The organism is Acinetobacter sp. YH01007 (genome assembly GCF_013420425.1).
GTDB lineage: Bacteria > Pseudomonadota > Gammaproteobacteria > Pseudomonadales > Moraxellaceae > Acinetobacter > Acinetobacter towneri.
In genome coordinates this window covers 1-115,343 of the sequence record NZ_VOYC01000005.1, presented here as the reverse complement: position 1 = coordinate 115,343, position 115,343 = coordinate 1, and the positions used below count along the sequence as shown (strand labels likewise).

Below are 115,343 nucleotides of genomic sequence, written 5' to 3'. Positions count from 1 at the left end.
ACCCACGGCTATATCTTTATTCGTGGCGAATACATCGAAGCTGCACAGTACTTAAATGAAGCGATTGAGCAAATTCGTGCCAAAGGTTATTTGGGCGAAAACATTTTAGGTACCAACTGGGGCTTTGAGCTATACGTGCATACAGGCGCAGGTCGTTATATCTGTGGTGAAGAAACCGCATTGATTAACTCGCTTGAAGGTCGCCGTGCTAACCCACGTACTAAACCACCATTCCCGCAAGTTGCAGGGGCATGGGGTCGTCCAACGATTGTCAACAACGTAGAAACCTATAACAACTTACCTGCAATCATGTTGCGTGGTGCAGAGTGGTATATCGGTTTATCTGCAGGTAAATCGAAAGACCCTGGCACAAAAATTTACGGTGCTTCTGGTAAGGTGAAATTCCCAGGTCTATGGGAGCTTCCATTTGGTACGACTGCACGTGAAGTAATTGAAGACTATGCGGGTGGCATGCGTGATGGCTTGAAGCTAAAAGCATGGTTACCGGGTGGTGCATCTACCGACTTCTTGGCAGCAGAACACATTGACTTGCCTATGGATGCAGAAAGCATCATGAAGGCAGGTTCACGTTTAGGCACGTGTTTGCTTATGGTGGTCGATGAAACCCAATGTATGGTTTCTGCAACCCGTAACTTAGAAGAATTCTTTGCGCGCGAATCATGTGGTTTCTGTACCCCATGTCGTGATGGTTTACCGTGGGCTGTAAAAGCACTCAAAGCAATTGAAAATGGCGAAGGGAAAGAAGAAGACATTCAACATCTTCAAGAACTCACCAAAAAATTGTGGATTGGTAAGACCTTCTGTGCTCACGCACCAGGTGCGATGGAGCCATTAATGGGCGCACTCAAATATTTCCGTGGCGAGTTTGAAGCAAAAGTGGCAAATAGCCGTCCTGCTGCTCAAGCTAGCAACGTAGAACAAGCTTAAGGAATTCGACTATGGCTACAATTCATGTCGATGGAAAATCGTACGAAGTCAATGGCTCGGAAAACTTGCTGCAAGCATGTTTGAGCCTTGGGATCGACATTCCGTACTTTTGTTGGCATCCATCCTTAGGTTCTGTCGGTTCTTGCCGTCAATGTGCCGTGACCCAATATGCGAACCCTGAAGATACTCGTGGTCGCTTGGTGATGTCATGTATGACACCTGCTGCTGACAATACCTATATCTCGATTGAAGACAAGGAAGCAACTGAGTTCCGTGCTTCAATTGTAGAGTTCTTGATGACCAACCACCCACACGACTGTCCAGTCTGTGAAGAAGGTGGTCACTGTCATTTACAAGATATGACTGTAATGACACAGCACGATCGTCGTCGTTACCGCTTTACTAAACGTACTCACTATAACCAAGAGCTTGGTTCGTTCATCGCGCATGAAATGAACCGTTGTATCGCGTGTTATCGTTGCGTGCGTTACTACAAAGACTATGCAGGCGGTACAGACTTTGGTGTCTATGCCAACGCATCACGTGTTTACTTTGGTCGTCCTGAATCGGGTACTTTGGAATCTGAATTCTCAGGTAACTTGACTGAAGTCTGTCCAACAGGTGTATTCACCGACAAAACTCACTCTGCGCGTTATAACCGTAAGTGGGACATGCAGTATGCGCCTAGCGTATGCCAAGGCTGTTCTTCAGGTTGTAACATCTCTCCGGGTGAGCGTTATGGCGAATTGCGTCGTGTAGAAAACCGCTTTAACGGTGAAGTCAACCAATACTTCCTATGCGATAAAGGTCGATTCGGTACAGGTTATGTGAACCGTGAAGATCGTCCACGTCAGCCTCAGTTCCGTAACGGTGCGAGCGTAGAAACCGTTTCTGTAGATGCTGCACTTGATACGATTATTGCCAAAGTTCAAGGCAAAAAAGTTTTGGGTATTGGTTCACCGCGTGCATCGCTTGAATCAAACTTTGCTTTGCGTGAGTTGGTTGGCCAAGACAACTACTCAACAGGTTTATCGCAAAAAGAGCAAAACTTGGTTGAACTTGCAGCTTCAATCATGCAAACCGAAGGGATTTACAACCCGGGTATGCGTGAAATTGAAGACTACGATGCTGTGTTAATTTTGGGTGAAGATTTAACCCAAACTGCACCACGTATGGCGTTGTCTGTTCGTCAAGCGGCGAAAAACAAAGCCAAAGAAATGGCGGCAGAGCGTCGTACGCCAGATTGGTTGGCTGAACCTGTGCAACGTATTGCGCAAGATGCAAAATCACCAATTTACATTTTGGCTGCAACGCAAACTCGTTTAGCTGATGTCGCAACAGGTGAAGTGGTTGCTTCTCCAAATGATATCGCACGTTTAGGTTTTGCCATTGCTGCTGCGGTTGCAGGTGACGTGATCACAGGTTTAGATGACGATGCGAAAGCATTTGCACAAACCATTGCTGACACGTTAAAAGCTGCGAAAAAACCATTGGTGATTTCAGGTACAAGCTTACTAGACGCTGCCATTATGGAAGCGGCTGCACAAGTGGCACAAAACTTGGGTGAAAACGCAGGTTTAAGCTTAACTGTGCCAGAAGTGAACTCAATGGGCTTGGCTATATTTGGTGGGCAAAGCTTAGAGCAAGCATTTGCACAAGATTATGATGCTGTGATTGTGGTTGAAAATGACTTATATCGTCGTTTACCTGCAGTACAAGTCGATGCAGCTTTAGCGAAAGCACAAGATGTCATCGTGCTAGATCATGCTGAAACCGCAACTGTGCAAAAAGCCAATATCGTACTTTCTGCAGCAAGCTTCGCGGAAGGTGATGGTACGGTGGTGAGTCAGGAAGGTCGTGCACAACGCTTCTTCCAAGTTTATGACCCAAGCTACTACAAACCTGAATTGGCGATTAAAGAATCTTGGCGCTGGTTACACGCACTTGAAACAGGCTTAAAAGGCAAAGCAATTGCTTGGACTGTTTTAGATGACGTGATTGAATCTGTAGTGAAGAATGTTCCAGCACTTGAAGCAATTCAAGATGTTGCACCAGATGCAGGTTTCCGTGTACATGGCTTAAAAGTTGCGCGTGAACCACGTCGTTACTCAGGTCGTACCGCTATGCGTGCACCGTTATCCATTCACGAACCAAAACAACCTGTCGATGTAGATTCAGCATTAACATTCTCTATGGAAGGTTATGTGGGTAATCAAACGCCAGCGGCACTTGTACCATTTGCTTGGTCTGCAGGTTGGAACTCGCCACAAGCTTGGAACAAATTCCAAGACAACGTGGGTGGTCACTTAAAAGGTGGTGACGCAGGTATTCGTTTATTCGACCGTTTGGCGAAACGTCCTGCACGTAGCTATGTTGCACCTGCACCAGTACTTGCAAATCCAGACAGCTTCCGTTTAATTCCAATGCATCACATTTTTGCATCGGGGGAATTTACGGTGAAAACTCCTGCAATGGAATCACGTATTCCTGAAGCAGTATTTGCTGTAGGTACGCAGGATGCGCAGCGTTTGAATCTACAAGATGGTCAAACAATTACTGTACAAGCAGGCGAAACATCTATCGTGTTGCCAGTACAAGTGATTGAATATTTACCTACAGGTTATATTGGCTACCCAATTGGTCTTGCACCAACGGTATCTCTTGCAGAGCCTGTTTCAGTCGCGGTAGGAGTGTAATTCATGCAACAAGAATTAATCCGTCAGACGCCGCTGTGGGCTGAGAACTGGCCAATTGCCTATTCAGTCATTCAAGCGATTGTCATCTTACTGGTTGTGGTATTGATTGCTGCACTCATGTCTTTTATTGAGCGTCGTTTACTGGGCTTATGGCAAGACCGTTATGGTCCGAACCGTGTAGGTCCAGGCGGTATGTTCCAGATTGTTGCCGACATGCTGAAAATCATGTTCAAAGAAGACTGGACACCAAAATTTGCCGACAAACTTACGTTCCGTATGGCACCAGCAGTTGCAATGGCAACTGCGGTACTGTCGTTCATGGTTATTCCTGTATCACCTTATTTAGGTGTGGCAGACATGAGCATTGGCCTGTTGTTCTTTATGGCAATGGCAGGTATCGCAGTGTATGCGGTGTTATTTGGTGGTTGGTCATCAAACAACAAATACGCATTGCTTGGTGGTTTACGTTCAGCCGCTCAAACCATTTCTTATGAAGTGTTCTTGGGTATTTCACTCATGGGTGTGGTTGCTATTGCAGGCTCATTCAACATGCGTGAAATTGTTGAAGCGCAACGTGATGTTTGGTTTGTGATTCCACAATTCTTAGGTTTCTTGATTTTCGTGGTTGCAGGCGTTGCGGTAACTCACCGTCACCCATTTGACCAACCAGAAGCAGAACAAGAATTGGCTGAAGGTTATCACGTCGAATATGGCGGTATGAAGTGGGGGATGTTCTTCGTTGCAGAATATGTCAACGTGGTACTGATCTCTGCGCTTATCGTGACTCTATTCTTCGGTGGATGGCTAGCGCCGTTTAACCTTGAAATTCCATTCATTCCAGCAGCTTTCTGGTTCATTATCAAAACAGCATTCTTTGTGATGATGTTTGTCTTGGCTCGTGGTTCTTTAATGCGTCCACGTTATGACCAAGTGATGAACTTTGGTTGGAAAATTTGCTTGCCATTGGCGCTTGTTAACCTTTTGGTAACTGGTGCTGTGATTCTTATGAATCATTCGGCCTAAGACAGCAGGGAGAACAATATGTTTAAGTTTCTAGCTGGGTTTGGGTCAATTGTACGTTCACTGTGGATGGTTTTCTCACACGTGACACGTAAACGTGACACCATTTTGTATCCGGAAGTGCCAGCCGAAGAAATTGTACCTCCACGCTTCCGTGGTCGTATTGTGTTAACACGCGATCCAGATGGCGAAGAGCGTTGTGTAGCATGTAACCTCTGTGCAGTTGCCTGTCCAGTTGGTTGTATTTCACTGCAAAAAGCAGAACAGGAAGATGGTCGTTGGTACCCAGAGTTTTTCCGTATCAACTTCTCACGCTGTATTTTCTGCGGTATGTGTGAAGAAGCATGTCCAACGACTGCAATTCAGTTAACACCTGACTTTGAGTTAGGTGAATATGTGCGTCAAGACTTGGTGTATGAGAAAGAACACTTACTCATTTCAGGTCCTGGTAAATATCCTGACTACAACTTCTACCGTGTAACGGGTATGGCTGTTACAGGTAAAGACAAAGGTCAAGCGCAACGTGAAAGCGCACCTATTGATGTACGGAGTCTATTACCATGATGTGGCCGTTTTACTTGATGGCACTCGTGGCCATTGTTTCTACGGTTCGTGTAGTGACTAACGCGAACCCAGTACATGCTTTATTAAGCTTGATCGTGTCATTACTTGCGGTTGCAGGCATGTTCATGATCGTGGGTGCACCATTTGCTGGTGCCTTAGAAATCATTGTTTATGCGGGTGCGATCATGGTCTTGTTCGTATTCGTGGTGATGATGCTCAACCTTGGTCAGCAAACTGTTGAGCAAGAGCGTAAATGGTTGACTTCATCAACTTGGGCATACCCAGCTTTGATGAGCTTCCTAATTGGTTTGGTTTTAGTGTGGTCATTAAGCTCAGACTACACTGCACCAAGCGCGCTTATGGGCACCGAAATGGTGGGTCCAAAAGCAGTGGGTCAAGCACTCTTTACTCAGTACTTATTGTTGGTTGAAGTTGCCGCAATGTTATTACTTGCAGCTTTGGTTGCAGGCTTCCACATCGGTAAACGTGAACCAAGTGCAGAAGAGGAAAAAGAATAATGGGCAACATCCCTTTAGAGCATGGTTTGATCGTTGCATCTATTCTTTTTGCACTGGGTTTTTACGGTGTGATGGTGCGACGCAACCTACTATTTATTTTAATGGGCCTTGAAATCATGATGAACGCTGCGGCATTGGCGTTTGTCTTGGCTGGTAGTGCATGGGTACAACCAGATGGTCAGATCATGTTTATCTTGATCTTGACACTTGCTGCGGCAGAGGCGTGTATCGGTCTTGCGATCGTCCTTCAGTTCTATCATCGCTTCCATCATTTGGATGTGGATGCTGCTAGTGAGATGCGCGGATGAGTTATTTATATCTAACAGTATTGTTTCCGCTCATTGGTTTTATCCTTTTAGCGGCAGGGCGTAACAACTTACCTGAAAAAGTTGCTGCGATTATTGGCGTAGGTTCAGTGGGTCTGTCTGCATTATTTGCGCTAATTGCAGGCATGGACTTTGTGAACAACGGTTCGGTTGCAACGACTCAACATTTATGGACTTGGTTCAATGTGGGTGGTTTTGCACCTGCGTTTAGCTTGCACTTAGACGGTTTATCTTTGCTCATGCTGGGCATGATTACAGGCGTGGGTTTCTTAATTCACATCTTTGCATCATGGTATATGCGTGGTGAAGAAGACTTTGCACGTTTCTTCTCTTACTTCAACTTGTTCGTTGCGAGCATGTTGTTGTTGGTACTTGGCGATAACTTGGCGTTATTGTTCCTAGGTTGGGAAGGTGTAGGTTTGTGCTCTTACTTGCTGATTGGTTATTACTACCAAAACCCTGCAAACGGTTTTGCAGCAATCAAAGCATTTACCGTAACACGTGTGGGTGACGTTTTCCTACTGATCGCGTTGTTCTTGTTGTATCAACAATTTGGTACGTTGAACACACAATACATCGTAGAAAATGCAGCCAATGTAATGACTCAAAGCTCGTCGATCACCATTTGGACAGCGTTAATGTTGTTCTTGGGTGCTGCGGGTAAATCTGCACAAATTCCGTTGCAAACTTGGTTAGCCGATGCGATGGCAGGTCCTACACCTGTATCTGCATTAATCCACGCTGCAACCATGGTAACTGCGGGTGTTTACTTATGCTGCCGTATGTTCAGCGTATTTGAACTTGCACCTGAAGTGATGTTATTCATTTCAATTACAGGTGCTGTGACCTTGCTAGTTGCTGGTTTTGCAGCATTGGTTCAAACCGACATCAAACGTATTTTGGCTTACTCAACTATGAGTCAGCTGGGTTATATGTTTATGGCAGTTGGTGCAGAAGCATACCAAGCGGGTCTATTCCACATGTTAACTCACGCATTCTTCAAGGCATTATTATTCTTGTCTTCTGGTGCGGTGATTTTGGCTTACCATCACGAACAAAACATTTTCAAAATGGGTGGCTTGTTCTACAAGAACAAATTCCTATTTGCATGTTTCGCAATTGGTGGCGGTGCATTGGCAGCGATTCCATTCTTGACCATTGGTTTCTTCTCAAAAGACGCTATTTTGGCAGCAGTTTGGACGCAAAGTCATATCGCAGGTATTCCGCTATATAACACCTTATATTGGGTGGGTGTAGCAGGTGCATTCTTAACGTCAATTTATACATTCCGCTTAATTTGGGTTGTATTCTTTGGTAAAGAAAACACACCGTATCACGAGATCAAAGGCGCAACTTACTGGTTCCCATTGGCAGTGCTTGCAGTACTTTCAACTGGTTTAGCGATTGTATTAAAAGCACCAGTGATGAGCATTCTTGATGCTGCAAAAATCCCAGCATTTGTGATTCCTGAAGCATTAGAAGCAGGCGCACATGGTGCAGAGTATGTTGCAATTGGTGTGGCTTTGGCTGGTTTAGCAGTAGGTGTGGTGTTATTTGCCTTTGCTTACAATGCTGTAAAAGGTTTTGCGCAAACTTCATTGGGCGCAGGCCTTGCCAACATTTGCCGTAATGCACTTGGTTTCGATGCGTTGTATGACATCGTATTTGTAAAACCATTCTTGCTGATTGCCAAACTATTAGGTCGTGATCCAGTTGATGGTATGTGGTTGGTACTGCCTGCACTGGTGAAAGGTGGTCATAGCTTCACAAGTTCACGTCAAACAGGTTCATTGCGTGAGTACGCATCAAGTATGGCACTTGGTGTGGTGGTCTTACTAATGATCTTGATCGTGATTCAGGTCGTGGGGAAATAAGATGGATACTCCAAACAATTTAATTCTACCCGCGCTGATCCTTGTTCCGTTCATTGCAGGTTTTATTTGCTGGTTGGTCGATAAACTCGACGATAAATTACCGCGTTACATTGCTTTAGTGGGTATGCTCGTTACTTTGGGCTTAACTGTCGCATTGTGGCAAGGAGCTAGCTATAACTATGAATTAGGCGCTCAAGTTCCAACTTGGTCGGCTGAATTTATGTTGCCTTGGATTCAAACCCTAGGCATCAACATTCACTTAGCGGTGGATGGCTTATCTTTACTCATGGTGGGCTTAACAGCATTACTGGGTATTTTAGCGGTAGGCTGTTCATTTGGTGAAATTCAAAAGAACGTTGGTTTCTTCCATCTTAACCTTTTATGGTCTTTGGGAGGGGTAATTGGTGTATTCCTTGCGATTGACTTGTTCCTGTTCTTCTTCTTCTGGGAGATGATGCTTGTACCAATCTACTTCCTGATTGCGTTATGGGGTCATAAAGGTTCAAACGGTCGTTCACGTGTTTACGCTGCAACCAAATTCTTTATCTACACGCAAGTTGCTGGTTTAATCATGTTGATTGGTATCTTAGGTCTAGTGATCTACGGATACATGATGTCAGGTACAATTTCATTCAACTACAACTATTTATTGGCTGTAGCGAATACACTTGACGCACAATTACCAGCAGTCGCTTATGCCTTCATGATCTGTTTATTCATCGGTTTTGCGGTAAAACTTCCAGTTTTCCCATTACACGGTTGGTTACCAGATGCACACGCACAAGCGCCTACAGCGGGTTCTGTCGACCTTGCAGGTATTTTGATTAAAACTGCGGCATACGGTTTATTACGTTTCGTGATTCCATTCTTCCCAGCGGCTTCTGCTCAGTTTGCAGACATCGCCATTATTTTGGGTTTAATTGGTGTGTTCTACGGCGCGTGGTGTGCTTTCCAGCAAACCGATATGAAGCGTTTACTTGCCTATACCTCAATTTCGCACATGGGCTTCGTATTACTTGCAATTTATGCAGGTAATATCCTGACTTACCAAGGCTTAATGATCATGATGTTGGCACATGGCTTGTCATCTGCTGCATTGTTCATTATGTGTGGTCAAATTTACGAGCGCGTACATACACGTGACATGCGTTTAATGGGCGGTATTCGTGGTCAATTCCAATACCTTTCATTCTTCCTCATGTTCTTTGTGGCTGCGTTAGTCGGTATTCCTGGTTTAGGTAACTTTATTGGTGAATTCCTGATTTTAATGGGTTCATTTGAACAGTTCCCAGCCTTCACAATTATTGCGGCAATCAGCTTAGTTTTTGCAGGTGTTTACGGTTTAATCCTGATTCACAAAGCTTTGTTTGGTGTACCAAATGAAGAGCAAAAACAGCACTATGCAAATCCGTTAAAAGATTTAAATGCACGTGAAGTTGTGATTCTTTCAATTTGTGCGCTGGGTCTAGTATGGCTTGGTCTGTATCCACAAACCTTCCTTGATATTTCAAATTCAAGTATGGCGTGGTTAGCAAATAGCTACATCCCAGTTCAAGAAGTAGTTGAAGTTACGCAAGAAGTAACAGCTCAACTCGAAAATGTGGAGATCCAATAAGCCATGAACTTCACAATGTCATTTTCTGAGCTTATGCCTTTAGCTCCTGTGATGATCGTGGCTTTAACTGCGATTGTCGTGATGATCCTTACTGCAATTAAGCGTAACCATAACTTAATTGCTACAGCATCAGTGGTGGGCTTGAACCTCGCTGCGGCTTACCTTTTACTCATGATGTTTGGTGGGAACTTTGCTCCTGCCAGCGTGATGGGCATGTTTATGATTGATCCGTTCACCTTGTTATATCAACTGGTGATTCTGATCGCAGCATTGGCATGTTCTACTTTGTCTCATGCTTATATTGAGACCTATAAAGACAACCGCGAAGAACTTTACATCTTGATGTTATGTTCTGTAGCGGGTGCTATGTTGATGGTGTCAAGTTCGCACTATGCATCGTTCTTCATTAGCCTTGAGTTAATGTCAATTCCTGTTTATGGCTTATTGGCATATACCCACCAGCGTTCTAAATCTTTAGAAGCGGGCGTGAAGTACTTAGTATTGTCTGCAACTGCATCAGCAATGTTGCTTATGGGTATGGCGTACATTTATGCGTACACAGGTTCATTGTCGTTCTATGACTCTGTTCAAGCATTAATGCAAAATATCCAACAGCCATTGGTGATTTTAGGTCTAGGCTTAATTGTCTTTGCTGTGGCATTTAAACTGTCTTTGGCACCATTCCACAAATGGACACCAGACGTTTATGACGGTGCGCCTGCACCAATCGCAACCTTCCTTGCGACTGCAGCGAAAGTAGCAACCATTGGTTTGTTCGTGCGTTACATTTTGGGTTCAGGTGCAATCCTGATTGACTCGATTGTGACCATCATGACCATTATTGCCGTGCTTTCAATTTTGGTGGGTAACTTCCTTGCTGTACGTCAAGTGAACTTGAAACGTATTTTGGGTTACTCATCAATTGCACACTTTGGTTATTTGTTGATTGGTTTAATCAGCATGACTTATGCAAGCTTGGGTAATGTCAGCGTTTATGTGATTACCTATGTCTTGACGACCATTGGTGCGTTCGGTGCGGTGGCATTAATGTCTAGCCCATACAACAACGTAGCAGAAGCTGAAAGTTTGGCTGACTACCGTGGTTTGTTCTGGCGTCGCCCAGTATTGACTGCTGTATTGACCGTGATGATGCTTTCTCTCGCAGGTATTCCATTAACTGCAGGCTTCATTGGTAAGTTCTTGGTGGTGATGGCTGCGGTAACAACTCAGCACTGGTTCTTAGCTGCGATGATCATCGTGGGTTCAGGTATTGGTTTGTACTACTACTTGCGCGTTATGGTGGTGATGTATATGACACCGCCAGACGAACCAAAAATGGACGCTGTTGATCATTGGGGTCAAAAAGTGGGCGGTATTATGGTATTGGCTGCAGCTTTAGCGGTATTGGTGATTGGTGTTTATCCAGACCCAATTATCAAAATTGCACTTGAAGCTGAAATTTTGTCACCAATCCATTTCATGCTGTCACAGCAATAATTTGAAAGAAGTTTAACTTTCAGTCAAAAAGCCTTCATAAATTGAGGGCTTTTTGGTTTATATACACAATAAAAACAGCATATAATAAAATGATATTTGCTTTTCTTTCCTTTTAGGTGTTCTCCCGTGGCTATTCATGAAATCCGACATCCGCTTATTCGTCATAAATTAGGGCTATTACGTCGTGCTGATATCAGCACCAAAAACTTCCGTGAATTGGCACAAGAAGTCACCATGTTGCTGACTTATGAAGCGACCAAAGATTTGCCTATGGTCGAGCACGAAATTGCGGGTTGGAATGGTGCAGTCACTGTAGACCGTATTGCGGGTAAAAAAATTACGGTTGTGCCTATTTTACGTGCAGGTATTGGCATGTTAGATGGTTTCTTAAACTTGATTCCAAGTGCCAAAGTGTCTGTACTTGGCTTGGAACGTGATGAAGAAACTTTAGAAGCGCGTACGTACTACAAAAAATTAGTACCAGATGTACAAAACCGTATTGCGATGATTATTGACCCTATGCTTGCCACAGGTTCATCTTTAGTGGCAGCGATTGATTTGCTCAAAGCCAGTGGTTGTAAAGACATTCGTGTGATGGTTTTGGTTGCAGCGCCAGAAGGCATTCAACGTGTAGAAGCCGCGCATCCAGATGTGGTGATCTTTACTGCATCGGTAGATGAAGGTTTAAACCAAGATGGTTATATTGTGCCTGGCTTGGGTGATGCAGGCGATAAAATTTTTGGTTCAGTGCAAAAAGATTAAGCCGAATGTCGGTGAAAAAGAGGCATTAACTGCCTCTTTTTTATATACTCATATAAAGTGCAGCTCGTAAAAGGTTAAGCCATGAAATCTGAACAATATCAAGGGAAAATCAAACAATATAATGCCGAAAAAGGCTATGGATTTATTGCCGCACCTGAAGGTGAAGTGTTTTTCCATATCTCGGATTTTCCTGCGGCTGAAGGCGAGCCAAAGCGCAATGATCGCGTTAAATTTAATGTGGTTCAAAATGGTGATCGTTATAAAGCCATTAATATTGAACCTGTAGAAGATAAATCCAAAAAAGCAAAAAAAGCCAAAGCGGTTGCTGCGAATACGTCGATTACGTCTGCATTGTTATCAAACTTAAAGCGTTAGTTTTAAATGTTTTCATGCACAGAAAAGAGGCATTTTCGCCTCTTTTTTTGTACAATAATCAAAAATTAACGTGAAAAGAGTAATTTATGTTTTTAGAAGGGAAAATAAAAACTTATAACGAAGAACGAGGCTTTGGTTTTATTCAAATAGAAGGAGAGCCTAAAGATTTATTTTTTCATATTAAAGATTTTCCCAATAAAAATATTCCACTAAAAGTGGGAGAAAATCTAAAATTTCGTAAAGTAGAAGAAAATGGCAAGTTCAAAGCAGATAATATTGTCCGTCTAGATATTAAGGTTGCAGTCGAAAGGCATACGCCTCAATCAAGGGCAATTTATACGACAAAGCAGATTCAAAAAAGACAGCAGAAGTCTGAAAATAACTCATCCAATTTTGTGACTTATATGGGTATATTGATTATATTCGTCTTGGCTTATGCAGTATTTAATAAGTACCAAGCTTGGCAAAATAGCCAGCCTGAAGCTTTATCAGTACAAAAAGCAGTAGAAGTTCCAGTTGTCGAACAGAACTTTACTTGTGATGGGCGTGAGCACTGTAGTCAAATGACGTCTTACGAAGAAGCGTTATTCTTTATACGAAATTGTCCAAATACTAAAATGGACGGTGATGGTGACGGCATACCATGTGAGAGTCAGTTTTAATTGTTAAAAAAGAGTACCTTGATTGGTACTCCTATGAATTATTTCGCGTCGCAAAATTTCATAAATGCCCTTAAACCAGGCCCTTGGTATTTCTGACGATGCACCAACATGAATAACGGGCGCGTCAGTTGCCAGAAAGGTGTATCCAAAATTACCAATTGACCTTTTTCTAGTAAAGGTTCAATCGCCAATCGTGAAATACACGACATACCAATTCCACCTGCGACAATTTTTAAAATCGCTTCGTTATGACCCAAAGTTAAACGAATATTGGCATCAGGCAGGTCTTTTAAAATTGCATTGTCAAACACTTCACGGGTACCTGAACCTTCTTCACGTAAAATCCACTCGGCGTCTTCAAAATCTGCGATACTTAAAGCACGGTTTAACTGCGCTAAAGGATGACTTGGTGCACAGCACACTGCAAGCTCATCATCACGCCAATGAATACATTGGAGTTGTGGCAAGTGACAAGAACCTTCAATCAGTGCTAAATCTAGCTGAAATTGGTTTACAGCTTCAATCATTTGGCGGGTATTGCCCACTTGTAACTGTAAATGCGCCTGCGGCTGAATTTGCAAAAAGTCTGCCATTAAATCAGGCATCAAATAGTCACTAATGGTAAGAGTTGCACCTAAACGCAAATCAATACTTTGTAGCTCGCCTTTAGCGGCTTGCTCAAATGCTTCACAACGACCCAAAATTTCTAAGGCTTGTGGCAATAAAAAACGACCCAAATCATTTAGTTGTAGACGCTTACCCAAACGGTCAAACAGTGGAGCGCCTAAGCCATCCTCCAAATCTGCTAAGGCCATACTTGCAGCACTTTGGGTGAGCTTAACGGCATCACTGGCTTTGGTTACTGTCCCTTCTTGGGCAACTGCTACAAAAACCGCCAACTGGCGTAAAGTCATGCGCATGAATCAAGCCTTAACATTTAAAAATATTCATAAATTACCCCAACATGCTAACATGAGCACAGTCTTTCATGCCACGCTCAAATCATGTCAATTGAAAAATTTACTTTAGAAAAAGTGCTTTCGGTTCATCGTTGGACCAACACCTTGTTTAGCTTCATTATGACCCGACCCGCGCATTTTAAATTTACTGCAGGGCAGTTTGCACGTATCGGGTTAAAAGTGGGCGATGAATTGGTAGTACGTGCTTATTCGGTGGTGTCATCACCCTTTGATGAAACTTTAGAGTTTTTCTCAATTGTCGTGCCAGATGGTGCGTTTACTTCTAACTTGCAGCACCTTCAAGTGGGGGATGAGCTGTACTTGGAAAAAATCCCTTATGGTTTTTTGACCTTGGCGCGTTATCAATTGCCTGCCCCACACGATTTATGGTTACTGGCCACAGGTACAGGTCTTGCACCGTTTTTATCCATGCTGCAAGATTTTGAAACATGGACAAAATATCAACATATTTATTTGGTTTATAGCGTGCGTACCGAAGCTGAATTGGCTTATGTCGATAAAATTCACGAGATTGCCGAAACTTTTGGCGAAGGGCATACAGGCTTTAAATTTATCCCAATTATCACTCGCGATCCTCAAGCTGATTTGCATGATCGTTTGCCTATATTAATTGCAAATGGTGAACTTGAACAGGCTGCGGGTAGTGTACTCAACCCTGAAACCAGCCATGTGATGTTATGCGGTAACCCTGCCATGGTCGATGACACCAAAGAAGCCTTAAAAGCGCGTGGTTTAAGCATGAACCGCCGTGGGGAAGGCAATATTGCAGTTGAAAATTATTGGTGAGGATGTGATGCAACTATTCAAATATCAACTGTTCAAATATATAGCCAGCGCAGGGCTGATGTTTATAGTCGCACAAACCGTACAGGCTGAAACGGTGGAAACTCAGGTTGCTGTGCAAGATCACGTACTCATTTATGATGGGCCACTTAGCCCTGAAGCCAACGCACGTGCAGCGGAATTACTTAAACAGTCAGACAAAATTGATACCTTAAAAATCAACAGTCGTGGTGGCGAGATCAGCTTAGGTATTGATTTGGGTAATTTGGTCTTTGGCCATCAACTGAATGTTGAAGTTGGACAGTATTGCTTTTCTTCTTGTGCCAATTATGTATTTCCTGCGGGCAAAGTAAAATATTTAAACTTGCGTAGTCAGTTGGGTTGGCATGGTGGCAGTTTGCAAAAAATGCAATTTGAAAGTGCCGAAATGGAACAAATGTATAATGAATATATTGGCCCAATCCGTGCAAAGGAAACCGCTTTTTTTCAGAAAATTAAAGTTCAGCAAAGCTCAACCATTGCAGGGCAGACTCCTGAATATGAGAAGTATCAAGACTGTGTCGGTTGGCGTTATACATCTAAGAAAATGCGCAGTTTTGGCATAGATCAGGTGCGTTTTAAGCAGGTTTTGTGGCTGCCTAAATCGAGTTTTGAAAATAAATGTATTTTCACAATTCGCTAAAAATTGGTTGTTGAGGTGATCTTCACCATTCATATAAAAACCTCATCTACAACGCTGCAGATGAGGTTTTTGCTTGGTGCGATTCAATTTTGAAAGCAACTTTTGAACGCAATGCTTGAAAGTGACTCTTCAAAGAAATTAGTGCACAAACATATCCATATATTCGCGGATTTCCTGAATCGCGCTATCGACATCGCTACTTAGCCAAGTCGGTTCAAAAAAACCTGCATAATGCTCTAAGCGCTCTTGAGGAACCACCAAACGCACAGGACATTCTTCTTCAAGTAAGCGCCACGGTAAAATTGGCACTTCATTATCCAGAAATGCAGCAATGTTGCGAATATCAATGATCATGGCATTCACACAATCTGGAAATGGCATGACCGAAAATTCTTCGGTACGACGACGGAAATATTCCAAATCGCCCCATTTGAGCAGATAGCTGGGCTTGCTAAATTCAATAATACCAATGAGATGCCCATCACGGGTATAGTGCAAGGCACATTGATGAGTGACGTCAGTGTCAAGATCAAGCGATACACTTTGTTGACGATACGCCATAAAGTTCAAAGTACACAAAAAAACGGTACGTGATTATAGCGCATTTCCCCGTGAGAGGCAGCTTTGTCGATATTGGGCAACATAGGTGGTACTTGAGGTATATTACATCTTTTCACCATCTTGCTATGTATTGTCACACAATAAGCGTGAGGAGCTTGTTAGTATGAAAATTCATCAGATAAATACATAAGTGAGGGGAACATGCCGCATGATTTCAATAAATCACCTCATGTAAACTCAGCTGAAGACATTAAGCGAAAAAAACGTATTCCAGTCTATATGCTTCTACTGGTGGGAATCTTTTTATTGGCATTGCTGATTTACATGATGGCGGATCGCAATCCGAGTCCGAGCGAAGCACCTCCTGGACATCCAAATCCAACCGTACAACAAGCAACGCCAAATAGCACGACAACGGGCACAGCTGGAGATGAAGCACGTGCAGAGGACAGCAATACTGCAACAGCAACAGATCGGTAGTTTAGCCTAAGCGTCAAAAAATCGTATTTACAAATTCAGCCTTGCCTAGATGCAGGGCTTTTTTGTGGATTTTCGCAAGGTTTATTATCCCTCCTTTGTAGAATTGTTGCGATTCTGCATCCCAAGGTTGAATAAAAAATATGCAAATTCTATGGTGGGTAGAGCTTTACTCAATAATTTGAATCGATAAAAAGCAGTTTTGCGCTGTAGTGCAAACCTAAAAATGAAGCTAATCACCATGAGGATTAAACAAGATGAATGATTATTTTAATGGGAACCTACATGGCAGAGGTTTTGATGCCATGTATTATTGGGAGCAATTTCAACCCATTTTAGCTGCAGTCGCAATTTTACTTGTCGGGTGGGTGATTGCATTATTGGTTGCGGGTGGAATTAAAAAGGTTCTACAAAAATTAGGTACCGATCAAAAATTATCAAATGCAACGGGGCATCGTTCAAATATTGAAGTGATTGTGTCGCGGGTCGTGTTTTGGGTGATTTTAATTATTGCGGTCATTGGTGCGCTGAATGTGTTGAATCTGACCAGTGTCAGTGGGCCATTCAGTAATATGATTCAGCAGTTCTTACTGTTTATTCCTTCTTTACTGGCTGCTGTAGCCGTTGCTTTTATTGGGTGGATTTTGGCAAATCTGGTCAAAGTGGGGATGCAAAAACTGTTGGCACGTACCCAGTTGGATGAAAAACTCAGTGCCGATGTCGGTGTGAGTGGTTTAAGTCAAAATATCAGTGAAATTGTTTATTGGCTGATTTTATTGCTGTTCTTGCCAATTGTGCTGTCAATTTTAGGCTTAAACGGTCTGTTGTTCCCTGTGCAAAACATGGTGAATGAAGTTGTGCTGTATTTACCGAACATCTTCATTGCAGGCGTGATTGTTTTTGTAGGATACATTCTGGCAAAAATTGTTCGTGGCATTGTCGAAGGTTTATTGGGTAGCTTGAATATTCAACAGCATGCTGAAAAAGTTGGCATCTTCAAAAATTCAAATTTACCTAAATTACTCGGTTCGTTTGTTTTCGCCTTGGTGATCATCACAGCCTTGATTATTGGTTTTGAGGCACTTGGCATTGAAGCCATTTCACAGCCTGCGACTGCCATGCTGTATGAAATTATGAATGCGATCCCGCATATTATTGCGGCAGGTCTGATTCTTATTTTGGCTTATGTGGTGTCGCGTTTTGTAGCCAATATTGTGGTGGAAGTGGTTGCAGGCACAGGAGTCGATGGTATTCCTGCCAAACTCGACTTACAGCGCTTTTTAGGTACAACTAAAATTTCATGTGTGGTTGGTTATCTGATCGTATTCTTTACCATGCTATTTGCGGTATCTGAAGCGGCGAACCGTTTGGGCTTTGATCAAGTCAGCGGCTTGATTGCCATGTTTATCCAGTTTGGTGCAGATATTCTGTTGGGTGCTGTCATTTTGGTGGTGGGTTTCTGGCTAGCGAATTTGGTCGCCAAAGTGGTACAGCGCGGTGAATATAACAGCTCGCGTTGGTTGGCAAACTTAGTCCGTATTTTAATTATGGGCTTGGTGGTAGCCATGGGCTTACGCGCGATGGGTATTGCAGACTCTATTGTGAACTTGGCCTTTGGTTTAACTCTTGGTTCTGTTGCAGTGGCTTTCGCACTTGCCTTTGGTTTAGGTGGTCGTCAACCTGCAGAACGTGTGTTAACTGATTTGATTGATAAAGCCAAACGTGAGGCGAATCAACCGAATCCGTTGCACAAAACAGAAACGGCAACGTCAGCATCAAATGTGATGACACCTATTGTATCTGAGCAGCCACAAGCGTCTGTAAGTGATGTGACTACAACACCTGAAGCGGCAACTGATCATGCTGTGCCAGATACGTTAAAGGTTGATCCTGAACATCCACCAGTCAATAACCCATTTGGTTCGACAGGTGAGGCTGAACCAGATGTTGATGAACATCCAAAAAATGACCCGAAATAACCTGTTCAAATTTTGATTTGAATCGCTAAGATGATCGACCAATCACCGTATTGGTCGATTTCTTTTCGGCGTTCAAAAAAAAGAGGAAACGATAATGTCCAAATCAGCACCCAATAAGTTTTTTGCCCCAATCGTGATTGCTGGTATCACTATCGGTTTTTTTGTAGCAGCTTATAAATTTGTTTTTGCCAAACCAGAAGTAGCCACAAAACCAACTGAAAATGTTGAGAAAAATCACCCAAAGGAGGATAGACCAAGCTCTTAAATTATGTTAAAAATTAATCAACTTTGGCAGGAATGAGCCAAAGACTGATTTGGATAAATCAGATTAATCGCTTGGAAAGCTTGATGAGGGTTTAAGGGAAAAATAAAAAACTTGGGTTTTAACCAAGCTGAAATATTTGAGTCTTAAAATTCGCGCAAGGATGACAATAATGAGAGAAATCAATATGCTAAACAAATTACGTATCAGTTTAAAAGTTCAAGTGGCAAATTCGTTACCTATGCATCAACAAAATGCTGTGCTTAAAATGCAGCAAACTGAGTCACGTTTGGCAAATACGCCACAATTGGTATTATTTCGTACCGATTATTTAGAATAAAATAACAGGATTCACGTATTGCTGAGTCTTTATAGTGCGTGACGGTGTTAAAGAAAAAGCCAGTTTAGAAAAACTGGCTTTTGTCATTTTGCAATTTGATTAGCAAGATCAATATTGCTCTGTTTAGACTGGAGGCATTCCTAGTTCATACCTTATTCGCATGTCATTTGGAAGCTAGCTTAAACGTACTCCGATGCCGCATGTGCAGATGACCACGCCCATTGGAAATTATAGCCGCCCAAATGTCCTGTTACATCTAAGACTTCTCCGACAAAATACAAGCCTTTTTGTTTTTTACTTTCCATGGTTTTAGAGGAAACTTCTTGGGTATCGACTCCGCCTAAAGTGACTTCGGCAGTACGATAACCTTCTGTGCCCGATGGTTTGACTTCAAAGGCATTTAAACGTGCTGCAATCTGTTCTAGTTTTTCATCACTGATATTGCCAATTGCCGTTTCAGAGAGCGTAGGCCAGATCAGTTGCTGCAATTCAGCCACTACACTTTTTGGCAAATGTTCGCTGAGCAAGGTGCGTAGTAAAACTTTAGGACTTCTTTGCTTTTTGTTTTTAAAAAAGTCATAGAGTTCTAAGTATGGCAAAAAGTTAATTTTAAAACTTTGTCCGACATCCCAATAATTAGAAAGCTGTAAGGCGCTTGGCCCACTCAAACCACGATGGGTAAATAGCAATGCTTCGGTAAAACTATTTAATGAATTTGATAAAGTCGCATCCACCGCATTACCGCTTAAACGTGTAGTGACTTCTTTAAAGCTGTCTGAGAAGGTAAAAGGCACTAAACCTGCACGGGTCGGGTAAACACGATGACCAAACTGTTTAGCAATTTCATAGCCAATTCCAGAGCCACCTAAAGTTGGAATAGATAAACCACCTGTGGCTACAACCACAGCGCTTGCTTGGAAATACCCTAAAGTCGTTGCAATTTGGAAACCTTGATCATCTACCGCATTCACAGCTTTGACTTCACAATTGGTTTGAATATCGACCAATTTGGTTTTTTCACATTCGGCTAAGAGCATGGCTAAAATTTCTTTAGCGCCGTTTAAAGTGAATAATTGTCCGTGTTTGCGTTCTTCATATTCAATGCCATATTCGCAGACTAAATCAATAAAATCCCAGTTGGTATAACGGGTGAGAGCAGAAATGACAAAATGTGGATTATGTGAAATATAATGGTTTGGTTCGACTTCTAAGTTGGTGAAATTACATTTACCACCACCAGACATTAGAATTTTTTTGCCCACTTTATTGGCCTTTTCCAGTACCACAACCGAACGCCCACGTTTGCCTGCTTCAGCAGCCAACATCAAGCCTGATGCACCTGCACCTAAAACAACAACATCAACCTGATGAACCATGAGTATTACTCGGTAGACGAAAAGCGAGTAATTATAAAAGATTTGTGGGGGTTTTAATATACTTTAAGCTTTCCTTGCAACCCACCTGTATGAATGGCCAGGATTCGAGTGTGGGCAGGGAAATGATTGTGCTGGATTAAATCAAGAAGTCCCATCATCATTTTACCTGTATAAATGTGTTCGAGTGGAATTTGATATTTTTGCTCAAAATTTTGAATAAATTTCAATAATTCAGGTGTAGTTTTGGCATAGCCGCCACCACAATAGGCATCGGTTAAAGACCAATTGCTTTTATCGGTCCATTGTTGAATGTCCTGTTTGAGAAAATCACCTTTCAAGGCTGAAAACCCTAAAACTTGCTGTTGTTCCGAGCTACTTTCAATGATGCCCACAATTGTTCCACCAGTACCCACAGCACAACAAATTACGTCATAATTTTCTAAATCATCAGGGGAGAGGATTTCCTGTGTCCCTTGAATGGCAAGGGAATTGCTTCCACCCTCTGGAATAATAAAGGCTTGAGGATATTGCTGTTGAAGTTGTTGTAAATATTCCACTTCATGGCGCAGACGATATTCGGCTCGGCTGACAAAATGCAGTTGCATGCCAAAATCTTGCGCTGTTTGTAGGGTAGGATTTAAGTCTTGAGTCGCAAGTTCTTGACCACGAATGATGCCAATACTTTGAAAGCCAAAGCGTTGAGCTGCATAAGCCGTTGCTGCAATATGATTGGAAAATGCACCGCCAAAAGTGAGGACTTGAGAAAAACCTTGCTGTTGTGCTGCCAAGAGGTTGTATTTAAGTTTAAAAAACTTGTTGCCCGAAATCTGGGGATGAATCTGATCAAGGCGTTTGATGGTTAGTTGAACAGGCTGGGGAAGTTCTAATGTTTGATAAGGGGTAGGAAAAGCAATGTGATCAAACATTTTTTGCGAACGAGAAATGAATTTGACCACATTGTAAATGTATTTGATTGAGAATGTCAGTGTTGGTTTATGAGTCGGTATCCACCGACGTGATCACCGACATACCAGGGCTTAGATTTTCGATCCCTTTTTAATTCGGATCAATGGTGATACGTACCGCTATACGTTGAACGACTTTGGTAAAATTTCCTGTGGGATTGTCAGGTTTAAGTACACTGAACTCTGAACCCGCAGCGGGGGAAATCTGTTCCACATGGCCTGGTTCATTGAGCAATGTCCAAACAATAGGTATCGCTATTCCACGATAGACGATGGCTAACATCAAGATATTGATATCTCGTTTTCCCCATTTCCAGTTGGTTCTATCCAAAGTTAATTGGACTTTATCGAATAAAAATATATTGAAAATTAACTGAGAAATTTGACGATAATCGAAATACTGATCTGCAAAGAAGCGTTGTATACATCGATAAAAATGATTGTGGTAAGCACGTGATGGGTAAGGCTTTAAATGCAGAAGAAAGATTACATGTCTGTTTTACAATTAATGCCAGCATAATCAGTGTAAAACATTTTACATGTGACTTGTTCAACTTTAGATATTTGTTTAAGATGAGATGTAACTCATTGAAATGTATCATCATATTCGTCGTCAGAAAACAAGTATTATGCCATTATTTCAATGAGTTATCTTTTTTTGTCGTGTACAAAGATCGTTTTATCAAAGTAAGTTGAATAACCATAGGGCAGCAATTTACCCTATGGCTTTTTAAAATTTAATGAAAAACTGCTTCCAAAGCATTTAAGCCAACTTTAGGATCGAGTAAACCATTGTAAATCTCTGGAATTTCACGTTCGACACCTAAGAGCTGATAAATGGCAATCATGGCACAACGTACGGAATATTCCACAGTGAAAACCACATCATCTTCAAGCTCTACGAATTGACCTAAGAAAGCAAAGTTGACTGCATTTTCTGGAATGACCAATGGGCGATCACCTGCTTTACGACATGCAAATAGGGCAGAGGCATAAGGCATCATTACTGTGGTAATGTCAGTATGTGCCAACACATGTTCCAAAATGTCATCGAAACCAAGTTGATGAATCAACTCAATTAAAATTTCTTGACCCGTCGCTTCACTCATCGGTTTTTTAATGTAATCGCCGATATGGTCAATTTCAAAACCATAACCCCATAAGGTGAATTTACCTTCTGGTAAGTCAGCAAAATGCGGTTGAGCTGGAACGACCACAGATAGATGCCAACCAGATTCAAACCAAGTCATGAGTGCACCTGTACCCGGTTCATTTCCTGTGTAATCAATAATCCGTTTTAGCAGCACATCATCATGCATGGTGAGTGTAAAGGATTTCCATTTATGCTCATCAATGTTGCCATAGAAGGTCATTGGACGACCAAAATCAGGAGCTTTTTGAGCCAATGTTTCCCACAAACGCCAGCCATGATCTTGTCGATCACGAATCAGCTCAGGAACATCGAATTTATCGCCATAACGTGAATCAGCCGTAATCGAACCTAAAGTAAAGAGCGCAAGATCATGCTCACCCAGTTGAATTTGTTCAGTGCCTTCTGGAATGTTGACATAAAGTTGGGTTGCCTTACGTTCCTTCGTTTGGGCATCTTCGACAAAGTCTGCATCTGTGACATAACTACCGAAACGAACATCAACGCCTTGTTCCACCAACCAGCGTTGTAGAGGATGAATCATTGAATCATATTGATTGTATTTAGTTCGTTTCACACCTGCTAAGGTATGGATGCGTGGTAATTCTTGAATGAAACGTAGAAAATAACGGCGTAATTCCGCTGCGCTATGCCATTTTTGAAAGGCAAACGTGGTTCGCCACATCCGCCAAAAATTACTTTGGAAAAATGCATCATCAAAAAATTCATCAATACGGCGACTACCGATACGATCTTCTTTTAATGCCAGTAGACGTAACATTTGAGCACGGTTGAGCGTTGATAATCCCAATTTTTGAGCTTCTGCAATAATATGATTTGAGTCGATCAAACGTGCTTGAGCATTGGTTTTAACTTGTTCGTTAAATTCACGACATTCTTCACGAACAGAAATGTCTGGATTTTCTAAAGATGGGATGCTTGAAAATAAATCCCAAGTACACAAATAAGTTTCATCAGTTAGCATACGTCCACCACGTGTGACCCATGCTTGGTTCGGATTAAGCGGATTATGTCCACCATCCATCGAACCACCAGAAACATTCAATTCTTCTAAAATATGGATATGTTCAGCTGGCACTTTAGCATCACGAATCGCAAAAGCAGCAGCAGCCATACCAGCTATGCCTCCACCTACAATCCAAAGATGTGATTTAGAGTGGTCTAATGTTTTCAGTCTTTTATTTTGCATCTGATGTGCCTCGGTTGTTGTTCTAAAGAAAATTAAAGCCATAATTTTATTATGGGATTATGTGTTTTAAAAATATATGAAAGTTCTGCTAAAAATCGATGATAAATTATTATCAGAAAAAAACTTTAATAGAAAAAATGGATGCACAATAAAATTTTACTGTTCATATGCTATGTTTTAACTGTTTGATATTGAAATTAAATTGAGTTTTTACTCTATTTTTGGTTTTTTACTAAATATCAAATTGCTTGAAAAATCCTTAAATTTATAAACATAAATCAAAAAAATTATATCTTCTATTATGGTTTTTTAAGTAAAATAAATAATTGAAAATTATTCTAATCTTGAGGTCTATCTTGGAATCATTATTGATTTTAGGCTCTATTGCTTTGGCATTAATGTTGGGGGCAATTAGTCCTGGGCCTACCTTTATTTATGTGGCAAAAAATTCGATAGCCATTTCACGTAAGCATGGTTTATTTACGGCTTTAGGCACGGGTACGGGTGCCGCAATTTTTGGTTTATTGGCGGTGATGGGGTTGCAGGCTATTTTATTGGCAGTGCCTTCGGCATATTTGCTGCTTAAAATTTGCGGTGGTTTATATCTGTTATTTTTGGCTTATAAAATTGTGAAGCATGCCAAAGCGCCTATTCAAACCAATCTTGCACATGGACAGCAAATGTCACTGCGCCGTGCGTTTACTACAGGTTTAATTACGCAGTTATCTAACCCTAAAATTGCAATTGTCTTGGCGAGTATTTTTACGGCTTTGTTGCCTAAAGAAATTCCGAACTATTTTTATGTGGTGCTGCCAATTCTGTGTTTTTTTATTGATGCAGGTTGGTGTTCATTGGTTGCAGTGGCTTTGTCTGCAGAAAAACCGCGTCAGGCTTATATTAAGTTTAAGGCTATTTTTGACCGTGCAGCAGGGGCGGTCATGACAGTATTGGGATTAAAGTTAATTTTTGGGATGAAGTGATTTATTTGTGTAGATACCTATGCCTTTTGGGAGAAGATTGGGATGAGGGTATTCTAATAATTAAAATGTTTGCCTTACTTTTAAAGGATCAAAAGTAACAAAAATCCTTTGTTCGTTAGAGGGCACGTCCGTGTGCCTAACGAACAGGCTACATCCATGTCACCTTTCTGTGCGTTAGTACTTAAATCAATATTCATCCTCTTCGAATTTGATAGATGGAAAGTAATGTTTAGGGTCATATCCGTCACAATATTCAAATGGAATATTTTTAATAAAATCATATTTATTTATAAAATTATTTTGGAGCCATTTTTTTCCAAAACGCGATAAAACATTGAAAAAAAGGATATAAAGCTCAGGGTTTGAAAGTTGAGCACGGTAAATTTTTATTAACTCGTATTTTTCAAAATCACTTAGGATTGTTGATTCATCTACTATTTTTATAGCATTATACATATTTCTAAAATAAGAGCTTAAATGAGTTTGATTGGTTTTCAATAAGCAGCCTCTAAAATCCTTTTCCATTAACCTTTTCTGAATTTTAATAACTAATTCTTCATTAAATCCATTATACCTTGATAGTTTATTTACTATAAATGTCGTCCAACTTCCCTCTATACCAAAGTAAAAAATAACGTATGAGATATCTAATATTTGTGATTTATTGAGTTGGAGATTTTCTTGTACAGAAATTTCTTGAATCGTTTCTAAAATTCGTTTGAACTGAATTTTGAAGGTTACAAAAGCCTTTTTCCCTTCTTTTGGTGGGTGTTGCGGATTGGTATTGGGTAAAGAAATATTTATCAAATGTTGGTTGTGATAATCAATCATTTTAAAAAAATTAGACTTTAAATTATTTTTCTGTGCTTCATCTTTTTGATTAATAATTGTATAAATCAAGAGGAATATGCTTGATGCACTTAAGAGAGTACCTATAACTCCTCCATACAAATTACCTAAAGAAGCTCCTAAATTTGGATCAATCAAGGAGGTTACTCCAATTTGAAAAGCTTTGTTGGTAAAAATAAAATAGGTAGCTAGCAAACTAATAATTATCAAGACTATTGGTAGAACTAAGCAAAAAAACTTTATCCATCTATTCATTATTTATAACTATAAAAAAACCCCACTAAAATATAGCAGGGCTTTTTATCAGTGTCTAAAAATTAAGACACTTTATCACCCGGTTTTGCGCCAGATTCAGGTGAAATCACCCAAACACCTTCGCCATTACCCGCAGCAAGTACCATACCGTTAGAAATACCAAAACGCATTTTACGAGGTGCAAGGTTAGCCACCATCACCACCAATTTGCCTTTTAAATCTTCTGGTTGATAAAATTCACGAATACCACTAAACACATTACGTGGCTCAGCTTCACCTACATTTAAAGTTAATTGAAGCAGTTTGTCTGAACCTTCAACGGTTGCAGCCTCTAAAACTTCTGCAACACGTAAATCAATTTTGACAAAGTCATCAATCGTGATAATTTCCGCTTCACCGACTTTTGGTTCTGCTTTTTTCTCTTTGGCTTTTTCTTTTTTCTTTTCCGTTTTTGGTGCTTCAGCAGGTGCGGCTAAAGAATCTTTAGATGCATCTACCATTGCAGCTACCGCTTTCGGATCAACACGTTGCATGAGTGGTTGGAACAACGCAATTTCATGACCGACTAAAACAGTTTTACGTGATTCAAAGTTAAAGCTATCTAACTGTAAGAAGGCTTGAACTTGTTCAGCCAAGGTTGGCAGTACAGGCGCAAGATAAATCGCCAATTGACGGAATAGGTTAATCCCTACAGAACATACGTCATGAACTTGCTGTTCTTCGCCTTCAATTTTGGCTAAAGCCCAAGGCTTTTTCTCATCAATATATTGGTTGGCGCGGTCAGCAAGCGCCATAATTTCACGAATTGCCGCAGAGAATTCACGCTCTTCGTATGCTTTGGCAATCGAGTCACCTGCAGCAATAAAGCTTTGTACTAACTCAGGTTCAGCGCAGTTTGCACTTAATTTGTTATCAAATTTAGTGTTGATGAATTTGGCACAACGACTGGCAATATTCACCACTTTACCTACAAGATCAGAGTTTACTTTCTGCACAAAATCATCCAGATTTAAGTCAGAGTCTTCAACTTTATCAGACAGTTTTGATGCAAAGTAATAGCGTAAATATTCAGGATTTAAATGCTGTAAATACGTTTCTGCTTTAATAAATGTGCCGCGAGATTTCGACATTTTTTGACCATTTACAGTCAAGAAACCATTTACAAATAAACCTGTAGGCGTGCGATAACCCGCACCATCTAACATTGCAGGCCAGAATAAAGCGTGGAAATATACGATGTCTTTACCAATGAAGTGATAGACTTCTTTGTCTGAATCTTTTTTCCAGTAATCGTCAAAATTTAGGTCAGGGCGTTTGGTTTTTACGTAGTTTTCAAAACTCGACATATAACCAATTGGTGCATCAACCCATACATAAAAATATTTATTTGGTGCGTCTGGAATTTCAAAACCAAAATATGGCGCGTCACGTGAAATATCCCAGTCATTCAAGCCATTTTCAAACCATTCATCCAATTTGTTGGCAATTGAAACTGGCAAACGACCTTCATCGCGCGTCCATTTTTGTAAATATTCACCAAAATTAGGCAATTTAAAGAAGTAATGATCTGATGATTTTTCTACAGGTGTTGCACCGCTCAAAGTCGATTTTGGATTAATCAGCTCAGTCGCGTTATAGGTAGTGCCGCAAACTTCGCAAGAATCGCCGTATTGATCTTCCGCTTTACATTTCGGGCACGTGCCTTTAATGAAACGATCAGACAAAAACATGCCTTTTTCAGGATCAAATAATTGCGTAACAGGACGCACAGCAATATTGCCTGCATCACGGTTTTTGACATAAATTTCGCTGGCACGTGCGCGGTTGGTGTCGCTATGCGTTGAATCATAATGATCAAAATGCACACCAAAACCGTCAAAATCGCGAATGTGTTCTTGTTGCACATTGGCAATTTGCTGTTCAGGGCTAATCCCGTTGGCTTCGGCACGCAGCATGATTGCTGTACCATGCGCATCATCCGCACAGACATAAGTCACGTCATGTCCCATTGCACGCATGGCGCGAACCCAGATATCTGCCTGGATATAACCGAGTAAGTGACCCATATGGATCGGACCATTGGCGTATGGTAGGGCGTTAGTGACTAAAATTTGACGCACGGATATAACTCTCTCAAATAGGGACGATGCAATTAGGGCAATTTTACCTTAGATAGCACATAGATGCACAAGGGATTCCAGGAATTCTTTTCAAATCCGCTTAGAAGGCTAAATACAATATCGAAACAAGCTCTTGGTCTGCATTTGAAGATAAATCATGTCAAAAACCAAGCAATATACTCAGAATTAAGTATTTCAGTGATAGCACGACTTAACCTTATACTGAATTATCGTTACACTATCAAAATCGCGGTATTTCCAAACTTTGGAGTAAATCTATGTCTTGGCTTTCTTCACTTAAATCAGTTTTTTCACCTTTGCATACGGTGAATGAGGAAGCTATTCAGCACGTGCTACAAAGTTATATATTGCCTGAATCTGAACATGCTTTAAAAGATCGTATTTCTCAAGTGAATGTGCAAGGTGATATTCTGCAAATCACCATCAATACTTATCCTGAAGAAAAACAACATTTACAACAAATTCATGATGAACTGGCAGATGCTTTAGAAAAATGCGGCATTAAAGAATTGAATATGCATGTGATTCAGCAAAAAACGGGTCAAGCAAAGCAAGAAAGTTGTGGTCATCAACATGCTGCGGGCGAAAGCTGTTCATCATCTACTCAAGCTCAGACTGTATCTTCTAATTTACCACCAGTGGTCGATGCTGCGGGTCAAAGCTCAGCGCAAGAAGCAGATCCGAATAATCCACCTATTCAAAAAGCTGCGCCACAACAGCGTGATGTGCCAAAACATCCACGTATTCAAAACGTGATTTTGGTGTCATCAGGTAAAGGTGGGGTAGGAAAATCTACCACAACTGTAAATTTGGCCTTAGCGCTGCAAGAATTAGGCTTAAAAGTTGGTGTATTGGATGCCGATATTTATGGCCCAAGCATTCCTACCATGCTGGGTAATGCGGGCAAAACCCCTATGATTGAGGCTGAGCAGTTTGTTCCATTAGATGCTTTTGGTATGCCAGTTTTATCCATCGGACATTTAACGGGTGATCATAATACACCTGTGGCATGGCGTGGGCCCAAAGCGACTGGCGCATTAATGCAGCTTTTTAATCAGACCTTATGGCCTGATTTGGATGTGCTGATGATTGATATGCCGCCAGGCACAGGTGATATTCAATTAACACTGGCGCAACGTATTCCAGTAACGGGTGCAGTCATTGTGACGACACCGCAAAATGTTGCATTAATGGATGCCGTGAAAGGGATTGAACTGTTTAATCGGGTGCAAATTCCTGTTATGGGCGTGATTGAGAATATGTCGACGCATATCTGCTCAAACTGTGGCTATGAAGAGCAAATTTTTGGTCAGGGCGGTGGCGATAAACTGGCAGAACAATATGACATTCCGTTGCTAGGACGTTTGCCTTTAAATGTTAGTATTCGTGAAAATGTCGATGCAGGCACACCGTCTGTAATTGCTGGCGATGATGCTGCAGACAGTTATATTGCGATTGCCCAACAGATAGCAAAAAAACTGCCTAAAGCTGAAAAAGATCATAATCGTATTTTTTAAGTGCGAATTGAAAAATAACAGTTATTGTTGCCTTATAAGTATTTCAATAGCTAGAAGCTACTTAGGATTAGTGTGCCTGTAAATGGGAAATGGCGGAAATTTAAATTATCTTGGCGCTTTAAAAGTAGCTAGTTTTCATTAATCTGGTTTTCAGTTAAAGTACAGCACAGTTTAAACATTCATATTTTGGATAGAAAATAAATGGCAATTAAGTCTGATCGTTGGATTCGCGAAATGAGCGAAAAACACGGCATGATTGAACCGTATGCTGAAAACCAAGTTCGTTTTGACGAAAATGGCGAAAAACTCATCTCTTATGGGGTGTCTAGCTACGGTTATGACGTGCGCTGTGCGCGTGAATTTAAAGTCTTTACCAATGTTCACTCAGCAATTGTTGATCCAAAAAACTTTGATGAAAAAAGTTTTATCGATATTGAATCAGACGTGTGCATCATTCCGCCAAACTCTTTTGCTTTAGCGCGTACTGTTGAATATTTCCGTATTCCGCGTAATGTCTTGACGGTGTGTTTGGGTAAGTCGACCTATGCGCGTTGCGGTATTATTGTCAATGTCACTCCGTTAGAACCTGAGTGGGAAGGGCATGTCACCTTAGAATTCTCTAATACGACTAATTTGCCTGCACGTATTTACGCTGGCGAAGGCGTGGCGCAAATGCTATTTTTTGAATCAGATGAAGTTTGTGAAACCTCGTACAAAGACCGTGGTGGTAAGTATCAGGGGCAAACAGGTGTGACTTTACCTAAAGCATAACTGATAGACTAATTCAGATTAAAAGAAAGCGAGCCGAAAGGTTCGCTTTTTTCATTCATCGGAAAGCTGTGCTGTTTAGCCAGTTTTTTTTGCATTTGTATTAATATTCAGCATAATTAAATTTGAGATTGGTTTGGCATAATCACGTTTTTAAGGATAAAAACACCCTAATAAATAGCCAAGTCATAGATAAATAAAAGAAAGATGCGGAGCATCAGATAAAAGGAAGGTCGAGATGACTGAACACGCAATTACTTTCCCTTTTCGTAAGCGTTGCTTAGCCACTGCGATAGGCTTATTTTTGGCGAACCCGAGTTATGCTTTACAAGCACTCTCCGATGACTCTTTGTCAAATACCACAGGCGAAGGGGTTGCTTTAGTCCTTGATGATTTCAAAATGGTGTTTCAGCAACCGAATGACCTATCAACAGGGTCGAGCTATACACGTGGGTTAGAAAACCCAAGTCAATATGATACGGGCTTTATTCGTATTATCCCGACGGGGGAGAATTATCAGAATATTTCAGAACATACCTATAAGAAAGTTTATAATCAGGTTTATGATGCTGAATATTTGGCAGGTGTTTCAACTACATCAACATTATATCAAAGTACCTATACAACGACTTTTAATAACTATAAAACACAAAATTATAGCTCTACAAAAACAGCAGTGAGCAGTGAAATCTCAGTTGGTGTACGTCAAAGTCTAGTGGCAGAATACTTTGAATCTGACCTAATGCAAGAATATTATCAACAGCGTTATACTGATTATTATAATGGTAATGTGTGGCCATTAGGTGTTGTCGATGATGGAACTACAAAAGAAAGTTTAAGTACTTTAGGGTTGAAAGGTGCTTCGGAAAAAGCTGCCTTGAAAAATACCTATGAAATGATTGAAATTTTATATGGTAATAGAAGTAGTCAAACTGTACCTTCAACACAGTGGACGCAAGGGGTTACAAGAGTTAATCATATTGATACTGAGGTTGCTCAAACTGTAGAAACTGTAACTCAAGAGCGGCTAAACCTTGAGGGTGATAAAGTTGCAAAAGCATCAGCTACAAATGCAATCAAAGAATTAGAATTATTAGCAGTAAATAACGCAACTCAAGCAGCAAAAACAGCAGCAGCACAAACTTCAGTGGGTTCACTCAGAACTAAAGCAGATGTCTTTATTTATGGTTTAGCATTATCTAAAAGTGATAACTCATTAAGCAGTCGTTATAGCAATCAAGGCTTTAACTGGGGTTCAGCAGATAACCCATGGTTATTCCGTGCAGGCACAGAAAAAGTAAAACAATTTAAAAATATAGAAAAAGAAGTGGGTTATTTAGCACTAGAGGCACCACTCGCGACTACTACGCCAACTGAAAGTGATAATAATATTAAATTGGGTTTTTGGACTGATATTTTCTCACGTCAATTAAATTCAAGTGCTGAAGTTGATCCATCTACAGGTGCACCAAAATCTGGCTTAGATAAAGAGCATCGTTTGCGAACCCAATTTGTTGCTAATGGTTTAAGTTTAAATGGATCGCAAACAAGATTGTTCCAAACCTTAGATTCAGATAATCCAAATCATCATCAAACCTTGGGTATGGCAAGCCTTGTACGTTTGAATACCAACGACAACCCTGCAAATTTAAGTATTGATGATGCCAATTTAGACAGTAAGGGCATACGTATTAGTACCGCAGCAAAATCAGATGCTTTAGATGGGACAGCTGTTACTCCAGCTATTGACCGCTCACTCGCCCCTGTTTTTCATGATACCGAAGGTCTGTATTTGTATAGCCCAAATATCAATTTAGTTTTGGGTAATATGTATCAACCTTTTGTGGTTGGTTCTGAGGGCAATAATATTGTGCTAGAAGTAACACGTATTCCGAATGTTCCTGAAATTTACAATAAAATTTATCAAAATTATGAAGATGGAAAGGGTGGGTATTTAGGTTCTACAGCATTTACAGGTTCTACCTGTAATGTGGTGAGTTGTGGCACACCGCTAAAAGCCAATGTCAATGACAGTGCTGCGATGTATCAAGGACGTAATGCGACGCATAGTAGTATTGCAATTGGTACTGTAGAACGCTTGCCAAATAATATGTTGCGTGCCAAAGATCATACGGATGCCACAGGTGTTGTATTTAAGGGTGTAGATGGTACTGCTAAGAATCTAGGTTCAGTTGCAATAGATGGTGTGCTGATTCAGCACCTTAAATTTAAAACAACAGGTCTATAAAAGGAGAATCATCATGTTGAAAAAACTGTCTTGTATTGCATTGATGTGTAGTCCTTTGACCCATGCCAATTTAATTGCACTGGAAAATCATGAATTAACGCAGGCTACTGGTCAAGGTGGAGCAGACCTCAGTTGGACGTTATCGTTAAACCATGAATATGCCGAAAATTTAGAACTCAGCAATATTTCTAAATTTAATGGTGGGACTAAACCTACAGAAGTTTATTATCGCTATAGTAAAAATTGTGCTGACAATAATGTGCTTTGTCGTTTAGCGATTGCACCCAATAACCATGAAGATAATAACGGCAATAAAAAATGGCTGGTATTTAAACAAATTCAGGGCACCATACAAATAGATAAATTTTCTTTAGATGGCACGACTATTATTAATCATAAAAATGACCCACAAACGGCAATGCAGCTTAAGTTTTATGATGATAAGCCATTAAAAATAAGAAATTTGGGTTTTGCAACCATGGCGATCGAAACAGGTACAGGGCAGGGAGCAAATGAAGGTTATGCAAATTCAGAGGTATATACCAAATTTCAAGGAAGAAATTATCAACAAGATGGTAGTTATAACTTAGTTCAGCAAGATGTACCTTTGTTTGATCAGGGCGCTGAAAAAGGATTTATGGGCTTAAATATTCACGGCAATATGCACATGTCTGGCAATGTGAAAATATTTAGCTACAACTGTACAGGTTCAGCAGCAAGTCGTTGTTGAATATAGGATTAAGTACAGTATAGGGAAATAACAATGAAAAAAATAATGCAGTTGAATTTATTAACATTGAGCGTACTTTGTGCGCAACAAGTGTATGCTTTAGAGCTGATTGCAGACCAGCATTTGTCTGATGTAAGTGGGCAAGATGGTATTGTAATCACCCATGAAATGTCTAAAGCCACGATTAATCAAGTCAATTGGTATGATCCTGATTTAGTGGCTGGAACTCAACAGGGTTTAGGCTTACATAATGTAGAAATTAAAGGACAGAATAACCAGCCTATTATCAGTAAGCTTGCTTTAGATGTGGGGAAAACTGATGTTGGCGCAGGTGTGCGTATCGATGCGAGTATTGATGCTTTTCAATCGACTGCAGATTTAAACTTGGTCAAAAAAAACTGTGTCGGAAATAGTTGTACTAAAGAAACACAAAGCTTGGGTCAGTTCGGCTTAGAAACTAAATCACCTTTAAAAGTTTTATTAGAAACCAAAGCAGGTTTATTCAATCAAAATGAAACGGCACATTTAAACTTCCAGTTACAGAATGCCAAAATTAGTCATGGTTTAGGTAAGCATGAATTATCTATGCATGATTTTAACTTTAATTTTGCGACTGACGGCTATATGTACATTGATGCCGATGAGGGATTGGTCTTTACCACTAAAAATGGCACCACCGACCATTTTGTGAATCTTGGACGAGTGAAAGACCTGAGTGATGTTGCTAGTAGCCGACAAAATGCAACTAACCCTGGGGTCAATATTGACTTGCGTTATGATGATAAAAATTTAATTCGCTTTGGTGCATCAGGTGCGGTAAGCAATGCGAAATTGTTTTTTAATGGGCATCAAAAAAATGTTGCCAATTTTGACGTTTCGAATAAGGTCAATGGTGTAATTGAAACTAAAAATACCGCAGTTACAGGCTACGATACTGTGGTGGGGCAAGGTGGTTTGCATTTGGGCTTATCTGCTGATTTTACCAATCAAAATACGGCAGGCTTGGCTGCAGGGCAATTACCAACAACCTTAGAAATTGGGCACACAGGAAAAGGCAGTTATGCGGTTGAGTTTTCGAATTTAAGACCGCTAACCACACGTGATGCACAAGGTGCTTTGCACAATAAAAATGCTTATATTGATTTTGGCGATATTTATATTAATACCGTACAAGCGAAAAACCTCAATTTTTTAGTCAATGAAAATATTAAAAATACCATTGGTGCAACCAGTCCTATTTTAAACCAGTTGCTATCGAGTAAGCTTGAAGGTGACCAGTTCTCACTGATCGCTGTTCGTGGTATGGACTTTCAGTCTATTGCAGCCAAAGCTAGAATTATTTCTGACAACTCTTTAAATGAATTGACAGGAGATGGTGGTTCTTGGGGTATTGGGATTCCAATTTATAATTTAAATGCCAATGTGGCCTTGTCGGGTAAACAATATCTGTCACCTTATGATGGAACGAACAAAACTGGAATTGGTTATAACGCTATTGTTTCTACCGAAGGTTATGGCATTGATTCAAAAACAGGCTTACCAAGTACCACTTCTATTATCTTAATTGACGGGCAAGACAGCCTGCATGCTGGTGAAGCTGTCAACTATTATGCTGGTTTAAGAAATATTGATGCATTAATTCAGTCCGACGGTGTGATTGGTTATGAAGATGAAGGGATTTATATTCGTGCAGATCATTTATTAGTTGCAGCAAAAGCAGAGTTAGCGATTGGACAATTACCAGGTTCGAAATACAACTGCGTCACAGGATCAACTAAATGCGGTGGTTTTGTACCTTACGATAATTTCTCTAAGAAAGATGATGTGTTGACCACAATTGCTTTTAAATTAGATGGCAATGGTGAATTGTTGGTAATTCCTGGAATGGATCCAACCGATACTAATCCGAACTCAAACTTTTTGTCTTTTGATGCGAACTTTAAGTTTAGAAGTCTAGATAGCACAGAACAGGCTGATCCGAAGAATTTAGGTAGTTATTTTAGTTTGATTAATGAAGATCAAGTGAATAATGAAACTGTTCAAACGTCTTCTATTAACTTGAATCGTATGGAAGGTCATTTAGGTGTCAAAGGAAAAGTCGTCGTCAGTGCAGATACGGTCACTTTAGACAATCAAGTGAAATTTAATTATAAAAATGATATTGCTCAACCCTTTAAAACAAACTTTGCAATGTCTACCAATGGCAATATGCAGAAAATCGCATCTGTCGCACTTACAGGTGGAACCATGCGCAGCACATTGGGCATTACGCCACGCTAAAGGATAGAAATAAAATGAAAAAAACAATTTTAGTTGCATCTATTTTAAGTACAGCTTTTTCATTCAATTCTGCTCAAGCGATGCAGGCTTTAAATGATGATCAGTTATCTCATGTACAAGGTCAGGCACTTTTGAACCTGATGACTGCGACAGATCAATCGCAAGGGTTAAATTTTTATAAACTAAGTGTTGATGCACTCATGGAGCTTAATGCCAACATTAAAACGCTACAATTAGGTTGTGGCGGTGTAAATAACGCGATTGGTGGTAAAGCGGGGTGTGATATTGATATTTCTAATATTTCGTTAAGTGGTTTGAATGAATTCTATGATTCAACAGGTAACCCAAAGTTTAATGGTGAACGTGCGGGTACCAGTGCACAAATTACCAATCCATTTATTGAATTTGCGATTAGTGGAAATAGTGCGTCAACACGTGAAGTGGTTGGTTTTCGCTTAGGTGCAGAAGAAATTTTAGGTCTACTGACTTTGGGTACAGATAACGTGCAAAACCCAAATGACGGGATTAAAAGTTTCAGTGGTTATATGAAAATGGCACAAACGCAAGGGCATTCATTTACTAAAGAAGCTAAATTTGGTAATGCCTCTGACCAAAAAATTAGTGGGATACTGACTGCGTTGGGGCAGGATCGTGTCTATACAAGTAAACCTGGCGCAGAAGGACATACTGGGATTACCGTTCCATCGATGCGAGCTGATTTTACGATGCCTGAAACAGTAGTGACTGGTCAGCGTATGGAGTCCGCTATAGTTACGGGTATCCGTTCAACATTAGCTTCTATTCCGCTAGCGGCAACAGAGTCTGGGACATATACTGGTGATGTAAATGGAACACCTGACTTTTCAAAAGACCAGTTATATGTCACATTTCCTCCTTTATTGTTTGGTTCTGTTGGTGATCACTCATTCTTTAAAATGAGTAAGGGTTCTACATTAGAAAATTTGAATATGGATATTACTTTTGTCCAAGCCCTAAATATGATTCACAATATTCCTCTGACAGGAACAGGTGGATATTTATCTTTACAAAGCAAGCCAGTGCAGTGGATGGGTGCAGATGAAAAAGATATTGCACAACAAGGTTGGTGGATGTCGTTTAAGGAACCAGTGCAATTAGGTTATTTGGCAACTGCGGATTTGGTAGATGTTTCTGCAGTACTACCACAGGTCGCAAAAGCATTAACTTCTGAGTTAATGCAAGATAAGCATAATGTAGATGTAAGTTTGTTAGAAGCATTAGGTTCATTGGCTGGTACACCAATCGAGCGTAAAATGAATATCGATGTTGGTAGTTACACAGGATATTACACGGGTCAACCAGCCAGATTAACACTTAATAATCAGGTTTTACAAAACCAAAATGTTACCCCTAACTGTTATGGTGGTATGAAATTCTGCTAATCCCAAATGAAAAAAATCCCGCAACTTGTGCGGGATTTTTTATACTCAGTGTTCAATCTTATTTGGCAATTTTGATGAGTAATTCTTCTTTCGTTAGGTTGCTAGATTCAGCATCACGACGACCTTTATATTCAAAAGTACCTGCATCTAAACCTTTCTCACCAATCACAATACGGTGCGGAATACCTGTAAGCTCAAGGTCAGAGAATTTCACCCCAGGACGTTCATTACGATCATCCAGTAATACATCATAACCCGCAGCTTGAAGTTCAGCATAAAGTGCTTCTGCTGCTTCTAATGTGCGAGGTGATTTATGTGCGTTCATTGGTACAATCGCAATTTCAAATGGTGCGATGGCTGCAGGCCAAATAATCCCTTTATCATCAAAATTTTGTTCAATGGCAGAGGCAACGACACGTGTGACTCCAATCCCATAGCATCCCATGGTAACAGTAAACGGTTTGCCATCTTCACCTAATACTTTGCAGCCCAGCGCTTCAGAGTATTTAGTACCGAGTTGGAAGATATGACCGACTTCAATACCGCGTTTAATTTGTAGAGTTCCTTTGCCATCTGGAGATGGATCGCCCTCAACGACGTTACGTAAATCGTAAACTTCAGTATATTGTGCATCGCGTTCCCAGTTCACACCTGTTGCGTGTTGATCAACTTGGTTTGCACCTGCAACGAAGTCAGACAGTACTGATGCAGCACGGTCTACAATCACAGTTATGCCTTTTTCAACCAAACCTTGTGGACCAACAAAGCCAGCAGTTAAACCTAACGCTGCAATTTGTGCATCGGTTGCAAAAGTAAGTGGTGCTGCAATCTGTGGATGCTTTTCTGCTTTAATTTCGTTGAGTTCATGGTCACCGCGCAGGAATAATGCAATCACAGGCACTTGACCTGTTTCATCTGCAACACCTTGAACCAAGAGCGCTTTGACTGATTGGTTACTATTTGTGCCTAAAAATGCAGAAACTTCCGCAATGGTTTTTTGGTTTGGTGTATCCACAATTTTGAGTTCTTGCGTTGCCGCAGCACGTTCACCCACCAAAATAGCTTCAGCCATTTCAATATTGGCTGCATAATCAGATTCGGTAGAGAAGGCGATATCATCTTCACCACTTGAAGCTAGAACGTGGAATTCATGTGAACCTGAACCACCAATAGAACCTGTATCTGCCTGTACTGGGCGGAAGTCTAAACCTAAGCGCGAGAAAATACGGCAGTAGGTGTCGTACATCACATCATAGGTTTCTTGTAAAGAAGCTTGATCGGTATGGAAAGAATAAGCATCTTTCATAATAAATTCGCGTGAACGCATTACCCCAAAACGTGGGCGAATTTCGTCACGGAATTTAGTTTGAATTTGATAGAAGTTGATTGGCAATTGCTTATAGCTTTTTAATTCATTACGCGCCAAATCGGTAATGACTTCTTCATGTGTTGGGCCAAGTACAAAAGGATTGTCGTGGCGATCTTTAAAGCGTAGTAATTCAGGACCGTATTGCACATAACGCCCTGATTCTTCCCAAAGTGAGGCAGGCTGAGTGACAGGCATAAAAGTTTCTAAAGCACCTGCGCGATTCATTTCTTCACGAACAATGGCTTCAACTTTATTTAGCACACGCACACCCATTGGCAGCCAAGTATATAAACCTGAAGCCAATTTACGAATCATACCCGCACGTAACATCAGCTGGTGAGAAATCACCTCGGCATCGTTTGGGGTTTCTCTTAACGTAGCAAATAAAAAGCGACTCGCGCGCATGGAAACTGTCCTAAAAAGTGAAGCGTTAAATGGAGTTTTTTCAAAGCCAGATTATACAATAAAAATCGGGCTAAACTTGCGTTAAAATTTAGCCCGAACGATTGTGTGACTTTGCGTGAGATTTTAAGAAATCAGTTTACGCGTTTGGCGTAACATAAAATTCTTAAAATCATCTAAGTAAGTGAAAATGACAGGTACGACCACCAAGGTGAGTAGGGTGGATGTAATTACACCGCCAATGACTGCGTGTGCCATAGGCGCACTTTGTTCGCCGCCTTCACCCAAGCCAAGTGCGAGTGGCACCATCCCCATCACCATTGCACTGGTGGTCATTAAAATAGGGCGTAAACGGGTTTTCCCTGCAGCTATAATTGCATCATAACGTGAATCGCCCTGATCCATGGCTTTTTTAATAAAATCAATTAGTAAAATCGCATTTTTGGTGACCAATCCCATCAGCATAATAATACCGATAATAGAAAACAGGTTCATGGTCGAGTTAAAAATAAACAGTGCCAAGAATACTCCAATCAACGATAAAGGTAGGGAAGCCATAATTGCTGCGGGGTGAATGAAACTGTTGAATTGCGAACCTAAAACAATATAAATAAACACAATAGACAGGGTAATTGCAGTCAGTGCATAACCTGCAGATTCAGCCATGTCAGCATTGGCGCCTTGAGTGTCGAAGCTATAACCTGCGGGTAATTTAAAGTTATCCTGAATTTTTTGAATGTCGGCACCAATGTCCCCTGCAGGACGTCCAGCAGTGTTAGCTTCGACCAAAACTTCACGGGCCAAATCACGGCGGTTGATTTGCGCTGCACCTAAACTTTCTTCAAACTTCGCCACACTTGCTAGAGGCACTAAAATATTTTGTCCATTGGCATCGGTTTTTTGTGAAGTTAAATACATATTTTGCACATCGCTCGGCAAGCTACGATGGTTTTCTGTAAGGCGAACATTGACATCGTAGGTTTCGCCACGTTCATCTTGCCAAGTGGTGACATCATCCCCCGCAATCAGTGGGCGGATAATATTGGCAATTTGATTTACCGATAGCCCTAAATCGCTGGCAAGGACACGGTTAATATGAACACCTAATGTAGGTTTAGGAGCTTTTAGCGAGCTTTCTAAATCGACAATACCATTCACCTGAGCAATTTCGGTCATAAAGCGGTCAGAGATTTTTTGTAATTCTGCTAAATCAGGGCCTTTAATAGACACCATCACAGGTTTTTGCCCACCAGAAACCGTTTCATCGGCAGAGGCGACAGAGGTGATGGTGATGCCCGCAACACTTTGTAGACGCTGGCGAAATTCGTTATTGAGTTCGGTTAGCGTTTGTTGACGTTCATTACGTGGGCTGACAGTTACACGCAAATTAACATGATTTTTCCCGCGATCTGTTACGCTGTTAATGGCTCCGTAAGTCGCACGTACTTCAGGGTGTTGACGGATGATTTGATCTACTTGTTTTAATTTTGCTTGTGAATATTCAAGCGAGGCATCTACAGGTGTTTCAAATTTAATCCGAATTTCACCTTTGTCGGGTACAGGTACAAACTCTGTGCCAATCAGTTTGGATAATCCGAGTGCTGCAAATAATGAACCCACGGCAATCAATAAGGTGATAACGCGAAATCGTAGTGCTAATTTTAAAAGTTTTTCATAATGATGACTTAAATTGTCGAGTTTGTTGGAAATCCAGTTTAAGAAGCGTTTTACTCGTCCAGGTTTTTTATTGGGATTTGGTTTTTCTGCCCAGTGTGCAGAAAGCATTGGATCCAGCGTAAAACTGACAAACATGGAAATCAGCACGGCAGTACTGACGGTGACACCAAATTGATAAAAAAAGCGTCCGATAATGCCGCCCATAAATGCCACAGGTAAAAATACCGCCACAATGGTTAAGGTGGTTGCTAAAACTGCTAAGCCAATTTCTTTAGTACCATCCAAAGCAGCCGTGACATGGTCTTTACCCATATCTGCATGACGCACAATATTTTCACGAACCACAATTGCATCATCAATCAATAAGCCAATACTGAGCGAGAGTGCCAGTAAGGTCATCATGTTGATGGTAAAGCCAAATGCCCAAATAAAGGTGAGTGTGCCGAGTAGGGCGATTGGCAGGGTCAATCCTGTAATAGCGGTAGAACGGAATGAACCAAGAAACAACAGTACAATCAGGACTGCCAGAATCGCACCTTCAATAATGGTACGTGCTACATCACGGATACTGCCACGAATCCCTTTAGAAGAATCCACCACGACTTTTGCAGTCATGCCAGCAGGCAGTTGGGTTTGAATACGTTCTAAGGTTTTATAAGTGTTATCTACCACTTCAATGACATTAGAGTCTGAACTACGCAAGATATCGACAGCAACCGCAGTTTGCCCATTTAAAAATGCACTGGTTTCCAGCTCTGCCTGACTGTCTTGAATTGTGGCAACTTGTTTTAAAAAGATTGGCGCACCATTTTTATTGGCAATAATTAAATCGCCAAAAGCCAGAGGATGAATGACTTTGGATTGGATTTCGACCACCAATTCACTATTGGCTTGTTTGAGTGTGCCGCCAGGTACTTCAATATTTTCAGCTTTGAGCGTGTTGATGACCTGATCTACACCTAAGCCAAAACTCATTAACTTTTGTGGATCTACCTCAATCCGAATTTGTCGCTGTGCATCACCCAATAAATTAACAGTTCCGACACCAGACACAGTGCGTAGTTGCGGTACAACTTGTTGATCTAAATAGGAACTTAAATCGCGTAAGGACATTTGTGAGGATTCAAAAACTATCGACATCACTGCATTGGCAGTTGGATCGTAGCGCTCCACCACTGGGTCTTGAATTTCATCTCGAAACCCTGCACTGACAGACGAAATTTTATCGCGTACATCTTGTGCCGCCACTGCCGAAGGAACATCTAAATTAAACTCGGCAATAATAGTAGATAGCCCTTCACTGGATTGTGAAACCAGTTGTTTGAGTCCAGAAATGGTGTTGATCTGATCTTCCATTTTCTTGGTGATTTCAGATTCAACTGTTTCAGGTGATGCACCCGGATAACTGGTATAAACCACTACAAACGGAAAATCGACGTCAGGAAATTCTTCCACGCCCATACGTTGCCATGAAGCCAAGCCAAGCACCATTAGACAAAACATCATCATGATGGTAAAAACGGGATACTTGACGCTAACTCGGGTAAACCACATAACAACGATCCTGATTTTTTATTTATTGGACATCTGCACTACTGCATTGAGATGAAATTCAATTTATTGAGGGTTATTTTGAATGATCACCTGCTGCTGAATTTGATCGGGGTTGAACACCACTCGACTGACTAGATCACTGCTCTGTAAGCCTTGAATGACGGCAGTATTGTCACTATAGAGCAGTTCTAAAACTGTGATATCTACACGGGCAATTTTTTGATCTCGAATCACCCAAACATAAGGTTTGTTTTGGATATCGTGAATGGTATTGAGTGGGATGATTTGCCCTGAAATTGTCGTGTTCGCTAAAATATAACCATCCACAAATGCCCCAATACTTAAAGAGGGAAGACGCTCAAGCGGGGTCGCAAAAAATTCAATTTGACGACTGGCTAAATCCGCAACAGGAGAAACACGGCTAATTTGAGCATTAAATGTGTTTGCTTGTCCTTGGAGTTGATATTCAATTTTTTGACCAATTTTGAGTGCGGCTTGTAAGTCGCTTGGTAATTTCGCTTGAATTTCTAATTGGTTCGGATCGACGACTTCAAATAAGGTTTGTCCTGCAGCCACAGTTTGCCCAGGCTCAACTTGACGTTGGGTAATGACACCATGAATTGGACTGGTAATCGTGCCATCTTGATCGGCTTTTAGTGCAATATCGACATTGGCTTGTTGGGCGCGTACATTTTCCATTTGCGCACGATAATCTAACTGACTTTGCTCATATTCCACTTGTGAAATAAAACCCTGATCGAGCAAACGTTTTTTTCGTTGCATCATGTTGCGGGCTTGGTTGGCTTGCGCTTGCGTTGCAGCTAAATTGGCGCGAGCTTGTGCTAAACGCGCAGCATTATCCTGATTATTTAAGCGTAGCAAGGTTTGACCACGTTGTACGCTATCTCCCACTTTGACATAGACTGAGGTTGCTGTGGCAGTCACCTGTGCTTGAATACTGCTTTGATTGACTGCACGCACTGTGCCTGTAAAGGCAGTTTTACTGATTGCGCTGCCTTGTTGTGGTGTCACTAAATCTTGCTGAATGAGTTCAATTTTTTCTGATACTGTTGTTTTATTTTCAGTTTCTGTTTTTTGGCAGGCACTCAGCAAAATACATAAACCGATTGCACCGATACGAAAAATGGGTAAATGCTGCCGATTAAACCTAACTGCGATACGCTGTGCAATGTGCATGCATATTTGTCCTTATTGATTGCCAAAATGACAAGGTAATTCAAATCAACTATTCAAGTGCTTTTAAGCGAGTAATAATTCTGTCGTATTCTGCTTGTGTATTTCGATAGCTTGTTTGTAAAGATTGAATCATATCTTTTTTAAGCTCGATGTTTTTTAAGTTATTGTCCAAATTGGTTTTTAGTTGTGCAGGCACAGGTTTGACCTTGCGTAAATATTCCATTTCTTGACGTTTAAAAGTAATACGGTCGTTTTGCAACTGTTTGAGTTGTTCTTGTTGGAAAATAATTTGCTTTTTAATATGCGCTAAAGCGTTATTACGTTTGGTGATTGCAGTTTGACTATTGGTATAGGCGTTTTTCAAACGCTGATCAGATTCCATTTGATACGCTTGAGCAGCACGTTGTGGGGCTTTTTTAATATCCGTTTCGGTGTTGTATGGACGTGCGCGCTGAATTACTTGCATGTTACGGTCTAATGCTTCATAACCATGACGAATATGATTAGGTGTCACATTACTACTAATATTTGCAACGCCATGTTGATCATAATAGCGATACCACACCGCTTTGTTCTGGCTGTCAGCCATGAGTGGGGCAGAGGGCAATAGCAGTAACGCAAGCATGCCCAATTTGAGTGACTGCTTATTTTGTTTTAATTTTACAGCGAGTGATTTTGCAAAAAAAGTGCTCACGTTGTCCCCCACAATAAAGTTGACTAAATTACTTAAATTACACGTAATAATAGTGTTATATTAGATCAAAATTAGGAATTAAAAAAATACAACCGATAAAAAAATATCAATGGTCACACGAAAGTGTGAGCGGTTTGGTGATAATGGTGTAAAAGTGTAGCTTTACACTAAATATGTTCATTGAAACTACAAGTAAAGATATGTTAAAAATACGATCAATGTGTAAAATTTTTCTACTCAGTTGCTTGTACAAACAAAAATGGGAAGGGTCATTGAATGGACGATAAATTCCAAAATCTAAAAGTCATGGTGATTGATGATTCAAAAACCATTCGCCGTACAGCTGAAACACTTCTGCAGCGTGAAGGTTGTGAAGTGGTTACCGCAGTTGATGGATTTGAAGCTTTATCCAAAATTGCAGAATCAAATCCAGATATCGTATTCGTAGATATTATGATGCCACGCCTAGATGGTTACCAAACGTGTGCCTTAATTAAAAACTCGCAAAACTACCAAAACATTCCTGTCATTATGCTATCAAGTAAAGATGGTTTATTTGACCAAGCTAAAGGACGTGTCGTGGGTTCTGATGAGTATCTGACTAAACCATTTAGTAAAGATGAATTATTAAACGCCATTCGTAACCACGTGACCGCATAATTATTAGTTAGTTAGATTTATTGGGGAAAATAATGGCTCGTATTCTTATTGTAGATGATTCACCTACAGAAACATTCCGCTTTAGAGAAATCTTGACCAAGCATGGTTTTGAAGTCATTGAAGCAGCGAATGGTGCAGATGGCGTGACCATGGCGCAAGCTGAATTACCAGATTTAGTATTAATGGATGTGGTTATGCCAGGCGTGAATGGCTTTCAGGCAACACGTCAAATTTCGCGTGGTGACACCACCAAACACATTCCAATTGTAATTGTGAGTACCAAAGATCAGGCAACTGATCGTGTTTGGGGAAAACGCCAAGGTGCAAGCGATTACTTAACTAAGCCTGTTGACGAAAAACAATTAATTGATGTGATTAATCAACACCTTAATGCAGGATAAGCTATGGCTGCAAATGGTTTTATTGAATTGCTTCGGTTATCTAAACGTGGAAACAAAAACTACGTTAGTACCGAAAATGAGGTAAACCGCTGGTCAGGCATTGCTTTTGAGATGATGGGGCAATATTTCGTTGCTCCATTAGGAGAAGTTTCTGAGGTTATTTATCCACCGAAATATACGCCAGTGCCAAATACCCAACCTTGGGTAGTAGGTTTAGCGAATATTCGCGGAAGATTACTTTCAGTTTCAGATTTGGCACATTATGTTTCTGGGCAAAGCAGCCAATATTCACCTACTCAAAAAGTAATGTGTATTAGTCATAATGACCATTATGTCGGTTTAGTTGTAGATCAAGTTTTGGGTATACAGCACTTTAATAAGAAAAGTTTCTTTTCTAAACACAATGATTTAGATAGTAATTTACAAGAATATTGTCAGGGGTATTTTCACCAACATAACCAACAATGGCATGTTTTCTTATTTAGTCGTTTATTGCAAAACCCAAAATACATGAACGCATCTATAAAATTTATAAATTAACTGTCGCGCACCTAAAAAATGAAGGCGTCAATCGGGGAGAAGCTGCATGGGCTTTAAACTTAAAAAGAAAAATTCAGGCGAAGAAACCGTCCGTAAAGCAAGTGGTCCAGGTTTTTTTGCAAAATTACAGGCGCGAACAGAAGAGTTTGCGAGTGTATTTGGCGAAACAGAAAAATCTAAGCCACTTATTTTAGGCGCAGCTTTTTGTATCATCTTATCGCTTTTCCTGTTGTTATACCTTTTTTATAGCGTGCCGCGTAATAACGATTTTACCCGTAGTTTGGGTGATTTACGTCTGTTGTCACAAACCATTTCACGTCAAGCAACCGAAGCGACTGCATCAGGTACGCCTGAATCTATTAAAAACTTAACAGATTCACAAAAAGCCTTTGCTGCTCACTTAGAAACAGTGAAGGATATTCATGCCAGCACAGATACACTGCGTGAAGTGGAAACACAGTGGAAATCGGTTTCTGAAAATATTGATTTGATTGCTTCGCAACAAAAAATCATTAACCAACTCTATGACACCAACATTGCAATTGGTGAAACCATTCCGGGTATTCAGGCTGAATATAACTTGATGGTTGACCAAATGGCACGTCAAGACATGCCAAGTAGCCAGGTGGTTATTGCAAAGAACCAAGTATTCATTGCAGAACGTATTTTACGTTCAATCAGTTCTGTATTAACAGGTACAGACAGTTCACGTGAATCTGCAGATGACTTTAGTGCCGATACCGAAACGTTTGGTGCTTACTTGGCAGCACAGTTAAATGGTAGTGCAGAACTAGGTGTACAACGTATTACTCAAGAAGATTTACGTAGTTCATTAGAAGGTATTCAAGCAGAATATGAAGATGTATTGAAATCTGCTGCTGCAACAGTTTTAAATAACTCAACACAAATTGTAAAAGTACGTCAGGCATCATCTTCTATTTTTGATCAGTCAGATAAGCTTTTAACCAATTTAAATAAATTGTCTAGCGGTTCAGGTTGGTCTATTGCAATTCCTGCAATTGGCTTAATTGCAGCATTACTTGCGTTCTTATTCTGTGTATTCAAACTCTTGAACTTACGTGGTGAAGCCGATAAAACTCGCGTGGTTCGTCTACAAGATGAATATGACCGTAACCAGAACGCGATTTTACGTTTACTTGATGAGATTGCCGACCTTGCAGATGGTGACTTACGTTCATACGCAACAGTATCGGAAGACTTCACGGGTGCCATTGCCGACTCGATTAACTTCGCAATTGACCAATTACGTGACCTTGTATCGCGTATTCACGAAACATCGCACGAAGTTGCACAATATACGGCAACCACACAGAACATTACCAACCAGCTTGCTGAAGCATCTGAGCATCAGGCGCAAGAAATTGCAGGTGCATCTGCCGCAATTAACGAAATGGCAATGTCGATTGACCAAGTATCTGCCAACGCTGAAGAATCAGCAGCGGTAGCAGAACGTTCAGTACATATTGCATCGAATGGTGCAGACGTTGTAAACCGTTCAATTGAAGGTATGGATATCATTCGTGAGCAAATTCAAGAAACCTCTAAACGTATTAAGCGTTTGGGTGAATCTTCACAAGAGATTGGTAACATCGTTGCCTTGATTAACGATATTGCCGACCAAACTAACATCTTGGCATTAAACGCAGCAATTCAGGCGTCTATGGCGGGTGAAGCAGGTCGTGGTTTCGCAGTCGTAGCCGACGAGGTACAGCGTCTAGCGGAACGTTCAGCATCTGCAACCAAACAGATTGAAACACTGGTTAAAACCATTCAGACCGATACCAACGAAGCCGTAATTTCGATGGAACAAACCACATCGGAAGTTGTACGTGGTGCGAACTTATCTAAGGATGCGGGTGTTGCACTGGATGAAATTCAAACGGTATCGACCAACCTTGCGAAATTGATTTCTAACATTTCGGATGCTGCAAAACTTCAGTCTGCTTCTGCAGGTCACATTGCAACCACGATGAACGTTGTACAGGAAATTACCTCGCAAACGACCAGTGCAACTTTCGATACTGCACGTTCGGTATCTGAGTTGGCCAACATGGCAGAATCATTACGTGAATCTGTAACTGACTTTAAACTACCTGAATAAGCGGGATTCCAGCTTGGGGAAAGGTGTACCTATACACTGTTATGGGTACACCATCATTCAGAGATAAAGCATCGCAAAGATGAACTTAACTTTTGGGTTAGGGGCATTCAGGATGGTTACAATTAAGTTGAAGTGCCTTTTGGTGCTGAAAACGTAAGAAGCCTTAGCTATGAAAGAAATATTAAAAAATTTAGTCGAAACAATGACGCTTCCTGAAGATAGTTATCTTGAGCAAGATGCGGAAATTCTTGAAATTTTTGTCGAAGAAATTGAAGAAATCTTCGAAGAATTAAATCCATTATTTACAACTTGGTTTGCGAACCCAACAGATCAAGAAACTTTAGTAACTATTCGTCGTCACTTTCACACTTTAAAAGGCTCGGGTCGCATGGTGGGTGCGAAGTCTGCGGGCGAGTTGGCATGGACGGTTGAAGATACTTTAAACCGTGTGCTTTCGGGTGCGGTAACACTCAATACTGATATTCAAAAATACGCAAAAACTGTTTTAAATATTTATCAATACAAGCTTTATCCAATTTTTAAGCAAGTCGGTTTAATTGATCTTGATTTACGCCCATTGGTGCTTTTAGGACAACAATTACAGCAAAACCAAAGTCCTGAACCTGCATTGGAAGAGTTGCTGGTTTTAGCAGATCAACTGACTGCCACTGATATGCCGACAGGACTAGAATTGACGGATGCTGCAGTTGAAACAGCAGCTGTCGCAGCAGTTGAATCATCTGAAGATGTAATGACTGCTGAAGAAATGCCGCAGACAGAAGTTGCACAAGAAGAGGCTGCTGATGCGAGTCTATTGGCTGAAACTCTGGCTATTTTTGTAGAAGAAGCTGAAGAGCATTTAGCGACCATTGATCAGTTCTTGGCACAAGATCAGATTTACTCACAAGACTATAATGGCTTAATCCGTGCATTACATACACTGCGCGGCAGTTCGTCTATGGCGCAAATTGATCAAGTTTTTCAAGCCAGTTCTAAAGTTGAAAACTTGTTTAAAGCGTTTGTACAAGATGAAATTGAATCTACATCAAAAGAAACTGCGCTGTTGGTGCAATATGCAGAATTTGTCCGGGATTATCTGCATGTACTTCGTCAAGGTCACTGTGATGGTTTAGATGTAATCTATGCAACTTTTAATAAAGCATGGGATAGCTACGGCTTTAGCACCAGCGATACAGAAGACTCTAATCCTCAAGGTTTAGTATCGAAGCTAATCGAACTGAATATTGATCGTTTACTTGATGCCGAATTTGAATTTGATAAATTGGCGCAAGCGCAATTCCCAAGCTATTTAGAAGAACTCAGCGCACAAGCGCAATTGTTGGTAGAGCATACCGATAACCGTGCGTCTGTGGGTATTCATCAATTTACTGAAGAACTTAAAGCTGCTTACGACAGTGTTTTAGCCAAACCAATTCTGCTTAACTCTGAATATGGTTATGAGTTATTTGCACAGGCACACCAAGAGTTTATTCATTTATTCGATACCTTGGCTGCGGGACAGCGTGTTACGGTTACAGAAGACATTCAGAAAACCTTAAATGACTTAACTGCATTTGTGCAGCAAGACATTGATGCAATTGCACTTGAAGATGCTGAAACATCAGTGAGCGACAATGCTGTAGAAACAACAGTTGTTGCAGAACCTGAAGCGGTGCCTGCTGCAGTTGCTAGCGAAAATTCGGGCACAGTGAATTTGGCGCAATTGTCACAACGTATTGCATCAGATCAACAAAACATGCATGCCGATGATGCCAACAAAGACTTCGATCCTGACTTGCTGGATATCTTCTTGGAAGAAGCAGAAGAGCTTTTGGTGGGTATGGATGAAGATGTCAATACTTGGTCAAAAGACGCCAGCGATACTTCGGCTTTAAGCAACTTAATGCGTTATTTGCACACTTTAAAAGGTGGTGCAAATATGATTTCTGCGACGCATATTGGTTTAATTGCACACAACCTTGAGTCGATTTACGAGCGTATCATTAACAACCAAATTGTTGTTTCACCTGCGTTAATTCAAATTATTCGTTTGGTGCAAGATGATATTGCAGACCGTATTCAGACCATTCGTGATGAGCGTGTGGACTATGCTGCGCCAGAGTCGATTGCAATTTTAGGCAACATTGTTAGCTTGGCACAAGGCGATGCAGATGTGTCAGTTGCAAGTGCGACAACCGCAGCGCAGCCTGAACAGACTATTGAGGCAGTAGAAGAGGTTGATGCACAGCCTGAGTTGGCGGTAGAAGCGTTGCAAGATACAACTGCAGATTTAGCTGAAGATGACGCAGTTATTGCTGATGATGCACATTTTGAAGACGCTGCTGCTGCGGCATTTGAGCCGATCACAGAAACTGTAAGTCTTGAAGCAAGTGCTGAATCTGAAGATGAGCAATTACATTCAATTGTGGTTGAGACTTTCAGAGAAGAAGCGGAAGAAATTTTGGATGCTGCAGATCAGCGCTTGAAACAATGGTTTGAACAGCGTAGTGACCGAAGTATCTTGCTTCAATTACAACGTGCGGCGCACAGCTTAAAAGGCGGTGCACGTATGGCTGAAATTGAGTCTGTTGCGCAAATCGCCTATCAACTTGAAAGTGCCTTTGAACAGTTTGCTGTGCATCAATTTAACTCAAATGTTTATGATGCTTTATTGCAAACCACGTTGGCGTGGTTGCGTGATGCAATCTTCAAAGCAGATTACAGCAATTATGACAGCTTAAAATCTAGCTTGTCGGCGATGCAGTTTGTAGATGTATCTGCGCAATTGCCCGAGCGTTTAACGCATACCGACTTGTTATCGCCAAGCCGTAGTTATGAGTTTGTTCAGGGTGATGGTACAGAGCCACCTGCAATGTCGGGTGAGTGGGGCGAAACCACACAGCTGGATAATAGCAATGAGATGATTCGTATCTCTGCCGATTTAGTCGAGAAGATGATTGACTTGTCAGGCGAGAACTCGATTAACCGTTCACGTATTGAAATGGAGCTTGGGCAACTAGGCGGTACGTTGAATGAGATGGAATTGGCAATTAAACGTCTTGCCGATCAGTTACGCCGAATGGAAGGCGAGCTGGAATCGCAAATTATTGCCAAGCATGGTTCTGAAAACTCACGTTATGCAGACTTTGACCCATTAGAGATGGACCAATATTCATCGTTGAATCAGTTGTCTAAATCTCTGGCGGAATCTGCATCGGACTTGGTGGACTTTAAGAGCACCTTGGCTGAAAAAATTCGTGATGCCGAAGGTTTGTTATTACAACAATCACGTATTCAGGCTGAAATTCAAGAAAGCTTGATGCGTACACGCCTTGTACCATTCTCACGTTTATTGCCACGTTTACAACGTATTGTGCGTCAGACTTCATCGACCTTAAACCGTCCGACAGAACTGGTGGTTTATAACACTGAAGGTGAATTAGACCGTACCATTCTAGAGCGTTTGGTGACACCGTTTGAACACATGCTGCGCAACGCGGTCGACCATGGGATTGAAGACCCTGCACAACGTGCTGCAGCCAATAAACCTGAAGTTGGTAAAATTGAACTGAACATTACCCGTCAAGGCACAGATGTTGTGGTGACTTTTGTGGATGATGGTAAGGGTATTGATGATGCCAAGATTAAAGACAAAGCATTGAGCTTAGGTTTAATCAAAGCCGATCAGAATTTAGATAAAAACGAAATTCTGCAATACATTTTCCACCCAGGCTTTACAACAGCACAATCGGTTACACAAATTTCAGGTCGTGGCGTTGGTTTAGACGTGGTGCAAAGTGAGATTAAGGCGCTCGGCGGTCACGTTTCTGTAGATTCAACATTAGGTCAAGGCACAACCTTTAGTATTCGTGTACCAACGACGGTTGCGGTATCCGATGCCTTAATGGTTAAAGTTGGTGATCAACAATTTGCTGTACCGTTGGCGCAAATTGACCGTATTGTACGTATTGCACCAACCACTTTGGAATCTTACTTCAACAGCAATGAAGATTTCTTCCAAATTGACAACCAGAACTACAAGTTACGTTACTTATCTGAGTTCGTTGGCAATCAGCCATTACCGCGTTTAAGCCATGTGGGTCATTCACTACCTGTTCTGTTAATTAAAGGCAGCACAGGTCAAACCATTGCTTTACTAGTCGATCAGTTGATTGGTTCGCGTGGTCAAATTGTTGTGAAACCAATTGGACAACAGTTCTCAAGCATTGGTGCAATTGCAGGCGCAACTATTTTGGGTGATGGTCAAGTTTGTTTGATTTTGGATGGTCAGAACATTGCCCGTCAAATTCTTGCAACGCAACGTACTAAACAAGCCAGCGATCAACGTGATAGCCAACGTCGTGATACACGCCGCTTAATTATGATTGTGGATGACTCAGTCACCGTACGTAAAGTAACTTCACGTCTGCTTGAGCGTCAAGGTTATGACATCGTGACTGCCAAAGATGGTGTCGATGCCATGGAGCAGCTTGAAAACGTCAAACCTGACTTGATGTTACTGGATATTGAAATGCCACGTATGGATGGTTTTGAGGTGACTAACCTTGTACGCCACCACGACATGCATAGCAATCTGCCGATCATCATGATTACGTCACGTACAGGTGAAAAACACCGCGAACGAGCGTTTAGCTTGGGTGTGACGCACTACATGGGTAAACCGTTCCAAGAGGCAGAATTGCTTGCCAATATTGAACAATTATTAGCAGTTAGTCAGGGGTAAACGATGAGTCAGACGAATAGTCCAAATTTACTCGGGCAAATCAGTCAGCAAGAGCTGCAACATTTAATTACCGTATCTACCGGTTTTATTGATGCTTATATTGTTGAATGTCATGGTAAACAACCGATGCTGATACCTCAAAATATTGTGTTGTCAGCGCTGGATAACGCCACTCAAGTTAAAACTGTGGAATGGCACGAATCGCAATTGCCTGTTTATGCAGTCAATGACCCAGAGAAAAAAATGGGCGTGGCACTGGTCATTGAAGGTGATGAAATGGAGCAGCGTTTTGCTTTGATGTGCAATGAAATGCCTAAAACACTGCGCTTGCGTATTTCTGAAGTAGTGGATGATGACCAACAAACCACGACTGATCCTGCGGTATTCCAATATGTCCGTATGGGTGAGCAGGTCTTTCATGTACCAAATTTACAATACATTCAAGAAAACTTGACGGCTTAAACGCAATTTTTCTCCGTTGTAAAATAGAAAAGGAACTCAAAATGGAGTTCCTTTTCTGCTTCATGCAACTAATCTTATAGGGTTTAAGTCAATAACCCTTCCAAAATCTGTTCATAAATTTCTGCTAATGGCTCTAAATCAGCCACATCAACATGCTCGTTAATTTGGTGAATGGTGGCATTGAGTACGCCTAATTCCAACACTTGCGCACCTGTTGGCGCAATAAAGCGACCATCAGATGTACCGCCACTGGTCGATAATTCTGTTTCAACACCTGTGACATTGCGAATGGCTTGACGTGCAGCATTAACCAATTCACCTACAGGGGTTAAAAATGGCAAACCTGAAAGCGTCCACTCGATTTCATAATCCACTTGATGGCGATCTAAAATTTCCAAGACGCGAGCTTTTAGTTCATCTGCAGTCACTTCAGTCGAATAACGGAAGTTAAAGGTCACCGTCATATTGCCAGGGACAACATTGGTCGCGCCTGTTCCTGCTTGAATATTTGAAATTTGAAATGAGGTGGCAGGGAAGTATTCATTGCCATGATCCCACACCGTTTCACAAAGTTCCGAAATCGCTTTAGACGCGGTATGAATCGGGTTAATTGCCAAGTGTGGATAAGCCACATGACCTTGTTTACCCTTTACCGTTAAGACACCATTAAGCGAACCGCGACGCCCATTTTTAATAATATCGCCTAATTTATGGGTACTTGAAGGTTCACCCACCAAACACCAAGTCATTTTTTCATGACGTGCTTCCAACGTTTCTACAACTTTTACGGTGCCGTTAATAGAGGGGCCTTCTTCATCTGAGGTGATTAAAAAGGCAATTGAGCCTTTGTGGTCAGGATGTTTGGCGACAAAGCGTTCAGAGGCAACGACCATGGCTGCCAATGCTGTTTTCATGTCGGCACTGCCACGACCATAAAGTTTGCCATCACGAATTTCAGGTACAAATGGATCGGTATTCCATGCGTCTAAATTGCCTGTCGGTACAACATCTGTATGACCTGCAAAGCAAAAGACAGGTGCTTCTGTACCTTTACGCGCCCAGAGGTTATCTACATCGTCAAAACGCATAGATTCAATCTTAAATCCAATTTTTTCTAAGCGTTCTGCCATGAGGTTTTGACAGTTGTGATCGACAGGAGTGACAGACGGTTGGCGTAAAAGCTGAAGGCTTAAATCCAGAGTAGCAGAAGAGGTCATGAGAGTTTCAGACGTTTATCAAGAGTAAGTGCTAATAATAGGGGAATAATGCAACAAAAGTGAAATTTTAGCGTGAAAAAACCTTGTCCGAGAACAAGGTTTTTTGTGGTTTTTGTGAAGATATTCGTGAAATACTCAGAATTATTTGCGAATTTCTTGTTGGGTTTTTTCAGCAGTGTTACTCACCGCATGACCTGCAGAAGATACGTCTTCGCCCACGCCTTTAATTGTATTACAACCCGTTAAAACAAAGGTTAATAGCAGTGAAGTCACTAGAATTTTTTTCATGATCATCTCCAATATGCTCTAGATAGATTATTTTGATGTGTTTTTTAGCTTAGGAAATAAACAGAATAATAAATAGGCAACTTTTATGGTGCTTACGTAATAAAATGTTGAAACAGTTATTCAGCGTGTTAAAGGGGGATAGCTAATCAGCGGTGCAGCACGATACATATAAAATTGTGAATGTGCCGCCCGATAATACAAGCCATCTCCCCACCATTGATTCGGTAGGCTACTGGCTTGAGCATTTTGACAAATCCATTCATGACGTTGTAGGCGATAAAACCGTTCTGCTTGGGCAGGAATATCACTCCCCCAAAGACCTAAACGACGAGCGCGATTAATCCAGTGTGGCGTAAGTGTTGTAGATGATTGTGCCAAGTGATGTATGGCGAAATACAATTGTCCTTTGAGTACAGCAAAACGGCGTTGAATCGGCACATCCAAGGCTTGCTTAAATTGAAATTGCTTTTGACTAAAATGATTCAGTTTACGCGCCAAAGTATCGGAGCGGTTTAAACCATACCAGTGTGCCAAAGAGCAATCCGCTTCGGCTAAATAGTATTTTAATGCGACTTCCCAATGTTCAACCTGCTGTGTGTCATGGTTGTGCAGTAAAAAATCCAGTTCACCCACAGTTTTAGCGCCATCAATAATTTGAATACTGTGTCCCAATAATTCGAAGGGATGATAATCACGATCACGCAGCCAAAACCACATCAGCATTTCAAAGCGTAAGCCTAAACGGGTGCTTTTCAGTTGATTTAAAAAGTCGTACACTGCTTCTGGATGTGAATCTAAATAGGCTAAACGTGATTGATAAGCGTGATAATGCTGCTGCCAAAAAGTATCTGAATGGAATTCAAAAGCATGTTGAATGGGCAATTGCTCAGGCACAGCACATAAAATATTCGGACTTGCCACACTAAAAGCCAACTGACGGATGAGTGGGGTTTTGTAGGTCAGCCATACTTCGGGCAGAAGTTCGGGTTGATACAACTCAATCATTATGAATCCATGCTGAAAAATGCAGAATTACAACGGAAAATTAAAAAACGCTTTATACTACCGCAATTCGTAGTTTAGGACAGTGGTATGCAAAGCTTGTTATGGCGAAGTTTAGTGGTGATCTTTGTCATCCTTGGCTTTATTGGTGCATTGTTGCCGGGTATGCCTACTACAGTTTTTTTGATTTTAGCAGCTTGGGCATCGTCACGCGGTTGGCCGCAAATGGACAACTGGTTACTGAATCATCCTAAATATGGCAGTACACTCAGAGATTGGCGCGCCAATGGTACTGTACCGCGTAAAGCCAAATGGTTTGCAACGATCATGATGAGTATTAGTGCCGTGATCATGCTGTTCACAACTGCGCCCGTTGCGGTCAAAATTTTTACCAATACCACCATGTTGGTGGTGTGTATTTGGTTGTGGTTACGTCCTGAACCACAGCCGCCCACGAAAGAAGAAGAATAGGGTAGCGCAATGTCTTTTTTATACACACAAGCAGATATTTTGATTGATTTAGCCGAGCAAACTTTATATTTGCCGAAGCATCAGAAACTCTACGTCATCTCGAGTGGTGTGAATGGCATTGGTGAAACTGAAAATAGTGGTAAAACACCACGTGGCTGGCATGAAGTCGCTTTAAAGTTTGGTGAAAATGAACCTGAAAATGCAGTGTTCATTGCACGTCAACCGACAGGGGAAATTTACAATTTAGATTTAGCTGAACAATTTCCTGAACGAGACTGGATTTTGAGCCGCATTTTATGGCTCAGTGGTTTGCAAGAAGGTTTTAATCAAGGCATCGGCTGCGATACTTTTCAGCGTTATATTTATATACATGGCACACCAGACACAGAACCGATGGGCATTCCTGCATCGCATGGCTGTATTCGGATGCGTAACCACGATATTTTAGAATTGTTTGAACTGATTCCAGAAAAAGCCTTGGTTTATATTTCTGAACACAAGCTAGATTTAAATAGCTTAGGGTTGCTTGGTTGATGGTGCGTTGATGGTGCGAGTTAATTGAATAAAGTTGTATCTATCACAACATAAAAAACCAACATATTGAGCAGATAGATTGCAGAGCTAACAAGTTGAAAAGCACATTAATTTTGCTTGAAAACTAAAATAACTTGCAGAATTTGTTTGTTTTTATAGCGGATCACCTATTTTTTAATCACTCAGTCACAAAAAACTGAAAACAAGCCGAAAAGCGTTTGACAGGCGGTAAAGATTCTCTATAATGCACCTCACAAACGATAAAGACGTTAAGGGCGCTTAGCTCAGTTGGTAGAGCGTCTGCCTTACAAGCAGAATGTCGGCGGTTCGATCCCGTCAGCGCCCACCAAGCCTTTACGTTATAGATTCTTACGTGCAGCGGTAGTTCAGTTGGTTAGAATACCGGCCTGTCACGCCGGGGGTCGCGGGTTCGAGCCCCGTCCGCTGCGCCACTTAAGATTCTTTAACCATTGTTTGTACCACAATAGTGACTTTGTGTAAGTGCAGCGGTAGTTCAGTTGGTTAGAATACCGGCCTGTCACGCCGGGGGTCGCGGGTTCGAGCCCCGTCCGCTGCGCCATTTACATAAAATTGCTTTTGAGGGCGCTTAGCTCAGTTGGTAGAGCGTCTGCCTTACAAGCAGAATGTCGGCGGTTCGATCCCGTCAGCGCCCACCAGATTCTTTTGCGATGCAGCGGTAGTTCAGTTGGTTAGAATACCGGCCTGTCACGCCGGGGGTCGCGGGTTCGAGCCCCGTCCGCTGCGCCATTCAAAAGAAAAGTTTAGGTTGCCTGATAGACTTAAACTGAAATGATGCAAAGTTTGACAGTTTTGCAAAATCAGAACAAAATATTGTTTTGATCTTATCAGGGCGCTTAGCTCAGTTGGTAGAGCGTCTGCCTTACAAGCAGAATGTCGGCGGTTCGATCCCGTCAGCGCCCACCATATTTTAGTATTTATGCTTGGCATACATACAAAAAAGACCTTAATTGCTTACGCAATTACCGTTGCAGCGGTAGTTCAGTTGGTTAGAATACCGGCCTGTCACGCCGGGGGTCGCGGGTTCGAGCCCCGTCCGCTGCGCCATTTTTCATTCCCTGATGTGAAAAATGTATTTCAAAGTTCAAGACGACGTTCTTTGCTTGTCTTGCATCATAAAAAATAACGATGTTATTTTTTAATCTTCAGGGCGCTTAGCTCAGTTGGTAGAGCGTCTGCCTTACAAGCAGAATGTCGGCGGTTCGATCCCGTCAGCGCCCACCATATCCTTTCATCCTCATTTATCTTATATTACTTGCGTATTGCAATAAATTCGCCTAAAATTTTTATTTAATAATAATACTAATATCCGTGACTTATGCGAAATCCTTATCAACGTAAAGCTGCATCTAAGCAAGCAACGCAAACTTATAATGCACAAGATATTTACAAGCAATTTATTGAGACCATTGTGTCTCAGGGGCATGTTTTTGCATTGTATGAAGATGGCTGGGCGCTCTGTGCCACGCCTACAGGGCAACGTGCTTTTGCAATGTGGCAAAATAAAAGTCTGGCAAAACTGTTAATTAAAGACAATTGGGCCAATTATCAAGTCGAAGAAATTTCACTGAAAGATTTTATTGAAAAAGTGATTCCATTTTTACGTCAGGAAGCCACCAATATTTCGATGAATCTAAGCCCAGAAGGGCAGAATGTATTGGTTGCCCCTGAAAAGTTATTGCTTGATCTAAAAAATTATTTGTATCAGGTGTATATGCAAAAACCTGAATTTTTTAAAGATATGCAAATTCCTTTACCACGCTCGATACGTTTGAATTAAGCGATCTGCTTGCTAGATTTTATTTTTAATACTCATTCAGCAGCCAACCACTGATATAAGCAAAATACTCGCGTAACCATGCGTTATAGCGGGTATAGAGTGGTGTCGTTGCACTGAGCATGCTGAACTGTGTGTATCCTTGTCGTTTGGCAATGGCTGCTGCACGTGGTGTGTGAAAGTCGCTGGTGACAATTATAATCGGTTGGGTTTTATCTGTGCCTAATGTATGCAGCAAGGGCTGACTGTTTTTCAAATTAAATGCCGTACTGGTGCTTTGGGTTTCCAAGATAATGTGTGATGCTGCAATTGCATAACGTTGTTGCAAATAATTAGACATCACCTGTGCTTCAGTGAGTTGTTCCGCAAATGCAGGGCCACCACTAACAATGAAATAACTTTGAGGATGCTCCAAGGCATACGCGGCTGCTGTATCCAGTCGTTTGGCGAGCGTGGGCGATGGTTGTCCATTTTCAATGCCACTGCCGAGTACAATCACCACTTTAGCATTGTTGGTTACAGTATTTTGCTGCTGTGTACTGAAATGAATATAAGTAAAAAAGATCAGCAGGCTGATGCACCACAGCCAAAATACGCCCCAACCGAATTTCCACAGCCAATCTAAGCGTGTATGTTGTTTTAAGTAGCTTTGAATCCAAGTATAGAAAATGGCATAACACAGCAGCATCATGCCTATTAAAACAGGTAAAACGGTGCCGAAATGAATTTTCTTTAAGCTGATGAGATAGGCACCATCCAATACTAAAATTAATCCAATTAGGCTACTCAATATTCTTTTAAATAGACTAAATTGTGTTTGTACGTGACTTGCTTGCATGCCTTGCATAATTTTATTGTACTGTGATGCTGTACAAACAGTATAGCCGAAGCTGCTGAAAAATTTTGCCTCAACTGAATTATGTTTCGGCTGAGGCTATGGATAAAACTTGGGTGAATTGCCAAGTTTTAGCTATAGAGCTACAGCGCAAGCCATTTAAAAAGTGTCAACAAATCCTAATACACATCTCGGCGATAACGTCCTTGCTGACGTAATTGTTCCAGTTGAGTCTCACCCAAAATATCTTTTAAGGCTTGGTCGACATCACTGGCCATGCCTTGAATGCTACCGCAGACATAAATCACGGCATTTTGTTCAATCCAGCGTTTTAATTCTTCAGCCTGTTCGCGTAACTTATGGTGTACATAGACTTTTTCGGCTTGATCACGGGAAAAGGCCAAATCAAGGCGTTGTAGCATACCTGTGCTTTGCCAAGCCTCGATGGTGTGCTGATAAAAGTAATCGTGCGCTTGCTGACGTTCACCAAAAAACAACCAGTTTTGGGTGTAATTCAGGCGGGTACGTGCATGCAATAAGCTCATTAATCCTGCAAGCCCTGTACCGTTGCCAATACAAATAATTGGGCGGTCATCATCAATTAAATGGAAAGATGGATTATTGCGAATGCGTAATGCGATATTTTGCCCAAGTGCAGCATGTGCAGTTAACCAACCTGAACCTAAGCCAAGCTCGCCTTGAGCATCGAATTTTTGACGCACCACAAGTCTTAAAACCTGTTGTGAAGGAATACTGGCAATTGAATATTCACGACTAGGCAAGGGTGAAAGTTGTGCCAATAATTCATCCGCAGTTTTAAATGTCTGAATTGGCGCGGTGAGGTCTTTATCTGCCAAAGCCTGTACTAAGGTTTGCTGACCATCAGCAAGAATTGTATTGGCATCGAGTTGATGCTGTTTTAAAAAGGCGTGAATCCGTGCAGTGCTGTTTTCAGGCTGAATTTCTGCAATATCACCTGCAGACCAATGCACATCATGTTGTGCTAACAGTTCAATATTGAAGGCGGGTGCGCCTAAACTGTTGGGATTTAGCAAGTCACGTTGCTGTAAGGTCCATGTATCAAAAGTTTTTTCGATATGCATACTTGGTAAGTCAAGTTGTGTGACCTGTACCAAAGCCTGATTCCAACGCTGTATGTCTGCAGGATTGGCATTATTTACTTCAATGGTATTGAACAAGGCATGTGCTTGATTACGTTGCAGCCATGCAGCAATCGTATGTCCAAAACGGCAGTAATGATCTGCATATTCACGTGAACCTAAAGCCAGTACTGCATAACGCAAATGACTCAGGTCACAGGTTTGCGGTAGGATTTTTTTCACAAAACTTGATGTCAAATCGGGTGCATCACCTGTGCCATAGGTGCTGGCAATACATAACAGTTGGGTGGTGTTTTTAAGGTCTTCAAGGCTGAGATGTTGCAGAGCTTTGACTATGACAGGTTGATGTGCCTCTTGCAGACTAGTTGCAGTACGCCATGCCAATTGTTCGGCAGTACCTGTTTGGCTGGCATAGACGATGAGCCAGTGTTCAGCATTTGGGTCGATCTGAAATTGAGTGTGGATTTGACGTGCAGCAAGAGTCAAACGCTTTTGTTTACGACGTTTTAAATACAACATCCAGCCTGTGATGAAAAATAGTGGCATCATCAAGGCAGAAAGCATTGCCAAAAATTGATAAACAGGCCCAAAGAAACTACCGCGATGCACAGGCAGCATACTGCTCATGATTTTTTCATTAAGCCGTTTGTCTACATATAATTCAAGTTGAGTAATACGTGCTTGTTGATAATCAAAAGTTGCCCTATTGCGGGCACGTTCATGTTGTGGAATGGCATCGACAAAGTTGATTTCAATTTCACTATTGGCATGTTTAGGCACATTAAAAGTGATGCTGGAATAATCCTGTCCCAATTGCTGCGGGAAATGCTGCCATGCCTGAGTCAATGCAAGATTGATTTGTGCCTGATCCAGTGTATTTTGTTTGGCTGGTTTTGTGGTATTTGGGCGATGTTCCGCAGTCTGCATTTGCGCAGCTTGATGGAGTGCTTGAGCATTTGAATTTACAGGTTTGTTGCGTCCATCTGCTTGCAATTGCGCTTGTGGTCTTTCCACACCCATGACTTTAAACATGCCATTGCGCCACCACTCATACGACCAATACAGTCCTGTGCATGCCAAAACTAGATAGAAAATCACGACCCACGTGCCCACTACGGCATGTAAGTCCCAAATAAAATTACGTCCTTTTAATTGAGGTTTGAGCGCAAACCATTGTTTAAATGAATGGCGTTTCGGCCAGCGTAGGTAAATGCCACTTAACACAAAGAACAACAACATGAGGGTACATGCGGCTGTAATTTGTTTACCAATAGGCCCTACGGTTAAGTTGCGGTGTAATTGCTGAATAAACTGGAAAAATTCACGTCCCCGAATTTCAGGCAACACTGCTGCCGAGTAAGGATTAATCAGGATATTTTGTCCACGTTTTGCACCTTCTTTCGCAATATTGATGGTTGAAGATGCAGCTGGGTCTTTTGCAACGGTGATGCTATTAATTTTATAGTCAGGTTGGGTACGCTGAAAATGTTGATAAATTTCTGCAGGGCTTAGTTTGGCTTTCTGCTCAACTTGTACCTGATAACTGTTCGGATTCATCCATTTTAGAATTTCTTGTTCGTAGGAATAAATCGCACCTGTCACGCCCATGAGTGACAAGATCAGTCCTGCAGTAATACCAAGGAACCAGTGAATTTGGAAAAAGGCTTTCTTCAGCATAAGCGTTGGTTGTTGAGTATGAATTGTGATGCAGAATAATGCAGAGATGAAGTTAATGCAAATGCTATTTATTCTCATTATCGTTCATTGTTTTAATTTTAAGCAAAAAAAACCTCCATCACAGGGGATAGAGGTTTATTTTTAAATAGGGATATTTAGATTTGCTTGGCTTCGCCTGCAGCTTCAGTCAAATGCTTGCGAATGGTGTTGAACGAAAAGTTCTTGCTGTCCATACGCTTAGGCAGAATATAAGCACCTTGCTGACCTTTTACTTTGAAGTTCATCAAGATAAACTCAGGGGTATTGTACCATTCATACACATCTTTCCAGCCAATTGCACCCACGCCTTCTTGAGCGCCCATTTGCTGACGCATCACGATACCGTGCGGCTGTACGCCTAAACGAATCCCTTTAATTTCTTGAACAGGAAATTCATTCATTTTTCGCTTAACGTACCATTCCAAGCCGTATTTACGCACGAGCAGGTAGAGCACCACACAGACAATGGCAACCCAGCAGAAAATTGTCGAATAATTTTTTAATAGCAGAATGCCTAAAATGGAAAGGGCAACAATCACACCCATAATAATCCATGCTTTCATGCCAATTTTATTGGTACTGCGCCAAATTACCAGTTGTGCGTGACGTTGTTCTTCTTCAGAAACTTCGTAGATCACAGGCTGTAGGGTATAGGCGTATAAACTTTTCGCGGTCATAGTGAAACTAACAAATTTAAAACTATAAAAAGTTTAGCATTAATTGCTGTCATGCAGTGAGTATATTGTCGCAAAATCATGCTAAGGTCGGTGAATACTTGTGCAGCTTAGGGCGAATAAGTAGGCACTGACCGTTTGCAGGATTGTTTATAAAGACGCCAGTTCAGTTGCGTCCTGATCATGTTCGTGGCTTAAACTTTGTTTTAAGCGACTTAATTGTTGCAAGATACTCATCATCAAAGATAATTGCTGCAAAATAATTAATGATTTTTGATCTTCTTCTTTGTTTTGGCTTAAACGCTGACGAATGGTTTGCAACATGTTGTGTGCACTTAAATCTGGCGTTTCATCTTTCAGTAAAGCACCTTGAATATCGTCCATTGCTTGATCGAGCAGTTGCAAGACTTCCTGATCGTCAATTTTGTCACGATGCGCACCAAGTGCAGCAATATAGCTAATAAAGGTGTGATTTAGACACAAGAACTCAAAGGCTTGAGCTTTTTGATTGGGGTCAAAATCAGGTTCGGTGGCGAGTGTTGAAATCAGTGAAGCAACTTCTGCATCGGTATTATGAGCAGCACGGCGCACGACACGATAATTCAAACCGTTGTTGCGTCCATTTTTATATTGTTCAATCACTTCTGCCAAATAGCCACATTGCGCGGTGAGTGAGCGGCGAATCGTGCGTGATAAACGACGGAATTTCCAATCGGGGAAGATAAAACTCACGCCAAACCATGCTAGCGCACAACCAATTAAGGTATCGACCATACGTGGCACAGCTGCGGCATAGCCCAAACCTTCTAGGTTAAAATTCATCAGCGCCAAAATGGTCATAAAGGCAGTGGCTTGTGCATATTGTTTACTGCGCAATTCAAAGAACAACATGCCACTAATCACTAAAACCAGTAATTGCCCTTCAACGGACGGTACAAAATATAAAATGGTGTAGCCGACTACAATCCCTGCTAACGTCCCAATAATACGCAAACGTAAACGCCGTTTGGTGGTGTTAAAGTTAGGCTGCATCACAAACAGGGCGGTCAGTAAAATCCAGTAGCCATATTGAATGTTGGTGACTTGCACAAAAATATAGCCAATCAACAGCACAATCGACAAACGAATGGCGTGGCGGAACAAAACCGATTCGGGGGTTAAATGCTGCTTAATCCGAATGACAATATCATCCCAACTTTTTAAGTCATCATCTTTCAGTTGCTGTTCAATATGTTTGGATTTATCCAGTTTAATATTACGTTCGGTTTCAAGGTTACGCAGTTGAGCATCAATTGATTTCAGGTTTTGGTATAAGGCAAACAGTGCATTAATCCAGACTTGGTCATATTGCTGTTCACTGCGCAGTTTTTCTAAAGACTGTTTAAGATTTTCAAAAGCATGTTTAAAACGCTTGTTATGCACATAAGGTTTACGATGCAAAATGCTTTCGCTTAAATCTTTACAGGCTTTGCCTTGAATCGACAAAATACGCTGGAAGCGAAATAAAATATCGCTGTGCTGAAATATTTTCGCCAGTTTTTGATAATCAATATGTGCAGAGTCGGCACGTTCGTGAATGTCTTGTGCGACAAAATAATATTGTAAGCTGCGTCGGGTATCTTTTTGCCCACGGTCGCCTTTTAAACGGGTCAGTAAAGCGGTTTTTAAGTCGTTAAAAATCGCAATTAATTTGCCATTTTCAAGTGATAAATCAATGATACTTTGTTGATAACTCGGTGCAGTCATATCCACATCAAATAGATTTGATTTGGCAAATAAAAAATCACCCAAAGAAGAATAACTGAGTGAAAGTTTGTCTTGTAAGGCACGAACAGGGAACAGTAAAAAGCTGATGGTCGAAATTAAGCCGTACCAAATTGCGCCCGAAACCAAAAGCAGCGGCTGCATGTACCAGTCATCAAATAGGTTGACGCCAAGCATGGAATAGACCGACACCACCAAACAGCCATAAGAAATGGTGGCATAACGTCGTCCGAGCGAACCGAGCAAAATTAAGACAATACACGACAGGATTAAGCCTGTAGCAAATAAAATAGGATGCGGAAATAAAAACTGAATTGATGTGGCGGTAACAAAGAAACCAATATAGGTATAGAGCTGATTGACAATACGCACCGAAAAACGGTCATCAATATCACTCAAACCTGCGGCAAGCACACCTAAAGTTAAAGGAATAGTGGCAAGCTGCATCCCCATAAAATAGGGAACAAAAGCAGTTCCCGCAAATGCAATGAGCATGCGGATGTTATACATAAATGTGGTGTTATAGGTCGCTTGTTTGAGCTTTATCAGCCAAGGTTTCAACATCATTCCTTTAAGTAAACTTTTCTGTCTAAACAGAGATTTATGCTGCAAGATGAAGGTTTGCGTACATTGTAACTGTAGATGAGATGTCTAGAGTACCTAATATGTGAAAATTCATCTTTGATCACAACAAATCATACTATGGAGCGTGTAAGCTTGTCTGTACATCTGTCATTTCATCATAAAATATGAGCATATCGAAAACGCTGCCAAGTTCAAGCAGTACGCCACCATCTGCGCAACAACCCAACATGCGGCAATATTCGACTGCGTGGATTTTATTGTTGGCGTTATTGACTTCGCTTGGGCCTTTATCGATTGATATGTATTTGCCTGCCTTGCCCGTTATGGCAAGCGAGTTTGGCGTATCGACCCAAATGGTCGCAAACAGTTTGCCTGCCTACTTTTTAGGTTTGGCATTGGGTCAACTGATTTACGGGCCGCTGAGTGATCGGATTGGACGTAAGCCGCCTTTATATTTTGGCTTGGCACTATTTTCACTCGCCAGTATGTTGTGCGTGTTTGCACAAAATGAATGGGGACTGATTGCTGCACGTATTTTGCAGGCTTTGGGTGGTTGTGTAGGTGTGGTAATTGCACGAGCAGCTATTCGTGATCGCTTAGATTTGCAAACATCCGCTCAAGCTTTTTCGAGCATGATGATTGTGATGACCATTGCGCCCATTATTGCACCTACGCTGGGTGCATGGGTACTTAGATGGATGAATTGGCAAGCTATTTTTGTAGTGCTGACCTGCGTTGGAATTATTTGCTGTTTATGTGTGCACTTCTTTTTTAAAGAAACTTTGGCGAAAGAACGTCGTTTAAATTTGAACTTTCAGCAAGTACTGACCTTATATTTTGCCATTTTAAAAGATCGTGATTTTCGTTTTCCAATGTTGGCAGGCTGTCTGACTGGTGGGGCATTGTTTTGCTATATCAGCGGTTCAAGTGCAGTCATGATGGATCAATATGGCTTGAGTGAAACAGCTTTTGCTTATGTGTTTGGTGCCAATGCGATTGGTATTATGCTGTTTTCGACCCTGAATAAAAAAATCAGTGGCAAATTGGGTGTGTTACAACGCTTAAAATTGGGCAGCATGATTCAACTGAGTGGTGCGGTCATTCTACTGCTTGCAGGTAGTTTGGGGTATGCACCTTTGGCATTGGTGATGGTCGGTTTATTTCTTGCCGTGTCTGGGATTGGTTTTACAGGCCCGAATGCCATGGCACTAGCTATGGCAAAACAAGGCGCACGTGCAGGAACAGCCAGTGCGGTCATGGGCAGTGTGCAATTCTTTTGTGGCTTGATTGGTGGAGTGTTACTCAACTTTTTAACAGGCAGTGCTTTGCTGAATATGGCTGTATTAATGCTGCTATTTATTGGGTTTGGGATGTTTGCCGTTTTTCATATTTTGCAACCTCAATCAGATTGAGTTGGGGTCAATACTTTTTCAAATGGTGATTTTTTTCGAAAAAATCGGGCTTTTAGACAGAACTGAAATATATACAATAGTCTAATGGTGGTGTAAATACTTGAATAATCCACCTATTTAAAGTATTGAATTTTATATGGTTTAATTGTTTAAATCTATAATTATGATTAATTATGATTTCTTATTCGGGAAAACTGATTTTAATAAACGTCATAACTTGATAGATTGAAGCCTGTAATAAATGACACAAATTGTAATATTTTAAATATTTGGGTGTCTTGGACTATTTGGCAAAAGTGTTTTGATTTTTAAGCCATTTTTATAATTCGATGTGAAATCGATAGATGACGAACAAAATCATCATGCACGGATGCAGCGTTGTTTTATTTTGGAGAAATGAATGAGTCAATTACTCAACGGTCAGTTTATGATCAAAGGTTTAGCTATTGCTGTTACAACTTTAATGGTAGGTACTGCACACGCAGCAAAAACTGAGCAACAACAAATTCAAGAACTTCGTCAAGAAGTTGAAGCGTTAAAATCATTAATTCAGCAACAACAGCAAGTACAACAACAGCAGCAAACTCAAATTGCCCAAGTACAACAGGCGAAGCCTGCTGCACCTGTAAGTGCATTAAGCAGTTTAAAGTCTAAATCTGGTGCAGATGTTTCTATTTATGGTTCGATCCGTGGTGATGCAAACTATATTATTAAAGGTGCGGATAATGACTTTAACTCAGCACATACAAGTAAAGAAGAAGCAAGTGACAAATTACGTGCTACCGCAAAAGTCACCCGCTTAGGTTTAGACTTTAATACACCTGTTGGTGACAACAAAGTAGGCGGTAAAGTTGAGGTTGACTTTGCAAGCGGATCTGACAACTTGCGTATCCGTCATGCTTATTTGACTTTAAATAACTGGTTATTTGGTCAAACGACTTCAAGCTTTGCTTCAGTACATGCGCCAGAAATGATTGACTTTAGTACGAACATTGGTGGATCAGGTGGTACTGCACGTGTGCCACAAATACGTTATAGCCAAAAATTAGCGCCTGCAACAGAATTATTTGTTTCGGCTGAAGAAGGGAATAGTTCAGCTACAGATAGTGATGTAACTTATCGTGCCCCGGTGTTAACAGCAAAAGTGACTCAAGGTTTTGCTGATGGTAAAGGTTTAGCTTCTGCACGTGCATTGGTTGAACATTACAAATCAGAAGCGGCAAATGATGATAAAACTGGTTGGGGTGCTGCTGTAGGTACGAATTATCAAGTTGCAGAACCTTTAAAAGTATCTGCAGACGTATCATATGTAAAAGGTAACAGCAATTACTTATATGGTAATAACACAGCATTTGTAGTTGATGGTAATAGCATTGAGCAAAATGAAACGATTGGTGTACAAGTGGGTGCAACCTATAATTTCTCACCACAACTACGTTCAACTTTAGCCTACGGTGCTTTATTTGCCGATGATGGTACAGACTATGCGCGTATAAATGATGATGCTAATGAGAAAGTACAACAAGCGTGGATTAACTTTATCTATTCACCTGTAAAACCAGTCGATTTAGGTATTGAATATATCAATGGTGAGCGTGAAACTTTCAAAGGTCAAAAATTCAGTGATGACCGTGTAGGCTTTATGGCACGTTATAGCTTCTAAGTCACTCCTTTTGAGTACAATCCAAAACAGAGCTTAATTTTAAGCTCTGTTTTTTTATTTTGAAAATTTATGTTATTCACTCAATAACTTAAATTTTATTCACTTTTATAAAATGCTTTAACTTTCACTTATAGCTGAAAACAATCATTAAAATTTTTAGAAAAAACCGCAGAAAATAGCAGCTTTTTGTCAAAAAAAATGCATAATGATCGACCTTTAATCTTGCTGTTTTTTATCAAGTGGTTGAATATCTTTATCGGAAGGTATTTATCCACCTCAGATATTTTGGAGCTTATATGAGATTACCTCTCAGTGTTAAGCCGATTCAGTTGTTTGCACTCGAAGTCACCCCGAAAGTGAAAATACTGTCTTTTGTCTTTCTTTTCTTCTGTTCTAGGCAAACGCAGATGATAACGCTTGAGTGAAACCAAAGGATGGGTTGGCTGAGCGAAATGCATACCTCTTAAACTTCGGTCAAATACGATACTGTTTACATACTTTGTATTGCGGCATTTTTTAGTTGATTTAGAGTCATAGTGATGCAAATGCTTTGGTTTGCATAGACAGCTCTTCATCATATTAAAAACAATCTGCAATCACTATATGGATATTGCCATGGAATTTACTTTTAATGCGTTTTATACGCTGATTGCTGCGGTCATCGTCCTGCTCTTAGGGCGACTTTTAGTCAATAAAATTGATTTTTTAAAACGCTATAATATTCCTGAACCTGTTGCAGGTGGTTTGGTTGCCGCTATTGTTTCATTGTTGGTGAATCAATTTTGGGGTTATAGCATTACCACCAGTAGCGCATTGCAAACTAGCTTTATGCTTATTTTCTTCGCCTCGATTGGTTTAAGCGCGAACTTCACAAAATTGCGTCAGGGCGGAATCGGTTTAATTATTTTCTTGATTGCAATTTCCACATTTATTGTGTTGCAAAACATTGTCGGCATTAGTCTTGCAACATTGTTAGGTATTGATCCACTAATTGGTTTAATTGCAGGATCGATTACTTTAACTGGCGGTCATGGTACAGCAGGTGCGTGGGGTGAAATTTTAGAAACCCAATATGGTATTCAAGGTGCTTTGGCACTGGGCATGGCAAGTGCGACCTTTGGTTTAATTATTGGTGGTTTAATTGGTGGTCCACTGGCTAAAACTTTAATCAACCGTCATCAATTGGCTATACCACGTACCGACGAACAAAATGAAAAACGCGATAATACACCTGCGGATCAAGATTCCAATGAGTTTATTCCATTTGAATATCCGCATCAGGTGCGTTTAATTACAGCAGATAATGCCATTACTACTTTAGGTTTATTTGCAGCGTGTTTGGCATTTGCCGAATTTATGACAGGCGCTGCCAAAGGCACGATGTTTGAATTACCAACTTTCGTTTGGGCATTGGCGGGCGGTGTGGTTCTGCGTAATGTCTTAGAAAGTATTTTTAAAGTTAATATTTTTGACCGTGCGATTGATGTGTTTGGGAATGCATCTTTATCGTTATATTTGGCGATGGCGTTGTTGTCACTCAAACTATGGCAATTGGCCGATTTGGCAGGTCCGTTGATGGTGATTTTAGGTGCGCAAGCACTCACAATGGCGTTATATGCAGCTTTTGTGACCTTCCGTCTTATGGGGAAAAACTACGATGCAGCCGTGTTGGCAGCAGGACACTGTGGTTTTGGGATGGGGGCAACGCCAACAGCAGTCGCCAATATGCAGGCCATTACCAATATGTATGGTCCATCTTATAAAGCGTTCTTGATTGTGCCGCTGTGTGGTGCATTCTTTGTCGATTTAATTAACGTTGCGGTGATTCAATCTATTCTAAAATTCTTTGGTGGCTAAGCTCCAAAGCATTCAGGCTTGATTCAGTCATCCACAAAAAATGCCAGTTCAATTGAACTGGCATTTTTATTTGATCTGTAGCATTTTTCATTTAAGCCATGAAATGCAAGAATGCTGTATAGACCAGGAAACTATTAATTAGACTGAGCCAAACAGGTAGTTTGGATTTTAATAATCCAATCACCAAAACAATAAACAGCAGATCAGCAATACTCAAAATATGACGCTGTGCCATTTCGAGCACCATATACAGCAGCAAACCGACTACCGCTGCATTAATCCCTGTAACCGCATGACGAATATAGGCTTGCTGCATTAACCAAGACCAATAAGGCAAAGTCGAAAATACCAAAAAGAAAGATGGCAGAAAAATAGCCAATGTAGCTAAAGTCGCATTCAGCAGCGTTGATTCTGTCATTGGAATCAAACTGCCCAAATATGTTGCAAAGCTGAACAGTGGGCCAGGCACCAATTGCGCCATGGCATAACCCAAATCGAACTGTTCTGCACTGACTAAGCCTGTGCTAACAAAATCTTGATGCAATAAAGGCAAAATGACATGCCCACCGCCAAAGACCAAAGATGCGGCTTGATAGAAACTTAAATTGGCTGCATAGAGTAATTGAGGTTGCAGCCAGTTTAGACCTGACAGCACAATAAAGGGTGCAACAAAAAGTACTGCCCAAAATACAGCATAACGACGATGTTTGAGTAAATGTGCCGCAGTAAAATGCGTATCTGTCGCCGTTGTATTGGTGGATGATTGTGCAGCAGTTGGTGCTGCGCGTTTCGCCATCCAAATGCCAAAACAAGCTGCAATCAGAATCACTAAAACTTGATTGAAGCTCAAGGGCATCAGATAAATAAATAGGGCAGAAGCAAACATTAAGGCATATTGCCAAACCGTTTTACAAAAACTACGCAACATTTGCCAAAATGCCCAAGCCACCACGGCCAATACGATCAGTTGAATACTGTGAAAGCTATTTGACGACAGTACATCTAAATATTGATGTCCCAAAACTGCAACCAAAGCCATAAACAACGCTGAAGGTAGGGTGAAACCCAACCAAGCTAGGACTGCACCCCAATAGCCTTTTTGCAAATAACCAATCGCTAACCCCACCTGACTACTAGTTGGGCCAGGTAAGAGTTGTGCAAGTGCGACAATTTGTGAATACTGGGATTCATCTAGCCATTTCAGTTGTTGCACAAAACGCTGATGGAAAAACACCAAATGCGCTGCAGGCCCACCAAAAGACAGACAACCTAATTGCAGAAAAATCCAGAATAATAAGGAATAAGAAGGTGGTTGCATATTATTTTAGATAGATTCAAATTGTGCGCCACTGTAGTGGCTAGACGTGACAGTTTAACGAATTACTACAAGGATCGGTTAAAATAATAGATAGACTATGGGCGCTCATGCAAGGTAAAAACAGAGAGCATAACTGTTGACGTTAAGAGGGTTGCTGTATCAAGTAGGCTGATCAACCTTGACACGATTGATGGTGAAATATCGACTGAAACCTATGGATTCAAGAAGGTCATTATGAAAATTGGGTATGTATCTCTTACAGCATTACTGATGGTGGGATGTCAGGTGGTGCCATCGCAGCAGCAATTTTCGACTCAAACTTTGCGTGAGTCGCAGCCCGTGGTTGAAGCAGAGTCGCGCCTGAATCAAATTGATTTTCGTCAGTTAAAACAACAAAAAAAACGTCCAATTGTTGCATTGGTTTTGGGCAGTGGTGGTGCTCGTGGTTATGCACATATTGGAGTAATTGAAGTACTTGAGCAGTACGGTATTCATCCTGATTTTATTGTGGGCAGCAGCGCAGGCAGCATTGTCGGTTCAATTTATGCCAGTGGTAAAAATGCACAGCAATTACGTGAAATTGCCATGAATATGAAAGCCAATGATGTGCGGGATGTGACTTTAGATTTAAAAGGCTTTTTTGATGGTAAAAAAGTTGAAAATTATGTCAATGCACAAGTCGATCAACTCCGTTTGGAGCAATTTAAAATCCCGATGTACGTGGTGGCGACTGAATTAAAAGAAGGCAAAAAAGTCGTATTTAATTATGGCAATACGGGGCAGGCAGTGCGTGCGTCAGTGTCTATCCCAAGTATGTTTGTACCTACTAAAATTGCAGAACATGAATATGTCGATGGTGGTTTAGTGAGCCCTGTACCTGTCAAGGTTGCACGCGATTTAGGGGCAGATATTGTGATTGCCGTGAATATTTTGGCGCAGCCTATTCATACTGAAACCAGTAATGTGTGGGGATTGTTTAACCAAAATATTAATATTATGCAAAAGCATTTGGCCAATGAAGAATTGAAACTGGCAGATGTGGTCATTCAACCCGATTTACGTGAAAAAGCCCATATTTTTGATGTAAAAGGGCGCGAAGCGACTATGCTGGCAGGTGCAGAAGCAACCGCAGCGCAATTAAATAAAATTGATCAGGTCTATCAACAGCATCATTATGCGCATGGGCATAGAATTGTAGACTATAAAGTGAGTAATACTTTTGGGCTTTATGGACAGTTTAAATAGCTGTCCAGATCCTTCATTTAGGTCAATTCAATGAAATCAACAGATTTAACTTAAGTCTAATTAGGTGCTTGATAAAAATAACTTTAATGTTAGATTGCTTAGATTTATTCTTTGTAAGTATTTGATATTATAGTTTAAAAATAAAGATACCCTAAAGATATCTAAATACTGAGATGAGGTATTTAGACTTAAAATCAATTTTTTAGCGTGTTCTTTCGCACTGTTTCCATTTATTCTATGTAGCATTTACTGAATTCGTTTTTTAAGCAGTTTACCAATTGAACATGCTTCCAAGACAGCCTAACTTTTGTACTTCAGGACTTTAAAACTTTATAAAAAATCGAGGGGATACTTCATGCACGGCTTTGAAATTGGACAGCAGGTGAAACTTGCCACTATGGAGCAAGTTATTTTTACAGTGACGATGATTAATCCAGATGGTTCTTATGTGATTGAAGCTGCACTGAGTACCGAACAAACTTTGACTTATAGCAATGTGTCGCAGGAAATGCTGCGCTTGGTTTAAATGTCGCAGCGAAGTTTGAAAATTTACGGGGAAATTGAACTTTTTTTCGTGTAAATTCGCCGAAATTTGCTTGAATAATCCATTGAATAAAAGATTTTAGATTGTTTTTTGAACACTTGAATCAGGGGGATTCACGTAATATTCAATTTGAACAAATATTCTAAAAAATCAGAAATGGATTAAAAAATAACAGCTTGGGAGTCTTAGTCTTTAGTCTTATAATTTTAAATAAATGTTATCATAAACAATATAAATAATAATGATGCAGTTGTTGCCGAAATGAACATTCAAACTTTTATAAACGCGATATAATAATAGGCTCATATCTTACTGTCTTTAAAAGAGTCTAGAGAACGCGATGTCACCATTAGATCAAATTGCCCCAGTGTTAGATGACCAGTCAGAATTAACCATGACCGTGTTAATGACACCCGACATGGCAAATTTCTCAGGGAATGTACATGGTGGAACAATTTTAAAACTATTAGACCAAGTGGCGTATGCATGTGCGAGCCGCTATTCTGGTAGTTATGTGGTGACCCTTTCGGTTGATAAAGTGAACTTTAAAGAGCCGATTCATGTGGGTGAATTGGTGACTTTCCTTGCTAGTGTGAACCATGTCGGTCGTACTTCAATGGAAATTGGGATTCGTGTAGAAGCACAAAATATTCAAAAGCGTACAGTGCGCCATACCAACAGCTGTTACTTCACTATGGTTGCAGTCGATGAAAATGGTAAACCAAAACAAATCCCTGCGTTGAAATTAGACAATGACTGGAAGCGTTGCCGTTTTGAAGCAGCAGAGCAACGTAAAGTTGCACGTTTGCAAGAAAATCATCATCCATCTTGCAGCATTTATAAGAAAACTGAACAAAACTAAGTTTTCATCAAATTTAGCTGAAAACCTGTTTGCAATTGTAGACAGGTTTTTTTTGTGCCTATTTTTTAATTTTGTCCAAGGCAATATTGATTAGTTATGCAGATAAACAAAAACTGAGTAAACCGAGAGAGTGGCGGAAAACTCAGTTTTTGTATTCGATTTACATTTTTAAATGTATCTAAGTTTTAAGGCTGTTGCGTCGATGCAGCAGGGGTTTCAGTGCTTGCTTCAGATGCAGGTTGTGCAGCAGCTTGTTCTGAAGCTGGTTCAGCCACAGTTTCCTGCGTTGAAACAACTACTTTTTCCTGTTCTGTTGCTGTCGATTCAGCCTTTGCAGCAAAAGTAGTTGCAGTGGCAAAAGCAAAAGTTGAAGCGAGTAAAATTTGTGTCAATTTCATGGTTTGGCATCCTTATTTAAAGTTTTTCATGAGTAGTAGGGAGTGCTCAGCACAAGCATTAAGTAAAAAAACTTATTGCGGCTAAAGTGTTCAAGTCAGTCATCACCTGATTTGAACGGGCTGAACAGGAACTCATGCTAAAGAGCCAAAGCTATGGGATCAATGCTTGCAACAAAGCAAAACAATGACGGTTACTTGAACCGCACAATGATGATGAATAGGTCGTAGTTTGGTAATTTTTGTTTTAAATATGAAGTCAAATCCAATCAAAATGGCTGTGTTTTCCGCAATAAAATTGCGTGGTTGGCAATAAAACATAACATCAAGCGGCTAAAACTCGTGTATTTCCCCAAATAAGTTGCAGATCATCACGTAATAAATGTAAGCGAATTTTTCAAATCATGATGGTGATAGATGTGCTGAAATGAATAAATTTCAGTGTGTTTAGATTCAGATTGAACTAATCGCTAAACTTGCTTAGCATGCTTGAGTTGTTTGAAATTCAATAAAGTGAGCTTATTTTGAAATTAATTGCACCACAAAAAGCAGTCCCGACGCATATTATTTCTGGTTTTCTCGGTGCAGGAAAAACCACCTTATTGAAACAGTTACTCAGCCAAAAACCAGAACATGAAGTTTGGGCGGTGCTGATGAATGAATTTGGACAAATCGGGGTCGATCAACAACTCTTACCTCAGCAACAAGGTTATCAAGTCAAAGAATTATTGGGCGGTTGCTTATGTTGTAGCAGCCAATTGCCTATGCAAATTGCTTTGTCGCGTTTATTGTCCGAAGCGAAGCCTGACCGTTTATTCATCGAGCCGACAGGTTTGGGGCATCCTGCGCAACTCTTGGAACAACTGACCGAACCACATTGGCATACGCATTTATCGATGCGCGCCTTGGTGACGATAGTAGATGGTTCGCGTTTGCATGATCAGGCGTGGACGCAGCAAAACCTGTATGCCGATCAGCTCAAAGCTGCACAAATTATTGTGGTGTCACATGCAGACCAAATGCAGGCGGCAGATGAGCAAGCCCTCATACAACTACAACAGGAATATCAAGCCTACGCGCAAAAATGGTTGAAAGCAGAACAGGGTCATCTGGCTTTGACCGAAATGGATATACCGTATGTCGGTACACAGCGTAAAATTCAGCCGTTGCTAAAATTGCAACAGAAGGTCAGCTCTACAAATCTGCAAGAGTCTGCAGAAATCAAACAATTGCCATATCACTATGTCGAAACTGCACAAGGATATGCAGTCGCAGGTTGGAAATTGCCTAAACGTTGGCAATTCGACTTTTATCCCTTATTAGATTTACTCTGTGAACAGCAAGATTGGCTGCGTATTAAAGGAATTTTTTATACCAATCAGGGTTGGAAAAATTTCAACTTCAATCCGCAGCAATTTAATTATCAATCTACCGATGAAGGCATAGACAATCGGTTGGAAATTATTTATCAAAGCGAGCGTGATTGGGAAAAATTTGAGGCTGAACTATTGGCGTATCGGGTCGATGCTGCTGCGGTTCTAGACTGAAATCTATACGTTATCGGGCAAACGATACAGCAAAATCACAGAAAATCCATTATGCTTAGTGGCAAATTTAAACATAGTTTTAGGAATAGACAATGGCGCTGAAAGCGACAATTTATAAGGCAGATTTGAACATTGCCAATATGGATGTGCATCAATACGGTGACTATCAGCTCACCATGGCATTGCATCCTTCTGAAACTATTGAGCGATTGATGGTGCGTATTTTGGCATTCGCACGTTATGCAGATGAAGCTTTGGAATTTACCAAAGATTTATTTGAAACCGATGAGCCTGCTTTGTGGGAAAAAGACTTAACAGGGCAGTTAATTAAGTGGATTGAAGTCGGTTGCCCAGATGAAGACAAAGTCAAAAAAGCCAGTTCGCGTTGTAAGCAAGTTGCGATTATTGCTTATGGTTCATCGGTAGATGAATGGTACAAACGTAACAGTAAAATCAAAACTTTAAATAATGTTGAAGTGTGGCAACTATCGCCAGCGAGTACCGAAGCCGTTCAAGCTTTATGCGAACGTACCATGCAATTGCAGTTGAATGTAATGGATGGCGAATGGACATTGATTGGCGATCAGGCACAGGCTCAGATTGAGTGGACACAGTTGCAATAACACTTGCACGAGCTGGAAATTATCTTAAACATCGAAGTGTAAATATTTGGAGATGAACATGAGTGCAGAATTAGAAATTATTGATTTGGTGGTGGGTGAGGGGAAAGAAGCGGTTAAAGGCGCTTTAATTACTACGCATTACACAGGCTGGTTGGAAGATGGCACCAAGTTTGATTCATCCTTAGACCGTGGTAACTATTTTGAAACCGTGATTGGTACAGGTCGTGTCATTAAAGGCTGGGATCAAGGCATCATGGGGATGAAAGTGGGTGGTAAACGCAAACTGATCGTACCTGCGCATTTGGCTTATGGTGAGCGCAAAATGGGCAATATCATTCCTGCTAATTCTAATTTGATTTTTGAAATTGAATTGTATGATGTGAAAACACGCGATCAATAAACACCTTTCAACTTAGCCAAACCGCTAGAATTTAAGTCATTCATCCGATGCCAGTAAGGTCTAGCATAAATGACTTAATTTTTTACTTCAAATTTAGTGCAAGAACGATTAGATTAAAAAACAAGCACAATAGGACTTTTGCATTTTTGAATTTCACTCGGATGTGGCACAAGTGTGCATTACTCTTCTTAATTTTACTGTGCAGTGTACTCACACCACCGTGTGTGTTGGCGCAGTATGAGTCTGCACCTGAATCTTACTATCTACATCAACAACTGCTCAATTCTGTTCAATTTACTGAAGATCAATCGAGTATTTTGACTGGGCGATGGTTGTTTTATCCGCAACAATTGATTCAAGAACCCAGTGCGGTACTGGCATCGAATACCGTTGAATTGCCTGCTTCATTTGAAGATTTAATGGGCAATGCCAATACTTACGGCACTTTTATTGGGCACTTTCAAATTCCAAAAGAATTTCTAGGCAGACGTATTGCGATTTGGATTCCCAACCAATATGGCGCCTATCGGGTATTTTTAAATGGCGATCCACTGGTGCGTGTTGGCACAGTCGGTGCAGATGCGAGTAGTCACCAAACCGAAAATGCCCCACGAATTGCATATTTTGTTCCTGAAAGTGAATATTTTACCCTGACCATTCAAGCGTCTAGCTTTCAGAGCTTGCAAGGTGGTTTAAAAAATCCAATGAAAATTGGTTTAAGTCGCACCATCAATCAACAGTATCAGCGTTTGATGATGAGTATTGCCATGATTTGTGGGGCAGTACTTGGTATTGGTTTGTTTACCTTGATGTTTTCGGCATTTAGTCTTGCAAAGCGTATTTTTATTTTCGGCATTTTTATTGTTTTTCTGGCATTACACAATTTATTTTCTGCACCCTATGCCTATACCACTTTCCTGAATTTAAGTTGGTCTTGGGGAATAAGACTCGAATATTTATTTAGTTTTTTAGCGATTTTATTTTTCCTGAGTTATATGTTTTTGCTCAGTTCGCGCTATTTGCATCGTTGGGTATATAGCGCGGCAATGCTGTTATTGAGCTTTAATATTGGGGTGACGCTGTGGGCAGAACCCACTATTTTTCAGCAGTTGGCATTTTATAGTTCATTTTTCTTTGTTTTGATTTTGGCAAATTTTGCTTATGGATTTTATCAAACCCTGCGTTCAGGAGAGGATTATTCCAAAATTAATTTTTGGGCAGTAATTATTCTATGTGGCACATTTATTCATGATTTTTTATTAATGCTGAATCTGGTCAATTCCATTCATTTATCTTTTATTTCGACCAGTGTTTATGCATTGCTTATCATGTTTCAGCAGGCACGAAATTATGCCTACCATAACTTGCGCATTGAACGCTTGAACCAAAAACTGATTCATTTAAACAGCTCGTTAGATTTAAAAGTGCAGGAACGCACTGAACAACTCAGTCTTTTGAATGAAAAACTGGAAATACAGATTAAAACCGATGCATTAACAGGGGCATATAATCGCCGTGCATTAAATGAAGAAATTCAGCGTTTGTATTTTGAAACCTTGCAAAATAAGCGACATATTTTGGTCTTTGCGATGCTCGATGTCGATTATTTTAAAAAATACAATGATCATTATGGGCACTTAAAAGGCGATCAAATTCTGCAAAACCTAGTTAAAGTTTTACAAGATATTTTGCCTAAAAATGCGTTTGTGGCACGTTATGGGGGTGAAGAATTTGCCATTTTACTGCACGATATTCCGCAACCTGCGATTGCACCACTCATGCAAAAGGTCTTGCAGGCTGTGCGTGATGCAGCTTTTGAGCATGTAGCACGAGAAGACCATAAACAATATGTGACTTTAAGTATCGGTGTAGCGTGGATGACTCGCGCACAAGCGTATACGCACGTGGATGATTTTATGAAAGCTGCAGATGCGCATTTGTATCAAGCCAAACATGCAGGACGCGATCAGGTAGTAATTCAAACTTAATATGTTGACGCTACTCTACATGGCTTAAAGATAGCTCTGAATTTTTTGTTGAAGTTGTACGACAGAAACATTGCCCGACAGTCGTTCAACAATTTGCCCATCTTTAAAAATCAGAGTGGTCGGTAAACCAAAGACTTGATAACGCAAAGTTAAAATTGGAGATTGATCGACATTCACTTTGCCAAACTTTACCGAAGCATCAAAAAGTTGGGCAAGCTGCTCAAAAAATGGTGCATTTTGAACACAAGGCGTACACCACGTCGCATAAAAACGAATCACCGCAACGCCTGTTTCATATTCAAACTCACGGTAATTATTTTCGTTGTATTCCACAATTTCTGACATCACATACTCTTTAATCATAAATAAAAATTTAATCACGCATGAAACACCACGGCATGAGAATTATACCTAAGTTAATCTGGGTTTTAATGCTTTGCTGTTTTATGTTCAAATAGTCAGAATTCATATCAGCATCAAACAATCAGGGATTTGCCATGACACAAAACACAATGCAGCAGATTATTATTACAGAACCAGGTGGCCCAGAAAAATTAGCCTATGAAACGGTTGCAATACCTGAGCCACAAGCCAATGAGGTTTTGGTCAAAGTACATGCTTTTGGTTTGAATCGTCCTGATATTTTACAGCGTCAGGGTCTGTATCCTATGCCTAAAGGCGTGACGCCAGTGCCAGGTTTAGAAGTAGCAGGTGAAGTAGTTGCTGTGGGTGCAGATGTTAGCCAATTTAAAGTTGGTGATGCAGTGTGTGGCTTAACCAATGGTGGTGGTTATGCAGAATATTGTGTTGTACCAGAAAGCCAGACTTTGACAATTCCAACAGGTGTCAGTTTTGTACAAGCCGCTGCGATACCTGAAACATTTTTTACTGTGTGGGCCAATGTATTCCAAATGGGTAAAGCCAAAGCAGGTGAAACGGCGCTGATTCATGGTGGAACCAGTGGTATTGGTACAACTGCTTTAATGCTGTGCAATGCCTTAGGTTTAAAAACCTTTGCAACCGTAGGTTCAGATGAAAAAGTACAAGCAATTTCACATCTCACCACAGCAATTAATTACAAGACACAAGATTTTGAACAAGTGATTAACGAAGCGACAGACAATGCTGGGGTCGATGTCATTTTAGATATTGTTGGTGCGCCGTATTTGGAACGTAATTTAAACTTATTACGTCGTGATGGTCGCTTGGTGTATATCGCATTCTTAGGTGGTGCAAAAGCCAAAGAAGTAAAACTTGGTCAAATTATGATGAAGCGTCTTACCATTACGGGTTCGACCATGCGCGCCCGCAATACTGCAGAAAAAGCTGAAATTACCAAAGGTTTGCAAGAGATAGTTTGGCCATTGTTAGCCAAAGGTGAATGTCTGCCTATGATTTATAAAACCTTTCAGTTTGATCAAATTCAGCAAGCGCATGCCGAAATGGATACAGGCGAGCATGTGGGCAAAGTAGTGGTCGAAGTGATTTAAAGACTCAAATTTAAAATCAACGTACATAAAAAAACTGACCGAGTGTCAGTTTTTTATGTGTACTTTATAGAGGATTTTAACAAAGATTTTTTGAATCAGTTTTAGCAATTATTTTAATCATAATTACATAAATATTCCTTTAAACTACAATTCAACACAATAAAATTTTTCCAAATAGTCAAATATTAAGGAGGTGTAGGACACACCCTGTCAATAATAAACCTTATCTTTATATTCATTGAATTCATTCTCAAGATTACAAAACGGTTCATGTAAAATAATTTGATAGAGAGAGCAGGCTTATGAAAATTTTATCTGCATATACGCCAAAACACAGTCTACGTGCATTAAAACGGTTACACAAAAATATTGTTCGTCAGCAAATCAATGTTGGGAACTTAAATAAAATGTATCATGCGATGCTACATTTAGAGCGCTATATTGACCGCCTCGATCATGATAAACGCGAAAACTTGTATTAAGTGTAAAGAGCAACCTGTTAATTATTTTTTACTAAAAAGTACAAGTGAGTTGAAAAGTTAAACCTGTTATTTATTGGATTATTCATTTGAAATAACGGGTTTTAAATAGACGGTAAAATTCAGGAGAAAAACTAAGGGAACAATAAGAAATTTAAAATAAACAAGGATGATCAAAGCTGAAAGATCAATTTTAAACTGCTGCACTGTAATAGGTGCAGCACTGCCTTGTGTGAACAATTGCTTCGGAATGTGTCGAGCTTTTAGCTAAATTGTGCGAAAATAGCGTTTTGCTATTTTTGTCCAAGGGCAGTACATGATTGACCAATCTCCTGAATCATTAAGTGATATCGAAATACTCGACATTTTGCAGTCTATGAAAAGTGATGAGCTAGACACAGAGGCAAAAGAAATTATCCGTAATGGTGGGAAAGCAGGTCGTCAGGAAGCGCATAAAGCAGCGTTGGTGGCACTGAATCAATCATTTGAAAGCAAATTTGTAGAAGCGGTGAGTTTGGCTTTGCAGTTAAATGAAGCGCAAATGAAAAAAATTCGTTATAAAAAAGACCGTGTGCGTATTTTAAAAGCACGTGGGATTGATTATTTAGCCATTGATGGCACAGAAACTGCACAAGTATTGGCTCAGGTTGCACAAGCGATTGTGCGTGAAGATGCTGTGGTAACGCATGATTTGCACAATATTTTCCCTTTCTGGAAAGAAGGTTGGCCAATGGTGCAATTCGACAATGTCTATAAAATTTTAGCTGAAGACATTGCGATTCATTATCAAGCAGTATTGGATGAGTTGATCAGTAAGTATTAAGTAAATACTCAGCTAAATTTCAGAAGTATCAGTTCAGATTTAAAAAAGCACCACTTCATTTTGATGTGGTGTTTTTTTGTGAATGCGAGAAAATGTAGATGCAATCAGGCTGAACGAATACAAGGAATCTCACTATCCATCTGCTTCAGTGTTGTTTTGTATTTCCTGCGTTTCTACAATTCGTGTCACTAAAAGTTGGTCAATTTTAAAATGATCGACGTCGACCACTTCAAATTTATAACCACCAAAAAGTACAGAGTCGGCAGGACGCGGGATTTTACGTAGCTTATACATCATAAAACCTGCAATGGTTTCATAATTTTCATCATCTGGCATTTCATCAATTTGCAGCGCGTGTTTAATGTCTTCAATTGGTGTACTGCCATCAATCAGCCAAGAATTGTTATCACGTTTAATGATTTGCTGATCTTCTTCAATAGGTGTTACCCAATCGCCCATCACAGTAATCATAATATCAGACAGGGTAATTACGCCCACAACCAACGCATATTCATTAATCACTACGGCAAATTTTTCTTTGGTAGAGCGGAAACGGTCTAAGACTTCAGACAGCGTGAGTGTATCTGGAATGGTTAATACATTACGGATGGTGCTTTCATTTAGTTGTAGTAAAGATTGATTATTGAGGATTCTGACCAAAATATCTTTGGCATCAACATAACCAATCACATCATCAATATTTTCGCTACAGACCAAAAATTTGGAATAAGGATATTCTGCAAGTTTTTGACGAATACTGGCTTCAGATTCCTTTAGGGTAAAAAACACCACATTTTCACGTGTAGTCATACTCGAAGGCACGTTACGTTCTTCAAGTTCAAACACGTTTTCAATAAAGTGATGTTCCTGCTTTTGTAAAACACCTGCTTGAGCGCCTGCATCCATGACTGCAGAAATATCATCAAATGTAATATTGTCTTCGCGCGTGGTATTTACTTTAAATAAACGGAACAGCACGTTGGCAATCGCATTAATCATCCATGCCAAAGGCTTGCATATCCGAATAAAAATTTGAATCGGATTAATCACCGATACCGCAATTTTTTCAGGGGCGATCATTGCCAAACGCTTAGGCATTAGGTCGGCAAATAAAATAAACAGCGAAGTCACTAAGGTAAATGACAAGGCAAAACTAAGCGTTTCAGCCCATGGTCCTTGATAGAAGCGCACAACTAAGTTGTAAAAATAAGGACGGAATGCGCCTTCACCTAAAATACCACCTAAAATGGCAACTGCGTTTAAGCCAATTTGTGAGGCAGCAAAAAAATCAGCTGAGTTTTCTTGTAGGTCTAAAACTTTTTGGGCACGTTCATCGCCTGATTCGGCTAGAATTTTCAGTTTAACTTTACGTGCACCAGCCAACGCAATTTCAGTCAGCGATAAAAAACCAGCTCCGACAATGAGGATGAGGATAATAACAATATTCTGGAAGAGGCTCACGAATCCACCTGTGGATTATATTATTTTAAATATAACAATTTGAATCTTTATTAAATCATGATTAAACAATGAGGAATATCGAAATATTCCTCATCTGAGTATAAGCGTTTGTGCCAATAAGTTCAGTGAATTTTTAATTAATAGGCTGAAAATTGAGAGTTATTCAGTAAAAACTCACGGTTTTCTTCTTCAATCATTTGGCGCGCTACATATAAAATCAATTGGCGTAACCAACGGTGTGCAGGGTGATGATGTAACAACGGACACCATGCCATCTTTAATTCAAATTCTGGAATATAAAATGGTGGGTCTTTAATCAGTAAACTTTGGCTTTTGGCTTGTAAGCGCGCAATACGTGTAGGTAAGGTTGCGACTAAATCTACATTAGACGCGAGTAGTGCAGGCATTTGATAATGACGGGTAAACACCGAAATTTTACGTTTTTGTCCAATACGCTCTAAAGCTTGATCAATCCAACCCAGTCCCGCTTGTTTCTCTGGATTCACACCAAAACCAACGCCCATACCTGTTTTAGAAACCCAAATATGTTGTGCATCTAAGTAGCTTTTTAAATTCAGGTTATTGGCAGCAGGGTGTTTGTGATTGAGCAGGCAAGAAAAACTATCACGCCAAACTAAAACCTGATGGAAACTTTGTGGAATTTCATTAAAACGGTTAATCGCCAAATCGACTTTACCTTGTTCCATGTCGCGATAAGACACATCACTCGGGGTTAAAAAGTCTAATACCACATTAGGTGCTTCAGAGCGTAAAGCTTTAACCAAGCGTGGGACTAATGTGGCTTCTGCGTAATCGGAGGTCATAATCCGAAATACACGATTTGAAGTATAAGGGCGGAACTCAGTACGCGGCTCCAAAATCATAGAAAGGTCAGATAAGGCATCGCGGATACGCGGTTGTAATTCTAAGGCACGTTCAGTTGGCGTCATGCCTTCAGAAGAACGAATCAGCAGGGGATCATTAAATAAATTGCGCAAACGACGTAAAATGTTACTCATCGCAGGTTGGGTAACGCCCAATTGTTCTGCAGCACGGGTTACATTTTTTTCACGAAGTAAGACGTCAAGATAAATTAATAGATTAAGATCAACCCGCTCCAGATTCATAAAATAAATACCGAAAATAAAATCACTAAATTATTGGAATTATGCCATAAGCCGTAAGGCTTGTGTATAAATTATGATGAAAAAATCGACGAGGTAAATAGCAAAAAATCTGAATAAAAACAGCCAGCCCCATCATTATTTCCTAAAGAAATGTAAGTTGCCTAGCACTGCATCTATACTTTTTAATCTTAAATGCAAAAACACTTAAAAGCATTGGCAGAACTGATAGCAGATTCTATTTTGTATGAAACTTATGCACTTACATTGTGCTGAAAAGCAGCAAAATTTTGCTAAAAAATGGCAGAAATCGCCAATGCAAGCATTTTTTATGAAATGCAAGACTTAAGTCTAATGCAGAAAATATCGGCACAGAGATGAATTTGTAAGCAAAGATATTTGATTAATTTTCTAAATAAGGTTTTTAAAATCAATATGTTGTGTTTTTATTGTTTTTGTGAATTAAGACTTTGATCTATACATTTTTTTAAAAAATACCGAGAATTACACGAGAATATTGGATTAATTCATTCAGTCACTCTACTCTGTATTCATCGTAACGAAGTGCTCTAAATCTGAGCAATCAAGCATAAGCGCGATTTAGCCTTCGATTGATAAATCCTAAATAATATTACAGGGTACAATATCATGACTACATACCAAACAGCGATTGATGCAATCCGCGAATTAAAAGCAAAATTCGGCAACACTTGGGCAGACATCAGTCCTGAAGATGCTGCGCGTATGCAAATGCAAAACCGTTTCAAAACTGGTTTAGATATTGCTAAATATACAGCTGCGATTATGCGTCGTGATATGGCTGCTTATGATGCTGATTCAAGCAAATACACTCAATCTTTAGGTTGCTGGCACGGTTTTGTTGCGCAACAAAAAATGATTGCGAACAAAAAATACTTCGGTACTACTGAACGCCGTTATATCTACCTTTCTGGTTGGATGGTTGCTGCACTTCGTTCAGAATTCGGTCCACTTCCTGACCAATCTATGCACGAAAAAACTTCTGTTCCTGCATTGATCGAAGAAATCTACACATTCTTACGTCAAGCTGACGCGAAAGAATTAAACGATTTGTTCCGCGCACTTAAAAAAGCACAAGACGCTGGTGATACTGCTAAAGCTGCTGAAATCACTGCTCAAATCGACAACTTTGAAACTCACGTTGTGCCAATCATTGCGGACATCGACGCTGGTTTCGGTAACGAAGAAGCAACTTACTTATTAGCTAAGAAAATGATCGAAGCGGGTGCATGTGCACTTCAAATCGAAAACCAAGTTTCTGACGCGAAACAATGTGGTCACCAAGCTGGTAAAGTAACTGTTCCACACGAAGACTTCATCGCTAAAATCCACGCGTTACGTTATGCGTTCTTAGAAATGGGTCTTGACGACGGTATCATCGTTGCACGTACTGACTCTGAAGGCGCTGACTTAACTCAAAAAATCCCAGTAGTTAAAGAGCCAGGCGACATCGCTTCTCAATACATCAGCTACTTAGACACTCAAGAAATTGACATCTCTGAAGCGAAAGAAGACGAAATCCTAATCAAGCGTGATGGTAAATTACACCGTCCTAAGCGTTTAGCTTCTGGCTTGTACCAGTTCCGTGAAGGCACTCAAATTGACCGCGTTGTACTTGACTGTGTAACTAGCTTACAAAACGGTGCTGACCTTCTTTGGATCGAAACTGCGACTCCAAACGTAGAAGAAATCGCTCACATGGTTAACCGTGTACGTGAAGTTGTGCCAAATGCGAAACTTGTTTACAACAACTCTCCATCATTCAACTGGACACTGAACTTCCGTCAACAAGCGTACGACCGTTGGGTTGCTGAAGGTAAAGACGTATCTGCATACGACCGCGCTAAATTAATGAGCGCTGAGTACGACGATTCTGAATTGGCTGCTGAAGCTGACGAAAAAGTACGTACATTCCAAGCAGACGCTTCTCGTGAAGCAGGCGTGTTCCACCACTTGATCACTCTGCCTACTTACCACACAGCTGCTCTTTCTACTCACGAGCTTGCTCAAGGTTACTTCGGTTCTGAAGGTATGTTGGCTTATGTTGCTGGCGTACAACGTAAAGAAATCCGCGGTGGTATCGCTTGTGTTAAACACCAAGCAATGGCTGGTTCTGACATCGGTGACGATCACAAAGAAATTTTCTCTGGTGACAACGCGCTTAAAGCAGCGGACGAAGCTAAAAACACAATGAACCAATTCAACGCGTAATCGCTTGATGGTTTAAAAGAAAACCCTGCTGATGCAGGGTTTTTTTATGGCTATTTAAAATAGTCAAAGAACTTTGAAACATCCTTAAATTGATGTTCCTTCATTTATGAAATGCAGCAGCTGTAACCTATTTAATTTTGATCACATCTGCCTCTACAGAAGCAGGGTAATGGAAAGACACCTTAATCCATTGTTTTTGTTGTGCAGGAATTGGTTCTAAAAAATGCGGATCGACTACGGCTGCATATTCTTGATATTGCTGATCGACCAAAACCAAGTCATTGGCATGTAATTGTAATGCTTGATCAGATTGATTGTGAATTGCCAGAAAATAATCGTGTGCCATCACAGGGTCGTTTAATTCTTTGACCTCAACATTTTGTACGTGTTCAGCCTGAATATCGACATGCTTCAGGGCATTACTGACTTGCATATTTTCTACAGGATGTAAGAAAACCTGAGTTTCATTTTTCTGCTGATTTTGTGTCTTTTTCTGATTGTATAAGCTGAATTGAAGACCGTGAGCTGTGAGTTGAATACGTGCATAGGCTTGCCCATTTTCTGTATTGAGCAACCATTCATTTGCCGTGTTTTGCGATGGGTGTAGGTTCTGTTTGTCTTGCTGATTGTTGCCCTGAGCAGCTTGAATCGTTCCCGCCACTTGGTTTTCGCGCTGGCGCTGTTTCGAGCGTTTAATGTCGCTGAGTTGAAAGGTTTGATCATCATTCAGGCGTAAATGAATCACATGCTGTTCACAGTTGTCACAAGGCAATAAGGCTCTAAAGTTACCTGTAGCTTGTCCTGTCCATGAAGTTGCTGAATTTTGAACTTCAGTTTTGGGCGTAATTTGTGGCTCAGAAGGCAAAGCGGATTGATATTCCCTGCTTGGATCAGTTGATCCGCAAGCTACTAAAAATAAGCTAAGTGTACTGAGTGCAATCGGATAACGATTCAGCATAAATGTTCTAAACTTCAAACTTGTCTTGCTGCCACCTTAAACTTTCACCTTGTATCTGAAAAGCCAATTTGCCTTATTTTTAATGAAGATTTGTAGCAAATCATAACAAGCCAGATGTTTTAAAGTTTTAAGTTTCACTTCAAGGATTACATCGGATTAGACCGTAAAAAACTCAGCAAACTGTGCGTAAATTTATATATTTACCATTTTAAACTTGCTTGAATCTAGCAATGAATAAGCGCAAAAACAGTATGATTTTGCATGGAATGACAAAAATAAGATGAGTGCAGGAAATTTTTATACATTTATAAAGTATTTGTTTATTTATTCGTCGTTTTAGACTTTTGTATTTGTCGATGCTTGCTAAAATTCGCACACTTTATTTGGGGTATGCGGTTGTGTTTGAAAAGTTAGCTGAGCGAAGCTTAAATTTAATGGGTTGGGAAATCGACAATCATTGTCCGTTGGAATTAGACCAATATGTGATGATTGCTGCACCGCATACCAGTAATTGGGATGCCTTATATGCACGCTTAGGGCTTAAAGCTTTGGGCGTTAATGTTCGCTTGACCATTAAAGACAGCTATATGAAATTGCCGTTTGGGCCATTTGTCCGTGCGATGGGAGGTATTGGTATAGACCGTCGTCCGAAAGCACCAGGCGAAGCACGACCTAGTATGGTTCAGCTCATGACGGACTTATTTAAAAACCATCCTAAATTGGTGATGTTGGTGACGCCTGAAGCCACACGTGCGCGTCAAGAACAATGGAAAACAGGTTTTTATCATGTTGCGTTAAATGCAGGTGTGCCAATTGCTTTGGCGTATATGGATTACGCAAAAAAGAAAACGGGTGTGGGAAAAATTGTGCATCCAACCGGTGATTTTGAAAAAGATATGGCTGAAATCATGGCATTTTATGCGCAGGTTCAAGCAAAATTTCCTGAAAGTTTTAGTGTCGATACACGTTACTATTCAGAATAAGCACACTATTTCAGTGTAATAATCTATCAAAACTAAAAGACAGGGGATTATCCCTGTCTTGCTTTAAAACGTGGATTGGATTTGCAAATCACAAATAATTTGCCACGACGTTTCACAATTTGACAATCGGCACGCGATTTTGCACTTTTTAAAGATGAACGAACTTTCATGAAGATAAACACTACAATATGTAATGTTATAATATTACATTAATAAATGACTCTTGAAAAGTGTCGATAGTCATAAAATTACCGCGTATCTTTTAAGGAGAAAATTTAAACAACAATCTTTTGGTATAAGCCCGCACGTACAGTTCCCGCTTTGCTCTCTTTAACTTTTTGCCAAGTCTGCGGTAATTTTAACAGGTTTAAATCACGATCTGCTTCAACATAAATCAGACCTTGTGCCGCAATGAGTGGATCAGCCAACCCTGCCAATTCTTCCCATAAATCTAAACTATAAGGCGGGTCTAAAAATACCAAATCAAACTGATCTTTTAGTGTCGCCAAAGCATGTTGTGCGGTAGAAACTTTTAATTGTGCTTTGCTTTTATTGACGCGTAATAATTCTAAATTTTGCTGTAAAAACTGTGCTTGTGTACGGTTTGGCTCAATCATGACCACGTGTGCCGCACCGCGAGACAGGGCTTCAAAAGCTAAAGCGCCCGAACCTGAACAGAGGTCTAACACTTTGGCGTTTTGCACATCCCACATTAACCAGTTGAATAAGGTTTCGCGCACTCGGTCGGGCGTAGGGCGTAATCCCTCAATTGAAGCAAAAGCCAACTGACGACGTTTCCATTCTCCACCAATAATGCGTAGTTGATTTTTCATGGCTTAGTCGCTCTCAATTGGGTTAGTGGGTACAACTGCTGTTGGCGCAGTTGCAGGTGGATTGGTTGGAGCTGAACTCGGAGTAGTTTGCGAAGGATTTGGGTTGAGCGCAGGGTGATTGGTTGCTGTATTCGGATTATTCACGTTATTCGTATTTGGTGCAGTAGATGAAGGGACTTCACCACTTGGCAATTCACTTGGTTTTAAACCTGCAGTCATTAAGCCACCACTCACTTGTGCGGCAGATGGACGAATTGGCTTTTTATTTTTATTCAGTAACCAATAGTCTAAAATTGGACGCGCCAAAGCCGTTGCTGCAGAACCACCGCGACCATTTTCTAGAATGATGGCAATTGCGATTTCAGGGTTTTCGGCAGGAGCGAAGCCAACAAATAAACCGTGGTCAAGCTGACGGTCGGTCAATAAGGCTTCGTTATAGCGTTTACCTTGCGCAATACTTTTAACCTGTGCTGTACCTGTTTTACCTGCAACTGAATATTGCAAGCCGCCTTTAATCCCTTTACCTGTACCTGATTGAATCACATCAACCATGGCATCACGCATTTTAATCCAGTCTTCTTCTGTGCCGTTAAAGTCAATTTTTCCGTTGGTACCATTGTGAACTTTAAATGGTTTCGCGCCACGACTTTCACGTAACACGTGCGGTGTGACTTTAAATCCTTTGTTGGCGGTGATGGCGGTGGCCATTGCTAATTGCAATGGTGTCGAGGTAAATGCACCCTGACCAATACTGACGGAAATTGTTTCACCTTTCATCCATTTGGCTTTGCGCGTACGCATTTTCCAGTCCGGGTTTGGGTAGAGTCCTGTGCTTTCACTTGGTAAATCGACCCCAGTTTTTTCACTAAAGCCAAATTGACGCATCCAGTCGTTCATTTTTTCAATGCCCATGCGATACGACAATACATAGAAGTAGGTATCACACGACACGACTTGAGCTTTGTGCATATCGACAATGCCATGCCCAGTTTTTTTATGGTCACGGAAACGGTGGCTGTCGCCTGGTAAAGTGAAATAACCATAATCCTGAATGGCGGTTTTCCAGTCGACATAGCCATAATGAATACCGCCTAAACCAAACATCGGCTTAATGGTAGAACCCGGTGGATAAACACCTTGTACTGCACGGTTATAGAGTGGTTGATCTAAATTATCGCGTAAGGCAGAGTAGTCGGTATGGCTAATACCTGTGACAAATAAGTTAGGGTTAAAACTCGGACTGGAGACTAAAGCTAAAATTTCACCTGTACGTGGGTCAAGTGCCACAATTGCACCACGGCGTTCTGCCAGTTGTTCAGAGGCGACCACTTGCAAGCCATAATCCAATGACAAAAACAAATCATTGCCACGTACAGGGTCTTTACGTCCTAAATTGCGCAGCACATTACCATGTGCATCGGCTTCTACAGATTCGTTGCCGGGTACGCCATGTAGCAAGTGCTCATACGATTTCTCCACCCCAATTTTGCCAATCAAGTTGGTGCCTGCATAAGCATCTTTGTCAATTTCTTTCAGTTCTTTGTCGTTAATGCGCCCGACATAACCAATCACGTGCGCAAATAAGTCACCATGCGGATAGTAACGTGTCATCTGGGTTTCAATATTGACCCCAGGGAACTGAAATTTAACTTCACTAAAACGGGCAATATCCGATTCATTTAAATTCAGCTTGATCGATACACGTTCAGTTTTACGTGAAGTTTTAATCCGACTTTTAAAGCGATCGATATCTTCTTCTGTTAGTTGTAAAACAGGTGTCAGTCGCGCAATGGTATCGTCAATATCTTCAACATCTGCACGGCTTAAAGTGGCTGAGAACACAGGGTAGTTATCTGCCAATAACACACCATTGCGGTCATAAATATAACCACGTGCAGGTGCGAGTGGTTGTAGCCGAATTCGGTTTTTATCTGATGCAGTCGCAAATTCATCGTAGCCGCTAATTTGTAAAAAGGCATAACGAGCCACCAACAGCAGCAAGAAAAAAACCACAACACCCACCGAAAAAAAGATGCGATTGCGAAAAATACGCTTCTCTTGCTGAGCATTTTTTAACGGATAGTGTTGTTTCATACAAAAATTGGCTTAACAAAAATGAGGGAGAACGAATTTGGACTATTCTAACGCATCTATTGGCAATTTTGAGTAACCATGTTTGACTGAATTGCCCGATTTAACCTAGAAGATGGGCGCAATCTTAATTTTTGACTTTAGCGACATCAAAATTGTAATTTGCTGTATATAAGAATCCTGACAATTCTGCTAGAGTCAAAACACGAAAACAGGACTGTTTTTAAAATTAAAACAAATGGACACTGGTGACAATAATGACAAAAGTCTATTCTTTCGTGGCATTACTTGCCTTTTCAAGTTTTAGCTTTGCTGGGAACACTACTTTTTTACCTGAAGCAAAAATTAGCGCAGATAGCGCAAAAACCTGGAATGTAGGGGCGGGTATTACCCAAAAATTACTGCATTTGAATGGTGAATGGGTCAATCCTTATGGCATTGCCTATCTAAAAGCGGGGGCTTTTTTAAATGGTGACCATGAAGTCGGTGGGCAAACAGGTTTTCGTTACCCATACCACCTCACAGGTAAAGACAAAAATGGTTATTATATTGGCGCTTACGCAGGACACCTAGAATCTAAATGGGTGGATGGTGAAGAAAAAGCGCGTTTAGGTGCAGGCATTGATCTGGCTTATGTATTACTGAGCCCTGAACGCATCAGTAGCTTTAGTGTTGGCATTGGCGCAGGTGAAAAATTGGAAGATCGACAAGGGCGAGTGATTGCGGAAACTGAGCCTAGACTACAATTTTCCTATACGCTCAGTATGGGTTTGTAGTCAGAATAGTGACTTTTAACTACTTTAGAATCTTGTAATTAGAACTAAATATGGAAAAAATGCATGCTTGAGTACGTCAATCAGTTGTGGCAAACCTTTTTGAATCGTCCAGATTTTTGGGCCGTGCTCAGTATTATTCCTGTGACTGCTTTTGTGACTTGGGCGCACGTGTGGATGGCACTAAAAATGGTGTTCTATCCAATTAGCTTTTGGGGCTTTCACCTTGGGCCTATTCCTGTGGGATGGCAGGGGATTGTACCGCGTAAAGCAGGGCGTATTTCAGGCATCATTACCGATAACACATTGTCAAAATTAGGTTCATTGCGTGAGTTTCTCAATGCTATGGACCCTGAAGATATGGCGCGTATTATTGGTGAGCAAGTGGGTTTTGAACTTGAGCACTTAATTGATGAGGTCATGTTAGACCGCAATGCTGTGCTTTGGGAAAACCTACCGTATTCGATTAAACGCCGTATTTACGCACAGGCGCATAAACAATTGCCAGGTGTGCTGCGTGAATTGGTGACTGAACTGACCTTGAATGTTGAATCCTTGGTGGATATGCGTGAAATGGTGGTCAGCCAAATGGAAGGTGATCGCCGCTTAATGGTGCGTATGTTCCTAAAAGTCGGTCAAAAAGAAATTAACTTTATTTGGCATATCAGTGCATTGATTGGGATGTTCTTTGGTATTTTCCAAATGATTGTTTGGTTTCTTGTACCATGGCACTGGACGGTTCCATTTTGGGCGGCAATTTGGGGCTTCTTGACCAACTGGATTGCGATTTGGATGGTATTTAACCCAGTCGAACCACATTACGTGAAATATCCGCAGTTCTTTAAATTGACTGAAAATCGTCAATTTCCATGGATTAAGCCAGTGATTCCACGCATTGGGACTTATAATATTCAGGGTGCGTTCATGAAACGCCAAGAAGAAGTCTCGGATGTGTTTGCAACGGTAGTCACAGAAGATCTGATTACGTTAAAATCGATTATGACTGAAATGATGTATGGCAGTAAAAAAGACAAAACCCGCCGTATTGTCAAACGCCACATCAACGAAATTATGGAAACACCATTGGTTCGTACCTCTTTACAGTTGTCTTTGGGGCCAAAAGAGTATGCCAAACTCAAGACTGACTTGATTGATCGTTCGATTGAAATTACGATGGTGCCTGTATGCGACCCTGCCTTTAATGCGAGCCGTGCACAGAAAATTTATCAAATGTTCAGAGATCGTATTCGTGAACTGACGCCAAAAGAATTCCAGAATCTCTTGCGTCCTGCCTTTCAGGAAGATGAGTGGATTTTAATTGTCTTGGGTGGTGTAACTGGTTTTATTGCTGGTTTAATACATTTGTTTGTCGCTTTCTTATAAGAGGATGCTGGCTGCGTAAAGGGCGATGGCTCTGATATGCAACGAGTGTCAAATACATTGTTAAAATGAGGATGTTTTTTTATGCGCATTATCTTACTCGGACCACCTGGAGCAGGTAAAGGTACACAAGCTCAGTTGATCTGTAAGCGCTACAATATCCCACAAATTTCAACCGGTGATATGCTCCGTGCTGCAATTCGTGAAGGTACTGAATTAGGTCTACAAGCCAAAAGCGTCATGGACGGTGGCGGTTTGGTATCTGATGAACTGATCATTGGCTTAGTGAAAGAGCGTATTGCGCAGCCAGATTGCGTGAATGGTTGTATTTTTGATGGTTTCCCTCGCACTATTCCACAAGCTGAAGCCTTGGAAAGCGAAGGCATCAATATCGACCACGTGATTGAAATTGATGTTGCAGACGAAGAAATCGTACAACGTTTGTCTGGTCGTCGTCAGCACCCTGCATCTGGTCGTATTTATCACCTTGTTTACAATCCACCAAAAGTGGAAGGTAAAGATGACGAAACTGGCGAAGATTTGGTTCAACGTCCAGATGACCAAGAAGAAACTATTCGTAAACGTTTAAAAGCGTATCACTCAGAAACTGAGCAATTGGTTGGCTTCTATCAAGGTCGTGCTGCTTCTGGTGAAAATGCACCAAGCTATAACAAATTGAATGGTCTTCGTCCAATTGAAGAAGTTCAAGCAGATTTGTTTGCTATTTTAGACCAAGCAAAATAAGTCTAGGTTTTAGACCAAGCCTGTTTAAAAGAAAATAAAATCGCTTAAACAGGCAGCTTGTTTTGACTTTAAAAGAGTCCTGATTCATATTAGGGCTCTTTTTATTTGTGTCAGTTTGGGAGAGTGCTTTGCAACATGCTGCTGTGATCATCATGTTATTGGCAAGTATTGCCGTTTTAGGCTTTCTTGTTTTTGTGAGCTATAAATTGTTGCGCAATACGCAAGCGCAAGATTTAGCAGAGAAGAAAACTGGCAATCACTATCAACTGCATCCGAAATTGAAGCAACAACAAAGCGAGCAGTCATCTCATACATCAGACCCTGAAGATAAATAGATTTATTCATGCTGTGATTGTGTATAGATTGCACAGTTATCCACATTGTCTTCGTTGTTTGGCACAGTCTGTTTATTGAAACGCTTAGTTAGAGATTGCTCAAGCTAGATTTCGTGCATTGTAATACTGCGATGTGCACCAAATGCAAAACGATCAGGCCAATTACAAACATCAGACACCACACATTCCCCACATTTAGGTTTGCGGGCGATACAACAATAACGGCCATGCAAAATCAGCCAATGATGCGAGTCAATTAAAAATTCTTTAGGAATAACTTTAATCAGACGGTGTTCAACTTCTAAAACATTTTTACCCACAGCCAAACCTGTACGGTTACCTAAGCGGAAAATATGCGTATCGACCGCCATGGTTGGCTGTCCAAACGCGGTATTTAACACCACATTGGCTGTTTTACGACCCACGCCGGGCAGGGCTTCTAAATCGGCTCGATTATTCGGCACGATACTGCCATGTTTTTCGATCAGAATTTTACAGGTTTTAATGACATTTTCTGCTTTGGAGTTATAGAGTCCAATGGTTTTAATATATTCCTTTAGGCCATCTACACCTAAGGCATAAATTTCCTCAGGCGTGTTGGCAACGGGAAACAATTTGTCAGTGGCTTTATTGACACTGACGTCCGTAGCTTGAGCCGATAAAGTCACGGCAATCAATAATTCAAAAGGATTGGAAAAATTCAGCTCAGTGGTCGGATTTGGACGTTGGTCACGTAAGCGCTCAAAAAAAGTCTGAATTTGCTTTTTGGTCATATTTTTAGAAGGCTTTTCTTTGAGCGTGGTGCTTTTGGCAGCCGTTGTTTTGACCGCTTTATTGGTCAGACGTGTATTTCTTTCGGGCATGTTTATGCTCCTAATTCACGTAACTGTTGTTGTAAATTGGTTAGTAATAGCCGTTTTTTCTCATCGTCACGCACACTGAGTTGTTTTTCGAGTTTTTTAATTTGTGTGCGTAATTTTGCCAGTTCGATGGTGGTTTGTGCATCGGCAGTGGAAATCTGTTCATTTTTTTGCACAGGCAATTCAATCACAGGCACAGCAGCATCGGCTTGTGCAGAAAATTGAGCAAACAGTTCGGTATCAATTTCTGCACGTACCACAGGGCCTTTACGGTGCAGACGACGTTGTTCTTCACGTTGTATGTGGGCGTAGTAGCGTTGGCGTAAATCATTCTGTTCTGCCACTCGTGCGCTATCAGAAAGCAGGGGTTGTGTATCTTCTACCAAGTCAATGCAATCGACAGGGCAAGGTGGAATACACAATTCACAGCCAGTACATAAATCAGTCAAAATGCTGTGCATGAGTTTGCCTGAGCCTAAAATGGCATCGACAGGGCAGGCATTAATACATTTGGTACAACCAATGCACTCATCTTCACGAATTAGCGCTTTCATACGCTGTGGGCGTCCATCTGCCTGCACAGGCCAAACACTGGCTTCTGCGGTCAATACAGGGCGTTGCAGTAAGTTTGCTAGTGCATCTGCAACAGGTTGTCCACCGGGTACGCATTTATTGGCCGCTTCGCCTTCTGCAATCGCTTTGGCGTAGGGTAAACAGCCATCACGGTGACCACATAAGCCACATTGAGTTTGAGGGAGTAGCGCATCAATATTTTGAATCAGAGCAATTTGCGAATTCATGGACAAACCAATGCCACTTTAAACAGCAGCAGAAAAACGGAAGATAAGGCTAGGGGGAAATTCTAGGTCGATGATTTTAGCACGATTTTTGCTTTTAGGCTTGTGCGCAAATTAAGAACAACAATTGCTAGCTTTTTGGGCAAAAATGCTCAAAACTATGAATTAATTTGTTACATTAACTTATGGGCTTAACACGCTAAAAAATAAGTTAAATTTATGAAAATACAAATGTTTTAAAGTTTTTTGAAAAAAACTATTGTAGATTGTTAACAAAAGATATTTAATATTTTGCGCCAAAATATATCATTGATTGAAATTTTGACCAATTTTGATCCATTTTCTGCTGAGGATTAAGCGTTGAAATACAACAGCCTTAACGAATTCCTAGATTACGTTAAAACACGTGATGCACATCAACCAGAGTTTCTACAAGCTGTAGAAGAAGTAATGACCAGCCTTTGGCCGTTCATTGAAAAGAACCCTCAATATGCAGCACATGGTTTGCTTGAGCGTTTGGTTGAGCCTGAGCGTGCAATTCAGTTCCGCGTTTCTTGGGTAGATGACCAAGGTCAAACCCACGTAAACCGTGCATTCCGTGTACAGTACAACTCAGCAATTGGTCCATTTAAAGGTGGTATGCGTTTCCACCCATCAGTGAACCTTTCAATTTTAAAATTCTTAGGTTTTGAACAAACCTTTAAAAATGCTTTGACCACATTGCCAATGGGCGGTGGTAAAGGTGGTTCAGACTTTGACCCTAAAGGTAAGTCTGAAGGCGAAATTATGCGTTTCTGCCAAGCCTTAATGATCGAGTTATATCGTCATTTAGGTTCTAACACGGATATTCCTGCGGGTGATATTGGTGTAGGCGGTCGTGAAGTGGGTTACATGGCGGGTATGATGAAGAAGCTCAGCAATGACACTTCATGTGTATTCACAGGTAAAGGCTTGTCTTTCGGTGGTTCTTTGGCGCGTCCAGAAGCTACAGGTTACGGTACTGTGTATTTCGCTGAGGAAATGCTCAAGACTCGTGGCGATTGCTTTAAAGATAAAGTCGTTGCGATTTCTGGTTCAGGCAACGTTGCACAATTTGCTGCAGACAAAGCAATGTACTTGGGTGCGAAAGTAGTTTCACTTTCTGACTCGAATGGTACTGTGTACGTGAAAGAAGGTTTCACGCCAGAATTACTTGCTGAAGTGATGGAACTTAAAAACGTAAAACGTGGTCGTATTTCTGAATTTGCGTCTAAGCACGGTTTTGAATACCTTGAAGGTCAACGTCCTTGGGGTATTAAATGTGATATCGCGCTTCCATGTGCGACTCAAAACGAACTTGATGCGAATGATGCAGCAGCGCTTCTTGCAAACGGCGTAATCTGTGTTGCTGAAGGTGCGAACATGCCTTCTACACTTGAAGCGGTTGAGAAATTCGTTGAAGCGAAAATTCTTTATGCGCCAGGTAAAGCATCTAACGCCGGTGGTGTAGCAACTTCTGGTCTGGAAATGTCTCAAAACGCATTGCGTTTAGGCTGGACTTTCGAAGAAGTTGATGAGCGCTTACACGCAATCATGAAAGAAATTCACCGCAACTGCGTAAAATTCGGTACGAAAGAAGACGGTACCGTGAACTATGTAGACGGCGCAAACATCGCTGGCTTCGTAAAAGTTGCTGATGCAATGCTTTCTCAAGGCGTATTCTAAGTCTGACTGAGTTTAAGCTTGAAAAAAAACCGAGGTGAATGCCTCGGTTTTTTTATATTGCGATTTTATCGTTATAGAGTGCCTTTGACTGCTTCACGCTCTACGGTCATGTCGAATACATAGGCATATTTAGACTGGTCAGCTGCCGGATTTTTAATTTCATAACGTTTTACCCGAATAATCTGACGCTCATTCGATGAATGCTGAAAACCTTCGATCTGATCGTAAAATAAAGTCCAGTCTTTATCGACCTGAGTCTTTAAGCCTTTTTCATCATATTTGATTTCTTTCACCTGTAAGCAGGTTTGCTGAGCTACACCCGTACAGGCTTTAGTCTGTGACGAAACTTCCAGGAAAATGGTTTCTGCCTGACCTTGGTATTTGGTTTCCGGTGTCATTTTTCCGGTAAAGACATATTTTTGACCATCAGCTGCAGTAATACTCAGTTTTGGCTGATTGGCATCATTTAGATCCAGACTAAACGGAATATTACGCTTTTGCAGAAGCTGGCTGATAAAACGTTCCTGTTCCATTAATGGTGCATCACATGCCATCATGGTGCCCATCATGTCACCCGTACTCAGGGTATTATCTTTAACAGTCCAGCTCGTGCCAAGGCCATTACAGCCAGAAGTTACACTTAGTCTGCCTCGTTGATCAAAGCTCAGAACAATCGGGCGTTGCAGCCCACGATCAAGTTCCCAGGTATAAGCGGGCAAAATTTGTGTAGGCGTTTTTAATGTGGTGGATAGAGTAGAAATAGCCGGATCTCCTGAAGTGGCAGGAAGATGTGAAGATTGACATGCAGTTAAAGCAAAAGGGAGCAGGGCAAGCGCAAAAATACTGAATTTCATTGGTTTATATTCTATGTGCTAAAGTTTCAACGTGATTATAATCAAGAGATTAACAAAAAATATGGATACAAATCGTAGCTTTTGCTAACAAAATGTATCCAAATTAAAAAGTCAGATTTTAAATAAGCGGAGCTATCGGTTAGTCAAAACGATAAATATCCATACCGAGTGAACCCATGCTAAAGCTGCTATGTACAATGTTAAATCGATCTCCCGTACCCATTGCAAAAAACAGCGGTGCAAAGTGTTCTAGGGTTGGGTGATTACGTGCTACATGTGGCAATTGTTGCCAATCTAGTACTGCATCATAATTGCGATGACTTAAATGCTGCACCACACGATTACGGAAACTAAATGCCCATTCAGGCACAGCCGCATTGGGTGTATTCCATGATAATTCACGTAAGTTATGGGTGATACTGCCTGAGCCAATCAGTAAAATTTGCTGTTCACGTAATGGCGCTAAACTTTGCCCAATGTGATAAATCTGTTCGGCGCTCATATTCATGGGCAAAGAAATGGTAATCACTGGAATATTGGCATCGGGATACATGTGTAGTAATGGCATCCATACGCCATGATCATGCGGGCGTGTGCTGTTGGCATGGGCAGCAAAGCCCGCATCAGCCAAACGCTGCAAAATATCTTCTGCCAGTTCAGGTAAGCCAGGTGCAGGGTAGCGCAGGGCGTACAAGGCTTCAGGAAAACCACGGAAGTCATGCCATGTTTCAGGGCGAATACCTGTGTTGACCTCCAGTGCATTACTTTCCCAATGCGCCGACATCACCACAATGGCTTGCGGTGTTGGCAAATTTTCACTTAAACGGCTGAGTGCAGGCCCGACCTGTTCAGGATTGAGTGCCAACATGGGCGAACCATGTGAGATAAATAAACCGGGTAATGTCTGTAAGTTCATGCCTAGATCCCTAAAGCCTGCTGTTCTACAGCATCGCAAAAAAGTGTGTATAGCGAAATGTACTTTTGTTCAACGCTATGTTGCAGCTTTGCAACGTTGTTTGAGTTGAAGATATTTTGATAACTCAACTTACAAATTGAATAAGTTGATTTAACCTGCACGATGATAAGGATGGTTGTGGTTGATGCTCATAGCACGGTATAGCTGCTCAATCAGCATCACGCGAACTAAAGGGTGTGGCAAAGTTAGTTTGGATAATGACCAATGCCATGCTGCTGCTTTACGTACTGCTTCAGAGTGACCATCTGGTCCACCAATCGCAAGCACGACATCATTGCCTTCTAGCATCCAGCCTTTCATGGTTTCTGCAAGTTTTTCGGTGCTGAACTCTTTGCCGCCCACTTCCAAGGCAATTAACAGCTCATTGTTTTTCATGGCATTTAAAATGCTATCACCTTCAATTTGGCGATATTTTAGAATATCGGCCTCAGAATCATTTTTGCCACGTTTCGCCATTGGCAGTTCGACAATTTGAGTCTGCACAAAAGGCTGAATCCGTTTGAAATAATCTTCAAAACCAGTCAGCACCCAAGCAGGCATTTTTTGTCCAATGGTCAGAATGCGAATTTTCATAGGCGAGTTCATGTAGCGATCAATCAGAATCTCGCATTATAACCATGATTCAACACAAGCGCTGTGTAACGACACAATTTGCAATTGAATTTGCCAACAGGCTGTTGCTTTAATACTCAGCAATCTTATTGGTCTTTTTTGTCTTGGAATTATCAGCATGCGCGCGTTTCAAAGTCAGCAGTTATATTCATGGATATTGGGCGCGGGTATGGGATTGATGACCACTGCTACATTTGCTGTGCCTGAGGCTCAATGGGCAGAACCAAACAATTTGCAAGTCTATATGCAGCAAGTGATTGGGCAGCAGGGTTTGGGTAATTCCGAACAGTATCGTCATTATAAAAATGTGATTGAACTGAATCGGGTTTCGGCATGGATTCGGGAACAAATGCGAGTATTTGGAATTCCGTGTCAATTTCAAAATTATGTGGTCAATCAGCAAAGCTACCGCAATGTGGTGTGCAAATTGAATATCGGTGCTGCGCAAAAAACGATTTTTGGTGCGCATTACGATGTTTATGGGCAGCAGCAGGGGGCAAATGACAACGCTTCTGGCGTTGCAGGTGTAATCGAAACAGCACGAATTTTGGCGCAGGAAAAGAATAAACTTAGTCAAAATGTTGAATTTGTTTTTTATACCTTGGCAGAGCCACCATTTTTTAAAACCGAGTCGATGGGCAGTTTTATACATGCCAAATCTGTGCAGGCTGAAAAGGAAAAAATCCGTGCGGTGTATGTGCTGGATATGATTGGTTATTACGATAAAAATTTGGTGCAAAATTACCCAATCGGTTTAAAGTGGATTTACCCAAGTCATGGCAATTTTATTGTGGCATTGAGTAATATGCAATCACGTGAAATGAGTGCAAGCTATTGCAATACAATGCAGCGTTTGAACCAGTTGCAATGTGAGCGCGTGGTGGCACCGACTTTCATCAAGGGTATAGATTTTTCAGATCATTTAAATTATTGGAAATATGATATTCCAGCTATTTTAATTACCGATACGGGCAGTTATCGCAGCTCACTTCGCCACACCACAGGTGATACTTTAAAAACAGTAAATTTTGAAAAAATGGCACATGTCGTGAATGGCTTGGTTGCACAGATTTTATCACCTTGATGATTGATCGCAGCGCATAAAAAACGCAGCCCTGAATTGAAATAGGACTGCGGTTAAAAGGTCATCCACCTGGAGATATGGATGACCAGACCATGAAGCACACTTCAATCAAAAGCGTCTGATCAATTTATCGGTCTAAATAGACCAAACAAGAAACATACAGCGCGATGTATCTTAAATTTATATATGTGGATGGTTTGCCTATTTTTCAAGGAAATTGAATTAAAAACAGACTATCCATTTTAAAAATAATTAAAAAATTATTCAATTATTTTAAATCCAGAATCTAAATACAACAAAAGAGCACCGAAGTGCTCTTTTGAGATGTTCTATGCTTAAAGCAGAGTAACTTGCTTAATGACGTGCGGCTTTGCCTGCTGCTACTGGCTTCACAATCGGTGCCTTGGTTAAAGGCTTAGGCATACTGGTCAGTGCCAAAGGCAAGATTTCATCAATGCTTTTCACAGCCTTGATTTCCAAACCTTCTTTGACATTGTCTGGAATTTCAGACAAGTCACGCACGTTTTCCTGTGGGATAAATACCAGTTTGATACCACCACGATGTGCCGCAAGAAGTTTCTCTTTCAAGCCACCAATGCGCATTGCACGACCACGTAAGCTGGTTTCGCCTGTCATGGCAATATCAGGACGAATTGGAATATCTGTAAATGCAGATACCAATGCCGTAGTCAATGCCAAACCTGCAGATGGACCATCTTTAGGTGTTGCACCTTCTGGCAAGTGTACGTGTACATCGGTTTCGGCAAATACATTGGCTTCAATGCCTAAACTGTCGGCACGGGTACGCACAACGGTCATCGCGGCTTTGATTGACTCTTGCATCACATCACCCAATGAACCTGTGGTGATGAAATTACCTTTGCCTTTCATGGTTGCCACTTCAATGGTGAGTAATTCACCACCCACTGAAGTCCAAGCCAAGCCATTTACACGACCCACTTCGGCTTCTTCTTCTGCCATACCATAGTCAAATTTGTGTGGACCAAGGTAGTCAGGCAAGTTTTGTGAAGTCACATCTACCTGTAGGTTTTTGGCTTTTTTGCTGACTGCTTCTTTCACCACCTTACGGGCAATTTTTGACACTTCACGTTCCAGACTACGCACACCTGCTTCACGTGTATAGCGCTGCACAATGTCACGAATCGCTTCTTCATGAACCGTCAATTCTTTAGCACGCAAGCCATTATTTTTGATGGCTTTAGGGACAAGATAGCGTTCTGCAATATTCACTTTTTCATCTTCGGTATAACCCGGTAGACGAATTACTTCCATACGATCTAACAGAGCTTCTGGAATATTCATGCTGTTGGCAGTACAAATGAACATCACTTCAGACAAGTCTAAGTCTAGATCTAAATAGTGATCATTAAACTTGTTGTTTTGTGATGGATCAAGTACTTCTAACAAAGCAGATGCAGGGTCGCCACGGTAATCCTGTGCCATTTTGTCAATTTCATCGAGCAAGAACAGTGGGTTCTTCACACCAACTTTAGTCAATGACTGCACAATTTTACCTGGCATCGCACCAATATAGGTACGGCGGTGACCGCGAATTTCCGCTTCATCACGTACGCCGCCTAGCGCCATGCGCACGAACTCACGTCCAGTGGCTTTTGCAACCGATTCACCCAGTGAGGTTTTACCTACACCCGGAGGACCGACTAAGCACAGAATTGGACCTTTGAGTTTTTTCACGCGCGACTGCACAGCAAGGTATTCCACAATACGGTCTTTGACTTCATCTAAACCGTAATGGTCGGCATCTAAAATTTCTTGTGCTTTCGCCAAGTTAATGCTGACTTTGCTGGCTTTGTTCCATGGCGTATCTAAAATTACTTCCAGATAGTTACGTACCACAGCCGCTTCGCTAGATGCAGGTTGCATGGCTTTTAGCTTACGGAACTCAGCTTCTGCTTTTTTGCGGACATGTTCTGGCAAGTCTGCTTCGGCCAGACGTTTTTCAATTTCAGCGACATCATCTTCCGCACCGCCGTTCATATCGGACAGTTCGCGTTGAATGACTTTCATCTTCTCATTCAAGAAGTATTCACGCTGATTTTTTTCCATCTGGCGTTTAACAGAGTCATGCAAGGTTTGCTCAATCTGCTGTTCTTCAGACTGTTGCAATAAATAAGTCATTAACTCGGTCAAGTGAGCTTCAAACTCATCGTGCTCAAGGAATTTTTGTTTGACATCAATATTCAATGGCACACGGGTTGCAACAAAGAACAACAACTGCAATAAATCTTCAATTTTATTGGCAGCAGCAATCAGTTCACGTGCATTGCGTAATTTTGCTTCTGCATATTGCGCAAATAAGGCACGTAATTCTTGCAAACGTGTTGCTTGGGTATTTTCATCCATCGCAACAGTCATTGGGCTCAAGCTGTGTTCTGCAGTCAAATACGCGTCTTCATCAATAATTTTTTCGAGTTTGGCGCGGTATAAGCCTTCAATCAGAACTTTGATACAGTTTTCATCATTTTCGTGATTCACAACTTGCACAATCTTCGCGACAGTACCGTATTGATATAAATTGTCGTGATCAATTTCTTCTGTAAGCGAATCTTTTTGCGCAACTACAAATACTAGATTGTCACTGTTACGAGCCACATCAACTGCATTGATCGATTTTTCACGACCTACAAATAGCGCGATTTGCATGTGTGGATAAACCACCACATCACGTAGCGCTAAAAGCGGTAATACACTTGGAACCTGAGGCTCTAAGGTTTCTTGATTCATAATAATTTCAGACATGGGCACTCCTAATGAGTGACAACGGTGTTGCCATGTTTTTAATAGTGATGGGTATTTTTTAAAATACAAGGGTAGGTCAACACAAATTGTTTAAAAAGTAGCTAAATATGTGATTTTAAATTGATCTATTCAGTCAAAATGATCAATTTAGCGTTTCAAGGTGCGTTTAAACTGTAAAAAATGTTGTGGAGTTAGTAAGGCATCTACAGGTTGATCCCAATTTTCACGTGGCAAGCGTGTATGAATTAGCTGAAAATCATGTGCAATCCCTAAGCGATAAGGATGCTGCGGGGCAGAGGCTAAAGTGCGGTCATAATAACCACCGCCCATTCCAATGCGGGTGCCATGCGTATCGCAAGCCAATAAGGGCATCAAGACTAAATCTAAATGGGAGATGTGTTTTCCGCGACTTGTTCTTGGTTCTTGCATCCCCAAACGATGATGGGCAAAGCGACGCTGACGATATTGTTGTGGGGTGATTTGTACCCACACCAAGTGTTGATTCATATTGCAAATCATGGGCAAATACACTTGTTTGCTATGCGCGAAGCAATATTCAATGATGCGGTGTGTATGAATTTCACCAAAAGCATGTAAATACATACCCACTTTTTTTGCGTACTGAAATTTTGGCAGTCGTATTAGCCGCTGCAAAACAGCTTGCTGTGCGTGTTGCTGTTGGGTGCGCGTGACCGCTCTGCGCTGTTGTCGAAGCTGTTTACGCAAGGTTTTAAGTTCCAACAACTGCATCTCGGCACATCCTTATATTCTTGAGTTTAAATGCTTGAATGGGTATGGGATTACTGTCATTTCATCGACAAAAACAAGCTTTTATCATACTTGGCATTTTAACAGGATGTGATGCTGTATTTCTGTTTATCTGAAAATTGACCTGCTATCGGATAGTCTAGCTCGAACCCTAGACGCAAAATTACAAAAACTCTTATGCTATTGCCCAATCAATGCCACGCCAACAATCTTCAAGATCGCTTCAAGATGGATTAGGCAGGCTTCAGTTAAAAACAACAAATATGTAAAAACACAAGCCAAAACAAAAACAACACTTTCATTTTGCTGTTCAGGGAGAACAAGAACATGAATTATTCCAACAAGGTGTTTAAACATCTACTTCAAGGCGTGCTGGCTTTAGGAAGTTGTGTCAGCGCACAAAGTTATGCAGATTCGACCTATTTACCGCAGCCACCGAATACCCAACAAGTCTTTTTTGTCGGCAATAACTGGGATGGCACAGTGACGGTGATTCACCCTTCACAAGACTTTGGCAAAGTGGGTGTGGTCAATATGATTCCTGACCGCAAAGAGCGTTTATTAGAAATTCATTTAAATCCAGTGAAATTGATTGCCTACACTTACATTCAACAAACTGCAGGTGAGGGCAATGACCAGTTGGTGGATGATATGTATTCCACGCCAGATGGACAGTCGATTGTGGCTTCACGTCCAAGTTTTGCCGATGTGGTATCCATCAACATTAAAACGGGCAAAATTAATTGGCGTACGCCAGTCGAAGGTTTCCGCGCAGACCACATGGCGGTTTCACCAGATGGACAACGTGTTGCTGTGTCGGCATCGTCAGGTAATGTGGTGCATGTTTTAGATATTCATACAGGTAAAGAATTGGGGCGTTTTGCAACAGGGGATAAGCCGCACGAAAATATTTACTTTGCAGGTGGAACGAAAATCTTAAACTCTGCGATTGGTAACGTAGAAACTTCGATGGATGCACAGTGGCAAGATTTTACCAAAGGTAAGCGCTTTATTACCATTGCCGATGCCAACAATTATAAAGTTCTGAAAAAAATTGATTTCCGACCTGCGTTAGATGCCTTTGGACGTAAGGATTTATCCAACTCAGTGCGTCCTATGGTGCTAAGTAAAGATGAAAGCAAACTTTATGCGCAGGTTTCATTTTTTAATGGTTTGGTGGAATACGACTTAAAAACCGATAAAGTCACGCGTATTGGACAATTACCAGGCAGCAGTACAATTCCAAAAGACCGCAGCAAATGGGTAAATGATTCACGTCATCATGGTTTATCCATCAGCGCAGATGGCGAAAAACTCTGTGTGGCAGGCACGATGGATGATTACGCGACCATTGTAGACCGTCAGAGTTTAAAAGCAGGCAAACTGATTCCTGCAGGTAAACCATATTGGGCAACCCGTAGCCCAGATGGAAAAAGCTGTGTGATTTCAGAAAGTGAAACCGATGTGGTAACGGTGATTGACTTTGCTACGGGAGAAAAAGTCCGCAGTGTGCCAGTGGGGAATCACCCACAGCGAGTGCGTTTGGGTTATGCACCAAGCGATTGGTCGACGCCGTAATTTTTAAGCCGATCATAACAGGCAAAGCATGCTAAGGCGCTCAAGACGATATTTGAATTGAGCGCATTTTAGGATGGTTTGCTTATGGAGCATGCACATGAATGGGACTCGATGGCTCGGTATTGGCTTTTTTGTTTTGGCGGTCGCGGTGTTGTTTACCGTGGTGTATGTATTTCAACCACCGAATAAGACTGTTTCGGAAACAGTGTGGGTGAAACCGAACACGGCTTCCACAGAGATAGAAACAACGCAAAGTCTATATTCAGATGAATCTGAAAATGTACTGGAAACAAACGCTATGCTAGAGCGTGCTGCGGTATCTGCAGTTGAAATGCAGCAATTAATCCAGCAACGTGATCAGTTGTATTTAGGCTTTAAGCAAATTAGTACAGGTTTAAGCCAAGGGCAAAAGCCTGATTTAAACCGTGTACAAAGTATGTTGCTACAGCAGGAACAATTGGTACAAGCAGGCGTATTAAGAGCAGAAGATGCAATGAACTATAGCCAGTTTTTAAAGCAAATTTTACCTGAAATTGCAGGGCAAATTGATTTGCATATTTCGCGTTTAAAGCGCCTGAACGTGGTGACAGGTTAAGCCACAGTAAGGTGTGAGTTGCTGTTATAAATACACGATGACGCCATTGTTGCAGTCAATAATGGCGTTATTTTTTTGTCTAAAAAATTCTTTTAATCCACATGTTTTTAAGCCGAATAGCGGCCACTTGAGCTGAATTTATCCATGATTCCTTTGATCAAGCGTTCAATTCATCTTAGAAGAAAGCACACGTATTTTACTGTATTAGACGAAAGTTGTATAAGGCTGTGCCGAATAAATTTGGTTTTTCCTTCCTCTTAAAAACTACAGAAAAAACAAAGTTTAAATTTTTCTTCACCGTATTTTTTATGCTGCGAACAAAGATCATCTTTATTTAAATTGGTATGACCATATGAATAAACAATCCAACCAATATTGACATTTATTTGTATAAAACTATTATTTGTTGCAAATGTTAAGAGTATTTTGATTTTTATCTTAATATTGGTCAGACCAAAATTAGAATTTTATCTATATGCTTAGACCTATGTTTACGTTTGAGTGAGCATTTCAAGGAGATGACAATGCTTCAACATTGGCAACAGATCTACGATCCAATGGCAAATATTTGGATTTCGAGTCTTATTGCATTAATCCCGATTATCTTTTTCTTTCTGGCATTGGCTGTATTTCGCTTAAAAGGAAGTGTTGCGGGAACAATTACGGTTATTTTGGCGTTATTAGTGTCGTTATTTGCCTATGGCATGCCTGCACCAATGGCTTTTGCTTCATTGATCTATGGCTTTTTCTACGGTTTATGGCCAATCGCATGGATTATTATTGGCGCATTATTTTTATATAAAATCTCTGTAAAAACAGGGCAGTTTAACATTATTCGCTCATCTATTCTGTCAATTACAGAAGATCAGCGTCTCCAGATGCTACTAGTGGGCTTCGCGTTTGGCACATTTTTAGAAGGTGCAGCGGGCTTTGGGGCGCCAGTGGCAATTACTGCTGCTTTGTTGGTGGGTTTGGGTTTTAAACCTTTATACGCTGCGGGTTTATGTTTGATTGTGAACACCGCACCTGTTGCGTTTGGCGCAATGGGGATTCCAATTATTGTGGCGGGTCAGGTTTCGGGTGTAGAAACCATGGAAATTAGCCAGATGGTTGGGCGTCAGTTGCCATTTATGGTGCCTATTGTGCTGTTCTGGATTATGGCAATTATGGATGGCTGGCGCGGTGTGAAAGAAACTTGGCCTGCAGTGTTGGTGGGTGGTGGTGCTTTTGCGATTGCACAATACTTGACCTCTAACTTTGTTGGACCTGAGTTACCTGACATTACAGCCGCAATTGCCTCTTTGATTAGTTTAACGGTCTTATTTAAATTCTGGCAGCCAAAACACATTTTCCGTTTTAGCGATGCAGACACCAAAGTGGATGCCAACTTAGTTGCAGAACAACAGCAAAAATACAGCATCGGGCAGATTGTTAAAGCATGGTCACCTTTTGCAGTGTTAACGGTGATGGTCACTATTTGGAGCATCAAGCCGTTTAAAGATTTATTTGCCAAAGATGGCGCAATGCACGACTGGGTAATTTCCATCAAAGTGCCATTTTTACACCAACTGGTGCAAAAGATGCCGCCTGTGGTCGCTGATGTTAAAGACTATGATGCGATCTTTAAGTTCGATTGGCTTAGCGCAACTGGGACTGCGATTATGATTGCGGCCATCATCACCATCATTTATTTAAAAATGAAACCGCGTGAAGCTGTTAAAACTTTTGCTGAAACCATCAACGAGCTAAAAACACCAATTTATTCTATTGGGATGGTGTTGGCGTTTGCATTTATTGCCAATTATTCAGGTATGTCTGCGACTTTGGCACTGGCTTTGTCACACACAGGCAATGCTTTCACATTCTTCTCGCCATTTTTAGGCTGGATTGGGGTGTTCTTGACAGGTTCAGATACTTCAGCCAACGCCTTGTTTGCTGCCTTGCAAGCCACAACCGCACAGCAAATTGGTGTACCAGAAGTTCTGTTGGTTGCTGCCAATACCAGTGGTGGGGTAACAGGCAAAATGATTTCACCGCAATCTATTGCAATTGCCTGTGCGGCTGTTGGTTTAGTCGGTAAAGAATCGGATTTATTCCGCTTTACCGTGAAACACAGTATCACGTTCACCGTAATGATCGGTATTATTATCACTCTACAAGCTTATGTGTTCCCATGGATGATTCCATAACCACATGCACAAGAGGATAGCCGCATGAAAGTTTCCGACAAAGTTGTTCAAGACCTGCGCACACTGGTTGAAAAAAATCAGATGCAAGTCGGAGACCGATTGCCTGCCGAAAGAAAGTTATGTGAACAACTCGGGGTTTCCCGTTCCTCTTTGCGTGAGGCTATTCAGCAATTGACCAGTCAGGGCATGCTGGTCAGCAAAGTTGGAGCGGGTACTTTTTTGCAACAACTGCCTACCAATTGGTCGCAATATCAAATTGTGCAGCCTTTAAGTAACCTGATTGATGAAGATCCTGCTTATCGTTTTGATGTGCAGGAAGCACGAATGGTGCTTGAAGGTGGTACGGCATGGTATGCCGCACAGCGGGCAACTGCTGAGGATTTGAAAAACATCCGTGCCTGTTATGAGCAAATCGCCCATTTTCAAATTTTAGGTGATGACGATCAGGCAGCAATTGCCGATGCCAAGTTTCATTTGGCAATTGCCGAAGCATCGCACAATTTGGTGCTCATTCAAATGATGCGCGGCTTATTTGATTTGTTGCAATACAACGTAGTTTTGGGCAGACGCAAAGTCTATACCGAAGCCCACCGTTTCGATCAGTTGCACGATCAACACTTTCAAGTGATGGATGCAATTGAACGCCAGGATCCAGAAGCTGCCCGTTCGGCAGTGTGTGGACATATTGAATTTGTAGTTCAACAAGTACGCATGATAGACGAGGAAGATGCGCGTCGTCAGCGTGCGAGTCGATTAAACAGGATAGCGCCATGATTATTTCTTCTGCGAATGATTACCGCGAAGCAGCCAAACGCCGTTTACCGCCATTTTTATTTCACTATATTGATGGAGGTGCGTACGCGGAACAAACGCTGAAAAGAAATGTGGAAGACCTTTCACAGATTGCCTTGCGCCAACGTGTTTTGAATGACATGTCGGCTTTGAGTTTAGAAACCACCTTATTTAATGAAACCTTGTCAATGCCTGTGGCTTTGGCACCTGTGGGTTTAACGGGCATGTATGCGCGCCGTGGTGAAGTGCAGGCTGCAGTTGCAGCTGACAAAAAAGGTATTCCGTTTACTTTATCTACCGTGTCGGTGTGCCCAATTGAAGAAGTGGTGCCTGCCATTTCACGCCCAATGTGGTTTCAATTATATGTATTACGTGACCGTGGTTTTATGCGCAATGCCTTGGAACGTGCCAAAGCAGCAGGCTGTTCAACCTTAGTCTTTACGGTAGATATGCCTGTGCCTGGCGCACGTTATCGTGATGCACATTCGGGCATGAGTGGTCCAAATGCTGCTATGCGCCGCTATATGCAGGCAGTGATGCATCCAAACTGGGCATGGGATGTTGGCTTACTAGGTCGTCCGCATGACTTGGGCAATATCTCTAAATACTTAGGCAAACCAACAGGACTTGAAGATTATATTGGCTGGTTAGGCAATAACTTTGACCCATCTATTTCATGGAAAGACTTGGAGTGGATTCGTGAATTCTGGGATGGCCCAATGGTCATTAAAGGCATTTTAGACCCAGAAGATGCTAAGGATGCTGTTCGTTTTGGGGCTGATGGAATTGTGGTGTCCAATCACGGTGGTCGTCAGTTAGATGGTGTGCTCTCGACTGCACGTGCTTTACCGCCAATAGCCGATGCAGTAAAAGGAGATCTAAAAATTCTAGTGGATTCAGGTATTCGTAATGGCCTAGATGTGGTGCGCATGTTGGCGATGGGTGCGGATACTTGTATGCTCGGACGTGCCTTTATTTATGCACTAGGTGCAGCAGGTGGGGCGGGTGTGAGTAATTTACTCGAATTGATTGATAAAGAAATGCGAGTCGCAATGACCTTAACGGGTGCTAAAAACATTCAAGCGATTAACTCAGATTGCTTGGTACAACTTGAGCGTGAACTGAAAGGCTAAATTGCCAACAGGAGCGATCAATCCATCAACCGATGCATTTGGCTGAATCGCTTAATTGTATTTTTCACCTTGTTTCAGGACTTGTACACTATGCCACAGACAATTTCTTCTGCAACACAATTTGATGCTGCAGCAACCCTCAAAAACTTGGTCGATATTGTGGGAAAAGCGCATGTATTGACCCATGAATCAGATACTCGTTTATATCGTCAAGGGCGACGTTTTGGCGAAGGACAGGTTTTTGCGGTGGTCACGCCAGGTTCTTTATTGCAGCAGTGGCAAGTGTTACAAGTGGCTGTGGCAGCAGATTGCATTATTATTATGCAAGCCGCCAATACTGGACTCACGGGTGGTTCTACCCCTTTTGGTGATGACTATGATCGTCCTGTAATTTTGATCAACACCCAACGTTTAAAAGGTATTCAGCTCATCAACGATGCCAAGCAAGTGATTTGCTTGCCTGGTGCAACATTGGATGCTTTGGAACAGCAATTGGCGCCGCATCAGCGTGAGCCACACTCAGTCATTGGTTCATCTTGTATTGGCGCTTCAGTGTTGGGCGGGGTATGTAATAATTCAGGTGGTGCATTGGTCAGACGTGGTCCTGCCTATACTGAGTTGGCCTTATATGCACAAGTCGATGCACTGGGCGAGTTGCAACTCATCAATCATTTGGGGGTGAATTTAGGGAACTCGCCAGAAGAAATTTTAACCAAACTTGAGCAACAACAATATCGCCCTGAAGATATTGAATATTCGGAACATTGTTGTGCTTCAGATCAGCGTTACGTGCATGATGTTGCCCAAGTCGATGCCGATACGCCTGCACGGTTTAATGCCGACCCGAGCCGTTTGTTTGAAGCTTCGGGTTCGGCAGGTAAAGTCTGTGTGTTTGCAGTGCGTTTGGATACATTTGAGAAAATTCCGAGTCAGGTGTTTTATATCGGCAGCAATCAGCAGGATGATTTAACCGCGATTCGCCGTTTTTTATTACGTGATTTGCCGCGTGTACCGATTGCTGGCGAGTATATTCATCGAGATGCCTATGACATTGGTGCAGAATATGGCAAAGACAGCTTCTTGTTTATCGAGAAGTTTGGCACCAGTAAAGTACCTGCAGCTTTTGCCATGAAAGATAAAGTTGATGGTTTTCTAACCCGTTGGGGCATGCGTGGATTGTCGGATAAAGTTTTGCAAATGTTCACGAAACTACTGCCAAATCATTTACCAGAACGCATGAACCAATTTCGTGATTTGTATGAACATCATTTAATTTTGCGCATTGAGCAGCAAGATGTTGCGGCAGTACAGCAGTTTTTAATGGATTATTTTATCACGCGCAATTCCGGCAGTTTTTTTCTATGTAATGAAGATGAAGGCCGCAAGGCTTTTCTGCATCGCTTTGCAGTGGCAGGTGCTGCAATTCGTTATCGTGATACACATCGAAATGAAGTGGAAGACATTGTTGCTTTAGATATTGCGTTAAGACGTAATGATCAGCAATGGGTTGAAACCTTGCCCGAAGAGTTGGAGCAGGCGATTATACATAAGTTGTATTATGGTCATTTTTTATGTCATGTCTTTCATCAGGACTATATTATTAAAAAAGGCGTAGACCCGTTGGCGATGGAACATCAAATGTGGTCATTGCTTGATGCACGTGGGGCAGAGTATCCTGCAGAGCATAATGTTGGGCATTTATATGTGGCGAAGCCTGCCTTAAAGCAGCATTATCAAAAATTGGATCCGACCAATTGTTTTAATGTGGGCATTGGGCATAGCTCTAAATTAAAAGCTTGGCGTTAAATAAGGATGAAAACTGAGCAGTGAAACTGATTCTAAGGAAAGATGGATATGTTTAAGTTAGATAGCAAACTGCTACAGATTTTTTACTATGTATATAAATTAAAAAATGTGTCTGCAGCAGCAGATGCATTGGGCATGAGTCAGCCTGCGGTTAGTAACTGTTTAAATAAAATTCGTCAGCATTTTAATGACCCATTATTTTTAAGGGTTGGCAATGAAATGTTGCCTACAGAGTTGGCGAAACAGATTTTTTCACCGATTAGTGAAATTATTAATAAAATTGAAACGGTCAATAATTTTAAAGTCGATTTTGATCCGACACATTCCGATCAATTATTTACCTTGGCAATGACCGATGTTTCGCATTTGGTTTTATTGCCAAAACTGACCAAGTTTTTAAAAAAATATGCACCTTCAGTGCGGATTAAAATTCGTCCTATTACCCGTGAAACCAGTTATCAAATGGCAAATGGTGAAATTGATTTTGCGATTGGTTTTTTACCTGAGTTAGAGCAGGGTTTTTATCAGCAGCAATTATTTTTACAATATTATGTGGTGATTAGTCGTAAAGATCATCCACGTATTTGTGAAAAAAGTTTAGATGTTGAAGCTTATATTCGTGAATCGCATGTCGATGTAGATACCAGTATAGGTCACTACCATATTGAAAATGAATTAAGCAATCGTGGTTTAAGACGTAATATTCTAATGAGTATCCCAAGTTATTTAGGGGTCGGTTTAATTGTGCAAGAAACCGATATGATTGCGACAGTGCCTTATTATTTAAGTGAGGTGTTATTGGCACGCGGGAATTTACAAGTAGTGAGTGCGCCTTTGAATTTTCCAACCTATCCTGTACGACAATATTGGCATACGTCTTGTCATCACCAAACCAGTCATCAGTGGTTAAGAAAAGTGATTTTTGATTTGTTTAGTCAGCATCCTTAATTAATCGTATTTAAAGTAAAACTTTTATAATTTTTTAAATTATCATTCGCTAATTCCCTCATCTTCAAAAGAGCAGGCTAGGCTGAGGGAATTAGTGATTCTTTTTTATAAGGCAATAAAACTAAATTTCTGCCCACGATTTTGATTGCAGCTATACATTTTCATTTTTCCATTATAAATATCTAAACATTTGCCTGTATCTGCACTACGAATACGCTGACCATCGAGATACCATTTTTGGTTACTTTGTCCATTACAGGTATAAGCAATTACTTCAGCACCATCATGTTTCTGTTTTCCTGCTACATCTAGACATTTACCTTGCACGGTAATGCTTTGATCAGGATGGAAAATAAAATGCTGATTGGTACCATCATGACAATGTGAAGTCTGAATGGAACGTTGATTACTGCGACTAAAATCTACGCAGCGACCATCATAGGTTTTAATTTTGACTTTTTGTTGCCATGTTTGTGCAGGATAAGGCATAGGTGTTGGCATATAAATGGTTTGTTGTGCAGGACGTTCTACAGGTGTACTTGCTGGAATTTGAGGTTGAATGACGATATTGGGAATCTGCCCCGATGCTGTTCCGTCAACTACAATACATGCTGTTAAAAGTGAGCAACTGCTTATAGTGAAAAGTGTCTTAAACATAAGAGAAAACAATTTATTTATTAGGTGGATAGGATAAATTTAAAGCATGGAATAAATATTTATTTTTTGTAATTTTATGAGTAATTGACCCTAAAAATTTATCGAATAGACAAGGTTTTCAGCAAAAAATAAGAACGAAAAAATTCAAGTTGTCTTTATTTGTTATTAGTCGGTGCATTCTTAGGAAGTGTGTGGTAGAAATTGTATTTAGAGGATATATTTCTGATTTAGTTTGTGGTCAGCAACAAGCGAATTATCCAATTTGTTGAATTGAACATCAAAAATTCAACTATATTGCTTTAAAATTATGTGATTGAGTTGTAAAATTATGTGTTAAAGTTGGCAATTGTCACAGTTTTTGAATTTTTGGGGTAGGAACTGTTGAAACATTTTTTACTACGACTTGGATTGGATCTGCGTAAACTTATTTTAATTTCCACAATTTTAAGTGTATCAGGCTTATTTGTCGTAAGTATTTTTATTTTAAATTATGTAATTAAACAACAATTAATTCAAAATTCACTTTCGATCAATGAAAAATATGCAGAAAAAATTGCCACCAGTGCCAATCAACATTTTTCAGATATGCTGCAAGAGTTGGATTATAGTGCACGTTTATTAGAAAAAAAATTTTATAATACACAAGTTAGAAAAGAAGAAGTAAAACGCTTAAAAAATCAATCGAATAATTTTAATAGTGTTTTATTGGTAGAGCAGAATAAACATATTTTAGCTTATGCACCTAATACATTAAAACTTAATTTTAATCAGGCTTATAGTACCATTGGTATTGATGGATCTATTGAAAAAAAGAAAACTTATATTTCATCTCCCTATTGGTCTATAAGTAACCCGAATTACGGATAAGAAAAGCCCTTGAAAAAAAGGTAGTTAGAGCCATTTAGAAAGTTACGACACAACCCAAAGGCTCTAACTACCATGTACGATTTTACAGAAATTTTTTGTATTGTTGAT

General features: G+C 40.9%; 98 protein-coding genes, 8 tRNA genes and 2 pseudogenes (1 of these 108 running past the window's edge). 71 read left to right on the top strand and 37 right to left on the bottom strand.

Features of this window, described 5'->3' with window-relative positions; genetic code table 11:
- The 12 genes from nuoF to FTT74_RS03845 form a co-directional block, all read left to right on the top strand.
- Window positions 1-948: the 3' portion of an NADH-quinone oxidoreductase subunit NuoF gene (gene nuoF / locus FTT74_RS03900; protein WP_004975453.1), read on the top strand. 390 nt of this gene lie to the left of the window's left edge; 948 of the gene's 1,338 nt are visible here — the last part of the coding sequence; its start codon lies off the left edge, out of view; its stop codon occupies window positions 946-948.
- Window positions 949-959: 11 nt separating this feature from the next.
- The gene (gene nuoG, locus FTT74_RS03895) at window positions 960-3,644 is read left to right on the top strand and encodes an NADH-quinone oxidoreductase subunit NuoG (protein WP_131261530.1); all 2,685 of its coding nucleotides are present in this window, start codon (window positions 960-962) and stop codon (window positions 3,642-3,644) included.
- Window positions 3,645-3,647: 3 nt separating this feature from the next.
- On the top strand, window positions 3,648-4,667 hold the full coding sequence (gene nuoH / locus FTT74_RS03890; RefSeq protein ID WP_004975457.1) for an NADH-quinone oxidoreductase subunit NuoH: 1,020 nt from the start codon (window positions 3,648-3,650) through the stop codon (window positions 4,665-4,667).
- An 18-nt stretch (window positions 4,668-4,685) separates the two neighbouring features.
- Window positions 4,686-5,228, top strand: coding sequence for an NADH-quinone oxidoreductase subunit NuoI (gene nuoI, locus FTT74_RS03885; protein WP_004975460.1), 543 nt, complete (start codon window positions 4,686-4,688; stop codon window positions 5,226-5,228).
- Window positions 5,228-5,746 carry an NADH-quinone oxidoreductase subunit J gene (nuoJ, locus tag FTT74_RS03880; protein WP_171062597.1) on the top strand — a complete coding sequence of 173 codons (519 nt, stop codon included), beginning with the start codon at window positions 5,228-5,230 and terminating at the stop codon, window positions 5,744-5,746. Before nuoI ends, nuoJ begins: the two co-directional genes overlap by 1 nt.
- Window positions 5,746-6,054, top strand: a complete 309-nt coding sequence (gene nuoK / locus FTT74_RS03875) for an NADH-quinone oxidoreductase subunit NuoK (RefSeq protein ID WP_179988597.1) — start codon at window positions 5,746-5,748, stop codon at window positions 6,052-6,054. The genes nuoJ and nuoK overlap by 1 nt, the downstream gene beginning before the upstream one ends.
- Window positions 6,051-7,946, top strand: a complete 1,896-nt coding sequence (gene nuoL / locus FTT74_RS03870) for an NADH-quinone oxidoreductase subunit L (protein ID WP_096901802.1) — start codon at window positions 6,051-6,053, stop codon at window positions 7,944-7,946. The genes nuoK and nuoL overlap by 4 nt, the downstream gene beginning before the upstream one ends.
- 1 nt (window position 7,947) lies before the next feature.
- A complete protein-coding gene (nuoM, locus tag FTT74_RS03865) occupies window positions 7,948-9,561 on the top strand; it encodes an NADH-quinone oxidoreductase subunit M (RefSeq protein ID WP_004975471.1) in 1,614 nt (537 codons plus the stop codon).
- Between the two features lie 3 nt (window positions 9,562-9,564).
- On the top strand, window positions 9,565-11,058 hold the full coding sequence (gene nuoN, locus FTT74_RS03860; RefSeq protein WP_179988596.1) for an NADH-quinone oxidoreductase subunit NuoN: 1,494 nt from the start codon (window positions 9,565-9,567) through the stop codon (window positions 11,056-11,058).
- Between the two features lie 126 nt (window positions 11,059-11,184).
- Window positions 11,185-11,820, top strand: a complete 636-nt coding sequence (upp, locus tag FTT74_RS03855; protein WP_004975475.1) for a uracil phosphoribosyltransferase — start codon at window positions 11,185-11,187, stop codon at window positions 11,818-11,820.
- An 81-nt stretch (window positions 11,821-11,901) separates the two neighbouring features.
- Window positions 11,902-12,195 carry a cold-shock protein gene (locus FTT74_RS03850; RefSeq protein ID WP_004975478.1) on the top strand — a complete coding sequence of 98 codons (294 nt, stop codon included), beginning with the start codon at window positions 11,902-11,904 and terminating at the stop codon, window positions 12,193-12,195.
- Between the two features lie 86 nt (window positions 12,196-12,281).
- Window positions 12,282-12,857, top strand: coding sequence for a cold shock domain-containing protein (locus FTT74_RS03845; protein WP_179988595.1), 576 nt, complete (start codon window positions 12,282-12,284; stop codon window positions 12,855-12,857).
- Between the two features lie 38 nt (window positions 12,858-12,895).
- Here the strand turns inward: FTT74_RS03845 and gigC are convergent, their stop codons facing one another.
- Window positions 12,896-13,777 carry a LysR family transcriptional regulator GigC gene (gigC, locus tag FTT74_RS03840; protein ID WP_019837525.1) on the bottom strand — a complete coding sequence of 294 codons (882 nt, stop codon included), beginning with the start codon at window positions 13,775-13,777 and terminating at the stop codon, window positions 12,896-12,898.
- 84 nt (window positions 13,778-13,861) lie between these two features.
- On the opposite strand from gigC, the gene FTT74_RS03835 reads away from it, so the two are divergent.
- Entirely contained in the window at window positions 13,862-14,623 is a 762-nt protein-coding gene (locus tag FTT74_RS03835; RefSeq protein WP_179988594.1) for a ferredoxin--NADP reductase, read from the top strand.
- Between the two features lie 7 nt (window positions 14,624-14,630).
- Window positions 14,631-15,302: a hypothetical protein gene (locus tag FTT74_RS03830; RefSeq protein WP_154320450.1), complete on the top strand. Its 672-nt coding sequence runs from the start codon at window positions 14,631-14,633 to the stop codon at window positions 15,300-15,302.
- Window positions 15,303-15,440: 138 nt separating this feature from the next.
- On the opposite strand, the gene FTT74_RS03825 is transcribed toward FTT74_RS03830, so the two are convergent.
- Complete coding sequence (locus tag FTT74_RS03825; protein ID WP_004975486.1) at window positions 15,441-15,863, bottom strand: hypothetical protein; 423 nt, start codon at window positions 15,861-15,863, stop codon at window positions 15,441-15,443.
- Between the two features lie 201 nt (window positions 15,864-16,064).
- Between FTT74_RS03825 and FTT74_RS03820 the strand changes: the two genes are divergently transcribed.
- From FTT74_RS03820 to FTT74_RS03805, 4 genes are all read left to right on the top strand, one after another.
- On the top strand, window positions 16,065-16,343 hold the full coding sequence (locus tag FTT74_RS03820; RefSeq protein ID WP_179988593.1) for a hypothetical protein: 279 nt from the start codon (window positions 16,065-16,067) through the stop codon (window positions 16,341-16,343).
- 254 nt (window positions 16,344-16,597) lie between these two features.
- The gene (locus FTT74_RS03815) at window positions 16,598-18,319 is read left to right on the top strand and encodes a mechanosensitive ion channel (RefSeq protein WP_179988592.1); all 1,722 of its coding nucleotides are present in this window, start codon (window positions 16,598-16,600) and stop codon (window positions 18,317-18,319) included.
- A gap of 94 nt (window positions 18,320-18,413) precedes the next feature.
- Window positions 18,414-18,584 (top strand): hypothetical protein, encoded by a 171-nt coding sequence (locus FTT74_RS03810; RefSeq protein WP_179988591.1) that lies wholly within the window; start codon window positions 18,414-18,416, stop codon window positions 18,582-18,584.
- Window positions 18,585-18,753: 169 nt separating this feature from the next.
- Window positions 18,754-18,921 (top strand): hypothetical protein, encoded by a 168-nt coding sequence (locus FTT74_RS03805; protein WP_179988590.1) that lies wholly within the window; start codon window positions 18,754-18,756, stop codon window positions 18,919-18,921.
- Between the two features lie 179 nt (window positions 18,922-19,100).
- Here the strand turns inward: FTT74_RS03805 and FTT74_RS03800 are convergent, their stop codons facing one another.
- From FTT74_RS03800 to FTT74_RS03780, 5 genes and pseudogenes are all read right to left on the bottom strand, one after another.
- On the bottom strand, window positions 19,101-20,297 hold the full coding sequence (locus FTT74_RS03800; protein ID WP_179988589.1) for an NAD(P)/FAD-dependent oxidoreductase: 1,197 nt from the start codon (window positions 20,295-20,297) through the stop codon (window positions 19,101-19,103).
- Window positions 20,298-20,350: 53 nt separating this feature from the next.
- Window positions 20,351-21,223 (bottom strand): 1-aminocyclopropane-1-carboxylate deaminase/D-cysteine desulfhydrase, encoded by an 873-nt coding sequence (locus tag FTT74_RS03795; protein ID WP_104853251.1) that lies wholly within the window; start codon window positions 21,221-21,223, stop codon window positions 20,351-20,353.
- Window positions 21,224-21,290: 67 nt separating this feature from the next.
- Window positions 21,291-21,482: pseudogene (locus FTT74_RS03790) on the bottom strand (HlyD family secretion protein); the annotation flags it as partial.
- A pseudogene (locus tag FTT74_RS03785) lies at window positions 21,477-21,864 on the bottom strand (IS4 family transposase); the annotation flags it as partial. The pseudogenes FTT74_RS03790 and FTT74_RS03785, both read right to left, overlap by 6 nt.
- Window positions 21,865-21,999: 135 nt before the next feature.
- Complete coding sequence (locus tag FTT74_RS03780; protein ID WP_179988588.1) at window positions 22,000-23,622, bottom strand: oleate hydratase; 1,623 nt, start codon at window positions 23,620-23,622, stop codon at window positions 22,000-22,002.
- A gap of 356 nt (window positions 23,623-23,978) precedes the next feature.
- On the opposite strand from FTT74_RS03780, the gene FTT74_RS03775 reads away from it, so the two are divergent.
- Window positions 23,979-24,602: a LysE family translocator gene (locus tag FTT74_RS03775; RefSeq protein ID WP_179988587.1), complete on the top strand. Its 624-nt coding sequence runs from the start codon at window positions 23,979-23,981 to the stop codon at window positions 24,600-24,602.
- Window positions 24,603-24,788: 186 nt separating this feature from the next.
- Here the strand turns inward: FTT74_RS03775 and FTT74_RS03770 are convergent, their stop codons facing one another.
- A complete protein-coding gene (locus tag FTT74_RS03770; protein WP_228278934.1) occupies window positions 24,789-25,589 on the bottom strand; it encodes a putative phage abortive infection protein in 801 nt (266 codons plus the stop codon).
- 179 nt (window positions 25,590-25,768) lie between these two features.
- Window positions 25,769-27,826 carry a methionine--tRNA ligase gene (gene metG / locus FTT74_RS03765; protein WP_004975504.1) on the bottom strand — a complete coding sequence of 686 codons (2,058 nt, stop codon included), beginning with the start codon at window positions 27,824-27,826 and terminating at the stop codon, window positions 25,769-25,771.
- A gap of 278 nt (window positions 27,827-28,104) precedes the next feature.
- Here metG and apbC point away from each other — a divergent pair, with 278 nt between their 5' ends.
- The 6 genes from apbC (at window position 28,105) to FTT74_RS03735 (ending at window position 36,811) form a co-directional block, all read left to right on the top strand.
- The gene (gene apbC, locus FTT74_RS03760; RefSeq protein WP_179988586.1) at window positions 28,105-29,364 is read left to right on the top strand and encodes an iron-sulfur cluster carrier protein ApbC; all 1,260 of its coding nucleotides are present in this window, start codon (window positions 28,105-28,107) and stop codon (window positions 29,362-29,364) included.
- A gap of 201 nt (window positions 29,365-29,565) precedes the next feature.
- Window positions 29,566-30,135, top strand: a complete 570-nt coding sequence (gene dcd, locus FTT74_RS03755) for a dCTP deaminase (protein ID WP_004975507.1) — start codon at window positions 29,566-29,568, stop codon at window positions 30,133-30,135.
- A 235-nt stretch (window positions 30,136-30,370) separates the two neighbouring features.
- On the top strand, window positions 30,371-32,380 hold the full coding sequence (locus FTT74_RS03750) for a hypothetical protein (protein WP_179988585.1): 2,010 nt from the start codon (window positions 30,371-30,373) through the stop codon (window positions 32,378-32,380).
- Between the two features lie 13 nt (window positions 32,381-32,393).
- Window positions 32,394-33,110: a hypothetical protein gene (locus tag FTT74_RS03745; RefSeq protein WP_004975509.1), complete on the top strand. Its 717-nt coding sequence runs from the start codon at window positions 32,394-32,396 to the stop codon at window positions 33,108-33,110.
- Window positions 33,111-33,143: 33 nt separating this feature from the next.
- On the top strand, window positions 33,144-35,390 hold the full coding sequence (locus FTT74_RS03740; RefSeq protein ID WP_179988584.1) for a DUF6160 family protein: 2,247 nt from the start codon (window positions 33,144-33,146) through the stop codon (window positions 35,388-35,390).
- A gap of 14 nt (window positions 35,391-35,404) precedes the next feature.
- Window positions 35,405-36,811, top strand: coding sequence for a hypothetical protein (locus FTT74_RS03735; protein WP_179988583.1), 1,407 nt, complete (start codon window positions 35,405-35,407; stop codon window positions 36,809-36,811).
- Between the two features lie 58 nt (window positions 36,812-36,869).
- Here the strand turns inward: FTT74_RS03735 and FTT74_RS03730 are convergent, their stop codons facing one another.
- The 4 genes from FTT74_RS03730 to FTT74_RS03715 form a co-directional block, all read right to left on the bottom strand.
- Window positions 36,870-38,585, bottom strand: coding sequence for a proline--tRNA ligase (locus FTT74_RS03730; protein ID WP_179988582.1), 1,716 nt, complete (start codon window positions 38,583-38,585; stop codon window positions 36,870-36,872).
- 123 nt (window positions 38,586-38,708) lie between these two features.
- Window positions 38,709-41,813 carry an efflux RND transporter permease subunit gene (locus tag FTT74_RS03725; RefSeq protein WP_179988581.1) on the bottom strand — a complete coding sequence of 1,035 codons (3,105 nt, stop codon included), beginning with the start codon at window positions 41,811-41,813 and terminating at the stop codon, window positions 38,709-38,711.
- 63 nt (window positions 41,814-41,876) lie between these two features.
- Window positions 41,877-43,010, bottom strand: a complete 1,134-nt coding sequence (locus FTT74_RS03720) for an efflux RND transporter periplasmic adaptor subunit (RefSeq protein WP_179988580.1) — start codon at window positions 43,008-43,010, stop codon at window positions 41,877-41,879.
- A 49-nt stretch (window positions 43,011-43,059) separates the two neighbouring features.
- On the bottom strand, window positions 43,060-43,704 hold the full coding sequence (locus tag FTT74_RS03715) for a hypothetical protein (protein ID WP_131261508.1): 645 nt from the start codon (window positions 43,702-43,704) through the stop codon (window positions 43,060-43,062).
- A gap of 276 nt (window positions 43,705-43,980) precedes the next feature.
- On the opposite strand from FTT74_RS03715, the gene pilG reads away from it, so the two are divergent.
- From pilG to FTT74_RS03685, 6 genes are all read left to right on the top strand, one after another.
- Window positions 43,981-44,364 (top strand): twitching motility response regulator PilG, encoded by a 384-nt coding sequence (pilG, locus tag FTT74_RS03710; RefSeq protein WP_004975524.1) that lies wholly within the window; start codon window positions 43,981-43,983, stop codon window positions 44,362-44,364.
- Between the two features lie 32 nt (window positions 44,365-44,396).
- Window positions 44,397-44,765, top strand: a complete 369-nt coding sequence (locus FTT74_RS03705) for a PleD family two-component system response regulator (protein WP_004975526.1) — start codon at window positions 44,397-44,399, stop codon at window positions 44,763-44,765.
- A gap of 3 nt (window positions 44,766-44,768) precedes the next feature.
- Window positions 44,769-45,305, top strand: coding sequence for a chemotaxis protein CheW (locus FTT74_RS03700; RefSeq protein ID WP_004975527.1), 537 nt, complete (start codon window positions 44,769-44,771; stop codon window positions 45,303-45,305).
- 46 nt (window positions 45,306-45,351) lie between these two features.
- Window positions 45,352-47,427: a methyl-accepting chemotaxis protein gene (locus FTT74_RS03695; protein WP_179988579.1), complete on the top strand. Its 2,076-nt coding sequence runs from the start codon at window positions 45,352-45,354 to the stop codon at window positions 47,425-47,427.
- A 169-nt stretch (window positions 47,428-47,596) separates the two neighbouring features.
- Window positions 47,597-52,171: an Hpt domain-containing protein gene (locus tag FTT74_RS03690; RefSeq protein ID WP_179988578.1), complete on the top strand. Its 4,575-nt coding sequence runs from the start codon at window positions 47,597-47,599 to the stop codon at window positions 52,169-52,171.
- 3 nt (window positions 52,172-52,174) lie between these two features.
- Window positions 52,175-52,633 carry a hypothetical protein gene (locus FTT74_RS03685; RefSeq protein ID WP_167846162.1) on the top strand — a complete coding sequence of 153 codons (459 nt, stop codon included), beginning with the start codon at window positions 52,175-52,177 and terminating at the stop codon, window positions 52,631-52,633.
- 83 nt (window positions 52,634-52,716) lie between these two features.
- Here the strand turns inward: FTT74_RS03685 and dapE are convergent, their stop codons facing one another.
- The 3 genes from dapE to FTT74_RS03670 form a co-directional block, all read right to left on the bottom strand.
- Window positions 52,717-53,850, bottom strand: a complete 1,134-nt coding sequence (dapE, locus tag FTT74_RS03680) for a succinyl-diaminopimelate desuccinylase (protein ID WP_179988577.1) — start codon at window positions 53,848-53,850, stop codon at window positions 52,717-52,719.
- Window positions 53,851-53,991: 141 nt separating this feature from the next.
- Window positions 53,992-54,138, bottom strand: a complete 147-nt coding sequence (locus FTT74_RS03675) for an entericidin A/B family lipoprotein (protein WP_004968261.1) — start codon at window positions 54,136-54,138, stop codon at window positions 53,992-53,994.
- 120 nt (window positions 54,139-54,258) lie between these two features.
- On the bottom strand, window positions 54,259-55,143 hold the full coding sequence (locus tag FTT74_RS03670; RefSeq protein ID WP_179988576.1) for a DUF1853 family protein: 885 nt from the start codon (window positions 55,141-55,143) through the stop codon (window positions 54,259-54,261).
- 87 nt (window positions 55,144-55,230) lie between these two features.
- On the opposite strand from FTT74_RS03670, the gene FTT74_RS03665 reads away from it, so the two are divergent.
- The 11 genes from FTT74_RS03665 to FTT74_RS03615 all read left to right on the top strand — a co-directional run bounded on the left by FTT74_RS03665 (window position 55,231) and on the right by FTT74_RS03615 (window position 57,964).
- Window positions 55,231-55,611 carry a YbaN family protein gene (locus tag FTT74_RS03665; protein WP_004968265.1) on the top strand — a complete coding sequence of 127 codons (381 nt, stop codon included), beginning with the start codon at window positions 55,231-55,233 and terminating at the stop codon, window positions 55,609-55,611.
- Window positions 55,612-55,620: 9 nt separating this feature from the next.
- Window positions 55,621-56,145, top strand: a complete 525-nt coding sequence (elsL, locus tag FTT74_RS03660; RefSeq protein WP_131261501.1) for a cell wall-recycling L,D-carboxypeptidase ElsL — start codon at window positions 55,621-55,623, stop codon at window positions 56,143-56,145.
- Window positions 56,146-56,418: 273 nt separating this feature from the next.
- Window positions 56,419-56,494, top strand: a tRNA-Val gene (locus tag FTT74_RS03655).
- A 26-nt stretch (window positions 56,495-56,520) separates the two neighbouring features.
- Window positions 56,521-56,597 (top strand) — tRNA-Asp (locus tag FTT74_RS03650).
- Between the two features lie 51 nt (window positions 56,598-56,648).
- Window positions 56,649-56,725, top strand: a tRNA-Asp gene (locus tag FTT74_RS03645).
- A gap of 21 nt (window positions 56,726-56,746) precedes the next feature.
- Window positions 56,747-56,822, top strand: a tRNA-Val gene (locus FTT74_RS03640).
- Window positions 56,823-56,836: 14 nt separating this feature from the next.
- A tRNA-Asp gene (locus FTT74_RS03635) sits at window positions 56,837-56,913 on the top strand.
- Between the two features lie 101 nt (window positions 56,914-57,014).
- Window positions 57,015-57,090 (top strand) — tRNA-Val (locus FTT74_RS03630).
- Between the two features lie 64 nt (window positions 57,091-57,154).
- Window positions 57,155-57,231, top strand: a tRNA-Asp gene (locus tag FTT74_RS03625).
- Window positions 57,232-57,332: 101 nt separating this feature from the next.
- Window positions 57,333-57,408 (top strand) — tRNA-Val (locus FTT74_RS03620).
- 94 nt (window positions 57,409-57,502) lie between these two features.
- On the top strand, window positions 57,503-57,964 hold the full coding sequence (locus FTT74_RS03615) for a DUF2750 domain-containing protein (RefSeq protein WP_004977378.1): 462 nt from the start codon (window positions 57,503-57,505) through the stop codon (window positions 57,962-57,964).
- Window positions 57,965-57,989: 25 nt separating this feature from the next.
- On the opposite strand, the gene FTT74_RS03610 is transcribed toward FTT74_RS03615, so the two are convergent.
- From FTT74_RS03610 to yccS, 4 genes are all read right to left on the bottom strand, one after another.
- Window positions 57,990-58,808, bottom strand: coding sequence for a YdcF family protein (locus tag FTT74_RS03610; RefSeq protein ID WP_154320468.1), 819 nt, complete (start codon window positions 58,806-58,808; stop codon window positions 57,990-57,992).
- 167 nt (window positions 58,809-58,975) lie between these two features.
- Window positions 58,976-61,594, bottom strand: coding sequence for a sulfite reductase flavoprotein subunit alpha (locus FTT74_RS03605; RefSeq protein WP_179988575.1), 2,619 nt, complete (start codon window positions 61,592-61,594; stop codon window positions 58,976-58,978).
- Between the two features lie 155 nt (window positions 61,595-61,749).
- Window positions 61,750-62,310, bottom strand: a complete 561-nt coding sequence (locus tag FTT74_RS03600) for a YcxB family protein (protein ID WP_004977388.1) — start codon at window positions 62,308-62,310, stop codon at window positions 61,750-61,752.
- A gap of 147 nt (window positions 62,311-62,457) precedes the next feature.
- A complete protein-coding gene (yccS, locus tag FTT74_RS03595; RefSeq protein ID WP_131261543.1) occupies window positions 62,458-64,632 on the bottom strand; it encodes a YccS family putative transporter in 2,175 nt (724 codons plus the stop codon).
- Between the two features lie 251 nt (window positions 64,633-64,883).
- On the opposite strand from yccS, the gene FTT74_RS03590 reads away from it, so the two are divergent.
- The 3 genes from FTT74_RS03590 to gltS all read left to right on the top strand — a co-directional run bounded on the left by FTT74_RS03590 (window position 64,884) and on the right by gltS (window position 69,588).
- Window positions 64,884-66,068, top strand: a complete 1,185-nt coding sequence (locus FTT74_RS03590; protein ID WP_131261542.1) for a multidrug effflux MFS transporter — start codon at window positions 64,884-64,886, stop codon at window positions 66,066-66,068.
- A gap of 400 nt (window positions 66,069-66,468) precedes the next feature.
- Entirely contained in the window at window positions 66,469-67,731 is a 1,263-nt protein-coding gene (locus tag FTT74_RS03585; RefSeq protein ID WP_179988574.1) for a DcaP family trimeric outer membrane transporter, read from the top strand.
- Window positions 67,732-68,346: 615 nt separating this feature from the next.
- Window positions 68,347-69,588 (top strand): sodium/glutamate symporter, encoded by a 1,242-nt coding sequence (gene gltS, locus FTT74_RS03580; protein ID WP_179988573.1) that lies wholly within the window; start codon window positions 68,347-68,349, stop codon window positions 69,586-69,588.
- A gap of 91 nt (window positions 69,589-69,679) precedes the next feature.
- Here gltS and chrA read toward each other — a convergent pair whose 3' ends face one another.
- The gene (gene chrA / locus FTT74_RS03575) at window positions 69,680-70,906 is read right to left on the bottom strand and encodes a chromate efflux transporter (RefSeq protein ID WP_179988572.1); all 1,227 of its coding nucleotides are present in this window, start codon (window positions 70,904-70,906) and stop codon (window positions 69,680-69,682) included.
- 270 nt (window positions 70,907-71,176) lie between these two features.
- Between chrA and FTT74_RS03570 the strand changes: the two genes are divergently transcribed.
- The 3 genes from FTT74_RS03570 to FTT74_RS03560 all read left to right on the top strand — a co-directional run bounded on the left by FTT74_RS03570 (window position 71,177) and on the right by FTT74_RS03560 (window position 73,557).
- Complete coding sequence (locus tag FTT74_RS03570; RefSeq protein WP_171501123.1) at window positions 71,177-72,151, top strand: patatin-like phospholipase family protein; 975 nt, start codon at window positions 71,177-71,179, stop codon at window positions 72,149-72,151.
- Window positions 72,152-72,506: 355 nt separating this feature from the next.
- Window positions 72,507-72,677 carry a hypothetical protein gene (locus tag FTT74_RS03565; protein ID WP_004977313.1) on the top strand — a complete coding sequence of 57 codons (171 nt, stop codon included), beginning with the start codon at window positions 72,507-72,509 and terminating at the stop codon, window positions 72,675-72,677.
- A 358-nt stretch (window positions 72,678-73,035) separates the two neighbouring features.
- Window positions 73,036-73,557, top strand: a complete 522-nt coding sequence (locus FTT74_RS03560) for an acyl-CoA thioesterase (protein ID WP_004977311.1) — start codon at window positions 73,036-73,038, stop codon at window positions 73,555-73,557.
- A gap of 185 nt (window positions 73,558-73,742) precedes the next feature.
- Here the strand turns inward: FTT74_RS03560 and FTT74_RS03555 are convergent, their stop codons facing one another.
- Entirely contained in the window at window positions 73,743-73,955 is a 213-nt protein-coding gene (locus FTT74_RS03555) for a hypothetical protein (protein ID WP_004977309.1), read from the bottom strand.
- Window positions 73,956-74,476: 521 nt separating this feature from the next.
- Here FTT74_RS03555 and FTT74_RS03550 point away from each other — a divergent pair.
- The 4 genes from FTT74_RS03550 to FTT74_RS03535 all read left to right on the top strand — a co-directional run bounded on the left by FTT74_RS03550 (window position 74,477) and on the right by FTT74_RS03535 (window position 78,510).
- Complete coding sequence (locus tag FTT74_RS03550; protein WP_179988571.1) at window positions 74,477-75,499, top strand: GTP-binding protein; 1,023 nt, start codon at window positions 74,477-74,479, stop codon at window positions 75,497-75,499.
- A 92-nt stretch (window positions 75,500-75,591) separates the two neighbouring features.
- The gene (locus tag FTT74_RS03545) at window positions 75,592-76,122 is read left to right on the top strand and encodes a YaeQ family protein (protein WP_004977306.1); all 531 of its coding nucleotides are present in this window, start codon (window positions 75,592-75,594) and stop codon (window positions 76,120-76,122) included.
- A gap of 58 nt (window positions 76,123-76,180) precedes the next feature.
- Entirely contained in the window at window positions 76,181-76,522 is a 342-nt protein-coding gene (locus FTT74_RS03540) for an FKBP-type peptidyl-prolyl cis-trans isomerase (protein WP_004977304.1), read from the top strand.
- Between the two features lie 161 nt (window positions 76,523-76,683).
- A complete protein-coding gene (locus FTT74_RS03535) occupies window positions 76,684-78,510 on the top strand; it encodes a GGDEF domain-containing protein (protein ID WP_257221821.1) in 1,827 nt (608 codons plus the stop codon).
- A gap of 24 nt (window positions 78,511-78,534) precedes the next feature.
- Here FTT74_RS03535 and FTT74_RS03530 read toward each other — a convergent pair whose 3' ends face one another.
- Window positions 78,535-78,855 carry a co-chaperone YbbN gene (locus tag FTT74_RS03530; protein WP_004977299.1) on the bottom strand — a complete coding sequence of 107 codons (321 nt, stop codon included), beginning with the start codon at window positions 78,853-78,855 and terminating at the stop codon, window positions 78,535-78,537.
- A gap of 152 nt (window positions 78,856-79,007) precedes the next feature.
- Here FTT74_RS03530 and FTT74_RS03525 point away from each other — a divergent pair, with 152 nt between their 5' ends.
- From FTT74_RS03525 to FTT74_RS03515, 3 genes are all read left to right on the top strand, one after another.
- On the top strand, window positions 79,008-80,000 hold the full coding sequence (locus tag FTT74_RS03525) for an NAD(P)H-quinone oxidoreductase (protein ID WP_104852325.1): 993 nt from the start codon (window positions 79,008-79,010) through the stop codon (window positions 79,998-80,000).
- 302 nt (window positions 80,001-80,302) lie between these two features.
- Complete coding sequence (locus FTT74_RS03520) at window positions 80,303-80,482, top strand: hypothetical protein (protein ID WP_004977288.1); 180 nt, start codon at window positions 80,303-80,305, stop codon at window positions 80,480-80,482.
- A gap of 313 nt (window positions 80,483-80,795) precedes the next feature.
- Window positions 80,796-81,302, top strand: a complete 507-nt coding sequence (locus FTT74_RS03515) for a hypothetical protein (protein ID WP_004977287.1) — start codon at window positions 80,796-80,798, stop codon at window positions 81,300-81,302.
- 132 nt (window positions 81,303-81,434) lie between these two features.
- Here the strand turns inward: FTT74_RS03515 and FTT74_RS03510 are convergent, their stop codons facing one another.
- Entirely contained in the window at window positions 81,435-82,763 is a 1,329-nt protein-coding gene (locus tag FTT74_RS03510) for a hemolysin family protein (RefSeq protein ID WP_179988570.1), read from the bottom strand.
- A gap of 137 nt (window positions 82,764-82,900) precedes the next feature.
- Window positions 82,901-83,890: a LysR family transcriptional regulator gene (locus tag FTT74_RS03505; protein ID WP_004977282.1), complete on the bottom strand. Its 990-nt coding sequence runs from the start codon at window positions 83,888-83,890 to the stop codon at window positions 82,901-82,903.
- A 645-nt stretch (window positions 83,891-84,535) separates the two neighbouring features.
- On the opposite strand from FTT74_RS03505, the gene FTT74_RS03500 reads away from it, so the two are divergent.
- On the top strand, window positions 84,536-86,137 hold the full coding sequence (locus tag FTT74_RS03500; RefSeq protein ID WP_004977281.1) for an isocitrate lyase: 1,602 nt from the start codon (window positions 84,536-84,538) through the stop codon (window positions 86,135-86,137).
- 127 nt (window positions 86,138-86,264) lie between these two features.
- Here the strand turns inward: FTT74_RS03500 and FTT74_RS03495 are convergent, their stop codons facing one another.
- The gene (locus tag FTT74_RS03495; protein ID WP_179988569.1) at window positions 86,265-87,095 is read right to left on the bottom strand and encodes a copper resistance protein NlpE N-terminal domain-containing protein; all 831 of its coding nucleotides are present in this window, start codon (window positions 87,093-87,095) and stop codon (window positions 86,265-86,267) included.
- A 356-nt stretch (window positions 87,096-87,451) separates the two neighbouring features.
- Here FTT74_RS03495 and FTT74_RS03490 point away from each other — a divergent pair, with 356 nt between their 5' ends.
- A complete protein-coding gene (locus tag FTT74_RS03490) occupies window positions 87,452-88,078 on the top strand; it encodes a 1-acyl-sn-glycerol-3-phosphate acyltransferase (RefSeq protein ID WP_104852321.1) in 627 nt (208 codons plus the stop codon).
- A 47-nt stretch (window positions 88,079-88,125) separates the two neighbouring features.
- On the opposite strand, the gene ykgO is transcribed toward FTT74_RS03490, so the two are convergent.
- From ykgO to mrdA, 3 genes are all read right to left on the bottom strand, one after another.
- Complete coding sequence (ykgO, locus tag FTT74_RS03485; protein ID WP_026438469.1) at window positions 88,126-88,248, bottom strand: type B 50S ribosomal protein L36; 123 nt, start codon at window positions 88,246-88,248, stop codon at window positions 88,126-88,128.
- A 105-nt stretch (window positions 88,249-88,353) separates the two neighbouring features.
- Entirely contained in the window at window positions 88,354-88,911 is a 558-nt protein-coding gene (gene rsmD, locus FTT74_RS03480) for a 16S rRNA (guanine(966)-N(2))-methyltransferase RsmD (protein WP_004970724.1), read from the bottom strand.
- Window positions 88,912-88,914: 3 nt separating this feature from the next.
- Window positions 88,915-91,005, bottom strand: coding sequence for a penicillin-binding protein 2 (mrdA, locus tag FTT74_RS03475; RefSeq protein ID WP_096901482.1), 2,091 nt, complete (start codon window positions 91,003-91,005; stop codon window positions 88,915-88,917).
- Window positions 91,006-91,259: 254 nt separating this feature from the next.
- Between mrdA and FTT74_RS03470 the strand changes: the two genes are divergently transcribed.
- The 4 genes from FTT74_RS03470 (at window position 91,260) to FTT74_RS03455 (ending at window position 94,234) form a co-directional block, all read left to right on the top strand.
- Window positions 91,260-91,778 carry a hypothetical protein gene (locus FTT74_RS03470; protein WP_004970721.1) on the top strand — a complete coding sequence of 173 codons (519 nt, stop codon included), beginning with the start codon at window positions 91,260-91,262 and terminating at the stop codon, window positions 91,776-91,778.
- Between the two features lie 63 nt (window positions 91,779-91,841).
- Complete coding sequence (locus FTT74_RS03465; RefSeq protein ID WP_004970719.1) at window positions 91,842-93,158, top strand: hypothetical protein; 1,317 nt, start codon at window positions 91,842-91,844, stop codon at window positions 93,156-93,158.
- Window positions 93,159-93,239: 81 nt separating this feature from the next.
- On the top strand, window positions 93,240-93,899 hold the full coding sequence (gene adk / locus FTT74_RS03460; RefSeq protein WP_004970717.1) for an adenylate kinase: 660 nt from the start codon (window positions 93,240-93,242) through the stop codon (window positions 93,897-93,899).
- Window positions 93,900-94,006: 107 nt separating this feature from the next.
- Window positions 94,007-94,234 (top strand): hypothetical protein, encoded by a 228-nt coding sequence (locus tag FTT74_RS03455; protein ID WP_373683477.1) that lies wholly within the window; start codon window positions 94,007-94,009, stop codon window positions 94,232-94,234.
- A 104-nt stretch (window positions 94,235-94,338) separates the two neighbouring features.
- Here FTT74_RS03455 and nth read toward each other — a convergent pair whose 3' ends face one another.
- Window positions 94,339-95,007 carry an endonuclease III gene (gene nth / locus FTT74_RS03450; RefSeq protein ID WP_179988611.1) on the bottom strand — a complete coding sequence of 223 codons (669 nt, stop codon included), beginning with the start codon at window positions 95,005-95,007 and terminating at the stop codon, window positions 94,339-94,341.
- A 92-nt stretch (window positions 95,008-95,099) separates the two neighbouring features.
- The gene (locus FTT74_RS03445) at window positions 95,100-95,894 is read right to left on the bottom strand and encodes an RnfABCDGE type electron transport complex subunit B (protein ID WP_004970712.1); all 795 of its coding nucleotides are present in this window, start codon (window positions 95,892-95,894) and stop codon (window positions 95,100-95,102) included.
- A 357-nt stretch (window positions 95,895-96,251) separates the two neighbouring features.
- On the opposite strand from FTT74_RS03445, the gene gdhA reads away from it, so the two are divergent.
- Complete coding sequence (gdhA, locus tag FTT74_RS03440) at window positions 96,252-97,595, top strand: NADP-specific glutamate dehydrogenase (RefSeq protein ID WP_004970711.1); 1,344 nt, start codon at window positions 96,252-96,254, stop codon at window positions 97,593-97,595.
- Between the two features lie 71 nt (window positions 97,596-97,666).
- Here gdhA and FTT74_RS03435 read toward each other — a convergent pair whose 3' ends face one another.
- The 3 genes from FTT74_RS03435 to rlmH all read right to left on the bottom strand — a co-directional run bounded on the left by FTT74_RS03435 (window position 97,667) and on the right by rlmH (window position 99,998).
- Window positions 97,667-98,449, bottom strand: a complete 783-nt coding sequence (locus tag FTT74_RS03435; protein WP_179988568.1) for an META and DUF4377 domain-containing protein — start codon at window positions 98,447-98,449, stop codon at window positions 97,667-97,669.
- A 139-nt stretch (window positions 98,450-98,588) separates the two neighbouring features.
- Complete coding sequence (locus FTT74_RS03430; protein ID WP_179988567.1) at window positions 98,589-99,365, bottom strand: class III extradiol ring-cleavage dioxygenase; 777 nt, start codon at window positions 99,363-99,365, stop codon at window positions 98,589-98,591.
- 150 nt (window positions 99,366-99,515) lie between these two features.
- Window positions 99,516-99,998: a 23S rRNA (pseudouridine(1915)-N(3))-methyltransferase RlmH gene (gene rlmH, locus FTT74_RS03425; protein WP_026438445.1), complete on the bottom strand. Its 483-nt coding sequence runs from the start codon at window positions 99,996-99,998 to the stop codon at window positions 99,516-99,518.
- A 157-nt stretch (window positions 99,999-100,155) separates the two neighbouring features.
- Here rlmH and FTT74_RS03420 point away from each other — a divergent pair, with 157 nt between their 5' ends.
- Window positions 100,156-101,121: a M28 family peptidase gene (locus FTT74_RS03420; RefSeq protein WP_373683476.1), complete on the top strand. Its 966-nt coding sequence runs from the start codon at window positions 100,156-100,158 to the stop codon at window positions 101,119-101,121.
- Between the two features lie 354 nt (window positions 101,122-101,475).
- Here FTT74_RS03420 and lon read toward each other — a convergent pair whose 3' ends face one another.
- Together lon and FTT74_RS03410 are read right to left on the bottom strand one after the other, a co-directional pair.
- A complete protein-coding gene (lon, locus tag FTT74_RS03415; protein ID WP_131260796.1) occupies window positions 101,476-103,902 on the bottom strand; it encodes an endopeptidase La in 2,427 nt (808 codons plus the stop codon).
- 147 nt (window positions 103,903-104,049) lie between these two features.
- The gene (locus FTT74_RS03410) at window positions 104,050-104,646 is read right to left on the bottom strand and encodes a 5-formyltetrahydrofolate cyclo-ligase (RefSeq protein WP_026438444.1); all 597 of its coding nucleotides are present in this window, start codon (window positions 104,644-104,646) and stop codon (window positions 104,050-104,052) included.
- A 351-nt stretch (window positions 104,647-104,997) separates the two neighbouring features.
- Here FTT74_RS03410 and FTT74_RS03405 point away from each other — a divergent pair, with 351 nt between their 5' ends.
- From FTT74_RS03405 to FTT74_RS03375, 7 genes are all read left to right on the top strand, one after another.
- Window positions 104,998-106,248, top strand: coding sequence for a YncE family protein (locus FTT74_RS03405; protein ID WP_096902747.1), 1,251 nt, complete (start codon window positions 104,998-105,000; stop codon window positions 106,246-106,248).
- Window positions 106,249-106,345: 97 nt separating this feature from the next.
- Window positions 106,346-106,843, top strand: coding sequence for a hypothetical protein (locus tag FTT74_RS03400; RefSeq protein WP_004970693.1), 498 nt, complete (start codon window positions 106,346-106,348; stop codon window positions 106,841-106,843).
- A gap of 518 nt (window positions 106,844-107,361) precedes the next feature.
- Window positions 107,362-109,032 carry an L-lactate permease gene (gene lldP, locus FTT74_RS03395; RefSeq protein ID WP_179988566.1) on the top strand — a complete coding sequence of 557 codons (1,671 nt, stop codon included), beginning with the start codon at window positions 107,362-107,364 and terminating at the stop codon, window positions 109,030-109,032.
- A gap of 24 nt (window positions 109,033-109,056) precedes the next feature.
- The gene (gene lldR / locus FTT74_RS03390) at window positions 109,057-109,806 is read left to right on the top strand and encodes a transcriptional regulator LldR (RefSeq protein ID WP_004970689.1); all 750 of its coding nucleotides are present in this window, start codon (window positions 109,057-109,059) and stop codon (window positions 109,804-109,806) included.
- Window positions 109,803-110,957 (top strand): FMN-dependent L-lactate dehydrogenase LldD, encoded by a 1,155-nt coding sequence (lldD, locus tag FTT74_RS03385; protein WP_016659249.1) that lies wholly within the window; start codon window positions 109,803-109,805, stop codon window positions 110,955-110,957. The genes lldR and lldD overlap by 4 nt, the downstream gene beginning before the upstream one ends.
- 90 nt (window positions 110,958-111,047) lie before the next feature.
- Window positions 111,048-112,763: a D-lactate dehydrogenase gene (gene dld / locus FTT74_RS03380; RefSeq protein WP_035311162.1), complete on the top strand. Its 1,716-nt coding sequence runs from the start codon at window positions 111,048-111,050 to the stop codon at window positions 112,761-112,763.
- Between the two features lie 48 nt (window positions 112,764-112,811).
- Window positions 112,812-113,711 carry a LysR family transcriptional regulator gene (locus tag FTT74_RS03375; RefSeq protein WP_004970549.1) on the top strand — a complete coding sequence of 300 codons (900 nt, stop codon included), beginning with the start codon at window positions 112,812-112,814 and terminating at the stop codon, window positions 113,709-113,711.
- Window positions 113,712-113,816: 105 nt separating this feature from the next.
- Here FTT74_RS03375 and FTT74_RS03370 read toward each other — a convergent pair whose 3' ends face one another.
- A complete protein-coding gene (locus FTT74_RS03370; RefSeq protein WP_019837853.1) occupies window positions 113,817-114,368 on the bottom strand; it encodes a ricin-type beta-trefoil lectin domain protein in 552 nt (183 codons plus the stop codon).
- A gap of 381 nt (window positions 114,369-114,749) precedes the next feature.
- On the opposite strand from FTT74_RS03370, the gene FTT74_RS03365 reads away from it, so the two are divergent.
- A complete protein-coding gene (locus tag FTT74_RS03365; RefSeq protein WP_257221820.1) occupies window positions 114,750-115,235 on the top strand; it encodes a hypothetical protein in 486 nt (161 codons plus the stop codon).
- The last annotated feature ends 108 nt before the right edge of the window (window positions 115,236-115,343 follow it).

Bases quoted from the DNA above. Each gene is read 5' to 3' on its own strand.
- nuoG (WP_131261530.1), top strand. From the start codon at position 960: ATGGCTACAATTCATGTCGATGGAAAATCGTACGAAGTCAATGGCTCG.
- nuoH (WP_004975457.1), top strand. From the start codon at position 3,648: ATGCAACAAGAATTAATCCGTCAGACGCCGCTGTGGGCTGAGAACTGG.
- nuoI (WP_004975460.1), top strand. From the start codon at position 4,686: ATGTTTAAGTTTCTAGCTGGGTTTGGGTCAATTGTACGTTCACTGTGG.
- nuoJ (WP_171062597.1), top strand. From the start codon at position 5,228: ATGTGGCCGTTTTACTTGATGGCACTCGTGGCCATTGTTTCTACGGTT.
- nuoK (WP_179988597.1), top strand. From the start codon at position 5,746: ATGGGCAACATCCCTTTAGAGCATGGTTTGATCGTTGCATCTATTCTT.
- nuoL (WP_096901802.1), top strand. From the start codon at position 6,051: ATGAGTTATTTATATCTAACAGTATTGTTTCCGCTCATTGGTTTTATC.
- nuoM (WP_004975471.1), top strand. From the start codon at position 7,948: ATGGATACTCCAAACAATTTAATTCTACCCGCGCTGATCCTTGTTCCG.
- nuoN (WP_179988596.1), top strand. From the start codon at position 9,565: ATGAACTTCACAATGTCATTTTCTGAGCTTATGCCTTTAGCTCCTGTG.
- FTT74_RS03850 (WP_004975478.1), top strand. From the start codon at position 11,902: ATGAAATCTGAACAATATCAAGGGAAAATCAAACAATATAATGCCGAA.
- FTT74_RS03845 (WP_179988595.1), top strand. From the start codon at position 12,282: ATGTTTTTAGAAGGGAAAATAAAAACTTATAACGAAGAACGAGGCTTT.
- gigC (WP_019837525.1), bottom strand. From the start codon at position 13,777: ATGCGCATGACTTTACGCCAGTTGGCGGTTTTTGTAGCAGTTGCCCAA.
- FTT74_RS03835 (WP_179988594.1), top strand. From the start codon at position 13,862: ATGTCAATTGAAAAATTTACTTTAGAAAAAGTGCTTTCGGTTCATCGT.
- FTT74_RS03830 (WP_154320450.1), top strand. From the start codon at position 14,631: ATGCAACTATTCAAATATCAACTGTTCAAATATATAGCCAGCGCAGGG.
- FTT74_RS03825 (WP_004975486.1), bottom strand. From the start codon at position 15,863: ATGGCGTATCGTCAACAAAGTGTATCGCTTGATCTTGACACTGACGTC.
- FTT74_RS03820 (WP_179988593.1), top strand. From the start codon at position 16,065: ATGCCGCATGATTTCAATAAATCACCTCATGTAAACTCAGCTGAAGAC.
- FTT74_RS03815 (WP_179988592.1), top strand. From the start codon at position 16,598: ATGAATGATTATTTTAATGGGAACCTACATGGCAGAGGTTTTGATGCC.
- FTT74_RS03810 (WP_179988591.1), top strand. From the start codon at position 18,414: ATGTCCAAATCAGCACCCAATAAGTTTTTTGCCCCAATCGTGATTGCT.
- FTT74_RS03805 (WP_179988590.1), top strand. From the start codon at position 18,754: ATGAGAGAAATCAATATGCTAAACAAATTACGTATCAGTTTAAAAGTT.
- FTT74_RS03800 (WP_179988589.1), bottom strand. From the start codon at position 20,297: ATGGTTCATCAGGTTGATGTTGTTGTTTTAGGTGCAGGTGCATCAGGC.
- FTT74_RS03795 (WP_104853251.1), bottom strand. From the start codon at position 21,223: ATGTTTGATCACATTGCTTTTCCTACCCCTTATCAAACATTAGAACTT.
- FTT74_RS03780 (WP_179988588.1), bottom strand. From the start codon at position 23,622: ATGCAAAATAAAAGACTGAAAACATTAGACCACTCTAAATCACATCTT.
- apbC (WP_179988586.1), top strand. From the start codon at position 28,105: ATGTCTTGGCTTTCTTCACTTAAATCAGTTTTTTCACCTTTGCATACG.
- dcd (WP_004975507.1), top strand. From the start codon at position 29,566: ATGGCAATTAAGTCTGATCGTTGGATTCGCGAAATGAGCGAAAAACAC.
- FTT74_RS03750 (WP_179988585.1), top strand. From the start codon at position 30,371: ATGACTGAACACGCAATTACTTTCCCTTTTCGTAAGCGTTGCTTAGCC.
- FTT74_RS03745 (WP_004975509.1), top strand. From the start codon at position 32,394: ATGTTGAAAAAACTGTCTTGTATTGCATTGATGTGTAGTCCTTTGACC.
- FTT74_RS03740 (WP_179988584.1), top strand. From the start codon at position 33,144: ATGAAAAAAATAATGCAGTTGAATTTATTAACATTGAGCGTACTTTGT.
- FTT74_RS03735 (WP_179988583.1), top strand. From the start codon at position 35,405: ATGAAAAAAACAATTTTAGTTGCATCTATTTTAAGTACAGCTTTTTCA.
- FTT74_RS03730 (WP_179988582.1), bottom strand. From the start codon at position 38,585: ATGCGCGCGAGTCGCTTTTTATTTGCTACGTTAAGAGAAACCCCAAAC.
- FTT74_RS03725 (WP_179988581.1), bottom strand. From the start codon at position 41,813: ATGTGGTTTACCCGAGTTAGCGTCAAGTATCCCGTTTTTACCATCATG.
- FTT74_RS03720 (WP_179988580.1), bottom strand. From the start codon at position 43,010: ATGCACATTGCACAGCGTATCGCAGTTAGGTTTAATCGGCAGCATTTA.
- pilG (WP_004975524.1), top strand. From the start codon at position 43,981: ATGGACGATAAATTCCAAAATCTAAAAGTCATGGTGATTGATGATTCA.
- FTT74_RS03705 (WP_004975526.1), top strand. From the start codon at position 44,397: ATGGCTCGTATTCTTATTGTAGATGATTCACCTACAGAAACATTCCGC.
- FTT74_RS03700 (WP_004975527.1), top strand. From the start codon at position 44,769: ATGGCTGCAAATGGTTTTATTGAATTGCTTCGGTTATCTAAACGTGGA.
- FTT74_RS03695 (WP_179988579.1), top strand. From the start codon at position 45,352: ATGGGCTTTAAACTTAAAAAGAAAAATTCAGGCGAAGAAACCGTCCGT.
- FTT74_RS03690 (WP_179988578.1), top strand. From the start codon at position 47,597: ATGAAAGAAATATTAAAAAATTTAGTCGAAACAATGACGCTTCCTGAA.
- FTT74_RS03685 (WP_167846162.1), top strand. From the start codon at position 52,175: ATGAGTCAGACGAATAGTCCAAATTTACTCGGGCAAATCAGTCAGCAA.
- dapE (WP_179988577.1), bottom strand. From the start codon at position 53,850: ATGACCTCTTCTGCTACTCTGGATTTAAGCCTTCAGCTTTTACGCCAA.
- FTT74_RS03675 (WP_004968261.1), bottom strand. From the start codon at position 54,138: ATGAAAAAAATTCTAGTGACTTCACTGCTATTAACCTTTGTTTTAACG.
- FTT74_RS03670 (WP_179988576.1), bottom strand. From the start codon at position 55,143: ATGATTGAGTTGTATCAACCCGAACTTCTGCCCGAAGTATGGCTGACC.
- FTT74_RS03665 (WP_004968265.1), top strand. From the start codon at position 55,231: ATGCAAAGCTTGTTATGGCGAAGTTTAGTGGTGATCTTTGTCATCCTT.
- elsL (WP_131261501.1), top strand. From the start codon at position 55,621: ATGTCTTTTTTATACACACAAGCAGATATTTTGATTGATTTAGCCGAG.
- FTT74_RS03615 (WP_004977378.1), top strand. From the start codon at position 57,503: ATGCGAAATCCTTATCAACGTAAAGCTGCATCTAAGCAAGCAACGCAA.
- FTT74_RS03610 (WP_154320468.1), bottom strand. From the start codon at position 58,808: ATGCAAGGCATGCAAGCAAGTCACGTACAAACACAATTTAGTCTATTT.
- FTT74_RS03605 (WP_179988575.1), bottom strand. From the start codon at position 61,594: ATGCTGAAGAAAGCCTTTTTCCAAATTCACTGGTTCCTTGGTATTACT.
- FTT74_RS03600 (WP_004977388.1), bottom strand. From the start codon at position 62,310: ATGACCGCGAAAAGTTTATACGCCTATACCCTACAGCCTGTGATCTAC.
- FTT74_RS03590 (WP_131261542.1), top strand. From the start codon at position 64,884: ATGCGGCAATATTCGACTGCGTGGATTTTATTGTTGGCGTTATTGACT.
- FTT74_RS03585 (WP_179988574.1), top strand. From the start codon at position 66,469: ATGAGTCAATTACTCAACGGTCAGTTTATGATCAAAGGTTTAGCTATT.
- gltS (WP_179988573.1), top strand. From the start codon at position 68,347: ATGGAATTTACTTTTAATGCGTTTTATACGCTGATTGCTGCGGTCATC.
- chrA (WP_179988572.1), bottom strand. From the start codon at position 70,906: ATGCAACCACCTTCTTATTCCTTATTATTCTGGATTTTTCTGCAATTA.
- FTT74_RS03570 (WP_171501123.1), top strand. From the start codon at position 71,177: ATGGTGGGATGTCAGGTGGTGCCATCGCAGCAGCAATTTTCGACTCAA.
- FTT74_RS03565 (WP_004977313.1), top strand. From the start codon at position 72,507: ATGCACGGCTTTGAAATTGGACAGCAGGTGAAACTTGCCACTATGGAG.
- FTT74_RS03560 (WP_004977311.1), top strand. From the start codon at position 73,036: ATGTCACCATTAGATCAAATTGCCCCAGTGTTAGATGACCAGTCAGAA.
- FTT74_RS03555 (WP_004977309.1), bottom strand. From the start codon at position 73,955: ATGAAATTGACACAAATTTTACTCGCTTCAACTTTTGCTTTTGCCACT.
- FTT74_RS03545 (WP_004977306.1), top strand. From the start codon at position 75,592: ATGGCGCTGAAAGCGACAATTTATAAGGCAGATTTGAACATTGCCAAT.
- FTT74_RS03540 (WP_004977304.1), top strand. From the start codon at position 76,181: ATGAGTGCAGAATTAGAAATTATTGATTTGGTGGTGGGTGAGGGGAAA.
- FTT74_RS03535 (WP_257221821.1), top strand. From the start codon at position 76,684: ATGTGGCACAAGTGTGCATTACTCTTCTTAATTTTACTGTGCAGTGTA.
- FTT74_RS03530 (WP_004977299.1), bottom strand. From the start codon at position 78,855: ATGTCAGAAATTGTGGAATACAACGAAAATAATTACCGTGAGTTTGAA.
- FTT74_RS03525 (WP_104852325.1), top strand. From the start codon at position 79,008: ATGACACAAAACACAATGCAGCAGATTATTATTACAGAACCAGGTGGC.
- FTT74_RS03520 (WP_004977288.1), top strand. From the start codon at position 80,303: ATGAAAATTTTATCTGCATATACGCCAAAACACAGTCTACGTGCATTA.
- FTT74_RS03515 (WP_004977287.1), top strand. From the start codon at position 80,796: ATGATTGACCAATCTCCTGAATCATTAAGTGATATCGAAATACTCGAC.
- FTT74_RS03505 (WP_004977282.1), bottom strand. From the start codon at position 83,890: ATGAATCTGGAGCGGGTTGATCTTAATCTATTAATTTATCTTGACGTC.
- FTT74_RS03500 (WP_004977281.1), top strand. From the start codon at position 84,536: ATGACTACATACCAAACAGCGATTGATGCAATCCGCGAATTAAAAGCA.
- FTT74_RS03495 (WP_179988569.1), bottom strand. From the start codon at position 87,095: ATGCTGAATCGTTATCCGATTGCACTCAGTACACTTAGCTTATTTTTA.
- FTT74_RS03490 (WP_104852321.1), top strand. From the start codon at position 87,452: ATGCTTGCTAAAATTCGCACACTTTATTTGGGGTATGCGGTTGTGTTT.
- ykgO (WP_026438469.1), bottom strand. From the start codon at position 88,248: ATGAAAGTTCGTTCATCTTTAAAAAGTGCAAAATCGCGTGCCGATTGT.
- rsmD (WP_004970724.1), bottom strand. From the start codon at position 88,911: ATGAAAAATCAACTACGCATTATTGGTGGAGAATGGAAACGTCGTCAG.
- mrdA (WP_096901482.1), bottom strand. From the start codon at position 91,005: ATGAAACAACACTATCCGTTAAAAAATGCTCAGCAAGAGAAGCGTATT.
- FTT74_RS03470 (WP_004970721.1), top strand. From the start codon at position 91,260: ATGACAAAAGTCTATTCTTTCGTGGCATTACTTGCCTTTTCAAGTTTT.
- FTT74_RS03465 (WP_004970719.1), top strand. From the start codon at position 91,842: ATGCTTGAGTACGTCAATCAGTTGTGGCAAACCTTTTTGAATCGTCCA.
- adk (WP_004970717.1), top strand. From the start codon at position 93,240: ATGCGCATTATCTTACTCGGACCACCTGGAGCAGGTAAAGGTACACAA.
- nth (WP_179988611.1), bottom strand. From the start codon at position 95,007: ATGACCAAAAAGCAAATTCAGACTTTTTTTGAGCGCTTACGTGACCAA.
- FTT74_RS03445 (WP_004970712.1), bottom strand. From the start codon at position 95,894: ATGAATTCGCAAATTGCTCTGATTCAAAATATTGATGCGCTACTCCCT.
- FTT74_RS03435 (WP_179988568.1), bottom strand. From the start codon at position 98,449: ATGAAATTCAGTATTTTTGCGCTTGCCCTGCTCCCTTTTGCTTTAACT.
- FTT74_RS03430 (WP_179988567.1), bottom strand. From the start codon at position 99,365: ATGAACTTACAGACATTACCCGGTTTATTTATCTCACATGGTTCGCCC.
- rlmH (WP_026438445.1), bottom strand. From the start codon at position 99,998: ATGAAAATTCGCATTCTGACCATTGGACAAAAAATGCCTGCTTGGGTG.
- FTT74_RS03420 (WP_373683476.1), top strand. From the start codon at position 100,156: ATGCGCGCGTTTCAAAGTCAGCAGTTATATTCATGGATATTGGGCGCG.
- lon (WP_131260796.1), bottom strand. From the start codon at position 103,902: ATGTCTGAAATTATTATGAATCAAGAAACCTTAGAGCCTCAGGTTCCA.
- FTT74_RS03405 (WP_096902747.1), top strand. From the start codon at position 104,998: ATGAATTATTCCAACAAGGTGTTTAAACATCTACTTCAAGGCGTGCTG.
- FTT74_RS03400 (WP_004970693.1), top strand. From the start codon at position 106,346: ATGAATGGGACTCGATGGCTCGGTATTGGCTTTTTTGTTTTGGCGGTC.
- lldP (WP_179988566.1), top strand. From the start codon at position 107,362: ATGACAATGCTTCAACATTGGCAACAGATCTACGATCCAATGGCAAAT.
- lldR (WP_004970689.1), top strand. From the start codon at position 109,057: ATGAAAGTTTCCGACAAAGTTGTTCAAGACCTGCGCACACTGGTTGAA.
- lldD (WP_016659249.1), top strand. From the start codon at position 109,803: ATGATTATTTCTTCTGCGAATGATTACCGCGAAGCAGCCAAACGCCGT.
- dld (WP_035311162.1), top strand. From the start codon at position 111,048: ATGCCACAGACAATTTCTTCTGCAACACAATTTGATGCTGCAGCAACC.
- FTT74_RS03375 (WP_004970549.1), top strand. From the start codon at position 112,812: ATGTTTAAGTTAGATAGCAAACTGCTACAGATTTTTTACTATGTATAT.
- FTT74_RS03370 (WP_019837853.1), bottom strand. From the start codon at position 114,368: ATGTTTAAGACACTTTTCACTATAAGCAGTTGCTCACTTTTAACAGCA.